This is a genomic window from Pseudomonas sp. 9.1(2019) (assembly GCF_009910445.1).
GTDB lineage: Bacteria > Pseudomonadota > Gammaproteobacteria > Pseudomonadales > Pseudomonadaceae > Aquipseudomonas > Aquipseudomonas paraversuta.
Window position 1 is genome coordinate 342,934 of the sequence record NZ_VBWF01000006.1, and the last position, 111,814, is coordinate 454,747.

A 111,814-nucleotide genomic window follows, 5' to 3' on the forward strand; every position below is an offset into this window, starting at 1 on the left:
TGGCGGTGTCGAAGTCAAGCGCCTGGAGCAAAGGGTGAGCGATGAGGGGTTGAATAATGTGGTGTTCCTGCCGGCGGTTTCCATGGCGCAGGTCGGCAACTACCTGAGCAGCGCGGATGCGTTGCTGGTCCACCTTAAAAAAGACCCATTGTTTACTATCACCATTCCCTCCAAGACGCAGGCGTACATGGCAGTGGGCAAGCCGTTGCTGATGGGTGTGGATGGTGATGCGGCGGACCTGGTCAACCAAAGCGGATGTGGCCATATTGCACAATCACAAGATCCTGATTCATTGGTTGATGCGGTTGATAAACTCATGAACGCCACACCCGCCGAGCGCGCTGCGATGTCCGAGAACGGGCGTGATTTCTATCGCGCCAATTTGTCCTTGCGCAAGGGTGTCGAAAGTTTTGCAGTGATCTTCAAGCGACTGGCCGGGAAGCGTGGTCAGTGACAGCCTTGGAAGTTAAAGTGTCAATATCAGGACAGAGTGCGGGATTGCCAGATGCTTAAGCGGTTATTTGATGTAGTTGCGTCGTTTTTCGGGCTGTTATTGCTTTCGCCCGTCATTGCTGTTGTCGCCTGGCAAGTCCGTCGGAAGCTGGGCACACCTGTACTTTTTCGTCAGGTACGTCCGGGGTTACATGGCAAACCCTTTGAGATGATCAAGTTCCGCACCATGAAAGACGCGTGCGACGCGCATGGCAACCCACTCCCTGACTCTGAACGCATGACAGCATTTGGCTCGTTCCTGCGTTCCAGCAGTCTGGATGAGCTTCCAGGCTTGTGGAATGTTTTAAAAGGCGAGATGAGCTTGGTTGGGCCGCGTCCGTTATTAATGGAATACCTGCCGCTTTACAACGCGCAACAGTACCGCCGGCACGAAGTTCGTCCTGGTGTAACCGGCTGGGCACAAGTCAACGGACGTAATGCGTTGAGCTGGGAAGATAAGTTTAAACTCGATGTATGGTACGTAGACAACCGGAGTATCTGGCTGGATGTGAAGATTGTCTTCCTGACGCTGAAAAAAGTGCTCATCCGAGAGGGGATCAGTGCCGATGGTGAAGTAACCATGTCGAAGTTTACGGGGGGGCAATAATGAAGCGCTTAGCCATTGTCGGCGCCGGGGGCCATGGCAAGGTCGTTGCTGATACGGCGGAGTGTTGTGGCTGGGAAGTTGTCGAGTTCTTTGAAGACAACTGGTCTGGTCGAGAGACGAACGGCGCCTGGCGTATTGCAGGTGATACTTCGACTTTGTTGAACCATGCCCGTGATTACGATGGTGTCGTTGTGGCCATCGGAAACAATGCGGTACGCCTCGCCAAGCTCAAGGAGCTGGCGGGGGCAGGGGCGCAGTTGGTTTCGTTGATCCACCCCGACGCAACAATCAGCCGTTATGCTGCGATAGGTACGGGGTCGGTGGTTTTCGCAGGCGTAGTGGTGAATGCCGGTGCGCAAGTCGGATCAGGTGCGATTCTTAATACGGGATGCAGTATTGATCACGACTGCGTACTTGGTGATGCTGTACATGTCAGTCCGGGCGCCAGACTTGCTGGCACTGTCCAGGTTGGCAGCATGAGCTGGATCGGTATCGGCGCCTGTGTCAGACAGTCCACACAGATCGGTTCTCATGTGATTGTGGGTGCAGGTGCGGCGGTAGTCAGTGATGTAGCTGATTCGCAGACAGTCGTTGGCGTACCGGCCAGGCCACGTTAAGCGGGCATGCGGTGTGTTGACCATGGGTGGCCATAAATAATTGCGGCGGACGAACCGGCGAATAATACGCCCCTTACTTTCCTCATCGAAATTAAGGGGTAATGTGTTGCGCTGACACTCTCTTGTTTTTCCCCCTGGCCGTCTTTTACTACTGAAGAAACCGACGCGAAACGCGATGTCATCGTTCAAAAAGGGCAATTATTTGATCGGCAAAGACTGCCAATAATTTTGAAATAATTTACTGCCTGGTCTGGCACCGAATATGCAACTGTGTTGCAAACAGCAATGTTATTCTCGATTTGGCACTGTTGGTGTCGGATCGTGATGGTTGAACTTCATCGGAAACAAATCGGATAACGCCGGCTCCTGGTCATTTACACGAATGAGGCCGCAATACCTGCCATTCAAGCAGCAGATCAGAGCAGCAGATCACAATCGTTGGGCGAATGGTGAGCGGATCTGGCAGATCCCGGCCAGCGAGTGATTGTTTTTTTGCGTATGAAATGCGCGCCAGTGGTCGTACTGTCATTTACTTGAAGGCCAGACAGGTATCCCCAAAGGCCTAATGTACCTTTTGGCTGTCTGCCCGCTTAAGGCATCCCGGGTACAGGAGATACAAAAGCAAGGTCCGCAACGCGGTGATGTTGAATTGAGAGGTGAGAACTGTATCATCCGCGCAGGGTTCTAAATTTTGGCGATCATTGAGCCTGTGCACATCCACAGAATTCACATGAATGCGTTTCAGGTAGGGGTCTATAGCCTGAGCAGATAGGGTTGGTGCTTGACTAGATGGTGGCATAACGAGCATCGGCAAAGGAACTGTTGACGCTGTGTCAAATTCATCACTCATTCGTCGACGTTCCGATGCAGTCGGGGTGAACCCACAGCGGTGATTCTATTTGGCCGCTATGGATAAGAAACAAGCCAGATGCGAGGCACTGGCGATTGCACCATACAATGGTAAACGGAAGACCCATTAATGAAATGCCCATGTCCATAACAAGCCCCGCAGCAGCCTGCGTGGCCATTACATCCAAGCCAGGCGACTGGTACTTGGTGCAGTGCAAACCCAGACAAGACGAGCGGGCTGAAGAAAACCTTCAGCGCCAGGGTTATGACTGCTCGCGCCCATCCTGCCGGCGCGAAACCCTCGTACGTGGTCAATTGCAATCCACTCGAGAGTCCTTATTCCCAGGCTATCTGTTTATACACATGCCCCAGGGCGCTAACTGGGCACCCTTGCGTTCCACGCGGGGCGTAGCTCGCATAGTGGCTTTTGGTGGCCGGCCTCTGGCCGTTAGCCATGATCTTATTATTCAACTGCAAGAACGCGCCAACACGCACGCTATCGCCGCGTACAGCCCAGGCGACAAAGTTGCCATTCTTGATCAGGGCTTCGCAGGTATTGAGTCCATATTCATGACCATGGACGGAGAAGAAAGAGTCATTCTGCTTATCAATTTGATGAATCGTCAGCAACAGATCAGTTTGCCAGTGACCAGTATTGGCAATCGCTAAGTAAAACTCAGGCTATGGCCTGAGTAATGAGAAACCCCGTTTTCAGGAAATCGACGTTGAATCCTGGGGCGGTAGCGTGTTTTTCAAAATAAAATTCAAACGATCACCTGTTGGCATCAAAGGTGGTTTAGCCGAATAGTTAAGGAAGAGCCAGAAACATGACCACCATTAAGCGTAAAGGCATCATTCTCGCTGGCGGCTCAGGTACACGCCTGCACCCGTTGACTTTAGGCGTCTCCAAACAGATGTTGCCTATCTATGACAAGCCGATGATTTTCTACCCTCTATCGGTCTTGATGTTGGCGGGCATGCGAGAAATCCTGATTATCTCTACCCCGGAAGACCTGCCTTGCTTTAAAAAATTGCTGGGTGATGGCAGCCAATACGGCATTGAACTCAGCTACGCTGAACAGCCGAGTCCCGATGGATTAGCGCAGGCTTTTATCATCGGCGAGGAGTTCATCGGTGAAGATCCAGTCTGCCTGATCCTTGGCGACAACATTTTTTATGGTCAATATTTTTCCGACAATCTGCGTTCGGCCATGTCCCGGACGACAGGCGCAACGGTCTTCGGCTACCACGTCTCCGATCCTGAACGTTTTGGTGTTGTTGAATTCGACGCTGCCGGTTGCGCGATCAGTATTGAAGAAAAGCCAGCAATACCAAAATCCAAATATGCTGTTACGGGCTTGTATTTTTACGATAATCGCGTCGTCGAAATCGCAAAAAAAATAAAACCCTCTTCACGGGGCGAGCTTGAAATTACAGACGTCAATCGAGCGTATTTAGAGACTCAAAGCTTAACTGTTGAACTGCTGGGGCGTGGTTTTGCCTGGCTAGATACGGGAACGCATGAGTCTTTGCTAGAAGCGAGCCACTTCGTGCATACGATTGAACACCGACAGGGATTGAAAGTCGCTTGTTTGGAAGAGATAGCGTTCAATAAAGGATGGATCACGCCAGAAAAACTAGAGGCCCAAGGACGAAAACTTGAAAAGACAGGTTATGGCCAATATCTGTTGAGACTCTTTTTTGAAAGTAATCAGAAATGAAAATAACCCGCGCTGAAATCCCCGATATTCTCATTATAGAGCCTGTTATTTATAAAGACTCACGTGGTTGGTTCATGGAGACTTTTAACCATAAGCAATTTGCAGAAAGTTTACAGTCCTTAAATATACCCAGCCCTGAGTCATTTGTTCAAGATAATCACTCATGCTCTTCCAAGGGCGTCTTGAGAGGGCTCCACTACCAAGAGTCACCGCATGCGCAAGGAAAACTGGTGAGGGTCGTGAAGGGATCCGTATATGACGTGGTTGTGGACATCCGAAAAGACTCACCCAGTTATTTGCAATGGTTCGGGATTGAGCTGAGTTGTACTAACAATCTTATGCTATGGATTCCTGAAGGCTTTGCTCATGGTTTCGTTGCCTTGGAAGAAGATACACATTTTTTGTATAAGACAACTGACTATTATCATAAAGAATCTGAGCGCTCAATTTTATGGAGTGACCCTGCATTGGGCATTCGCTGGCCTGAGTTGGGGGGGTACAAAATCAGCGAAAAAGATGCTGAGGCTTTGCCGTTTGACGCTGCACATTGATACTCGGGAGCGGAGAGTCTGTTCTGGTATGAGTCTCCCGTGGTGAACACCGCCACGGCATGGCTTCTATAGGCAGCGCAAGAATGTAAAACTGTGGAGAGTGCGGTATTCGCAGCTATAAACGGTTTAGTGCACAGCGAGTGTTGGCACAGGTGTTGTGGCTTTTGCTGGGGGGCAAGTCCGGCGCGGCGACTGGTTGTGGTTTTATCCTGAGTCCCGCCTGCAGTATCGATCACGATTGTTTTTTGGACGAATGTGTTCAGGTTAGTCCCGGCGCGAGGCTTGCCGGGACAGTACGTGTTCTCCGCTTGCGCTGGATCGGTATTGGTGCGAGCGTAAACCAGTCTATAAATATCGGCTGTAATATCAACATCGATGCCGGTACCGCGTTTTTGAATCACTTGACGAAATAAGAGCCGTTGCAGTTTTCCTGCTAGCGGCTTGGGGAGATAAATGCACTCCCGGTATGCGCAGACTGCTTTTTAACTTTTATTCGTGGGTACTGAATTGTGTTGAATACACCTTTTTCTCCTTGGCCTTCCTTCACCGTAGAAGAGGCTGACGCTGTCCGCGATGTCATATTATCCAATAAGGTCAACTACTGGACCGGTCAAGAAACGCGGACTTTTGAAAAAGAATTCGCGGCCTGGTCAGGTACTGAATATGCAATTGCCCTTGCCAACGGCACTGTAGCCCTTGACCTGGCATTAAAAGCGCTCGGGATCGGAGCGGGTGATGAGGTGATAGTTACCTCTCGTACGTTCCTGGCTTCGGTTTCAAGCATCGTCAATGCGGGTGCGGTACCCGTTTTCGCAGATGTCGACCTGGATTCGCAAAATTTTACGGCTGAAACCATCCGTGCAGTTTTGACTCCGCATACCAAAGCGCTGATCTGCGTTCATTTGGCCGGCTGGCCATGTGATATGGATCCGATCATGGCGTTGGCCAATGAGCATGGGCTAAAGGTGATTGAAGATTGTGCCCAGGCCCACGGTGCTCATTACAAAGGCAGGCCGGTCGGTTCTATCGGCCATGTAGGTGCCTGGTCATTCTGTCAGGATAAAATCATGACCACCGGCGGCGAAGGTGGAATGGTCACCACTAATGATCGACAACTGTGGGCTGATATGTGGGCTTACAAAGACCACGGCAAGAGTTGGGAAGCTGTTTATGAGCGAGACCATGCCCCTGGCTTCCGTTGGCTGCATGAAAGTTTTGGTACGAACTGGCGTATGCTCGAAGTACAAGCCGTTATTGGACGTATTCAATTGCGTCGCATGCAGGACTGGCAAGCGTCTCGCCTGAGCAATGCCATGCGTATTTGGGATGCGGCTCGGCAATTGCCAGCACTGCGGGTTCCTGTACTACCTGCCGATGACGTGCATGCTGCGTACAAATGCTACGTGTTTGTGCGTCCTCAAGACTTGAAGGCTGGCTGGTCCCGGGATCGCATTCTCAATGAAATGGTCTCTCGCGGCGTGCCGGCTTTTTCCGGTTCATGTTCCGAGGTTTACCTTGAGAAGGCTTTTGACAATACGGGCTGGCGGCCTGAGCAACGCCTTGCCAATGCGAAGGAGCTGGGTGAGACGAGCATGATGTTTTTGGTGCATCCAACACTCACAGAACAGGAAATCAGTTTGACCTGTAAGGTATTGAGTGAAGTTGTTGAGGAAGCATCACTGGTGTGAGATATAACCTTGCGATGGGTAGCCAGGAGCATTGAGCAGTAGAGTGTTGATGGTTTTTTTTGTGCAGCATAGGTGTTCAAGGGTTTATGGATAAAATTCGAACGTACTTACTCAACCTGTCACGGCGGCAAAAACGCGTTATTCAAGTGGCCACAGATGTGATTCTTGTCTGGATTGCCCTGTGGTTGGCTTTTGTCGTGCGGCTAGGTATCGAGGAAGCGCTTTTTCCATTCGAGATGCACCTTTCTCTTTTCGCTTTTGCGCCCCTGATAGCCATTCCTCTATTTGTCCGGTTCGGTATGTACCGCGCCGTGATGCGCTATTTCGGCAACGATGCCCTGATAGCGATTGTCAAAGCAGTAAGTCTGTCATCGCTGGTTCTGGCTGTAGTGATGTATTGGTACAGCAATCCCGAAAACCTTGTGCCGCGCTCGATAGTTTTCAACTACTGGTGGCTGAGCCTGATCATGCTGGGCGGTTTGCGTCTGGCCATGCGGCAATACTTCCTGGGTGACTGGTTCTCTGCTGCTCAGCACGTTCCCTTTACCAGCCGGGACGACGGCTTGCCCCGTGTTGCCATTTACGGTGCCGGCGCTGCGGGTAATCAGCTGGTCGCGGCCCTGCGCATGGGCAGAATCATGCGCCCTGTAGCTTTCATCGATGATGATGAAAGCATCTCTGATCGTGTTATCTCCGGTTTGCAGGTGTTCAAGCCTGAAAACATGCAGCAGATGATTGATCGGACAGGTGCACAAGAACTCTTGTTGGCAATCCCTTCTTCGTCCCGCGGTCGCCGTCGGGAAATTCTGGGTCTGCTTGAAGGCTTCCCGCTTCATGTGCGCAGCGTTCCAGGTTTCATGGATCTGGCCAGCGGCCGGGTCAAGGTCGACGATATCCAGGAAGTGGATATTGCCGATTTGCTGGGGCGTGATGCGGTACCTGCCCAGGGGGAGTTGCTGGAGCACTGCATTAAAGGTCAGTGCGTACTCGTGACGGGGGCGGGCGGCTCCATTGGTTCAGAGCTGTGTCGGCAGATCCTGGCACTTCGACCAACGACGTTGCTGCTGTTTGAACACAGCGAATTCAATCTTTACAGCATTTGTTCCGAACTTGAGCAACGGGTTACTCGTGAGTCACTGTCGGTGAGGGTATTACCGATTCTGGGCTCGGTGCGTAATGCGCACAAACTGCTGGAGGTCATGAAGACCTGGGGTGTCGATACTGTGTATCACGCTGCCGCGTACAAGCATGTCCCAATGGTTGAGCACAACATTGCTGAAGGCGTACTGAATAACGTTATTGGCACGCTCAATACGGCCCAGGCTGCTTTACAGTCCGGGGTTGCGAACTTTGTGCTGATTTCTACTGACAAGGCTGTACGTCCGACCAATGTGATGGGCAGCACCAAGCGCCTGGCCGAGATGACGCTTCAGGCGCTCAGTCGGGAAGTGGCGCCTGTACTGTTTGGCGATGCAGCTAATGTTTCGCGGGTTAATAAAACCCGCTTCACCATGGTTCGCTTTGGCAATGTACTGGGCTCTTCGGGATCGGTCATTCCGCTGTTTCACAAACAGATCAAAGCCGGCGGGCCACTGACTGTGACTCATCCCAAAATTACCCGCTACTTCATGACTATCCCGGAGGCCGCACAGCTGGTGATTCAAGCCGGTTCCATGGGGCAGGGCGGTGATGTGTTTGTGCTCGATATGGGCGAGCCTGTGCGCATTGTCGAGCTGGCCGAAAAAATGATTCACCTTTCCGGCCTCAGTGTTCGCTCAGAGAAGAATCTGCATGGCGACATCGAAATCGAATTCACGGGCCTGCGCCCGGGCGAAAAGCTTTACGAAGAGTTGCTGATTGGTGACAACGTAGTAGCGACCCGGCACCCGATGATCATGAGTGCCAATGAAGACATGTTGCCCTGGGATGAACTCAAGCAGCGGCTGAGACAATTGCTTGAAGCGGTGGATCAGGACGACTATCCGCTGGTACGGCAACTATTGCGCGATACGGTCAGTGGTTATGCCCCCGAGGGTGAAATTGTCGACTGGATCCATCAACAACGTCGTTCAGAGTTGTTATGACTACATACTCTGCAACGCAGTGATTTTTGACACTCCGCTTCCATCACCTAAGTTTGGAGTACAGCTCAGGAAAGCTGTTTCTACTTAACGATGTAAAGGAGTGTCACTTATGCGTATTAGCTTTCTGTCTTCGATGTTTTTGGCCCTGATGGTGGGTATTTCCGGCGTAGCTCATGCTGCGCCCCAGGCGGAGGTACCCAAGCCGACTGTAAGTGCCCACGCTGAGCCAGAAGCACAGCTGGTAACGGTCAACCTCAACACTGCAGATGAGGCGACACTCCAGCGTGAACTCTCTGGTGTAGGGGCCGCCAAAGCCAGGGCCATAGTGGCTTACCGTGAGGCCAACGGGAACTTCGCCTCGGCAGATGAACTTCTGGAAGTGACCGGGATAGGCAAGGCCATTTATGACAGGAATCGCGATAAGGTCGCGGTGAACTAAGCCAGCCGGTGGAAAGTAAAAAGGCCAGTCATTGACTGGCCTTTTTACGTCTGGTGTTCAAGCCTGCTGGTCTGATTGCTTCAATGCATTACGCGTTACTGCAAGAATCTTCTCTCTGAGTGCATCGCTTTGGGCTCCGCGAGACAGGACCAGAGCCCCAACCAGTGTTGCAAGTATCACAATGCTCCGGTCTTGAGCATCCGGCTCCTCAAGGGCGCCCTCAATCTGTTCAAGTCTGGCGTTGATTACGTAGTCCGTGGTGGAGCTGGGAAGCCCTTGTTGGGCCATTTCAGCGGACATTGTTGGTAGCGGGCAGCCTTCATGGGGAGAAGTGACGTGCCATTGGGACAAGTAAGTGTCGATGAATGCATTGAGTGGTTGCGGCTGGCTGAATAGTTGTTCGCAGATGGTGTCCACTTCATCAGCCGCATGCTGCAGGGCTTTTTCTACCAGTTCGTTTTTCGACGAAAAGTGTGCATAAAAGCCACCGTGGGTGAGGCCCAGGGATTTCATGAGGGGTTGTAGCCCCGTGGCGCCAATCCCGTCTCGCCGGAAGAGCCCGGATGCTTCTTTGATGATGCGTTTGTGGGTTTGGGCTTTATGACCTGGGGAGTACCGCATGGCTGCTGTCTCTTATGCAATCAAGCATCATAGCCTTGGGCTCCAGGGAGATGTACAGGTGTTTCATTCCAGGGCATGTAGATATTTATAGTCGACAACCCAGCCCATGGGCTGGGTAAACATAGTCAGACTGTCTCAGCGGTCCTTCGACTCTTTCTCATCCATTTCGGCGTTACGTTCGGCTACACGTTTACGCTGTTCATCGGTCAGTTCAACTTTGTTGGCGGTTTCACGTAAAGTCATCAGCGCGCCAACGATGGCGCCGATAGCTACGATCAGAATTAACCAGGCATACCAGGGCATAGTGTTCTCCTTGTTGAGTGAACCGCTGTGCAAGGCGTTCGCAAAGCGGGTTGCGGTCTGTCCTTTTGAGTCTGTGACTACGCAGTGGTTTCATTGTAGGCCGGTTAATCTGCTGCGGGTCTTATAACTCTTTAGATGACTAAAATTGTGAAATTGCGATCATCGGGTGCCGGTAAGCGGCTGGTTCCGCTACAATGCGCGCCGATTTCGACCAGCCTGAGAACCCGCTAATGTCCGACTGCCAGACTCCTATTATCGTCGCCCTGGATTTCCCAACGCGTGACGCCGCACTGAAACTGGCTGATCAGTTGGACCCGAAGCTGTGCCGGGTGAAAGTGGGCAAAGAGCTGTTTACCAGCTGTGCTGCGGAAATTGTCGGCACTTTGCGTGACAAGGGTTTTGAGGTGTTTCTGGATCTCAAATTCCACGATATTCCCAATACCACAGCAATGGCGGTTAAAGCTGCCGCCGAAATGGGCGTGTGGATGGTGAACGTTCACTGCTCGGGCGGGATGCGGATGATGGCCGCGTGCCGTGAAGTGCTCGACAAGCGTACCGGCCCGCAACCGCTGCTGATTGGTGTGACAGTGCTGACCAGCATGGAGCGCGAAGACCTGGCCGGGATTGGCCTGGACATCGAGCCTCAAGAGCAGGTACTGCGGCTGGCTGCCTTGGCCCAGAAGGCCGGTATGGATGGCCTGGTCTGCTCGGCACTGGAAGCGCAAGCGCTCAAGGCTGCGCATCCAGCGCTAAAACTGGTGACCCCGGGGATTCGTCCTGCAGGCAGCGCCCAGGATGATCAGCGCCGTATTCTGACCCCGCGCCAGGCGCTGGATGCAGGCTCTGACTATCTGGTAATCGGCCGCCCGATCAGCCAGGCTGCGGACCCGGCCAAAGCTCTGGCTGCGGTGGTCGCCGAGCTGGCCTGACTGCGCGCTAATTAATACTGATTCTGTAACAACGGCTTGCCTGCGATGCTCTCGCGGTCAGGCCGTTGCCACTTCAGGGGGGGCACAATGATCAAGTGCCGGGTCAGACCTTCAAGATCAACTTGCCGAAGTTTTCCCCGCTGAACAGTTTCATCAGGGTTTCGGGAAATGTTTCCAGCCCTTCAACAATATGCTCCTTGCTTTTGAGTTGGCCTTTGGCCAGCCATCCGGCCATTTCTTGCCCTGCTGCTGCATAGCGGTCGGCATAGTCCATCACCACAAACCCTTCCATGCGTGCGCGATTCACCAGTAGCGACAGATAATTGGCCGGCCCTTTTACGGCTTCCTTGTTGTTGTACTGGCTGATGGCGCCACAAATCACTACGCGGGCTTTAAAGTTCAGGCGGCTAAGTACTGCATCGAGAATATCGCCGCCGACGTTGTCGAAAAACACATCGACCCCTTTAGGGCATTCGCGCTTAAGACCTGCGATGACGTCTTCGCTCTTGTAGTCGATAGCCCCGTCAAAGCCCAGCTCTTCAATCAGTAACTTGCATTTCTGTTTGCCCCCGGCAATACCCACCACGCGGCAGCCTTTGAGTTTGGCGATTTGCCCGGCAATGCTGCCGACCGCACCGGCGGCGCCGGAAATCACGACGGTGTCACCCGCTTTAGGTGCGCCGACTTCGAGCAAGGCGAAATAGGCGGTCATCCCGGTCATCCCCAGTGCTGATAAATACACTGGCAAAGGTGCGAGTTTCGGATCGACTTTGTAGAAGCCCCGGGGTTCGCCCACGAAGTAGTCCTGCACCCCCAGCGCACCGTTCACATAGTCACCGACTGCAAAACCGGGATGTTCGGAGGCAATCACCTGACCGACACCCAGGGCGCGCATCACTTCGCCCAAACCGACCGGCGGAATATAGGATTTGCCTTCGTTCATCCAGCCGCGCATGGCCGGGTCGAGCGACAGGTATTGATTCTTGACCACTATCTGGCCTGCGCCCGGCTTGGCCACAGGCACTTGCTGAAAGCTGAAGGTGTCCCGTGTTGCGGCGCCGACGGGGCGTTTGGCAAGAAGAAACTGGCGGTTGGTCTCGGCGGTCATGGTCTGCACTCAGCTAAAAGACAAAGACTGTTGATAGCCCTTCTTGCCTGGCCCAGCAAGTGAATCTCGGCTCACGAATGCTTTTTCATCACCTTGAGTGATTGTGGTGGGCAGGGATTTATCATTTCGATAAATAAGGGGCTGATCTGTGTGCGTGCCTACACTCTGCACAGCTTTTCCCCTTCGAGGACAAAAATAATGAGCATGAGCTTTTCCGGGCAGGTGGTGGTTGTCACGGGGGCAGGGGCCGGTATTGGCCGGGCAACCGCGCTGGCCTTTGCCGCAGAGGGTTTGAAAGTCGTAGTGGCCGATCTGAATGTTGCCAGCGGTGAAGGCACGGTTGAGCTCATCAGGGCTGCGGGCGGCACATCCGTGTTCGTACCCTGCAATGTGACCCTCGAAGCCGAGGTAAAACACTTGATGGCGCAGACCATCAGCACTTACGGCCGCCTGGACTATGCCTTCAATAATGCCGGGATCGAGATTGAACAGGGGCGTCTGGCAGAGGGTACACAGGATGAGTTTGACGCGATCATGGGGGTTAACGTCAAAGGTGTCTGGTTGTGCATGAAGTATCAGTTGCCGCTGCTGCTGGCCCAGGGCGGCGGTGCAATCGTCAATACCGCGTCGGTGGCGGGGCTGGGGGCGGCCCCGAAGATGAGTATTTATTCGGCATCCAAGCATGCAGTGATTGGTTTGACCAAGTCAGCGGCCATTGAATATGCAAAGAAGGGGGTTCGGGTGAACGCGGTATGCCCGGCGGTTATTGATACCGACATGTTTCGCCGTGCCTATGAGGCAGATCCGAAAAAGGCTGAGTATGCAGCGGCAATTCATCCCGTGGGGCGTATAGGCACAGTGCAAGAGGTGGCCAGTGCGGTGCTGTATTTATGCTCTGACGGTGCAGCCTTTACCACGGGCCACGCCCTGGCCGTGGACGGCGGAGCGTTGGCGATTTGAGCGAGCGCCAACCAATTGTGCAGGAGTCGGGCTTGCTTGCGAGCTCCTTACCTCAGCATCGCCAGCGAGCCCGGCTCCTATAGAGTTGCATTGCCGGTCAGCGCGCTTTCCAGTTCAGGATGATCAAGGTCAACACGCCCGCGACAATTCCCCAGAAGGCCGAGCCAATCGAGAACAGGGTCATTCCGGACGCTGTGACCATAAAGGTGATGAGTGCGGCTTCGCGTTCTTTCGATTCAGCCATGGCGATGGTCAGGCCATTGCTGATGGAGCCGAACAGGGCCAGTGCTGCAATCGACAGTACCAATTCTTTGGGGAAGGCTGCGAACAGTGCCGCCAGCGTTGCACCAAAGGTCCCGGCAATACCGTAGAAAATGCCGCACCACATTGCCGCCGTGTAGCGTTTTTTAGGGTCTTCGTGGGCATGGGGGCCAGTGCATATGGCGGCACTGATCGCGGCCAGGTTAATCCCGTGGGAACCGAAGGGTGCGAGCAGCAGCGAGGCGACACCGGTGGTGGTGATCAGCGGCGAAGCGGGGACGTTGTAACCATCGGCCCGCAGCACGGCGATGCCCGGCATGTTCTGGGAGGTCATGGCCACCACAAATAGCGGGATACCGATACTGATGGTCGCGGCTATCGAGAACGAGGGTGTAGTCCATACCGGGACCGCGACTTCCAGGGCGAAACCGCTGAAATCCAGGAGTCCAAGCAAGCCCGAGATCAAGGTGCCGATCATCAGGGCCGCGAGCACGGCATAGCGCGGCAACAGGCGCTTGACGATCAGGTAAGTGACCAGCATCCCGACCACCAGCCCGGTGCGATGTTGGGCCGCGACGAAAATCTCGCTACCGATCTTGAACAGGATGCCCGCCAGTAAAGCCGCTGCCAGTGACCCGGGGATACGTTTGACCAGGCGCTCGAAGCTGCCGGTCATGCCGCAGATAATGACCAGCAGTGCACAGGTGATGTAGGCGCCGATAGCCTCGCCATAGCTGACGCCACCGAGGCTGGTGATCAGTAGCGCGGCCCCGGGCGTAGACCAGGCGATGGTGATGGGGGTGCGGTAACGCAATGACAATCCTATGCTGCAAACAGCCATGCCAATTGACAAGGCCCATATCCACGAGGAAATCTGTCCGCTGCTCAGACCTGCTGCCTGGCCGGCCTGAAACATCAGCACCAGGGAACTGGTGTAGCCGGTCATCATTGCGATAAAGCCTGCGACCACGGCTGAAGGCGAGGTGTCGGACAGCGGATGTAACCGCGGCAGAGGGGCGTCGGACATGGTGCGCAATTCCTTGTTCTTGAAGAGAGTTCTGACAGCACGCAAGCCTAAACGCAAAGCTAACCTGTCATTGCGATACAGCCGGGATCGCAAATGACCGTACAGTCGTACTGGCACTCTGGCTTGTGTACAATGCGCCCTGATTTTATGCATTAATTCTTTGCCAGCGACGCCCGTTACCGTACTGAGGTAACGTCTAATTCGCCGCCGCTTTCCCACACGAGTGCCCATGAACGAACAGTTGCAGCCTCTCAAGAAACAATCCCGCGCAGGCAAGGCCGGCCGCAGTGGAACCCAGGACGATATCGTCTACGCGCATATTTTCGAGGCGATTCTCGAACAGCGTCTGGCGCCTGGAACCAAGCTGAGTGAAGAAGCGCTGGGTGAAATCTTTGGGGTGAGCCGTACCATCATTCGTCGTGCCTTGTCGCGTCTGGCCCACGAAGGGGTCGTATTGCTGCGGCCAAACCGTGGTGCGGTGGTGGCCAGCCCCAGTATTGAGGAAGCGCGTCAGGTATTTTTTGCCCGGCGGCTGGTAGAAAAGGCCATCACCGAACTGGCTGTGGTGCATGCCTGTGCCGAGGACCTGGCGCAGTTGCGCAAAATGGTGGAAGACGAGCGTGACAGCTTTTCGCGGGGCGATCGCGGGGCCGGGATCCGCTTGTCAGGCGAGTTTCACCTGAAACTGGCAGAGGCTGCCAAAAATGCGCCCCTGATCAGCTTCCAGCGCAGCCTGGTGTCGCAAACGTCACTGATTATTGCCCAATACGAGAGCGGCAACCGCTCGCACTGCTCCTACGACGAGCACATGCAATTGATCGATGCGATTGAAGCGCGTGATGCCGCGCTGGCTGTAGACCTGATGATGCACCACATGGATCACATCGACAGCAAACTCAACCTTGACGAAGAGAGCGCCTCGGACGATTTGCATGCGGTGTTCTCGCACTTGCTGCAAACCAAGGGCAAAAGCCCCCGGCCTGCAGCCAAGCTGTAAACCCGCCATCGATTCCTGAAGGAGCGAGCCTGCTCGCGATGTCATCGCCGGCAAGCCGGCTCCCACAAGGTAGCGGTGTATTCAGGTTTAGCGCTGATGCACCAGATTGCCCGCTGCATAGGTCTGTTGCACGGTGCGGTCATCGCCCAGGGTCATCAATACAAACAATGTTTCGGCAATGTTTTTCGACTGCTTGAGGCGATAGCTCATCAACGGTGTGGCGTTGTAGTCCAGGACCACAAAGTCCGCATCGCTGCCCGCTTGCAGGTTGCCGATACGGTCTTCCAGACGCAGGGCCCGCGCGCCGCCCAGGGTGGCCAGATACAACGACTTGAACGGATCGAGGCGTGCACCCTGCAGTTGCATGACCTTGTAGGCTTCGTTCAGGGTGTTGAGCAGCGAGAAACTAGTGCCTGCACCCACATCCGTGCCCAGCCCGACATTGAGCTTATGCTTCTCTGCCATCGGCAAGTTGAACAGGCCGCTGCCAAGGAACAGGTTGGACGTCGGGCAGAAAGCCACTGCCGAGCCGGTTTCAGCCAGTCGGGCGCATTCCTCGTCACACAAATGCACGCCATGGGCAAATACCGAGCGCTCTCCCAGCAGTTGGTAGTGGTCGTACACGTCCAGATAGCCTTTACGCTCCGGGAACAGCGACTTTACCCACTCAATTTCTTGAAGGTTCTCGCTGATATGGGTGTGCAGATACAGATCCGGGTATTCACCCAACAACTTGCCCGCCAGGGTTAATTGCTCTGGCGTACTGGTCGGCGCGAAGCGTGGGGTCACCGCGTAATGCAGGCGGCCCTTGCCGTGCCAGCGCTCGATCAGCGCCTTGCTTTCGCTGTAGCCGGTTTCGGCGGTGTCGGTCAGATACTCCGGCGCGTTACGGTCCATCATCACTTTGCCGGCAATCAAACGCAGGTCCAGACCCTGGGCGGCTTCGAACAGGGCATCCACTGATTGCGGATGCACGCTGCCAAATACCAGGGCCGTGGTGGTGCCGTTGCGCAGCAGTTCCTTGAGGAAAATGCCTGCCACTTCGTCGGCATGGGCTTTATCGGCAAACTGGTTTTCGCACGGGAAAGTGTAGGTGTTGAGCCAGTCGAGCAACTGCTCGCCGTAGGCACCGATCATCCCGGTTTGCGGGAAGTGGATATGGGTGTCGATAAAACCGGGCGTGATCAGCGCATCGGTGTATTCCGTGATCTCGGTATCGGCGGTCAGTGTCGCAAGCAGCTCGCTGGCTGCTCCGACGGCTTTGATCAGACCGTTTTCGACCACCAGCAGGCCATCTTCGAAATACTCATAGGAGGCTTCAATGCCGACTTCGGCGGGGTCGGCAATGCTGTGCAGGATGGCGGCGCGATAGGCTTTACAGGTCATGACAATTCTCGGTGCGTGGCATGGCTGCGTCGTGAAGACGGCAGCAATTGTTTAATGGGTTCAGATGACGCGGTGTTGCCACTGGCCGTGTGCTGGCCAAAGTGGGCGTTATAGGTGGCGATGATTTCGCCGGCGATGGATATGGCGATTTCCACAGGCAGTTTGCCTTTGACTTCGCTCAAGCCCATCGGGCAGCGCAAGCGCTGCAAATGTTGCGGGCTGAAACCGCGGTCGCGCAGGCGATGCTCGAACTTCACGCGCTTGGTTTGGGAACCAATCAAACCGAAGTAGGTAAAGTCGTTACGTTTGAGCAAGGCGGCGCTGAGTTCCAGGTCCAGGGCGTGATTATGCGTCATGACGATGCAGTAGCAACCTGTTGGCAGCGCATCCACCTCGTCGACGGGTTCATCGGTGACGATTTTTCGCACGCCTGCAGGTATTTGCGTCGGGAATTCCTGTTCCCGCGAGTCGATCCAGCGCACCCGGCACGGCAGGCCGGCAAGCAGCGGCACCAGTGCACGCGCCACATGGCCGGCGCCAAAGACGGCGATCTGGGCCTGCACCTGGCCCATGGGCTCGAACAGCAACAGGGTTACGCCGCCACAACATTGGCCCAGGCTGGCGCCCAGGCTGAACCGCTGCAGATGGGTGTCGTGCTTGCCGCTGTCGAGCATCTGGCGGGCAATCTCCATCGCCTTGTATTCCAGATGACCGCCGCCGATGGTGTCGAAGGTCTGCGCGGCACTGATTACCATCTTCGAGCCGGCATTGCGCGGGGTCGAGCCTTGCTCCTCGATAATGGTCACCAGGACGCAAGGTTCGCCTTGTAGCTGCAGGTCGGCCAGGGCGCTGATCCAGTTATTCATACGGTTTCTCCCGGGCTGCTTTACGCATTTGCTCACACCCCCACAACACCCGCTCCGGTGTTGCCGGCGCGTCGATCTCGGGTTGCAGGCGATAATCGGCGAGGCTGGCGACTGCATCCTTGATCGCACACCAGGCGGCGATGCCGAGCATGAACGGTGGCTCGCCTACGGCCTTGGAGTGGAACACCGTGTCTTCCGGGTTCTTGCGGTTCTCCACCAGGGTTACCCGCAGGTCCAGGGGCATGTCCGCCACGGCCGGAATCTTGTAGCTGGCCGGGCCGCTGGTCATGAGTTTGCCTTTGGCATTCCACACCAGTTCTTCCATGGTCAGCCAGCCGGCGCCCTGGATGTAGCCGCCTTCGACCTGGCCAATATCAATGGCCGGGTTCAGGGAGGCGCCCACGTCGTGGAGGATGTCTGTGCGCAACATCTTGTATTCGCCGGTCAGGGTGTCGACTATGACTTCGGCGCAGGCGGCGCCAAAGGCAAAGTAGTAAAACGGCCTTCCGCGTGCCTGGGTGCGGTCATAAAAGATCTTTGGTGTTTTGTAGTAGCCGGTGCTCGACAGTGAGACCTGGCCGAAATACGCCTGCTGGATCAGGGTTTCAAAGCTGATGATCTGCTCGCCAACGCGGACCTGGCCATTGTGAAACATCACATCCTGCGGCTCGACCTGATACTTGCCGGCTGCAAACTCGATCAGCCGTTGCTTGATGATTTCAGCAGCGTTTTGCGCGGCCTTGCCATTCAGGTCGGCACCGCTGGAGGCGGCAGTCGGCGAGGTGTTTGGCACCTTGTCAGTGTTGGTCGCGGTGATTTGCACGCGACTGATCTCCACTTGAAACACCTCGGCCACCACCTGGGCCACCTTGATGTTCAAGCCCTGACCCATCTCGGTACCACCGTGGTTGAGGTGGATGCTGCCGTCAGTGTAGATATGGATCAGTGCCCCGGCCTGGTTGAGAAAACTGGCGGTAAAGGAAATACCGAATTTAACCGGGGTCAGTGCCAGGCCTTTTTTCAGCACCGGACTGCTGGCGTTAAACGCCTTGATCGCTTCGCGTCGCTCGTAATACTGGCTGCTTGCCTCGAGATCTGCGGTCATTTCCTCCAGCAGGTTGTGCTCCACGGTCTGGTAATAGTGGGTCACGTTGCGTTCAGTCTTGCCGTAGTAGTTGGCCTTGCGCACGGCCAGCGGATCGAGGGCCAGGTGGCGGGCGATACGGTCCATGACCTCTTCGATGGCAACCATCCCTTGGGGCCCGCCAAAACCGCGATAGGCGGTGTTTGAAGCGGTGTTGGTTTTGCAGCGATGGCCATTGATCGTTGCGTCGCCCAGGTAATAGGCGTTGTCGGCATGGAACATGGCGCGGTCGACGATGGAATTGGACAGGTCAGGCGAGCACCCGCAGTTACCGGCCAGGTCCAGCTGAATGCCTTGCAGTTGGCCCCTGGCATCGAAGCCGACGTCGTATTCGATATAGAACGGATGGCGCTTGCCGGTCATCAGCATGTCTTCGACCCGTGGCAAACGCATTTTGCTCGGCTGGCCGGTCAGGCGCGCGACTACCGCGCACAGGCAGGCGGGGCTGGCCGCCTGGGTCTCCTTGCCGCCAAAGCCTCCGCCCATGCGCCGCATGTCGACGACGATTTTGTTCATCGAAACATCAAGGACTTCGGCGACCAGTTTCTGCACTTCGGTCGGATTTTGCGTCGAGCAGTAAACAATCATGCCGCCATCTTCGGTAGGCATTACCGAGGAGATCTGGGTTTCGAGATAAAAGTGTTCTTGCCCGCCGATATGCAGGCTGCCCTGCAAGCGGTGAGTGGCCCGGGCCAGTGCACCGCTCGAGTCGCCGCGTTGATGGGTGTGGCTTTCGAGCACGAAGTGCTTGTTGCGCAGGGCCTGCACCACATCGAGCACCGGCTCCAGGTCTTCATACTCGATAATCGCCGCCATTGCTGCCTTGCGGGCGGTATCCAGGTCCTTTGCGGCCACTACCAGTACCGGCTGGCCAACAAACTCCACCTTGTCGATGGCCAGCAGCGGGTCGCCGGGCAGCAGCGGACCAATGTCCTTGAGGCCGGGAATATCCTCATGGGTGATTGCCAGGCGCACTCCGTCAAAGCCATAGCAGGGCGATGTATCGACGCGAATGATTCTGGCGTGAGCCCGGTCGGACAAGCGCGCGTAAAGATGTAGCTGATTGGGAAACTCAAGTCGGTCATCGATGTACTGTGCTTCACCCGAAACGTGCTTCTCGGCACTGTCATGTTTGACACTGCGGCCAACGCCGGTCTTCAGGTCTTGCCGGAAGAGGGCGGTCAACTCGGCCTGGGTTGGCTCAATCTTGTGATGATTAGACATATGCTGTTACCCGCGTCTCAAGGTGTGGCGTTTGCTGCTCGATGAAAAATTTGCGCAGCAGGTTTTGCGCGCTCAGCAGGCGGTATTCCTTGCTGGCGCGAAAGTCGGACAGCGGGGTGAAATCTTCGGCCAGTGCCGCACAGGCCCGCTCAAGGGTCGACGGGTTCCAGGGGGCGCCGAGCAGGGCATCTTCACAGGCTTTGGCCCGTTTGGAGATGGCAGCCATCCCGCCATAGGCGACCCGTGCCTCAACCACCAGGCCGTTGTCGATATGCAGGTTGAAGGCCGCGCACACGGCACTGATGTCGTCATCCAGGCGCTTGGATACTTTATAGGCGCGAAAGGTATGACTCTGGCTGGCGCGAGGGATGACAATTTTCTCGATAAACTCGCCTTCCTGACGAGCCGTCACCCGGTAGTCGATGAAGTAATCCTCAATCGCCAGGGTGCGCCGGGCTTCCCCTTTGCACAGCACCAACTGTGCACCGAGAGCGATCAGTAGTGGAGGAGTGTCACCAATGGGCGAGGCGTTGCCAATATTGCCGCCAAGGGTGCCCTGATTGCGGATTTGCAAGGACGCGAAGCGTTGCAGCAGTTCGCCGAAGTCCGGGTATTCAGCCTTGAGCGTGCTGTAGGCGTCAGTCAGTGAAACGGCAGCCCCGATTTCAAGGCGGTCCTCAAAGCGTTCGATCAGTTTCATTTCGGCCACGTTGCCGACATAGATCATGACCGGTAACGGGCGATGAAACTGGGTGACTTCCAGGGCCAGATCGGTCCCTCCGGCCAGCAGGCGGGCCTGGGGGTGCGACTCATATAGCTGAGCCAGATCGCTGATGGTCAAGGGCAGCAGGCAGCGTTTGTCGCCGCTGTTCAGTTCTGCGGTCTGGGTCGGGGTAATGGCTTCGAGTTGAGCGATGGTCTGGCTCTGTTGCGCATCGAACTGATCGCCCCGCTCTGCGTTGCAGGCCTGCTCGGCGGCGGCCAGGATGGGGCGGTAACCGGTACAGCGACACAGGTTGCCGGCCAGCGCTTCGTGCGCCTGATGACCATCATGGAGGCCGGTGCTGTTCTTTTGCAGGGCGAACAGCGACATCACGAAGCCCGGGGTGCAGAAACCGCACTGTGAACCATGGCAGTCGACCATTGCCCGTTGCACGCTGTGCAGCTGGCCCTGGTGTTTGAGGTCTTCAACGCTGATCAGTTGCTTGCCGTGCAAGGTCGAAACAAAGGTCAGGCACGAATTGATACTGCGATAGCGCAGGCTCCGGGTGCCTGTATCGTCGCTATGCAACTCACCCACCACCACAGTGCAGGCACCGCAGTCGCCGCTGGCGCACCCTTCCTTGGTGCCGGGTTTGTGCAGGTGCTCGCGCAAGTATTCAAGCACGGTCATGTTCGGGTCCAGCGCATGCTCGCAGCGCAGCGTCTGGTTGAGTAGGAACTGGATCACGGAAGGCCTCGCAAAATCATTATTGTTATAGAGCGGGATGGACTGAATCTAGCTAAAGCTGACTCTCAGGTCAAGAAATTAGGCTCGACTGTCCCGGTGATTTAAATAACGGGAATTTATTTGCTTATTTCGTGCCAAATTCAGGGTTTGCGGCACTCCGCTAGCACCGGGCAAGTGAGTTACACTGCGCCGCTTGTACTGATCGAAGATTTTGAAGGTAAAACATGACGTTCAAGGCGCCGGATAGCCTCGCCGAGCAAATCGCTCACCACCTCGCCGAACGCATCATTCGGGGCGAGCTCAAGCCTGGGGAGCGCATTCAAGAGCAGAAAGTGACTCTGGCACTTAACGTCAGTCGCGGTTCTGTGCGCGAAGCGTTGCTGATTCTCGAGCGCCGGCACCTGATCGCCATCCTCCCGCGGCGCGGCGCCCATGTCACCGAGCTCACTGCGCACAAGGTGCAGAGCCTGTGCACGCTGATGAGCGAGATGTACATTCTGCTGGGCAACGCCGTGGCCCGCCGCTGGGCGGTACAGGCTGATCTGGGGCCTTTCCTGCAGATTCAGCAGCGTCTGGTCGCCAGCTACGAGCGTCAGGACATCAGTGCATTTGTCGAAGACAGTTTCAATGTGATGCGTGCGGCGTTTCCGTTTGCCGACAACCCGTATTTGCAGGAAACCGTTGAAAACCTGCATCCGGCCATGAGCCGTGCCTATTACCTGGCGCTGGATCAGCGCAAGGCTGAAATGAGCGAATACCTGGAACTCTTCGCGCAGTTGCTCGAGGCCGTAGTGGCGCGTGATTTGCCGCAGATTCGCGAGGTTCTGAGCCGCTATGCCCAGCGCAGTTGTGACCTGGTGCTGTCTGCCTTGACGGTTGCCTGAGCGTGCGCCTCACTTGCATCAAACTCGCGGGCTTCAAGTCCTTCGTCGATCCGACAACCGTTAACTTCCCGAGCAATATGGCGGCCGTTGTAGGCCCTAACGGCTGCGGCAAGTCGAACATCATCGACGCCGTGCGCTGGGTGATGGGTGAAAGCTCGGCTAAAAACCTGCGCGGCGAGTCGATGACGGATGTCATCTTCAACGGTTCCACCACACGCAAGCCGGTGAGTCAGGCCAGCATCGAACTGGTGTTCGATAACTCCGACGGCACGCTGCTGGGCGAATACGCGGCCTACGCCGAGATTTCCATCCGTCGTAAAGTGACCCGCGACAGTCAGACCACCTATTACCTCAACGGTACCAAGTGCCGTCGGCGTGATATCACCGATATTTTCCTGGGAACCGGTCTCGGGCCGCGCAGTTATTCGATTATCGAGCAGGGCATGATCTCGAAACTGATCGAGTCCAAGCCCGAGGATCTGCGTAACTTTATCGAAGAGGCGGCAGGCATCTCCAAATACAAGGAGCGTCGCCGCGAGACTGAAAACCGTATTCGCCGTACCCACGAAAACCTCGCCCGCCTGACCGACCTGCGTGAAGAGTTGGGGCGTCAGCTTGAGCGCTTGCATCGCCAGGCCCAGGCAGCCGAGAAATATCAGGAATACAAGGCCCAAGAGCGTCAGCTCAAGGCTCAGCTGTCAGCTTTGCGCTGGCAGGCACTGAACGAGCAAGTGGGCCAGCGCGAAGCGGTTATTGGCAACCAGGAAGTCAGTTTCGAAGCCCTGGTGGCCGAGCAGCGCAATGCCGATGCCAGCATCGAACGCTTGCGTGACGGGCACCATGATCTGTCAGAACGCTTTAATTTGGTGCAAGGACGCTTCTATTCGGTCGGCGGTGATATTGCCCGGGTCGAGCAAAGCATTCAGCACGGTCAGCAGCGTTTGCGTCAGTTGCAGGATGACCTGCGCGAAGCCGAGCGTTCCCGTCTCGAAACCGAGGCCCATCTGGGGCATGACCGGACGATGTTGGCGACGCTGGGTGAAGAGCTTGAAATGCTCGCGCCAGAGCAGGAACTGACCAGCGCTGCGGCCGAAGAAGCGGCAGCCGCGCTGGAAGAATCCGAACACACCATGCATGGCTGGCAAGAGCAGTGGGATGATTTCAACCAGCGCTCGGCAGAGCCCCAGCGTCAGTCCGAAGTCTTGCAGGCGCGTATCCAGCAGCTGGAAACCAGCATGGAGCGCGTGGCCGAGCGTCAGCGCCGGCTGGCAGAAGAGCGCGCCTTGCTGGCGGCCGATCCTGAAGATGCGGCGATTCTCGAGCTGAGTGAGCAACTGGCAACCAGCGAGCTGACCCAGGAAGAACTGCAAGCCAGTGAAGAGCTGCTGGTCGAGCGGCTGGAGCAGGTGCGGCACGATTTGCAGCAGGCGACACAGAATCAGCAGCAGGCACAGGGTGAGCTGCAGCGGCTCAACGGTCGCCTGGCCTCCCTTGAGGCCTTGCAGCAGGCAGCTCTGGACCCGGGCACCGGTGCAGCGCAGTGGTTGCAAGACCAGCAGCTCGCCGATCGCCCACGTCTGGCCGAAGGCCTGCGCGTTGAAGCCGGCTGGGAGCTGGCGGTCGAGACGGTTCTTGGCGCCGACTTGCAGGCCGTGCTGGTGGATGACTTTGCGCAACTGGACCTGGCCGGTTTTGCCCAGGGCGACCTGCGCCTGTTCAGTGCCGGTGCCCAGGGCGGTCGTTTGGCCGGCAGTTTGCTGGACAAGGTCGAGGCCGACTTCGATCTCTCGCCATGGCTGGGTCAGGTCAGGGCGGTGGAAACCCTGGAGCAGGCGCTGGCCATGCGCGTGCAATTGGCCGATGGCCAGAGCCTGATCAGCCGGGACGGGTATTGGGTCGGGCGCAACTTTTTGCGGGTTCGGCGTGCCAGCGAAGCGCAAAGCGGTGTGTTGGCCCGGGGGCAGGAAATTCAGCATTTGGGTGCTGAGCGCGAAGAGCGTGAAGCCGCACTGGCCAGCCTTGAAGAACAGCTACAGCGTTTGCGCGAGCAACAGTTGACCCAGGAAGACTCCCGCGAGCAGGTGCGTCGCCGTCTGCAGGACGAAGCCCGTCAGCAAGGTGAGATCAAGGCCCTGCTATCTGCCAGCAAAGCCAAGGTCGAGCAATTGACCTTGCGCCGGCGTCGCCTGGATGAAGAGCTGGTCGAGCTGGGAGAGCAGCGAGCCCTGGAGCATGAGCAGGTTGGCGAGTCCCGCCTGCAGCTCCAGGATGCGCTGGATGCCATGGCCACCGACACTGAGCGGCGTGAGCTGCTGTTGGCCCAGCGCGACAGTCTGCGCGAGCGCCTGGACCGGGTGCGCCAGGAAGCGCGTCAGCACAAGGATCACGCTCACCAGCTGGCGGTGCGTCTGGGCTCGCTCAAGGCGCAGCACGACTCAACGCGTCAGGCCCTTGAGCGGCTGGAGCTGCAGTCCGAGCGTCTGGCGGAAAAGCGTGAGCAGCTCAGTCTTAATCTGGAGGAGGGCGAGGCTCCCCTCGAAGAATTGCGCCTCAAGCTTGAAGAGTTGCTCGACAAGCGCCTGACCGTGGATCAGGAGCTCAAGATCGCCCAGACCGCCCTTGAGGATGCTGACCGTGAATTGCGCGACGCTGAAAAGCGCCGCAATCAGGCCGAGCAGCAATCGCAGCTGATTCGCGGGCAGCTTGAACAGCAGCGCATGGAGTGGCAGGCGCTGACAGTGCGTCGAACCACGTTGCAGGATCAGTTGCTGGCCGATGGCTATGACCTGCACGGGGTGCTTGCAACCCTGAATGCCGAGGTCAATGAGCAGCAGGCTGAAGAAGAGCTGGAACGTATTGCAGCGCGGATTCAACGTCTGGGGGCCATCAACCTCGCGGCCATCGATGAGTACCAGCAGCAGTCCGAGCGCAAACGTTATCTGGATGCCCAGGATGCCGACCTGGTCGAGGCGCTGGATACCCTGGAAAACGTTATTCGCAAGATCGACAAAGAGACGCGCAGTCGCTTCAAAGACACCTTTGATCAGATAAATGGTGGATTACAGGCACTTTTCCCAAAAGTTTTCGGTGGTGGCAGCGCTTATTTGGAACTGACGGGCGAAGATTTACTCGATACAGGGGTAACTATCATGGCGCGTCCACCGGGCAAGAAGAACAGCACCATTCATTTGCTGTCCGGTGGCGAGAAAGCATTGACTGCCCTGGCACTGGTTTTTGCCATTTTCAAACTCAATCCTGCGCCGTTTTGCATGCTTGATGAAGTTGACGCACCGCTTGATGACGCTAACGTGGGCCGCTATGCCCGCCTGGTAAAAGAGATGTCACAGACCGTGCAATTCATTTACATCACCCACAACAAAATCGCCATGGAAATGGCCGATCAGTTGATGGGAGTGACAATGCATGAGCCCGGCTGCTCTCGTCTGGTGGCGGTTGATGTCGAGGAGGCAATGGCAATGGTCGATGCTTGAGCTATAAGCATGTAGGGGGATTTTTCTTCTCGAAAGAGAATTCCTGAATATTTGTCTGGCATGACTGATGGGTCGTGGGCTATATGGGCATTAGCCCAATGCGACAGACGGTGTAAAGTTATCTTTGGTCGTGTTAATTTAGCGTCTAATTTTTTGTACGTGGGTAAAACGCCATTCAGAACATAGAGTTGGCGCCACGTTTTAAAGGGCTTTAGGCTCTTCTTCATAGAATCATTTTTTAGGGGCACGGGATTACATGGAAATCGGTCTGCGCGAGTGGCTGATAGTCATCGGCATAGTGGTCATCGCCGGTATTCTTTTTGATGGCTGGCGCCGTATGCGCGGCGGCAAGGGCAAACTCAAGTTTCGCCTTGACCGCAGCTTTTCCAACGTCCCTGACGAGGAGACCAGCGCCGAGCTGCTGGGTCCTTCGCGAGTCCTGGACACGCCGGCCCATAAAGAGCCCCAGCTTGACGAGCACGACCTGCCATCGGTCAGCATGTCGCCACGGGACAAGGGTTCCAAGCGCAGCAAGCGTGGCGGGGAGCCGAGCCAGGGTGACCTGAATCTCAATCTGGATCTGGAAGACGGTCCGAGCATCAGCGCCCGCGATGATGACTTCGCCCAGGAAGCCAAACCACGCGGGCGTTCAGCGCCAAGTGTGGCGGCGGTTGAAGCGAAGGAGCCAGCAGCACAACAGGCCGCTGAAGAAGTGCTGGTCATCAGTGTGATCAGTCGCGATCCTGCCGGCTTCAAAGGGCCTGCATTGCTGCAGAACATCCTTGAAAGCGGTTTGCGCTTTGGTGAGATGGATATTTTCCACCGCCACGAAAGCATGGCCGGTAATGGCGAAGTGTTGTTCTCCATGGCCAACGCCGTGAAACCGGGCGTGTTTGATCTGGATGATATTGACCTGTTCAGCACCCCTGCCGTGAGCTTCTTTCTCGGCTTGCCGGGCCCGCGTCATCCCAAGCAGGCATTCGATGTGATGGTTGCCGCTGCACGCAAGTTGTCCCAGGAGCTCAACGGTGAGCTTAAGGATGACCAGCGCAGTGTTTTGACGGCTCAGACCATCGAGCATTACCGTCAGCGCATCGTCGAGTTCGAGCGTCGTGCCCTGACCCAGAAACGCTAAACAGGTGGGGGCAGGCATGCTTGCTCCCGCAGAAACGCAAAATGATTAACGCAAGAGCAGCCTCGGCTGCTCTTTTGCTTTGTGAGAGAACACCCCATGACCGCCGCCAATACCCGAATTCTAGAGCTGCGCGCTGAACTGGATCAGCACAACTATCGCTATCACGTACTCGACGAGCCCAGCATTCCGGACGCCGAGTACGATCGTCTGTTTCGCGAGCTCAAAGCGCTGGAGACCGAGCATCCGGAGCTGATCACCCCGGACTCGCCGACCCAGCGAGTCGGCAGCGCGGCGTTGTCGGCTTTTACTCAAGTGCGCCACGAAGTGCCGATGCTGAGTCTTGGCAACGCCTTTGATGAAACAGACATGCGTGAATTCGACCGGCGCGTCAGCGAAGGTCTGGATTTGCCGGCGGGCGATCTGTTTGGCGGCGGCGCCGAAGTTGAATACAGCTGTGAGCCCAAGCTCGATGGTCTGGCGGTCAGCTTGCTGTATCGGGACGGCAATCTGGTGCGCGGAGCTACTCGCGGAGACGGCACCACGGGCGAAGACATCAGTGTCAACGTGCGCACGGTACGCAATATCCCGCTCAAGCTGCATGGCAGCGGTTGGCCCGCAGTCCTGGAGGTGCGGGGCGAGGTCTTCATGTCCAAGGCCGGCTTTGACCGTCTTAACGAGACCCAGCTCGCCGCAGGCGGCAAAACCTTTGCCAACCCGCGTAACGCCGCAGCAGGCAGTTTGCGGCAGCTGGACTCGAAAATTACCGCCAGTCGTCCTTTGGAGTTTTGCTGCTACGGCCTTGGTCAGGTGTCTGAGGAGTTTTCAGACACCCATATCGGCAATCTCAAGCAGTTGCAGCAATGGGGCATGCCGATCAGTCATGAATTGAAACTGGCCCGGGGCATTGGCGAATGCCTGGACTACTACCGTGATATTGGCGAGCGCCGCGCGTCCCTGCCTTATGAAATCGATGGTGTGGTGTTCAAGGTCAATAGCCTGGCATCGCAGCGTGAGCTGGGCTTTCGTGCCCGCGAGCCGCGCTGGGCTATTGCTCACAAGTTCCCGGCGATGGAAGAGCTGACCGAGCTGCTGGATGTGGAGTTTCAGGTCGGTCGTACCGGTGCGGTCACGCCGGTGGCGCGTTTAAAGCCGGTCAAGGTGGCGGGGGTCACGGTCTCCAATGCCACGCTGCACAACATGGATGAAGTGGCGCGTCTGGGGCTGATGATTGGTGACACGGTGATTATTCGCCGTGCCGGTGATGTGATTCCGCAGGTGGTGCAAGTGGTGCTGGAGCGGCGTCCTGAAAACGCTCGCCCGGTGCAGATCCCGGAGAGCTGTCCGGTGTGCGGTTCCCACGTAGAGCGCACGCAACTGATCAAGCGCAGCAAGGGTCGCGAAACCATCAGTGAAGGGGCGGTGTACCGCTGTGTCGGGCGACTGGCCTGCGGGGCCCAGCTCAAACAGGCGATCATTCACTTTGTTTCGCGTCGGGCCATGGATATTGAAGGCCTGGGCGAAAAAAGCGTCGAGCAGTTGGTGGATGAGGGGTTGGTGAGTTCGCCGGCCGATCTGTACACCCTGACCTTCGAAAAAATTGTCGACCTTGAAGGGTTTGCCGAGCTGTCGAGCAAGAATTTGCTGCAGGCAATAGCTGACAGCAAACGTCCGGCATTGGCGCGCTTTATATACGCTCTGGGAATTCCCGATGTAGGAGAGGAGACGGCCAAAGTACTGGCGCGCTCATTGGCCTCTCTGGAGCGTGTACAGCGTGCTTTGCCGCAAGTACTCACCTACTTGCCGGATGTCGGGCTGGAAGTGGCCCACGAGATTCACAGCTTCTTCGGTGATGCCCATAACCAGCAGGTGATAGCGCAATTGCTTGAGCGTGGCCTGGAATTGCAGGACCAGGGAGATCTGGGGGCCGAGTTCGCGGCCAGTGCCACCTTGGGCGGGTTGATCGACAAGCTGCATATCCCCTCGGTTGGGCCGGGTGGTGCGCAAAAGCTGGCCGAAAAGTTTGTAACCCTTGAGGGGGTAATCAACGCTGACTGGCTCGATATGCGCCAGGCGCTGCCTGAGAAACAGGCCAAAGCGGTGCGCGAATTTTTCGACAACCCAGAAAATGCCCGGGCGGCTCTGGCTGTCGAGGCGCAGTTGCGCGACTTCGGCATGCACTGGCAGAGCGAGAAAAAGACCGTGGAAGGTTTGCCGCTGGCCGGGCAGACCTGGGTGCTGACCGGCTCGCTGGAGTTGATGAGTCGCGACGTCGCCAAAGACAAACTCGAAAGCCTGGGAGCCAAGGTTTCGGGTTCGGTCTCCGGCAAGACCCATTGCGTGGTGGCGGGCCCCGGCGCGGGCTCGAAACTGGTCAAGGCCAATGAGCTGGGGCTCAAGGTACTGGATGAGGAAGCCTTTGTGGCGTTCCTGGGTGAGCAGGGCATCCAGATCTAGAGTGGTAGCCCCCTGCAGGAGCGAGCTTGCTCGCGAGCTCTTCGCGGCCTTGTTGAAAAGCTCGCTCCTGCAGAGTCTGCTGCCCGGTCCCCGCCCTGTATGGCCCAATCCAAGTGCTTGAGCCCGCTCATTTTTTTATTCTTGCCGCAGCGGTTGTAAGTTTTCCTCAGACAGGTACAATGGCGCCGTTCGCTGCTAAGCGGATGTTGTTATGGTGACCCTATCGGTCCCTCCGCAACGATTACCCGTTAACCTGGTCAGATCCGGAAGGAAGCAGCCACAGCGGGAACATTGTGTGCCGGGGTGTGGCTGGTGGGGTTGCCTCCATTCTCTAAGTCCTTGATTCTACAAGGATTTTCGCGTCAAAAATCTCGAAGTGTGACAGCGTTTAGGTACACCTAAGTGGTGCGCCGTGCTGGCAATACTACCTTGTCCGTTTTCAATCGCCAATCCGATGGTTTGTAGAGGTAGTGTCGCGCTCTCAGGTAGCTGTGTGGGAAGGGTTCAAATCTCTATCTCTCCGCCATACAAATGAAAGCCCCGCAGAGCTTGATCTGCGGGGCTTTTTCGTTTCTGAATTGTACGTAGAAGCCGCGCTCAGCTTCCCCCGTAGGTTCCTGGTGACAGTTGCAAGCTAGCTACAGGGAGCTTGACGCACTTCCATCGACTTGTGATCGGCAATTTTCATCCGTGCTGCTCACTTGCTGATGATTGCGGTGTTCTTGTTCGTGGGGAGGCTGCTTTGATGTCCTTCCTTCAAAAAAATGTCCCGCCTGCTCATAAGGATGTTAAATTGCCACTAGGTAAGGAGAACCTAATGAACATTGACAAAATCATCGCTCGACAAGCTGCATACTACGCAAATGATGCGCAGTTGTTTCAAACAAGAGGGAGTATCTTAGACCTGTCATTGCCAAAGTTTGAAAAGTATGCGGTGTGTAACTTGCGAGGTGGGATAGGCAAGTCAACGCTAACGTTTAACTTGGCTTATGACTCGCAGAATATTTTGGCGATTGATACCTGTCCGCAGGGTAACTCTACAGCTTTCTTTAGTGGTGGTCAGGCGGTTACAGGGGTCACTATGTATGATGCGTTACTTCCCTACACCATGCCAAGGATGTCATTTCCATCAAACATTGCGCTTCCTGTAGAGAACTATAATCAGTATTTCGAGGGTCATAATTCGTACTTCGTTCCGTCTTCGGCGAATTTGTACGAGTTTCCTACTCTTCTCGAAGGCGCATTGGCTCAAGCTCGAAACATTCCTGTCGTTCGTGAGGCTGAGAGGGCAAAAGTCCAGATACTGGAGTCTCTCAAGAGTCTGATTGAGCGAGAGTTGAAAAAGCTTGAGGTTAGTCGAGTCATTATCGATACTTCTCCGTTCTTCTCGGGGGCAACGCAGCTCTCTTGGCACGCAGTGGACGCATTGATCGTCCCGGTGCGTACCGACCAACAGTCGGTGGATTCTCTTGAGTTGCTACTCGATTTGTTGGGTAATCCCAATAGGGCGTTCATGCGAGCAATGGGCGATGCAGGGCTTTCAATTCCAAAGATTCAAATGGTTGTTGTAACTCATTGCGGTTGGTCTACAGCGCCCGGTGCTCGCAATGAGCCTAATAATCAAACCAAGATATATCTGAAGAAAGTAAAAGAACTTATCAGTAAGAATATGCAGCACTTTACAACTAATGATCCCGACAATCATATTGTGCCAGTGGATGATTTCCTTGGCTCTGGTCGCATTGCTTCGGCCAAACAAATCCCAATAAAATGCTTGAGGCCGAATCAGAGTTTTACTATTAATGGGCAGCAGGTTGAGGTAAATTCGTCCGTTGAGAAATGTCAAAAGCAGCTTTCATTTATTTCTCAAAGCATTTGGTAATCGTAGTTGCTAGTCTCTCGTTCTGAGGGGCTGGCAGACTTAATTCCAGTGGCGCTTGACCGTCGCAATAGCAATGCCGAGTTCATTCGCCACTTGAGCCTGTTTCATACCCTTCGCCTTAAGCTCTGTGCTGTCCAGCAACTTCTGAAAGCCCTGACGACCCTTTGCGATGGTGCTGCCTGAGACGGTTTCCTCGGTTACACAGGCTCGCCTGTAAATCGAAACCAGCGGACTTTACTTCCTGTACTTGGTTCTCAGTGAGCTGGGTGGAGGTGCTGACGCGGCAGTAAAGGAAAGTGCGGGACATTAGGTTTGCTTCTTGATGGGATCATTTTAAGTGCTCCGCCAGCCTGAACCACGGCTTTAGATCGCGTTGGCGGGGGGCGAAATCCCTCTGTGGGAGATCGCTAGTGTCAAGCTAGCAGTCGTTTAATAGAGCGGATGGTATGCAAATATTAGCCGAATCCCTAGCGCGTCACATCGGCTGGTCAAAGCTCGATTTATCTGGCTCTTACGCTGAGCTATAGCGCTCAATTAGGCGTTGTAGCGATGAGGTAGGGATACCCACAGGGTAAGAGTTGGCGCGTCTTAAAGGGTCAGAAATGACGATACTTTGTTAAGGGTGCTGCTTGAGTGCGCGTTGCACGGTAGACAGAGCGCATCCGACGATTGTTGCTGTGTCACGAAGGCTGTTACCTGATGCCCTGCAAGCCTTAATGCGAGCGTGTAGCTCCTGATCAGCCGGACGGCCTTTGTACGCTGCTTTGTTCTTTGCCTTTTCGATACCCTGCGCCTGACGGCGACGACGATCCTCATAGTCCTTACGAGCTACGACCGCCAGCATGTCGAGCAGCATCCCGTTGACGGCGGCAATCATCCCCTTTGTGAAGTCATCCATGCCGTCTGTGGCCTTCAATGCTGTATGGCTGGTGGATAGGTCAAGCGATACAACTGTCACCTTCTTGGCTGCAATGGTGGCCTTGAGGCTTGCCCAGTCTTCTTGTGATAGGCGGGAGAGGCGGTCTACGCCTTCAATCAGCAGCACGTCACCCTCGTGGCTGTCTTCTAGCAGTCGGAACAGTTCAGGACGATCCAGCTTACTGCCTGACTCGTTCTCAATGTAGAAGGCGGCAATCTTGTGATCATGCTCTGATGCGAAGTCGATTAGCGATTGCTTGGCACGGCTGGCGTCTTGTGAGTCTGTACTGGCGCGAAGATAAGCTCTGATGAACATGATGGTGAGGCCTGTGCTCTTTTGGGTGTACCGATTGTGTGTGTGTGTTCGATAGGGTGGTCAATTGGTTTGTATCGGTACGGTTTGAATCATCTGTGGGCGGCTTGTGGTCGTACTCGCTGGCCTATGTCCAAATAGGTGCGGTTGAATTGGCTAGTGCTGAGCTTTTTGTGTTGCGCTGACCTGTTCTACTAACAAGGTAATAGCCTTGTGCCTTTATTTGGAGGTGGCTAATGAAAGGATTGGGTATAGCGGTGCTTGTCGTGGGTGTGTTTGTCGTGTTTTGCGCAATGATGGTGGATGTGTCGGTCGCTACTGGTATGGGGCGGGTTAACAATATTGGCCACATGTCTGAGCGTCAAAACTACACCATCATTGGGGCGGTACTCTCAATCGCGGGCTTGTTCATGCTTGTTCTGGAACGTCGCCAATCCGTACCGGACCTTGATGTCTCATAGCCGGGCCTGTTCGATTTGTGCTGAGACTATCAAGAGCGCTGCCATCAAATTAGGTTTTGAGAAGCAGATGTGATTGCATCAGATCAAGGTGCAGATGAGCAGGGAGGCAATGCGCTATTGCTTGCCTTGACTTGTGGCCAATTGCCGCTATCTATTGATATGGGAGATGGAGTTTGCAGGCCGCTGTCTTAATGCGATCAGTCCTTATCTCAATTGAGAGCCCACAATACCAATATGATAAGGATGGCGAATGTTTACTGAGATCAAGCCTGGACCCAAGCCAGCGAGAGAAGATGGTAAAGACGACAGAAGGCGTCACGTAAACCCGGAAACCAAACCGAAGCATCCTACGCTCCCGATACACAAACCTTCCAAATAGTAATCTGAGATTTTCAGTGCGCGGTGAAGAGTTCCTAGTTTCATGCAGTAACCAGAAATCGGTATTCTTCACCGCTTGAGCGGTGGCAAAAATTACTGGCGCATCGGCATCAATGACGTAGGGATAGCGTATGGATACCATGAGAGTTGTAGTCTTCAGCCTTGGTCTTGTTCTGTCTGTCAGTGCAATAGCTGCTCCAAATACACTCAAGAAAGGATCGCTTGTCTGCCCCTCGGAAGAAGCATACGACACGCAGCTGCAGTACATCGTCCAAGGAGTGAACAAGCTCGTTGGAGGTTGTGGGTTTACCAATAAGACCTATCAGGTAGTCATCCTTGACTTAAACCTATTCAGTGCTTCTCAAGTTCAGGTGATTGAAAACGACATCACTGTGTGGACTGCCCACGAATCCTTGTCGAATTGACCCTCTAAGCCGCAGTGAGTGGGTGGAAAGTCGATTCTATAGTTTTCAGTTTATAGGTTTTAGAAGCGAGTTGGATTGGTCCCGTAGTGACCGCAGGTAGAGACTGTGCGGGGGGGGGCAAGCAAGTGGCTGTGGATTTGTTGGGCTAAGGAAGACGCAAGAAAAATTGCTGGTTGTCGGGACCTGAGGTTCATGCGCAGACATAAAGTGTTACACCTCGGGAAAAGGTGCTTCGGAAGTCTGAGATTCAGGTAGTAGAAGGCTCTGCGACGTATCAGGTAGGCCATGTGTGACAATACTGGCTACACCCAAGATTTATGAATGCCCGTGCGAAGTGTTTACACGGGTGATTAGAAACAACCTCAGCAGCCTCTTTTGTTCAAGCCCGTCCCGGCGTTTATTCCGCGGTCGATGTCTTTTTGTGCGCGGCATAAAACATGCGGCTGTACGGCATGAGCAGTTTAAAGTGCGCATCGGATGCAATTTTGCCCCTGCTCCGCTAGCATTAGCCCCTTCCGCTTTTCTGACGCGACGGTTATCAATGAGTTATCAGGTTCTTGCACGTAAATGGCGTCCGCGCTCGTTCCGCGAAATGGTCGGCCAGACCCATGTGCTCAAGGCTCTGATCAATGCCCTGGACAGTCAGCGCCTGCATCACGCCTACCTGTTTACCGGTACCCGTGGTGTCGGCAAGACCACCATTGCGCGGATCATCGCCAAATGCCTGAACTGTGAGACAGGTATCACCTCGACCCCGTGCGGAACATGTTCGGTGTGCCGCGAAATCGACGAAGGGCGCTTTGTCGATCTGATCGAAATCGATGCCGCGAGCCGGACCAAGGTCGAGGACACCCGCGAGTTGCTCGATAACGTGCAGTACGCGCCAAGCCGCGGGCGCTTCAAGGTCTACCTGATCGACGAAGTGCACATGCTCTCCAGCCACTCCTTCAATGCGTTGCTCAAAACCCTTGAAGAGCCGCCGCCCTACGTCAAATTCATCCTGGCGACCACCGATCCGCAGAAACTGCCGGCGACAATCCTTTCCCGTTGCCTGCAGTTCTCCCTGAAAAACATGACCCCCGAGCGGGTAGTCGAGCACTTGAGCCATGTGCTGAGTGTCGAAAACGTACCCTTTGAAGATGACGCGCTGTGGTTGCTGGGCCGGGCTGCGGACGGCTCGATGCGTGACGCGATGAGCCTGACCGACCAGGCCATTGCCTTCGGTGAAGGCAAGGTGCTGGCGGCTGATGTGCGCACCATGCTGGGTACTCTCGACCACGGCCAGGTGTTTGACCTGCTGCACGCCTTGATCGAAGGCGATGCCCGGGGACTGCTGGAGGCTGTGCGCCATCTGGCCGAGCAGGGCCCGGACTGGAACGGCGTGCTGTCCGAAATCCTCAACGTCTTCCATCGCGTTGCCATTGCCCAGGCGTTGCCCGAAGGGGTCGACAACGGCCACGGCGACCGTGATCGCGTACTGGCCCTGGCCAAGGTATTGCCTGCCGAAGACGTACAGTTTTATTACCAGATGGGCCTGATCGGCCGGCGTGATTTGCCGCTGGCACCAGACCCCCGTGGCGGTTTTGAAATGGTCCTGCTACGGATGCTGGCCTTCCGTCCGGCAGACGCGACAGACTCGCCGAGTCAGCCGCTAAAGCCAGTGGGGATCAGCCAGGCCACAGTTGATTCCGCCCAAACCGTGGCTGGCCCGACCGCTGTTGCGCCAGTAGTTGCTGCACCTGCACCTGCACCTGCCGCTGTGGCGGTGGTTGAAGTGCCCAGGCCTGAGCCTGAGCCGGCACCTGCACCTGTGGCGGCCCCCAGGGCGCCAGCAGTGCCGGTAGTGGACTTGCCGTGGAACGAGCCTGCTGTTGCCGTGATCGAAGAGCCGCTGGCGCCCCAAGCGATGCTCGATACGCTCGGCGAACAACCCGAGTTGCCACCGATGCCGTTGCCTACGCCTGACAGCGTGGTGCCGGACGCGCCGCAGTGGGAAGACGCGCCTGTACCTGAGCCAACGCCGGAGCAAGTGGACTCGGCGCTGTCGGGCCTGGATCGCGATGACGAGCCGCCACTGGACGAAGATTACATTGAGCCGGACATGGACTCGGCGGCCTATAGCTACCTTGACGAACTGGCCAGCGAGCATGGGGGCGAGCCTGCACCTGAGCCCGAGCCATTGCCTGCTGCCGAGCCTGCGACCGGGCTGGCCCTTGAATGGCTGAATATGTTCCCCAAATTACCGGTATCGGGCATGACGGCGAGCATTGGCGCCAACTGCACATTGATCTCGGTTGATGGTGATGACTGGTTGCTGCATCTGGACCCGGCCCACAGCGCGTTGTTTAACGCGACTCAGCAGCGCCGGCTCAATGATGCGTTGAACCAGTATCATCAGCGCACACTCAAAGTGACTATCGAGCTGATCAAGCCGGAGCAGGAAACCCCGGCCCAGGCCGCCTCGCGCTTTCGTGCAGAGCGCCAGCGCCTGGCAGAAGAATCCATCTATGCCGATCCGCTGGTGCAGCAAATGATTGAACAATTCGGTGCGGCAGTCCGTGACGATACGATTCAACCTGTTGACGTTGTTGAGGCTCAGGCTTCATAACGCCAGGAAAAACTTACAGCCCGAGGTTTCTTGGCCGCGGGTGCATTGTCCAAATAACGTTTGAGGTGATTCCCATGATGAAAGGTGGCATGGCCGGCCTGATGAAGCAGGCGCAGCAGATGCAGGAAAAAATGGCCAAAATGCAGGAAGAACTGGCCAATGCTGAAGTCACTGGTAAAGCCGGTGGCGACATGGTGACTGTGGTCATGACCGGTCGTCATGACATCAAGCGTGTGAGCATTGATCCGGCTCTGCTTGAAGGCGTCAGCGATGATGACCGTGAAGTGCTGGAAGACCTGTTCGCGGCTGCAGTCAACGATGCCGTGCGCAAGGTCGAAGCCAATAGCCAGGACAAAATGTCCGGCGTGACCTCCGGCATGCAACTGCCGCCAGGCATGAAGCTGCCGTTCTAAGGCGCTGCACAAAATGCCAGGCCCCGGGCCTGGCATTTTTTTGCCTGGCTGTTTTTGATTAATGGTGCAGGCTGCCCGGGTGCACGGGATTGCTGGCATTTGACGCTGGCCCGGACCGCGGGTATAAACCGCCTCTCGTTGTTTTGTCGGACCTTTCCCTATGAGCTTTAGTCCCCTGATTCGCCAACTGATCGATGCCTTGCGCACCTTGCCGGGCGTAGGTCAAAAGACTGCACAGCGCATGGCTCTGCAATTGCTTGAGCGTGATCGCAGCGGTGGTTCGCGTCTGGCGCTGGCCTTGAGTCAGGCTATGGAGGGCGTGAGTCATTGCCGTCTGTGCCGGACCCTGACCGAGGATGACTTGTGTCCGCAGTGCGCCGATGTGCGCCGAGACGACACCCTGCTTTGTGTGGTTGAGGGGCCGATGGATGTCTATGCCGTCGAGCAGACCGGCTATCGCGGTCGTTACTTTGTGCTCAAAGGGCATTTGTCGCCGCTGGACGGCCTGGGGCCGGAGGCGATAGGTATCCCGCAACTGATGACGCGCATCGCGGAACAGGGCACCTTCACCGAGGTGATCCTCGCCACCAACCCGACGGTCGAAGGCGAGGCTACTGCACATTACATAGCGCAATTGCTCGGCAACAAAGGCCTTATTGCTTCGCGCATCGCCCACGGTGTACCGCTGGGTGGGGAGCTGGAACTGGTTGACGGCGGAACCCTGGCCCACTCGTTCTCCGGGCGCAGACCGATCGTTCTGTAAGCATCAGCTTGCCGGCGAGCAGACGACACGGCCTTACTCTGTCAGGGAAAATTCAGTCAGGCAAAACGTCGGGACGCCCATTTCCTGCAGGCGTTTCGACCCGCCCAGTTGTGGCAGATCAATAATCGCAGCGGCTTCAAACACCTGTGCCCCCATGCGCCGCACCAGATTGGCAGCGGCAATCAGGGTCCCGCCCGTAGCGATCAGGTCATCGACGATCAACAGCGAGTCGCCTTCACACAGGCTGTCGGCGTGAACCTCGAGAAACGCTTCGCCATATTCGGTCTGATAGCCTTCGGCTAAAACGTCAGCGGGCAATTTGCCCTGCTTGCGAAACAGGATCAGCGGCTTGTTGAGTTGATGCGCCAGTACCGAGCCAATCAAAAAGCCGCGGGCATCCATGGCGCCGATGTGGCTGAAATCGGCCTCGACGTAGCGTTCGATAAAGGTATCGGCAATCACGCGCATGGCGCGGGGGGATTGATACAGCGGCGTGATATCGCGAAAAATCACCCCTGCTTTGGGGAAGTCAATTACTGGGCGAATCAAGGATTTGAGGCAAAAGTCGTCGCGGATCATATCGGGCTGTCCTGGCGTGCGTTAGCTCGCCAGTATAGCCCGATGAATGACGGATTCAGACTTCCAGCGAGCCACCGGCCAGGGCGCACAGCTTGATGGGGTCAAGAATGTGGACTTCCTTGCCATCAGCGGTGATCAGCTGGTTTTCTTGCAGGCGGGTAAATACCCGGGAAACCGTTTCAACTGCCAGGCCCAGGTAATTGCCGATTTCATTGCGCGACATGCTCAGACGGAACTGGTTGGCCGAAAAGCCACGGGCGCGGAAACGGGCAGACAGGTTGACCAGAAAGGTCGCGATACGTTCGTCAGCGGTCTTTTTCGACAGCAGCAACATCATCTGCTGATCGTCACGAATTTCCCGGCTCATGATGCGCATCAGCTGGCGACGCAGTTGCGGCAGCTGTACCGAAAGCTCGTCCAGACGCTCGAAGGGAATTTCGCAAACCGGCGTGGTTTCCAGTGCCTGGGCAGATACTGGATAGGATTCGGTGTCCATGCCTGACAAACCGACCAGCTCGCTGGGCAAGTGGAAACCGGTGAGTTGCTCTTCGCCGCTGTCACTCAAGCTGAATGTCTTGAGGGCGCCGGAGCGTACTGCGTAGACCGAGACGAACGGGTCGCCCTGACGAAACAGAAATTCGCCTTTTTTCAATGGGCGACCGCGTTTGACGATTTCCTCTAACGCATCCATGTCTTCCAGGTTTAACGAAAGTGGCAAACATAAAGGCGCGAGACTGCAATCCTTGCAGTGAGCCTGGCTATGAGCGCGCACTTTTACTGGCTCGGACATTTCTTAAATCCTTATAGGAAAACACACATAAGATGCAAGGTTACCCCAGGGAGGGGGCTGAGGCCAGTGCGCCAATTCAGTGCACTTCACTCAAGTAACCTGCAGCCGTGCCGATAGCCCGGTAACGGCTTAAGCACAGGGAGCAGGTCAGATGTCATCGATGGGTGGAGTTGGCCTTAGTCAGAGTGGCATGTTGACCATAAACACGCCTGCGATAAACAGACAGAATGTCGCAGTGGCTGACGAGGACACGGGCCTTGGCCAAGCGGCAGCTCCCGCTGAGGGCGTCAAAGTGGTGATTTCAGGTGCGGCCATGAAGTTGGCAAAAGCGCAGAAAGATCAGAACGACGACATTGAAGGCAGCGGTTTGCCGGATCAGGTTCAGAAAATTCTGAAGATGATTCGCGAGATCAAAAAGCAGATAGCTGAAAAGCAGGCTCAACTGCAGCAAGTCATGGCCAACAGCAATTTGAATCCTGAGCAGGCCAGGGCTCAGGCCGCCGGCTTGCAGGCGGCAATTGCCGGTTTGAGTGCTGCATTGCTCAATGCCAATGCCAGCCTGGTCAAAGCCATGAAAGACTTGAGCGGTGAGGACGCGCTCAAGGCTTCTTCACTGATGGCCAGCTAGCGGGCGTTATCACCGGTTGCGAGCGCTCCCTATATCACCCGGGAAAATCGCTGCCGACTGGCCTGTTCCAGGTAGCCATCAAACACCATGCACACCGAGCGCACCAACAGCCGCCCGGCGGGCAGTACGGTCAATTGCTCATGGTCCAGGGTGATCAGGCCATCGGCGGCCATTCTCTGCAGGGCAGGCCACTGCTGGGCAAAGTAGCCTCGAAAATCAATATTGAATACTTGCTCTATGTGGGCGAACGGCAAGTTCAAATTGCAGATGATTTGTTGAATCACCTCGCGCCGGATCCGGTCATCCTGATTGCACAGCAGGCCACGGGCAGTGGCGAGCTGGCCGCTGGCCAGGGTGCGCTGATACTGGGTGATGTCGCTGTCATTCTGGCAGTACAGCTCGCCGATCTGACTGATGGCTGATACGCCGAGGCCGATCAGGTCGCAATGACCGTGGGTGGTGTAACCCTGGAAGTTGCGTTGCAGGGTGGCTTCTTCCTGGGCGATGGCCAGTTCGTCGTCCGGCAGAGCGAAGTGATCCATGCCGATATAGCGATAGCCGGCAGCTGTCAGCTGGGCGATGGTGCGCTCAAGCATTTCCAGTTTGGCGGCAGGCGAGGGCAGATCGCTGGTATTGATCCGCCGTTGCGGCATGAAGCGCTCTGGCAAGTGCGCGTAATTGAACACCGACAAACGATCCGGCTGCAGGCTGATCACTTCGTTGATGGTTTGTGCGAAGGCTTCGGGGGTTTGCTTGGGCAGGCCGTAGATCAGGTCGATATTGATCGAGCGAAACTGCAGGGTGCGCGCAGCATCGATCACGGCACGGGTTTCTTCCAGGCTTTGCAGGCGATTGACCGCTCGCTGTACCTGGGGGTCGAGATCTTGCAGGCCAATGCTGACGCGATTGAACCCCAGCTCGCGCAGCAGGCCCATGGTCGACCAGTCGGCTTCCCGGGGGTCGATTTCGATGCCGTAATCGCCGGAGTCGTCGTCCAGCAAGGTGAAGTTTTCGCGCAGGCTGGCCATCAATTGGCGCAATTCGGCGTGGCTGAGAAAGGTCGGCGTTCCTCCGCCAAAGTGCAGTTGCTCGACGGTTTGTCTGGGGTCGAGGTGGCAGGCGACCTGGCGGATTTCCTGCTCCAGTCGCTGCAAATAAGGCTGCGCCCGGCCACGGTCTTTAGTGATCACTTTATTGCAGGCGCAGTAGTAGCAAATATTGGCGCAGAACGGCACGTGTACATACAGCGACAACGGCCGCGACGCCTTGCGGCTTTCGCGCAGGGCGTGCAGCAGATCGAAAGTACTGACCTGATCAGTGAACTGCATGGCTGTCGGATATGAGGTATAGCGCGGGCCGGCCAGGTCATAGCGGCGAATCAAATCTGAGTCCCAACGAATGGCGTCGAGCATGCGGGCATTCCCCTGGGATGGTTGGCAATGCGCTGGAGTCTAGGGGCTCGGGATTTGGATGGCCTTGATTTGTATCAATGGCGGCGTGTACTGCATCGCCGGCAAGCCAGCTCCCACAGAGTGTCTCTCGGGGTTGCACAGCTGCTGTGGGAGGTCAGGTCATCCAGCACCCACAGAGTGTCCTTGGGGGTTGCACAGCTATTGTGGGAGCCAGCTTGCTGGCGATGGTGTCGGTGAGGTCATGCAGTTGGGCTGCGTCGCCTGCATCGCTGGCAAGCCAGCTCCCACAGAGTGTCCCTCCCGGTTGCATAGCTATTGTGGGAGCCAGCTTGCTGGCGATGGTGTCGGTGAGGTCATGCAGTTGGGCTGCGTCGCCTGCATCGCTGGCAAGCCAGCTCCCACAGTGTGTTCCTTGGGGTTGCACAGTCAGGTCATCCAGCTCCCACAGAGTGTCCCTCCCGGTTGCATAGCTATTGTGGGAGCCAGCTTGCTGGCGATGGTATCGGTGAGGTCATGCAGTTGGGCTGTGTTGCCTGTATCGCTGGCAAGCCAGCTCCCACAGTGTGTTCCTTGGGGTTGCACAATCAGGTCATCCAGCTCCCACAGAGTGTCCCTCCCGGTTGCATAGCTATTGTGGGAGCCAGCTTGCTGGCGATGGTATCGGTGAGGTCATGCAGTTGGGCTGTGTTGCCTGTATCGCTGGCAAGCCAGCTCCCACAGTGTGTTCCTTGGGGTTGCACAATCAGGTCATCCAGCTCCCACAGAGTGTCCCTCCCGGTTGCATAGCTATTGTGGGAGCCAGCTTGCTGGCGATGGTATCGGTGAGGTCATCCAGTTGGGCTGCGTTGCCTGTATCGCCGGCAAGCGCCCGCACAAGTGACTGGGCTAGTGCCCCATCAACCAGTGCTGATGGGGGCCGGGCAGGGTCCAGATGCCGAACAGGATCACCAGCAAGCCCCCGGCCATGCGTACGCTGCGCTTGCGCAGCAGTGCCGTGACACGCTCGGCAGCCAGGCCGGTCGCCAGCAGCACGGGCCAGGTACCAAGCCCGAATGCCAGCATCAGCAGTGCACTGTCGATCGCGCTGCCCTGGCTGGCCGACCAGATCAGCGTGCTGTAGACCAGGCCACATGGCAGCCAGCCCCACAGCGCGCCCAGCAGCAATGCCCGGGGCAGGCTCGATACGGGCAGCAAGCGGTTGGCAACGGGCTGGATATGCCGCCACAGGCCGCGTCCCAGGCTTTCGATGCGGGTCAGGCCGCTCCACCAGCCGGCCAGGTATAAGCCCATGCAGATCAGCAGCAACCCGGCGAGGATGCGCATGTACATCGCCGCCGGACTGTTGGCCACCGCCCATCCGGCGAGCCCCAGCAGCAAACCTGCGGCGGCGTAACTGAGGATCCGCCCCAGGTTATAGGCCAGTAGCAGCCTGAAGCGGCGGCTGCGTTGCTCTTTGGGGATGGCCAGGGTCAATGCCCCCATCAGGCCGCCGCACATGCCCAGGCAATGGCCGCCCCCGAGCAGGCCCAGAATCACGGCCGAAACCAGTAGTGGCGCCAGCTCAAACATGGGGTGGGGCCTTGCTGTCGGTGTCCTGCTCCGACTCCGGGTGATGCAGCCTGGCTTCTTCGACGGCCGCTGTATGTTTCGGGTCCTGGTCGTCAAACAGGATGCTGTGGGCCGGGCTGTCGAGGTCATCGTACTGGCCGCTGTCCACTGCCCAGAAGAAGATGTAGATGGCGATTGCGACAATCAGCAAGGCCGCGGGAATCATGATGTAAAGCGCTGGCATAAATACTCCAGGCGTCCGGTTCAGATCGGCAGCGGACGGGGTTGTGACGCAGGCCGGGCATGGGCCTGTCTGGGCATGCGGGTCAGGCGCAAGGCATTGAGTACCACGGTCAACGAGCTGATCGACATGCCGATGGCAGCCCAGATCGGCGTGATCCAGCCCAGTGCCGCAAAAGGCAGCATAAGGCCATTGTACAGGCCGGCCCAGAGCAGGTTTTCGATGATTACCCGCCGTGTGCGGCGGGCCAGGCTGAAGGCTTGCACCAGGGCATCCAGGCGATTGGAGAGCAATACTGCATCGGCACTGGTTTTGGCCAGGTCAGTGGCCGAGCCCATGGCCACGCTGATATCGGCTGCGGCCAGCACCGGCACATCGTTGACCCCGTCACCGAGCATCAACACCTTGCGGCCCTCGGCGTGCAGTTGCTGCAAGACCTGCAGTTTATCATCCGGGCGCAAGCCGCCCCGGGCCTCATCGATACCCAGCTCGGCGGCCACACTGGCCACCATCGGCGAGCTGTCCCCCGAGAGCAGCAGCGTGCGCCAGCCCCGCGCCTTGCAGGCCGCCAGTAGCGCGGGAGCGTCGTCGCGCAGATGGTCGTCGAGCACCAGCCAGGCCAGCGCGCCGGCGGTATCACCCAGCAACAGCCATTGCCCGGGCTCATCCGGCATCGGCGGCACCGGGCAGAGGCTCAGTTCGCAGACAAAGTCCGGCTGGCCGATGCGTAACTGGCGGTCACCCACCAGGCCTTCAAGGCCCCGGCCTGGTGTGCTGTGTACCTGTTCGGCGGCTTGTGCAGCGCGGCCGAACGCGCGGGCGATCGGGTGTTCCGAGCGGTTCTCGAGGGCCGCCGCCAGGGCCAGACACTGATCGCTGTCCAGTTCGCCCAGGGGGCGAATCGCGCGCAAGGTCAGCCGGCCTTCGGTCAGGGTCCCGGTCTTGTCGAAGATCACCGTGTCGATCTGGTTCAGCCCTTCGAGCACATGGCCGCGGGTCAGCAACAGGCCCAGCTTGTGCAGAGTGCCGGTGGCCGCGGTGAGTGCGGTGGGGGTCGCCAGTGACAGGGCGCAAGGGCAGGTGGCTACCAGCATCGCCAGCACGATCCAGAACGCCCGTGACGGATCGAGTTGCCACCACAGCAGACCAATTGCCACGGCAGCGAGCAACGAAAACAGCAGGAACCACTGCGCCGCTTTGTCAGCAATCTCGGCCAGGCGCGGTTTTTCGCTCTGGGCCCGGTCCAGCAGGCGCACGATGGCGGACAGGCGCGTGTCCTGGCCCAGGGCCAGAACCTCGACGGTCAGCGCGCCTTCGACATTCAGGGTGCCGGCGGTGACCGCATCACCAGCCCGGCGTGCCTGTGGCAGGTATTCGCCGGTCAGCAGAGACTCGTCGATGCTGGACTGGCCTTGCAGGATCTTGCCGTCGGCCGGAAGAATCGCGCCGGGGTGCACCAGCACCTTGTCACCGACTTTGAGTTCGCTCAGCAGAATGCGCTCGCTCTGGCCGTCATCACTCAATCGCAAGCAGGACGCCGGCAGCAGGTTGACCAGTTGTGCGGTGGCGGCGGCAGTGCGTTCCCGGGCGCGGCGTTCCAGGTAGCGCCCGGCCAGCAAAAACAGGGCGAACATGCCCACCGCATCGAAATACAGCTCGCCGACTCCGGTAATGGCAGTCCAGATGCCGGCGATATAGGCGCCGCCGATGGCCAGCGAAACCGACACATCCATAGTCAGATGGCGGGTGCGCAGATCACGCATGGCGCCTTTGAAAAAAGGCGTGCAGCTGTAAAACACGATGGGTGTTGTCAGAAACAGTGCAACCCAGCGCAGGATGGTGTGCATCTCGGGGCTGAGATCAATGTTGAATTCCGGCCAGGTGGCCATGGTCGCCATCATCGCCTGGAACCACAGCAGTCCGGCGACACCCAGCTGGCGCAAAGCCAAGCGATTTTCACTGGCCAGTTGTTCCGTTGCCCTGTCTGCCTGATACGGGTGCGCGGCATAACCGATGTGCCGCAGTTCGCTGAGTATTTCACTCAGCGGCAACTGGCTGTCAGCCCAGCGCACATGCAAACGGTGGTTGGACAGATTGAGGCGGGCTTCGCTCACGGCAGGCAGACGCCGCAGATGTTTTTCAATCAGCCAGCCACAGGCGGCGCAACTGATGCCTTCGATCAGCAGGGTGGTTTCGGCCTGTTCGCCTTCATGCCGGACAAAGGGTTTTTGCACATCGGCGCGGTCATACAGAGCCAGCTCTTCCACCAGTTGCACGGGTAATGCCTGGGGATTGGCAGAGGCTTCGCTGCGATGCTGGTAATAGCTTTCCAGGCCGCCGGCCACGATCGCCTCGGCCACCGCCTGGCAACCAGGGCAGCAGAACTCGCGGGTCTGGCCCAGAACAACGGCAGTAAAGCGGCTGCCGGGCGGGACGGGCAGGGCACAGTGATAGCAGGGAACGGGAGAGGTCATGGCGGTCTTTCGCGAGAGGGTGTCGCCGGAACTGCGACATTGCGCTCCGGCCCGCTCCTGCAGGTGCGGGAACGGGCTGGCGCGCAATGGGGTTAATTGGTCTTGTGCACTTCAGCGCCCTGAAGCGGCTCGTCGCCCAGCAGCAGGTCTTTGTCATGGCCCACCAGCTCTTCTTCAAACAGGCGCCAGGTTTTGCCGTCTTCAACGCCCAGCAGCTCAACAAAGCGCCGGCCTTCGATTTTGTCATCCAGCTGGCCGATGTAACGGCCCGGCTCTGATTCGCTCTGGCTGAGGCTGATCTTGCGATCTTTCTCGGGTTGGGTCGGCGAGATCAGATTCAGTTCCAGTACCTTCGGTTTGCTGTTGCCATCAAGCAGCAGCACCACTTCGCCGGTCATTTCATCCAGCCGCAGCTTGGCCTTGAGCTGCAGGGTCTGGCCCAGCAGTTCGCGGTCAAGTGCGCGGTTAATGCCTTTGCCGGCCTCGTAGTAGTTGTCGTTGACCAGGTTGTCCGGGTTGTTCACGGCAATGGTCACCATGGACAGGGTCAACGTCACCGAGCAGGCGAGAATGGCAATGATGATCCACGGCCAAAGATGCTTGTACCAAGGGCTGGAGGCGTTTGCTGCGGGCATGGCAGGTTCTCTTCTCTTATCTGATTTGTGGGCCGATGAAGCGGCTCTTGGCTTTGACGCTGATGTCGTTGTGATCGGCATCCTTGAGGATGAAGAACACTTCGTTGGTGCTGGACGGCAGCTGCTCCGGGGCAATCGAGAGCTCGACCGGCAGGCTGACGATATCGCCCGCGGCGACCCTGATTTCGCGTTTGCCTTGCAGTTTCAGGTCCGGCAGGCCTGTGGCCTCCAGTACATAGGTGTGGTCTTGCTGATCCTTGTTCATGATCTTCAGGCTGTAGACGTTTTCGATCCGTCCTTCAGCGTTTTCGCGGTAGAGCACGCGGTCTTTGCTGACGTCGAACCCCACCAGGGTACGGGTATAGAACGCAGCTGCCAGCAGACCCATCATGGTCAGCAACACCAGTGCATAGCCAAGCAGGCGCGGACGCAACTTGTGGGTTTTCTGGCCCGACAGGTTGTGCTCGGTGGTGTAGCTGATCAGGCCGCGAGGATAGTTCATTTTGTCCATGATGCTGTCGCAGGCATCGATACAGGCGGCGCAGCCGATGCATTCAATCTGCAGGCCGTCACGAATGTCGATCCCGGTCGGGCACACCTGCACGCACATGGTGCAGTCGATGCAGTCACCCAGGCCTTGGGCCTTGTAATCAGTGTCTTTTTTGCGCGGGCCGCGGACTTCGCCGCGCCGCGGGTCGTACGAAACGATCAGCGTGTCCTTGTCGAACATCACGCTCTGGAAGCGCGCATACGGGCACATGTAAATGCACACCTGCTCGCGCAGCCAGCCGGCGTTGCCGTAGGTGGCGAGGGTGAAAAAGCCGACCCAGAAGTACGCCCAGCCATCAGCCTGGCCGGTAAAGAAATCGAATACCAGTTCGCGTATCGGCGAGAAGTAACCGACAAAGGTCATGCCGGTGACAAAACCGATCAGCAGCCACAGGCTGTGCTTGCTGAATTTGCGCAGGAACTTGTTGGCGCTCATTGGCGCCTTGTCGAGCTTGATGCGCTGGTTGCGGTCACCTTCAGTGACCTTCTCGCACCACATGAAAACCCAGGTCCAGACGCTTTGCGGGCAGGTGTAACCACACCACACGCGACCTGCATACACGGTAATAAAGAACAGGCCAAAGGCCGCGACGATCAGCAGCCCGGAGAGCAGGATGAAATCCTGTGGCCAGAAGGTGGCGCCAAAAATAAAGAATTTACGCTCGGGAAGGTTCCACCAGACGGCCTGGTGCCCACCCCAGTTGAGCCATACCGTACCGAAATACAGCAGGAACAGCACGGCGCCACCGGCGATGCGCAGGTTGCGGAAAATACCGGTAAAGGCCCGGGTGTAGATCTTTTCCCGGGAGGCATACAAATCGACGCTGTCACCAGGTTTTTTGGCAGGCGGCGTGACGTTGTGTACAGGAATCTGATTGCTCATTAGTGCGTCCCACGGCAGTGGAAAATGCCTCGGTCAGTACATGCCGACCGCGGTCAGAAGGTGTTGCAGTGGCGTAATGATACGCCTGTGACTCTAGCTCAAGGGTGCGACCTTTGGTCGCGTTCCGGAAAGCACCAACTTGGTATAGGAGATGTAACAAGTCGTGACATGGATCAATTGACTTGGGGTCGCGGTTCAAGTGCAGGGCAATTGCGCACCGGGCAATGGTGGCGTCCAGCGAAAGCACGGCGGTAATAAAACGGCCCCGCCAACGTGGGTTGGCGGGGCCGTTTTCTGCAGCAGTTACAACCCTGGTTTACTCGGCTGCCTTGGCGTCATCGCCATGGGACAGACTGTAAACGTAGGCCGCCAGCAGGTGAACCTTGTCGTTCCCTTGCAGGTCGGCCTGTGCAGGCATCTGGCCCTGACGGCCGTAACGGATGGTCTGTTGCAATTGAGCGAAGCTCGAACCGTAGATGAATGCACCCGGGTGGGTCAGGTTCGGTGCGCCCATCAACGGGTTGCCCTTGCCTTCCGGACCGTGGCAAACCGCACAGTTGGTCGCGAACAGTTCCTTGCCCTTGGCAGGGTCGGCTTTCGCGCCTTCCGGCAGCTTGCGGCCGTCCAGGCCGGTCAGGACATAGGCGGCCACGTCGCTGACGCCTTGCTCGCCGATCACTTCGGACCAGCCCGGCATGATGGCGTGGCGACCGCCCATGATGGTGGCCTTGATGTCTGCCGGTGTACCGCCCCAGCGCCAGTCGGCGTCGGTCAGGTTAGGGAAGCCATAGGCGCCTTTGGCGTCGGAACCGTGGCACACCGAGCAGTTGGAGGCAAACAGGCGGCCACCCATCTTCAGTGCTTGCGGGTCTTTGGCCACTTCCTCAATGGGCATGGCGGCGAATTTGGCGAAGATCGGACCAAACTTGGCGTCCGATTTAGCCATTTCCTTTTCCCACTCGTGAACACCGGTCCAGCCTGTCTGGCCATTGGCAAACGCGGTCTTCTCTTTGGTGTCCAGGTACTCGTAGCCCGGCAGCAGGCCTTTCCAGTTACCCAGGCCCGGGTACAGCACCAGGTAGCCGAGGGCGAAGATGATGGTGCCGATGAACAGCATGAACCACCATTTCGGCATCGGGTTGTCGTACTCTTCAATCCCGTCGTAAGAGTGCCCAACTGTCTCGTCAGTCTGCTCGCTGCGTTGGCCCTTGCGGGTGGCCAGCAACAACCAGGTCAAGGCGAAGATGGTACCCAGACTGAGGACTGTGACGTACAGACTCCAGAACGTAGTCATTCTTTGTTACTCCTAGAAGCTTGCTCTTGCTCTACGTGCTTGATGGCTTCGGGATCATCCTTGAACGGCAATAAGGTTGCGTCATCAAACTCCGACTTGCGTCGCGGACTGAAAACCCACAATGCCAAACCGATAAAAGCCACCATCACGACGACAGTGCCCAGGCCACGAATCATCCCGATATCCATCTAGATCACCGTTTGCTTTTGATGATGGTGCCCAGGCCCTGGAGATAGGCCACCAGCGCGTCCATTTCGGTTTTGCCTTTCACTGCATCCTTGGCCCCGGCGATATCTTCGTCGGTGTAAGGAACGCCGAGCACGCGCAAGACTTCCATTTTTTTCGCCGTGTCCTTGCCGTCCAGCTTGCGTTCTACGAGGAACGGATAGGCAGGCATGATCGACTCGGGGACCACGTTGCGCGGGTTGTACAGGTGCGCACGCTGCCAGTCATCGGAGTAACGACCGCCAACCCGGGCCAGGTCCGGCCCGGTACGCTTGGAGCCCCACAGGAACGGGTGATCCCAGACGCTTTCGCCGGCTACCGAGTAGTGGCCATAACGCTCTGTTTCTGCACGGAACGGGCGGATCATCTGCGAGTGACATTGCACACAGCCGTTGGCGATGTAGATGTCGCGACCTTCCAGCTCCAGAGCGGTACGCGGCTTCATGCCTTCAACCGGGGTATTGGTCACGTCCTGGAAGAACAGCGGAACGATTTGGGTCAGACCACCGATGCTCACGGCGATGACCATGAAGAAGGCCATCAGGCCAATATTCTTCTCGATTGTTTCGTGCTTCATCAGTGGGCTCCAACTACAGCGATTTTGCTCGCTGCTTCAGCTTCTACCGGGTTCGAGGCGCGTACGGTACGGAACACGTTGTAGGCCATGAACAGCATGCCGCTGGCGAAGATAGCCCCGCCGATGGCGCGAACGATAAAGCCAGGATGGCTGGCTTGCAGTGCTTCCACGAACGAGTAGGTCAGGGTGCCATCGTCGTTGATTGCGCGCCACATCAGGCCCTGGGTGATGCCGTTGACCCACATCGAAGCGATGTAGAGCACGGTACCGATAGTCGCCAGCCAGAAGTGCGTGTTGATCAGGCTGGTGCTGTACATCTGCTTCTGGCCATAGATGCGCGGGATCATGTGGTACATGGCACCGATCGAAATCATCGCTACCCAGCCCAGTGCCCCGGCGTGTACGTGGCCGATGGTCCAGTCGGTGTAGTGCGACAGCGAGTTGACGGTCTTGATTGCCATCATCGGGCCCTCGAAGGTCGACATGCCGTAGAAGGCCAGGGACACCACGAGGAAGCGCAGGATCGGGTCGGTGCGCAATTTATGCCAGGCGCCCGACAGGGTCATCATGCCGTTGATCATGCCGCCCCAGCTTGGAGCCAGCAGGATGATCGACATTGCCATGCCCAGCGACTGGGCCCAGTCCGGCAGAGCGGTGTAGTGCAAGTGGTGCGGGCCGGCCCAGATGTAGAGGGTGATCAGGGCCCAGAAATGCACGATCGACAGACGATACGAGTAGATCGGACGCTCGGCCTGCTTCGGCACGAAGTAGTACATCATGCCCAGGAAGCCGGTAGTCAGGAAGAAACCTACAGCGTTGTGGCCGTACCACCACTGGATCATGGCGTCAGTCGCACCGGCGTAAGCCGAGTAGGACTTGAAGAAGCTCACCGGCAGGGACGCGTGGTTGACGATGTGCAGCATTGCCGTGACGACAATGAATGCACCGTAGAACCAGTTACCTACATAGATGTGCTTGGTTTTGCGCTTGGTAATGGTGCCGAAGAACACAATACCGTAGACCACCCAGACGATGGCCAGCAGGATAGCCAGGGGCCATTCCAGCTCTGCGTATTCCTTGGTTGTGGTGTAGCCCAGCGGCAACGTGATGATCGCGCCGATAATGACCGCCTGCCAGCCCCAGAAGGTGAAGGCAGCCAGGGCGTCGGAGATCAGGCGTGTCTGGCAGGTGCGCTGCACGACGTAGTACGAGGTACCAAACAATGCACAGCCACCGAAGGCAAAAATCACAAGATTGGTATGCAGGGGACGCAGACGGCCAAAGGTTGTCCACTCAAGACCAAGGTTTAATTCAGGCCACACAAGCTGTGACGCGATAAAAACCCCGAGCCCCATGCCAAGGATCCCCCAGACCACCGTCATGATGGCGAACTGGCGGACTACCTTATAGTTATAAGCAGTCGGACTGATTGCTGTGCTCATTCTAAGGTTCCACGGTTTTGGTGTTTTATTAGGAGTAAAAATCGGTCGCAAGTATGTATAAAACGTAGGGGTATTGCAACGCGGCTTGACCTCGGTCAATGCGTTCCAACGCTTATTCTGCGGCCTTTCCATGCGTGCAGTAGGGTCAAGTCGACCGCCAACAAAACACCCCGTGGAAGGCAAAAATGAAAGGGCCGGGCAGGGCAAAACCGGGAGGGGGGCAGTCATGGCAACTTGATGGCGAAGATCGCAATCAACGATAGCCGTTGTAAACCCACCAGTGTGGCCTGTAACTGCACCCTTCAACTTACCGATTAAATTCACTTGACGTGAAACCGGTGACCCCGGGATCACTGAGAATTTGAGCTTAGTCCTGAATGGCGGGAGAGCAACGGCGGACTAAAAAGAGGTGCGACACTTGGTCGCGCTTTTAGGCGGGAACTGCCGCACCAAAATGATGCGGCAGGAAATGTCTGGTAATTATTCGGCTGTTTTTTCCTCTTGATTACCATGGGACAAGCTGAACACATACGCAGCCAGCAATTGCACCTTGTCGTTACCCAGCAACTCGTTCTGCGCCGGCATGTGGCCCTGGCGGCCATGGCGAATGGTTTGCTGCAATTGCGCCAGGCTGGTGCCGTAAATAAAACCCGCTGGCACCGTCAGATCCGGCGCGCCCATCAGTGGCATGCCTTTGCCGTTGGCACCGTGGCACGCCACGCAGGTGGTTTCGAAGGCTTGCTTGCCAGCCACCAGATCCACGGTCGTGCCCTGGGGCAAAGGCAGGCCGGCCAGATCGTGGCGCACATAGGCGGCAACGTTCTTCACACCCTCGTCACCCAGTACCGGGCCCCAGGCCGGCATTGCAGCGATGCGTCCGCCCATGATCGTGGTTTTAATGGTGTCGGCATCGCCGCCCCAGCGCCAGGTGTTGTCGGCCAGGTTGGGGAAGCCGAAGGCGCCCTTGGCATCAGAACCGTGGCACACAGAGCAATTGGAGGCAAACAGACGACCGCCCATTTTCAATGCCTGGGGATCCTGGGCCACTTGCTCAACCGGCATGGCGGCGTATTTGGCGAAAATGGGGCCAAACCTGGCGTCTGCCTTGTCCATCTCCTTTTGCCACTCGTTCACCCCGGTCCAGCCATCCTCGTAACCCGGCAGCAGGCCTTTCCAGTTGCCAAGGCCCGGGTAAAGGATCAAATAGCCCACACCAAACACCAGCGTGCCGACGAACAACATGAACCACCATTGTGGCAGCGGGTTGTCGTACTCCTCGATGCCGTCAAAACTGTGGCCCATGGTCTCGACGGTTTCGCTTTTTCTTTCCCCCTTGCGGGTACTGATCAACAGCCAGGTCAGGCCGATCAGCGTGCCAATGGTCAGCACGCAGATATAAACACTCCAGAAGGTGGTCATTGCTTATTACTCCTAGACGCTTGTTCTTGCTCGACGTGTTTGATCGCCTCTGGATCGTCTTTGAATGGCAGCAGGGTCGCGTCTTCGAACTCCGACTTGCGCCGCGGGCTGAATACCCACAGCGCCAGGCCGATAAACGCCACCGCCACCACCACAGTGCCCAGGCCGCGGATCATTCCACTACTCATGTCAAACATGGCTCACCTCTTGCTCTTGATGGCAGTGCCGAGCACTTGCAGGTAGGCCACCAGCGCGTCCATTTCGGTCTTGCCCTGTACCGACTGTCTGGCATTGGCGATGTCTTCGTCGGTGTAAGGCACGCCCAGGGTGCGCATCACTTCGAGTTTCTTCTGGGTATGGCTGTCATCCACCGGTTCGGAGACCAGCCACGGGTAGGCGGGCATTTTCGACTCGGGTACGACGTTGCGCGGGTTGTACAGATGCGCGCGGTGCCAGTCATCCGAGTAGCGGGCGCCGACCCGCGCCAGATCCGGCCCGGTACGCTTGGAACCCCAAAGGAACGGGTGATCCCAGACACTTTCACCGGCGACCGAGTAATGGCCATAGCGCTCGGTCTCGGCCCGGAACGGACGAATCATCTGCGAGTGACATTGCACGCAGCCTTCGCGAATGTAGATGTCACGACCTTCCAGTTGCAGCGCGGTATAAGGCTTCATGCCTTCGACCGGGGTATTGGTGACATCCTCAAAGAACAGCGGGACGATTTGCGTCAGGCCGCCGACACTCACACAGAGAATCATCAGCAACAGCATCAGGCCGATATTTTTTTCAACGATTTCGTGTTTCATGGCGAACTCCTCAGGCCATCTGCGCGGCGGCTACGACTTCAGCGGGCTCGGCGTTACGCACGGTGCGCCAAGTGTTGTATGCCATCAGCAACATGCCGCTGAAGAAAATCGCGCCGCCGATCAGGCGCACGACATAGCCCGGATGGCTGGCCACCAGGGTTTCGACGAAGGAGTAGGTCAGCGTGCCGTCTTCGTTGACTGCGCGCCACATCAGGCCCTGGGCGATGCCGTTGACCCACATCGAGGCGATGTAAAGCACTGTGCCGATAGTGGCTAGCCAGAAGTGCGCGTTAATCAGGCCCATGCTGTACATCTGCGGGCGACCGAAAATTTTCGGGATCATGTGATACAGCGCGCCGATGGAAATCATCGCCACCCAGCCCAATGCCCCGGCGTGTACGTGGCCGATGGTCCAGTCGGTGTAGTGGGAGAGGGCGTTGACGGTCTTGATCGCCATCATCGGTCCTTCGAAGGTCGACATGCCGTAGAACGCCAGGGACACCACGAGGAAACGCAGGATCGGGTCGCTGCGCAATTTATGCCAGGCGCCCGACAGGGTCATCATGCCGTTGATCATGCCGCCCCAGCTTGGCGCCAGCAGAATCAGGGACATCACCATGCCCAGTGACTGGGCCCAGTCCGGCAGTGCGGTGTAGTGCAAGTGGTGCGGGCCGGCCCAGATGTAAAGGGTGATCAGGGCCCAGAAGTGCACGATCGACAGGCGATAGGAATAGATGGGACGTTCGGCCTGTTTCGGCACGAAGTAGTACATCATCCCCAAAAAGCCGGCCGTCAGGAAAAAGCCCACAGCGTTATGGCCGTACCACCACTGCACCATGGCGTCAGTCGCACCACCGTACAGCGAGTAGGACTTGGTGAAGCTGACCGGGATTTCCAGGTTGTTGACGATGTGCAAGATGGCCACGGTCACGATAAATGCGCCGAAGAACCAGTTGCCCACGTAAATGTGTTTGGTCTTGCGCTTCATGATCGTGCCGAAGAACACGATGGCATAAGCGACCCAGACGATGGTGATCAGGATATCGATCGGCCACTCAAGCTCGGCGTATTCCTTGGAGCTGGTGTAGCCCAGCGGCAAGCTGATGGCAGCCAGCAAAATCACCAGTTGCCAACCCCAAAAGGTAAACATGGCGATCTTCGGCGCGAACAGTGTTGCCTGGCAGGTACGTTGCACTGCGTAAAAGGACGAGGCAAACAGTGCACAACCGCCGAAGGCAAAGATCACCGCGTTGGTGTGCAATGGGCGCAAGCGCCCGAAACTGGTCCAGGGCAAATTGAAGTTGAGTTCCGGCCAGACCAGCTGCGCGGCGAGAAAAACGCCGAGCCCCATACCGACGATGCCCCAAACCACCGTCATAATGGCAAATTGGCGGACCACCTTGTAGTTGTAGGCAGTACTTGTAGAAGTGTTCATGGTTCCCCATCCACGGTTCAGGCGCATACAAAGGTACGCCTGGAGTTATAGGCAGACTAAAAGCGAGGCAAGCATGGGCGTAGCAGGCAAGGCCGGTATTGACAGGGATCAATGGGCGCAATGCGTGCAGGAGCAGGGCTGGTTATGGAGTCCGGCCACCGGCGAGGTGAAAAACCCGCAACCGCAGACCCTGATCCTGGCCCATGGTGCCGGTGCTCCGATGGACAGTGCCTGGATGACCGGTATGGCTGAACGCCTTGCGGCACGAGGGGTGAACGTATTGCGCTTCGAGTTCCCGTACATGGCGCAACGCCGGCTCGATGGTGGCAAAAGGCCGCCAAACCAACAGGTCAAATTGCTCGAATGCTGGCGCGAGGTGTATGCCGGGGTGCGACAGCATGTCGCCGGGCAAATTGCGATTGGCGGCAAGTCCATGGGCGGGCGCATGGCCAGTCTGGTGGCTGATGAGCTGGGGGTTGCTGCTCTGGTCTGTCTGGGTTACCCGTTTTACGCCTCCGGCAAACCGGAAAAACCCCGGGTGGCGCACTTGGCCGGGCTGCAGACAGCCACCCTGATCGTGCAGGGCGAACGTGATGCCCTGGGCAACCGGCAAGCCGTCGAGGCTTACACCCTGGCGCCGGGCATTGAACTGCACTGGTTAGTGGCGGGGGATCACGACTTGAAGCCGCTCAAGGCATCGGGGTTTAGCCATGAACAGCATCTGGACGCCGCTGCCGACAAAATCGCCCAATGGCTCCAGGCCGGTGATGCCCTGTAGGGGCGAGCTGTTCAATATGCCAGCGAAGAGCTCGCGAGCAAGCTCGCTCCTACAGGTTAAAGGGGGGCAGTGCTTAACGGTTGAACCGCTCCACCAGCGAATACTGGGTGTTTACCGTCTGGGTCAGCTCTTCGCTCAAGCGCGCCGAATGCTGGGCCTGCTCTGAGGTCTGGTCAGCGAGGTCGGCAATGGTGCTGATGTTACGGCTGATTTCTTCCGCCACTGCACTTTGTTCCTCGGTGGCTGCCGCGATCTGGGTGGTCATGTCGGTGATATTGGCCACCGCTTCACTGATGCCCACCAGGGCCTTGTCGGCTTCCAGTACCCGGGCCACGCCTTCTTCAGCCTGACGATGCCCGGCATTCATGGTCTGTACGGCAGTGGCCGCAGTCTGCTGCAACTTGGCGATCAGGCCATGAATCTGTCCGGTCGACAGGCTGGTGCGTTGTGCCAGTTGGCGCACTTCGTCAGCCACTACGGCAAAGCCGCGGCCCATTTCACCGGCACGTGCGGCTTCGATGGCCGCGTTCAAGGCCAGCAGGTTGGTCTGGTCGGCAATGCCTTTGATCACGTCAACCACGCCGCCGATTTCATCGCTGTCCTTGGCCAGCTGAGTGACTGTCGCGCCGGTTTCGCCGACCACGATGGACAGGCGTTCAATGGCTTCGCGGGTTTCACCGGCAATGTCGCGACCGCGGCTGGTCAGGCGATTGGCTTCTTGAGTGGCGTCAGCCGTGCGCTGTACGTGGCTGGCAACTTCCTGGGTGGTGGCTGCCATCTGATTGACCGCGGTAGCCACTTGTTCGGTCTCCACCCGCTGGCGCTCCAGCCCCTTGGAGCTTTTGTGTGCCAGCTCATCGGATTGACGGGCTTGCCCGCTCAAATGCTCGGCGGTGTCCTGCAGGCGGGTCAGGCAGGTCTTCAGTCGTGCTTCCTGACTCAGAATCGACATTTCCAGGCGCGCTTGCGGGCCGCGGCTGTCGGTGTACATCTGCGCAATCAGCGGGTCCGACGTGGTTTGTTCGGCCAGGCGCAGCAAGCGCTTGATCCCGCGCTGTTGCCAGCTCAGCCCCAGCAACCCCAGCGGAATCGACAACAGGGCCGCCAGGGCAAAGCCCCAACTGGAATTGAGCAGGGCACCAATCATGAAACTCAGTTGGCTGACCAGAATGAACGGCAGCCAGTCCTGCAGCACGGGGATCCATTTATCGCGCTGTGGCACCGCCGACTTGCCGCGATTAAGACGCGAATACAGGGCTTCGGCACGGCGGATCTGTTCGGCGCTCGGCTTGACCCGAACCGACTCATAGCCCACCACGCGCTCATTCTCGAATACCGGGGTCACGTAGGCGTTGACCCAGTAATGGTCACCGTTGCGGCAACGGTTTTTCACGATGCCCATCCACGGCGCGCCTTTTTTCAAGGTGCTCCACATGTGTTCAAAGACGGCAGAGGGAACATCCGGATGGCGCACGAGGTTGTGTGGTGCGCGGATCAGATCTTCACGCAAAAACCCGCTGATCTCGACAAAGTCGTCGTTGCAATAGGTGATTACACCTTTGGCATCGGTGGTGGAAATCAACCGTTGCTGAGCGGGGAACGTACGTTCGCGTTGGGTGATGGGCTGGTTATTCCGCATGTCATATCTATCCGCAAGACTTTGACAGGCTGTCGGCATGGCCAGGGATTTGTTTAATTTATATTTCGGCTGCCGGGTGCGGCGAAACGCCCCGGTAGCCGTTGTGTGCTAGATAGCCCGCATCGGGTAGGTAAAAAACACGAAGTGCAGCAGGTTCAGCCCGAAGTGAGTGGCGATTGCCGCACCCAGCCCGCCGAAGCGCCAGGCCAGGCCATAACCAAGGCCGGCAATCCCCGACAGCAGCACCCAATGCCAGCCGGCGGCCATGTGCGCCAGACCGAACAGCAGCGCAGCCATGACCAGGGCCAGAGTCTGGCCATGGGGCAGTTGTTTGAACCAGCGACTCAAGCCGCCCTGGATGTAGCCGCGAAACAGGGCTTCTTCCACCAGGGTCACCAGCAGTAAATTGTTCAGCACCCATATCCAGCCAGAGGCTGGCCATTTGGGGGCCCAGGTAATCATGCCCAGCAGCATGGCGCCGCCCAGAGCCGCAATCGCCACCAGGGTCAGGGCCAGCAACGTGGCGGCAAACGAAACCCGCCAGCCGAAGCGTGGCGCAATCCAGGGGCACACCAGCAACAGCCAGAAACCGATCAGCGGCTTGTCCAGATTGAGGTACAGCGAGAAGGGCACGGCGTCCGGTGTCAGCCGCTCAGGGTTGATGGCGCGGCCATTATGGAAACCGGGTAACCAGTGCAGGGCCAGCGCCAGGGCGAGCAATACAAACAGCCCGTGACCGGCATAACGCAGCCATTGTTGGCGCTGCTGACGGGCTGCGAGCCCGGCCAGGATCAAGGCAAACAACGGGATAAGGGCCTGGGCGGTCAATTGGCCGTAACTCAGGGCCAGGCAGTAGCCCAGGCTCAGAAATGCCAGATAAGGCCATGGCAGAGCAATCATGAAAATCCTTGTAATTGTTAAAAAAACGCCCCGAATGCAGATCGGGGCGCTGAGGATACATCGCGAGACAAGCTCGCTCCTGCACAAGGTTGACCTATGTCGCGGTATACGATCTCACTGACACAACCCCACCTGCAGGAGCGAGCTTTTCTACGGGACCGGCCAGAGGTAGCCAGAGCGTTTCAGGAGGCAATCAACTGGCGCAATACATAGTGCAGGATCCCGCCTGCCTTGAAGTATTCCACCTCATTCAGGGTGTCGATGCGGCACAGCACTTCGATTTTTTCCTGTTGACCATCCTCGCGGGTGATGACCAGCGTCAGGTTCATCCTTGGCTGCAGTTCGGCATCCGTCAGCCCCAGGATATCCAGGGTTTCCTTGCCGGTGAGTTTCAGGTTCTTGCGATTCTGGTCCAGTTTGAATTGCAGCGGCAGCACGCCCATGCCCACCAGGTTCGAGCGGTGGATGCGTTCAAAACTCTCGGCAATCACCGCTTTGACCCCCAGCAGGTTGGTGCCTTTGGCCGCCCAGTCGCGACTGGAACCGGTGCCGTATTCCTGGCCGGCAATCACCACCAGTGGTGTCCCTGCTGCCTGATAACGCATCGCCGCATCATAGATTGGCAGTTTTTCGCCGCTCGGGATGAAGATCGTATTGCCACCTTCTTCGCCGCCGAGCATTTCGTTGCGAATCCGGATGTTGGCAAAGGTGCCGCGCATCATCACTTCATGGTTGCCGCGCCGCGAACCATAGGAGTTGAAGTCCCGGGGCTCGACGCCTTTCTCGCGCAGATAGCGTCCGGCCGGGCTGTCCGCCTTGATATTGCCGGCAGGGGAGATGTGGTCGGTGGTGACCGAGTCGCCAAGCAACGCCAGTACCCGGGCACCCTTGACGTCCTTGATCACCGGTAGCGGGCCGTCGATGTCATCGAAGAAAGGGGGATGCTGGATGTAAGTCGAATCTTTCTGCCAGACATAGGTTGCGGCCTGTGGCACCTCAATGGCCTGCCATTGTTCGTCACCGGCAAACACCTCGGCGTATTCCTTGTGGAACATGGCGGTAGTCACCTGTGCCACGGCATCGGCGATTTCTTTCTGGCTGGGCCAGATATCACGCAGGTATACCGGTTTGCCGTCTTTACCGGTGCCCAGCGGTTGAGTGCTGATATCAATACGCACGCTGCCGGCCAGGGCGTAGGCGACCACCAGCGGTGGCGAGGCCAGCCAGTTGGTTTTCACCAGAGGATGCACGCGTCCTTCAAAGTTGCGGTTGCCCGACAACACCGAAGCCACGGTCAGGTCAGACTGGGTGATGGCTTTTTCGATCGGCTCGGGCAACGGCCCGGAGTTGCCGATGCAGGTGGTGCAGCCATAACCCACCAGGGCGAAGCCCAACTGGTCGAGGTACTGGGTCAGGCCTGCGGCCTTGTAGTAGTCAGTCACCACCTTGGAGCCGGGCGCCAGGGAAGTTTTCACCCACGGCTGGCTTTTCAGGCCTTTTTCAACGGCTTTTTTGGCCACCAGCCCGGCAGCCATCATCACACTCGGGTTGGAGGTGTTGGTGCAGGAGGTAATGGCCGCGATCACCACCGCGCCGTTTTTCAGGCGATAGGTCTGACCTTCAACGCTGTAGTCCACTTCACCGATCAAGTCGGCATTGCCCACAGCCACGCCACCACCGCCTTCACTTTCAAGGCGGCCTTCTTCTTTATTGGCCGGTTTGAATTGCAGGCTCATAAACTCGTCAAAAGCCTGGCTGACATTGGGCAGCGAAACCCGGTCTTGGGGGCGCTTTGGCCCGGCCAGGCTGGCTTCAACGCTGCCCATGTCGAGTGCCAGGGTTTCGCTGAAGACCGGCTCCTGGCCCGGCAAGCGCCACAGTCCCTGGGCTTTGCAGTAGGCTTCGACCAGTTTCACGGCGGCCTCGGGGCGCCCGGACAGGCGTAGATAGTCCAGGGTGATTTGATCGACCGGGAAAAACCCGCAGGTGGCGCCATATTCCGGTGCCATGTTGGCAATGGTGGCGCGGTCAGCCAGGGGCAGATCCGCCAGTCCATCGCCGAAAAATTCGACGAACTTGCCGACAACCCCCTTGCTGCGCAGCATTTGCGTCACCGTCAGCACCAGGTCGGTGGCGGTTATGCCTTCTTTGAGTTTGCCGCTGAGTTTGAAACCCACCACTTCCGGGATCAGCATCGAAACCGGCTGGCCGAGCATCGCGGCTTCGGCTTCAATCCCGCCCACGCCCCAGCCCAGTACACCCAGGCCATTGATCATGGTGGTGTGGGAGTCGGTACCGACCAGGGTGTCCGGGAACGCATAAGTGCGGCCGTCTTCGTCCTTGGTCCAGACTGTCCGTCCCAGGTACTCCAGGTTCACCTGATGGCAAATCCCGGTGCCGGGCGGTACCACGCTGAAATTGTCGAAGGCATCCTGGCCCCAGCGCAGGAACGCATAACGTTCGCCGTTGCGCTCCATCTCAATATCAACGTTTTGTTCAAAGGCACTGGGGCTGGCAAATTTGTCGACCATTACCGAGTGGTCAATCACCAGGTCTACCGGGGACAGCGGATTGATTCGCTGTGGATCGCCTCCGGCCCTGGCCATCGCCGCACGCATGGCAGCCAGGTCGACCACCGCCGGCACGCCGGTAAAGTCCTGCATCAACACCCGGGCCGGGCGGTACTGGATTTCCCGGTCGCTGCGCCGCGCCTTGAGCCAGGCGGCCAGTGCCTTGAGATCCGGTTCGGTGACGGTCTTGCCGTCTTCCCAGCGCAGCAGGTTCTCCAGCAGCACTTTGAGCGACATGGGCAGCTGGCTTAAATCCCCCAGTGACTTGGCGGCAAGCGGCAGGCTGAAATAGTGATAAGTCTTATCGTCGACTTTTAGTGTGGCGAGGGTGTTCAGGCTATCAAGGGAGGACATGAAATGACTCCTTTTGATCCGCACGGTACGGATCGTGTGGAACGAACAGAGCTTCTAACGTAGCCCTGAATCATTGATCTGGCTAATAACTGGACTGTCTATAAGGGTTCAAGGTTCCGAACTCAGTTATCATGCTGGCCTTTTCGTGACAGTCCTTGCTCCAAATCAAGGATGCGCAGCCGGCCAATTCCCGCCTGCTGCCCAGGAGTAATTCAATGAACACCGTTTTTATGCACTGCCGGCCCGGTTTTGAGGGAGAAGTCTGCTCCGAAATCGCCGAGCATGCTGCCCGCCTCAATGTCTCTGGTTATGCCAAGGCCAAGCCGAGCAGTGCCTGTGCCGAATTTGTCTGTACCGAAGAAGGCGGCGCCGAACGCCTGATGCGCGGTTTGCGTTTTGCCGAACTGATTTTCCCGCGTCAATGGGCCCGGGGCGGTTTTATCGAACTGCCGGAAACCGACCGCATCAGCGTGATTCTCGGGCACATGGCCGACTTTCCGGTCTGTGGCAGCCTGTGGCTGGAAATGGTCGATACCAATGACGGCAAGGAGCTGTCCAACTTCTGCAAGAAGTTCGATGCTCACCTGCGCAAAGCCCTGATCAAGGCCGGCAAGCTGGTGGAGGACGATGAGCAGAAGCCGCGGCTGCTGTTGACCGTTAAAAGTGGACGCGAACTGTTCCTTGGTCTGGCCGAGTCGAACAACTGTGCCATGTGGCCCATGGGCATCCCGCGGTTGAAATTTCCCCGTGAAGCGCCTAGCCGTTCGACCCTCAAGCTGGAAGAAGCCTGGCACCACTTCATCCCCCGCGACCAGTGGGATGAGCGCCTGCACAGTGACATGACCGGGGTTGACCTTGGCGCAGCGCCCGGCGGCTGGACCTGGCAGCTGGTCAATCGCGGCATGATCGTCACCGCCATCGACAACGGCCCGATGGCAGAAAGCCTGATGGACACCGGACTGGTGCAGCACTTGATGGCGGATGGGTTCACCTTCAAGCCCAGGCAGCCGGTGGACTGGATGGTCTGCGATATCGTGGAAAAGCCTGCGCGTAATGCGGCGATGCTCGAAGAGTGGATCGGCGAAGGTCATTGCCGCGAAGCGGTGGTCAACTTGAAATTGCCGATGAAACAGCGTTATGCCGAAGTGCGGCGTTTGCTTGATCGCATTGCTGACGGTTTCAAGGAACGCGGTATCCAGGTCGAAATCGGCTGTAAGCAGCTATACCACGACCGCGAAGAAGTGACCTGCCATTTGCGTCGACTGGACGTGAAAAAAACCAAATCCCGTTGATTCAGGAGCAACTGATGAGTTTTGCTGATTTGCCGGTTGACGGCACTCTGGACGCTACCGGCCTTAACTGTCCGGAACCGGTGATGATGCTGCACCAGCACATTCGTGACCTGGTACCGGGCGGTTTGCTGAAAGTCATCGCCACCGATCCCTCGACCCGGCGTGACATCCCCAAGTTCTGCGTGTTTCTCGACCACGAACTGGTAGGGCAGCAGGAAGAGGCGGGCAAGTACCTGTACTGGATTCGCAAGAAGCAGGACTGAGCAAGATCCTGCAGGAGCGAGCTTGCTCGCTCCTGCAGTGTGGGTCTATGCCATGCGAATCCGCTCTTTGGCGCTGCGGGTCAGGCGTACGCTGAGCATCAGCGCCGCGCAGGTCAGGCCCACAATCAGGCCCTGCCACAGCCCGCTGGGGCCATTGGCCGGGCCGAACCAGTCGGTCAGGCCCAGCGCATAGCCCACCGGCAAACCTATCCCCCAATACGCGAACAGGGTCAGGATCATCGTCACCCGCGTGTCCTGATAGCCGCGCAATGCGCCCGCCGCAGTCACCTGAATCACATCCGAAAACTGATACAGGGCGGCAAACATCAACAGCATGGTCGCCACCTCGATCACCAGCGGATCGGCCGTGTAGACGGTGGCAATCTGCTCGCGCAACAACAGGATCAGACTGGCAGAGATGCCCGCCCATACCAGCGCAGTGCCCATACCGACCCCGGCGACGAAACGTGCTTCGCGCGGTTGCTGGCGCCCCAGTGCCTGGCCCACGCGGACGGTGATTGCCATGCCCAGGGAGTAGGGGATCATAAACACCAGCGAGCTGAAGTTCAGAGCGATTTGATGGCCTGCCACCACCGTTGCCCCCAAGCTGCCGATCAACAGGGCAATCACCGCAAAAATGCTCGACTCGGCAAATACCGCAATGCCGATCGGTAGCCCCACACTCAGCAAACGCTTGATGATTGCCCATTGCGGCCATTCAAAACGGCTGTATACCCGGCTCGACTGGTAGATCGCACCACGCCAGGTCCAGGCCACCATGCCCAGGGCCATAAACCACATTACAATGGCCGTCGCCCAGCCACAGCCCACGCCACCCATGGCCGGGACCCCAAAGTGCCCATAAATGAACACGTAGTTGATCGGGATGTTGAGCGCCAGGGCACACAACCCCAGCACCATGCTTGGCCGCGTACGGCCCAGGCCATCACTGAAGTTACGCAGCACGCAATACAGCCCCACCGCCGGCATGCCGCTGGCGATCCCGTGCAAATAGCCCATGCAGGGTTCAATCAGGTCCGGGGCGACTTTCATCAGATGTAACAGCGGCTCTGCACCCAGCAGGATAAATGTCGCACACAGCCCGGTAATCAGCGCCAGCCATAGGGCCTGGCGCACGATCGGGCCGATCTCCCGGTGATTGTTGGCGCCAAAACGCTGGGCAACTTTAGGCGTGGTGGCCAGCAGGATGCCCGACATCAACAGAAACACCGGTATCCAGATCGAATTGCCCAGGGCCACGGCCGCCAGGTCCCGAGGCCCGACGCGTCCGGCCATGACGGCATCGACAAAACCCATGGCCGTGGTGGCCACTTGGGAAATGATGATCGGAAACGCCAGCGCCAATAGCGCCCGCACTTCCGTGCGAACCCGGGCCGGGCGGCTGACAGGGGCGGCAGGGGTGTTATCAGTGACAGAGTTCACAAGCGTGCATCCACAGTGTTTAACGCGCAAAGCCGGCGATTGTACGCCTGCCCCGGAGCTCGGCAAACCTTGAGTTGTAGGGGCTTTGTAAGCGCGATTGAAAGTGCTTGGCACAGCTTGCTGGCCCATTGATGACTACAACGCCTACACTGCCACTCCGCCAAAGGAGCCTGCCATGTTGATTGTTGCTGACGAAAATATTCCGCTGATCGAAGAGTTCTTTGCCGGCTTCGGTGAAATACGCCGTCTGCCGGGACGCCAGATCACGCGTGCAGACGTGCATGCTGCGGATGTGTTGCTGGTGCGCTCGGTGACCAGGGTCGATCGCGATTTGCTGGAAGGCAGTGCGGTACGTTTTGTCGGTACCTGCACCATTGGCACCGACCATTTTGATCTCGATTACTTTGAACAGGCAGGTATTGCGTGGTCCAGTGCCCCGGGCTGCAATGCCCGCGGCGTGGTGGACTATGTGCTCGGCAGCCTGCTGACCCTGGCCGAAATCGAAGGTGTCGATCTTATTCAGCGCACCTACGGGGTTATTGGCGCCGGGCAGGTGGGCGGGCGTCTGGTCGATGTGTTGCGGGCACTGGGCCTCAAGGTACTGGTCTGCGATCCACCGCGCCAGGCGGCTGAAGGTGGCGACTACGTCAGCCTTGAACACATCATCGAGCACTGCGATGTGCTCAGTTTGCATACTCCGTTAAGCACCAGCGGCAGCTTCCCGACCCGGCATTTGCTTGACCGCCAGCGCCTGGACCGGCTCAAGCCGGGGACCTGGCTGATCAACGCCAGTCGCGGTCCGGTGCTCGACAATAAGGCGCTGCGCGAAGTCCTGACCCGGCGCGATGACCTGCAGGCAGTGCTCGATGTGTGGGAGCACGAGCCTGAGGTGGATCTGCAACTGGCGGACATGTGTGTGCTGGCGACGCCTCATATCGCCGGCTACAGCCTGGATGGCAAGCAGCGGGGCACGGCGCAGATCTATCAGGCACTGTGCGACTTCCTCGGGCAGCCGGCTGTGGTCAGCCTGTCAGACTTGTTGCCGGCACCCTGGCTGGCGAGGGTCGCACTGAGTGCCAATACTGATCCGGGCTGGGCCCTGGCTATGCTGTGTCGGGGTGTCTATGACCCGCGTCGCGATGATGCGGACTTTCGCCGCAGCCTGATCGGCAGCGTCGAAGAGCAGAAGCTGGCGTTCGACGGATTACGCAAAAACTATCCGGTACGTCGTGAGATAGAAGGCCTGGAGGTGCATGTCGAGGGCGAGTCGGTGGCCTTGAAGCAATTGGTCAAGGCGCTGGGCGGGGTGTTGGTTTAAGCACCGGGTACAAAAAAACGGCCCTTTCAGCGGGGCCGTTGTATGTTCTGCGCGCTGTTGCAGGAGTGGGCCGCGCGACGCATGGAACCCGGTTAAACCCTGTCGCCTGCATCGCGGGCAAGCCGCGCTCCTGCCGAGGATCAGTCTTTGTGCACAGGTTTGACCAGACGCAGCTCCAGTTCGTGGCAGGCGTCCTGAATCATCTCTTCAGTGATCGAAATTTCCTGGCCATTTTCATCGATAATGGCGCACCCCAGTGATTGCTTGGCTTGCGTACGAATCACTGGAACCGCTTGAGCATTGTGTTGCAAATCCATGGCCTGTCTCCTCATCAGGGTGTCTCGCTACTTTAGGTCCGTTTAGTGACCAAGCTGTGACATGGCTTGGCGACGGACCCAGTCCAACAGAAATATCCTGAAACTTCCACCCTCACTTTAGAACGATAATGCCTATGGCTTGTTGTCTCAGGTCATATTCAAAACGATTGAGAAAGGTTTAGCTCTGCGCAGCTGACTTCGTTGTAGGCTGTTTCACGCTTTTTTCTGGATGCCTTCCATGCTTTCTTCGCGTCAACGCCGGGCCATTCGCTTGGCCGCCCATTTTGTAGCGCCTTATCGTTGGCAGGCGGTGGGTGCCTTGCTGGCCCTGATCGTCACTGCGGGTGTCACCCTTTCGATGGGGCAGGGCATTCGTCTGCTGGTCGACAAAGGCTTCATGACCCAGTCGCCACACTTGCTCAACCAGTCCATCGGTTATTTTCTGCTGCTGGTGCTGGCTTTGTCGGTGGGTACATTTGTGCGCTTCTATCTGGTGTCCTGGATTGGTGAACGGGTGGTGGCTGATATCCGGCGACAGGTGTTCAACCACCTGATCGGCCTGCATCCGGGCTTTTATGAGAACAATCGCAGTTCGGAAATCCAGTCGCGGCTGACCACCGACACCACGCTGCTGCAATCGGTGATCGGGTCGTCCTTGTCCCTGTTCCTGCGCAACAGCCTGATGGTGATCGGTGGTGTGATCCTGCTGTTTATCACCAATCCCAAACTCACCAGCATCGTGGTGGTCGCGCTGCCACTGGTACTGGTGCCGATCCTGTTCTTTGGCCGCCGCGTGCGCACCCTGTCGCGCCAGAGCCAGGATCGTATCGCCGATGTCGGCAGCTACGTGGCCGAAGCCCTGGGCCAGATCAAAACGGTCCAGGCTTACAACCACCAACAGCAGGATCAACAGCGCTTTGCCAGCACCGTCGAAAATGCATTTGCCACCGCCCGCAAACGCATCCTGCAGCGCTCATGGCTGATTACCCTGGTGATCCTGCTGGTGCTGGGGGCGGTTGGCGTGATGCTGTGGGTCGGCGGCATGGACGTGATCGCGGGGCGCATTACCGGCGGTGAGCTGGCGGCATTCGTGTTTTACAGCCTGATCGTCGGCAGTGCCTTTGGCACCCTGAGCGAGGTGATCGGCGAGCTGCAACAGGCTGCGGGAGCAGCTGAGCGAATTGCCGAGCTGCTGCAATCGAAAAGCCTGATCATGGCGCCGAGCAGCGATTTGCTGGTATTGCCCCGGCGGGTGGCCGGTAACTTGCAGCTTGAGAACCTGTACTTTTCTTATCCGTCACGGCCTGAAAGCTATGCCATTGAAGGGCTGAGCCTAACGATCAATGCGGGCGAAACCCTGGCTCTGGTGGGGCCATCGGGGGCAGGCAAGTCGACGTTGTTCGATTTGCTGCTGCGTTTTTACGATCCCCAGGCGGGCCAGGTCCTGCTCGAAGGTTTGCCCATTACCCGGCTGGACCCCCACGACCTGCGCCGTTGCTTTGCACTGGTGGCGCAAACCCCGGCCCTGTTTTTCGGCACCATTGAAGACAACATCCGCTATGGCAATGCCCTGGCTACCGACGCCCAGGTCGAAGCCGCGGCACGGATTGCCCATGCCCACGATTTCATACAGCAAATGCCCGAGGGTTATAAAACCCATCTGGGAGATGGCGGTCTGGGCTTGTCTGGCGGGCAGCGTCAACGGTTGGCCATTGCCCGGGCGCTGCTGGTGGATGCGCCGATTCTGCTACTGGATGAGGCCACCAGTGCCCTCGATGCGCAAAGTGAGCACTTGATCCAGCAAGCCCTGCCGAGCCTGATGCAAGGCCGCACCACGCTGGTCATCGCCCACCGCCTGGCCACCGTACAAAATGCCGACCGGATTGCGGTGATGGATCAGGGCAAGCTGGTGGCGATAGGTACCCACGCGCAATTGATCGCCAGCAACCCGCTGTATGCGCGGCTGGCGGCGTTGCAGTTCAATGTGGATATGGGCACGCAATGACGTGTAGGAGCGAGCTTGCTCGCGAGCTCTTTAAACAGCTCGCGAGCAAGCTCGCTCCTACAGATTTTTAGCGGTATTCACACAGGTAAGCAGTCTCAACCACGACCTTGAGCTGGAACTTGCTGTTGGCCGGTACGTTGAACTGGCTGCCGGTGGCGAAAGTCTGCCACTGCTCGCTACCTGGCAGTTTGACGCTCAACTCGCCCGATACCACGTGCATGATTTCGCGCTCGGCGGTGCCGAACTCGTATTCACCCGGGGCCATGACGCCAATGGTGGCTTTGCCTTCGGCTTGTGCGAAGGCAATCGACTTGACGGTACCGTCGAAGTATTCGTTGACTTTAAACATGGCGATTCCTCGGAATGGGCTAAAAAGGGCTGGCCAGTATGCAGAAGCCGTTTTATCCCGTCACGCCATTTTATGGCCGCTAAACCTTGAGGATCAGCGGCAACAGGCGGGCAGTGTTACGGGCATCTTCCAGTGCCCGATGCTGCTGCCCGTTGAACTGCATGCCTGCCAGTTGCAGGGCACTGTTAAGCCCCGGCGCACTCTTTAGCTGGCGGGCCTGGGCAAATTGCTGCTTGAGGTTCATGTGTGGCAAACGAGCCAGCGCACTGTCGAGTTTTTTCTGCTGCCATTCCTGCTCCAGCTGCTTGCGGTCGTAGTCACCCCAGCTGGCCCAGCCTTCAAGTTTGGGCAGGTGCTGGCCGAGCCAGCGCTCGAACTGCTCCCAGACCTGCGGCAGCGGAGCCCCGGCATCAATATTGGCCTGGGTGATACGGGTCAGATGACGGCAAAAAGGGGTCAGCAGCGGACGCCGTTGCGGGCGGATAAAGCGCTGGAAGTGGTCCACCTCCCGCCCGGCTCGAGTGACTACACTGGCGCCGATTTCAATGACTTCCATTTCTTCTATCGGCCAGCCGCCATCATCGGTAGTCGCTTCCAGGTCAATAACCAGCCAGTGAGGCATGTGCAGCTTCCTTAAACAGCATCGGCGTTGAGAAGGGGAGCGTAGCTAAAGCAGCGCAAATTTGTAGTGGGCCGGTCCGGCTCTTGCTTGATAACCTGTGCACCCTTAAATTACGCGCACGCATGATGTCAGGTTGTGCGCAGATCAATAAGTTCCAGTGATGGGCTCGACCAGGGGTGCATGGCTTTGAAGTGTTTGCCAGTGTGGATGGTCCATTGTGCAGTGCTGTCCTTGGGCACATTTTTTCTGACACCCGCCTGGGCTGTCCAGGAAGTCAGAGTGGGGGCGGCCCATTTTCCGCCCTATACCGTGCGCCCGGAAATCGGCGTCGATACCGGCCTGTTGCCGCAACTGCTCGACGCCCTGAATCAATTGCAGGGGGACTACCACTTCGTCATCGTCCCTACCTCCAATGCTCGGCGCTACCGTGAGTTCGAGCAGGGGCGCATGGACATGGTGCTATTCGAAAACCCGACCTGGGGCTGGAATACCATTGCGCATAATCCGGTAGACATGGGGCTGGAAGATGTCGAAGTGTTTGTCGCCAAGCGCCAGCCAGGCCGTGGGCAAACCTATTTTGGCGACCTGGCCAACAAGCGGCTCGCGCTCTTTAACGGCTATCACTATGCCTTTGCCGGATTCAATACTTCGCCCAAGGCCCTGACCGAAAAATTCCACGCCAGCCTGACTTACTCCCACGCCAGTAATTTACAGATGGTCCTGCGCGGGCGGGCAGATATCGCGCTGATTACCCGTTCCCATCTCATCGACCTGCTGAACAAGAATCCGCAGATTGAACCAACGGTGCTGGTGTCCGACCGGGTCGACTATATCTACCATCACTACGCATTATTGAGTCCCCGGGCGCCGATCCAGGGTGCGCAGTTGGCGAAGATGCTGCAGGCGCTGCGTGACAACGGCCAGTTTGCCTCGATCTTCGCGCCTTATAAAATTGCCCAGGTACCCGCGCAAATACCCGGGGCCCAGGCCGTACCCTAGGGGCGCCGGGTATTTGCCGCAGCGAGTTCCTGCAGGTGGGGGTTCTCAGTGTCTGGCAAAGATATCCGGCTGGGTTCCCGACACTTTTCGGCAATGCACCAGCGCATCCCGAATCATGAAGTTCACCAGGGTCGGTGATACTCCCAATTCCTTGGCGATATCTTTTTGCTGCACGCCGTGCAGGCGATACATCTCGAAGGCATAACGGGTTCGGCTCGGCAGTTCGGTCAGGGCGACCGCGATGTGCTCCAGCGTCGAAAAATTGATGTGTGAGGTTTCTGGAGACGCGCCGTGAATGACCACATTCAAACCTTCCTCTTCAGTTCCCGAATACTTCTGTTCGAGCGCCTGCTTGCGGTAGTGGTCAATCGCCAGGTTGCGCACGATCTGGAACAAGTAACTCAGTTGCGCCTTGAATGATGAAGTGATCTGCGGCGCAGACTGCAAGCGGAAGAAAGCGTCCTGCACCACATCTTCAGCCCTGGATCGGCAGCCGGTGATACGAGCTGCGATTTTGACCAGGATCAGCCGGTTATCAACGAAGGCTTGGAGTAGGGGTGAGTCGCACCTGCTTGTGGACACTTGTTCCGTCATGGAGATCACCTGTTGCGAGTGAATGAGTGCAGGGCTCGGTAAGCGTCCTACACAGCTCGCAACAAACTAGGCTGAATGATAATTATTGTCAATTGAGAAAGAGAATTAATGGCGCTTGAAATGGGGGATTGAGAGGTTGTTCACATCGCCCGGCAGTGCCTCTAAAACGCCACTATTGGCCGCTCCCATGCTCTGTCCGGCACAACCGTTCTCAAGGCAAATCTGCAGGAGCGAGCTTGCTCCTGCAGGCATTGCGGGGTTATTTGGGACCGAGGATTTTCACCAGTTTGTCCGGTGACGGTGCGCCTTGCTGCTGTTGCAGGTTGCCTTGCTCGTCGAGGTAGAAAATCGCCGGGGTGGCCGACACATCGAGGTCAGTCATCAACTGTGCGTTGGCATCCAGCTTGGCTTGAACGTCAGCCGGGATCTTGGTCAGGGGCTTGAGCTTGCTGGCCTTGCCGGCTTGCTCATGTTCGTGCAGGGCCTGCTGCGGGTCTTTGGCGGCCAGCAACGCAGCAGATTTTGCCGGGCTGTCTTCGCGGATGATGCCGACCATGATATGGCGCAGCTGTACCTTGCCCGACTCTACCCATGGACGGGCCTGTTCCCAGAACATGTTGCAGTACGGGCAGTTCGGGTCGCTGAACAGGTAAACGATGCGCGGTGCATCTTTCTTGCCGTCGGCAATCCAGTTGCTCTTTTCCATATTGGCCCAGACCTGCTTGGCCATCGGCTCGTACACCAGCTTTTGCAGCGGTGCCAGGCTCAGGTCCTTACCATCAGCGTCATACAGATTGCCCACCAGCACGTTTTTGCCATCCGGGGTCAGATACAGGGCCATGCCACGGTTCTGGTACTGGGCGGCATAGCCACGCATGCCGCTGGGCGCATCGAAACTGCCAATGATTTTTGCACCTTTGGCTTCAATCTTCTTGATCGGCGCCGGCCACTCTTCAGCGTGCACCAGCGACGATTGCAGCAGGGCGGCGCCCAGCAGGGTGGTTATGCTCAGGTTTAGCAGTTTGCGGTTAAACATTTTTGCAGATTCCTAGCAGGGTCGGCCTGGTGGGCCGACATTGAATTGTTCTGGTCGAAGCTTTCCAGCGCACGGGCCAGGCTGGCTTCGGACAGCTCGCCCAGATGACTGCCCAGCAGGCGGCCTTCAGGACTGTAGAACAGGGTAGTGGGCAGGGCCATCGAACCCACTTTTTGTGCCAGTTGGCCGCCGCTGTCGAACAGCACGTTGCTGAGGTTCAGACCTTGGGTTTCAAGGAAGGTGCTGACGCTCTGCATGCTCTCGCCCTGATTGACGAACAGGAAGGTCACGTCCTGGTGTTGATGCTGAGCGTTTTGCAGCACCGGCATTTCCCGGCGGCAAGGCGGACACCAGGTGGCCCACAGGTTGATGACCAGCGGGCCGCCCTGATAACTGCTCAGTTGCACCGATTCGCCACTGGCATTGCGCAACACCAGTTCGGGCATGCGTGTGCCTTGTTCGTAGAGGCTGGACGAGAACGTGGCCAGCAGCCAGAACGCCAGGCCAGTACCCAGCCCCCAGCCCAGAGGGCGCCGCAGCCCCTGGCGGCGCCAGCCCCAGATCACTGCGCCGATCACCACCGCCAAAAACCCCGGCCACAACACAAAACCACCGTCGCGCAGGTCGAGAATCTGCAGCAGGTCCTTCTGGAAGTAGCGCCAGTAGCTGATCACAAAGCCGATGCGGGCCACCAGTAAACCCAGCAAGAACAGGCTGAACAACACTGACTCAGGGTTTTCGCCACCGCGTTTGGCCACCCGCCAACCCACCAGCGTCGCCAGGGCGAGCGCCAGTATCAGCAGTAAGTGGTTGATGGCCAGGGCAAATGAACCAATGGTCAGAGTGAGCATTTAGAGGAGTTCCCGAGTGGCATTCCAGTTATTCAAAAAGGTCTCGGCGTTGACTTCGCCGGTGATGCGTTGCCCACGTCGCTCTGCACCGTCGGGGCCGATCCAGATGAAGCTGGGAGGCCCGGGGACTTGATAGCGGCTGAGCAATTCGCGGCTGGCGACATTATCGGCGGTCACATCAAGACGCAACAGGCGCACGCCCTCTAGCGCCTGCATCACCTGAGGCTTGGCAAAGACCTGTTTTTCCATGACCTTGCAGGACACACACCAGTCGGCGTAGTAATCGAACAACACCCATTGCCCTTGTTCCTTGGCACTGGCCAGTTCGCGCTCGAGGCTGGCGGGGTCCTTGATGGTGATGAAGGCATCATGGGCAGTCGTGGCGCTGCTGCCGGCGACTGTTTTGGCGGTATACACCTGCAACGGTTGCCACAGATCGGAACCGCCACCGGCTGCTCCCACCAGTAACAGGCTGCCCCACAGACCGGCCAGCAGACTGAGCGGGCTGAACAGCATTCTGGCGCGCAGGAAGGTCTGCGCCTGTTGCCACAGGCTGCACGCCACCAGAACCAGCAACACGCCCCACAAGCCGACCCACAGGGATTCGTCGAGCACCGGGCGGACCAGCAGCAGGGCCGTGCCCAGGAACAGGAAGCCGAACAGGCCTTTCATCAGGTTCATCCAGGCCCCAGGCTTGGGCAGGAAGCGGCTGCCGACGGTGACCAGCAGCAACAGTGGAACGCCGATGCCGAGCCCCATCACAAACAGCACCAGGCCACCTTGCACGGCATTGCCGCTTTGCGCGATATACAGCAGGGCGCCGGCCAGCGGGGCGGTCATGCACGGGCCGACCAGCAAGCCGGACAGTGCGCCAAGAATGCCCGCACCCAGCAGGCTCCCGCCTTTACGCCCGCGGCCGGCGGTTTCCAGCCGGTCACGCAGCGCTGCGGGCAATTGCAGTTCGAAGAAGCCAAACATTGGCAGCGACAGCACCACGAACAGGGCGGCAAAGCTGCCCAGTAACCAGGGTTGTTGCAGCAGTGATTGCAAGTTGGCGCCCAGCAGTGCGGCCAGCACGCCCAGCCCGGCATATACCAGCGCCATGCTGATGACGTAACTGCCTGCCACTGCAAAGCCGCGTCCGGCGCTGGCGCCGCTGCCCACCACCAGTCCGGCCAGAATCGGCAGCATCGGCAGCGAGCACGGGGTAAAGGCCAGCAACAGGCCCAAACCGAAGAACAGCAGCAAGCTCCAGCCCAGCGAGCTCTGTTGCAAGCTGGCGGCCAGGGACTGGTCCTGAGCCTGGCCTTGCGCTGCAACCGGTGCAGTGCCGCCCAGGTCCACTGTCTGGCTCTGCGGCGGGTAGCACAGGCCGGCATCGGCACAGCCTTGCCAGCTGACTTTGACCTGGCCGCTGGCACCTGCCGGAATCAGCAATTCAAGGCTGTCGCGATAGACCTGGGTCTCGCCAAAAAACTCGTCGCTGTGTTCCTGCCCTTGTGGCAGCGCAGGCTTGTGCGCTTCGTCCAGGCCGTCAAACTTCAAGCGCTTTTGATACAGGTAATAGGTGTCGGCGACCTTCCAGTGCAGGCGGGTTTCGCCGGACGGCATGGCTTCAGAGCTGAACTCGAAGGCTTTATTGGCAGGCAGGAAGTCGGGCTGTGCGAAAGGATCGTCCGTGCCCTTGGCTTGAGCCAGACCGGCGAAACACACCAGCAACAAAGTCATCAACAAACGCATCTTTAAAACCTTAAGCAATCACAAGTGGCGCTACAGTGCTGGCAACCCATTAACTGATTATTAAACGTTGTACAGTCAGTTGGCCCGCCATCGGCCCTTTAACGGCATAATCGGGCCTTAATCCTGTCGCCTTTTAATCGGCCACATTTACGCGGGTATCAGCATGCATGTACTGGTTTGCGAAGATGACGAACTGATCGCCAGCGGCATTGTGGCCGGGCTCACGGCTCAGGGCCTGACGGTGGAGCACGTAGGCACCGCAGCAGCGGCCAGGGCCATGCTCAAAGTGGCGGAGTTCGATGTGATGGTGCTCGACCTCGGCCTGCCGGATGAAGACGGCCTCAAGCTGTTGCAACAGCTGCGTCAGCAAGGCTTCGAGCTGCCGGTACTGGTGCTCACCGCACGGGACTCGGTGACTGACCGGGTCGATGGCCTGCAGGCCGGAGCCGATGATTACCTGCTCAAGCCCTTTGATCTGCGCGAGCTCGCGGCCCGTTTGCACACCCTGTTGCGCCGGGTGGCCGGGCGCAGCGTCAATCTGATCGAGCATGGTCAGCTGAGCTATGACCCCAGCAGCCGCGTGACCCTGCTTGCCGGTCAGCCGGTGGACTTGTCACGTCGGGAGCAGGCGCTGTTGCAAGCCTTGCTGCACAACCGTGGTCGGGTGCTGTCCAGCGAGCAGCTCAAGGACAGCATTTATGGCTTTGGCGACGAACTGGAGAGCAATGCCCTGAACGTACATATCCATCACCTGCGCCGAAAGCTGGGCAATGGCATTGTCGAAACCGTCCGTGGTCTGGGCTATCGCCTGGGCCCGGCCGATGGTGTCGGGCAGCCATGATGAGTATGCGACTGCGTTTGAGCCTGACCATCGGCTCGGCGTTCGTGCTGGTCTGGGCCCTGGCCGCCGCCTGGATGCTCAGCGACCTGCGTCAACAAATGATGTTCTCCCTTGATCAGCGGCTGGTGGCATCGGCGCGGATGGTGGCGGGGTTGCTGGAGCAGCTGCCGCAATTACCGGTCAAAGGCGAGGGCACCCATTTCAGCGCTGAACAACTGACCATCCCGGGTGGCATGGCCTGTCAGGTCAGCTCCCTGCGCGGCGAGATTCTGGCCCGCAGCCACAACAATCCGGACCAGCCAATGCAGTCCGAGGCGGCCGGTTTCCATGATCAGGTCATCGATGGTGCCGTGTGGCGTACTTTCACCCTGGACCGCGGCGATGTACGCATCACCACCGCTGACCGTCAGGTCGAACGCGAAGCGCTGAACCTCTCGGTATTGCTTGCGGCCTCGGTGCCGGTGGGCATGGCGTTGATGGTTTGCCTGCTGTTGTTGTGGCTGGGTATCGGTCAGGGGCTGGCGCCTCTCAAGCGCATGCGTGAAGCCTTGATGCGCCGCGATGCCGATTCGTTGCAGCCCTTGCAGATCGAACCGCTGCCCAGTGAACTGAAACCGCTGCTCGACTCCCAGAACCAGCTGTTGTCGCGCATCGCCAAAGCCATCGAGCGCGAGCGTCGCCTCACGGGGGATGCTGCCCATGAACTGCGCAGCCCGTTGACGGCGATCAAGACCCATCTGCAAGTGGCGCGCATGACCGAAGGCGCCGCGCGTGACAAGTCCCTGGCCCACGCTGAAGCCGCCACTGACCGCTTGCATCGAACCCTTGAACAATTGCTGCTGCTGGCGCGGGTGGAGGGCAGTTTGTCGTTCGATGACGGTGTGCTGTGTTCGGCCGAGCAGGTGGCACGCCTGGCCATCCACGATGCCGCGAGCGGGGCGGCCGAGCGCATTGACCTGCAACTGCCAGAAGGGTTGCCGGGCACGGCACTGGAGGTGCCTTCGGTACTGGCCATTGCCGCATTGCGCAACCTGTTGGACAACGCCCTGCGTCACACCCCGGCAGATACCCAGGTCGAACTGCAACTGCGGGTTGAGGGCCGCTCGGTGCATTTTATGGTGCGCGACCACGGGCCGGGCATCCCCCCGCAAACCCTGCAACACATGACCCAGCGCTTCTGGCGCAATGGCAACAGCAACGGCTGTGGCCTGGGGCTGGCCATCGTGCAGGCGATCGTCGAGCGTTGTGGCGGCGACCTGAACTTCGACAGTCGACCGGACGGGTTGCGGGTTGACCTGCGGATGCCGTTGAAAACCCCTTGAGCTGACTATGTGAGCCGGCTTGCCAGCGATATGGGCACCTCGGACTATCTGAACGTGCCGGTGACCCCATCACTGGCAAGCCAGCTCCCACAGGGTAAGGGGCTGGCTTTTTTTCAAGGGTTTTATTGATCTGAATCTTGTCGCTCAGCGATTTTTCTGGAACGATCCCTCCCTCCAATAAACGCCCGGGACAGCGCTTTAACAGGCGCTTGTGCAGTGTTTAAGACGCTGCCAAAGCATGCTCTCAGCCCTTCTTTCAGGCCGATAAACACCGTGTTTATCCGGTTTGCGGACCCCGTAAAAGACCAAGAACTCAAGGTAGAAAAACAATGAAGGATTCAACGCTGAATCACCGACCGGACGGGGAGGAGCCTGAACTCAAACGCAGTCTGTCCAATCGTCATATCCAACTGATCGCCATTGGCGGTGCCATCGGCACCGGCCTGTTCATGGGCTCGGGTAAAACCATCAGCCTGGCCGGCCCCTCGATCATTTTTGTTTATATGATCATCGGCTTCATGCTGTTTTTCGTCATGCGCGCCATGGGCGAACTGCTGCTATCCAACCTCAATTACAAGTCCTTCATTGATTTTTCGGCCGACCTGCTGGGCCCCAGGGCCGGCTATTTCACCGGCTGGACTTACTGGTTTTGCTGGATCGTGACAGGCATTGCCGATGTGATTGCGATTTCCGGCTATACCCAGTTCTGGTTCCCGGACATCCCGCTGTGGTTGCCGGCCATCGCTTGCGTGGCGCTGCTGCTGTCGTTGAATTTGATCACGGTGAAAATGTTCGGTGAACTGGAGTTCTGGTTTGCCATGATCAAGATCGTGGCCATTTGCGCGCTGGTCTGCACCGGCCTGTACATGGTGGTTACCGCTTTCCAGTCGCCGACCGGCAACACCGCCTCGGTGGCCAACCTGTGGAATGACGGCGGCATGTTCCCCCATGGCCTGATGGGCTTTTTCGCCGGGTTTCAGATTGCAGTCTTTGCTTTTGTCGGTATCGAGCTGGTGGGTACAACTGCCGCCGAAACCAAGAACCCTGAACGCAACCTGCCACGGGCGATCAACTCAATTCCGCTGCGCATCATCATGTTTTATGTGTTCGCGCTGATTGCGATCCTGGCCGTTACCCCCTGGCGCGATGTGGTCGCCAACAAAAGCCCCTTCGTCGAACTCTTCATGCTCGCCGGCCTGCCTGCAGCCGCGGGCATCATCAACTTTGTGGTACTGACCTCTGCGGCTTCATCGGCCAACAGCGGGGTGTTCTCCACCAGTCGCATGCTGTTCGGCCTGGCGCTGGAGGGCGAAGCGCCGAGCAAGTTTAAAAATCTTTCCCGACGGGCAGTGCCCTCCAACGGTCTGATCTTTTCCTGCATCTGTTTGCTGGCGGGTGCGCTGGTGATCTATCTGGTGCCGAACCTGATGGACGCGTTCACCTTGATCACCACCGTCTCGGCGACCCTGTTCATGTTTGTCTGGACCATGATCCTGCTGTCCTACCTGGCATATCGCAAAAAAAGCGATCACCTGCACCAGGCATCGCGCTACAAAATGCCGGGCGGCAAGTTGATGGTCTGGGTTTGCCTGACCTTCTTTGTCTTCATCCTGGTACTGCTGGCCCTTGAGGACGACACCCGGCAGGCGCTGTATATGGTACCGGTATGGTTTGTGGTACTGGGCCTGGCCTACCGCTTTGTACGGCGCAACAAGATGCTGACCCAGGACCGCTAGTCTGCAGTCGTTGTCAGTACTTTCACAATTGCGTCGATGTTGCCTTGCAGTTCCGCCACCGGATCGGCGCCATCGGCGCTGACCACCACCAGTTCACTGCCGCCTTCGGTCACCGCAGCCTGCAACGCTGCGGACGCCGGGCGGTGATCCAGTACCAGGGCTACGTCATTGTCCTCAAGGGTCTGGCTCAAGGCCTTGAGTGCCTCGGGCGTCCATGGCTCATCGCCTTTGTGGTGTACCTCGACACGCTCCAGGTTGAGCCCGCCAATCAAGTAGTCCAGGCGGTCCGACAAGCTCACCACGCTCAAGTTGTCGGCCCCGGCCAGTCTGGCTTCGCTATCGGCGCTGAGTTTGAGCAGACGCTGTTTGAGGCTCGCCAGATTGGCTTCAATTTGCCCTTTGGCGGACGGCGCCAGGCGCACCAGGTCTGCCGCGATCACGTCAGCCATTCGTCCCATATTGTTACTGGCCAGCCAGGGCTGACTGTTCAGCCCGTCGGGGTGGTTGCCCGGCTGCAGGGCGATGCCTGGCAGGCTGCCATCCACCGGGCGGGCGGCGTCGACCTCAACGATGCGGATATTGCTGCGCCGCGCCATGGGGTAGAGCGGGTCGTCGCTCCACACCGAGCGCAGACCGATCACCGCATCGGCATTGAGCGCCAGCTGGTGCAGGGCCGATGCGCCGCGACCGCTGAAGTAAGCGCTTTGGCGACTGCCGGGCAAGTTGGCCGCCGCCGCCCGTTCCAGGGCGATGTTGCTGTCCTTGACCAGCAGTTGGCCCAGCCCGTAGGTAATCGGCAGGCTGGCGAGGATTCGCAGCGGCGCGCCGCTCGTGTCGGCCGCCTGCAGCGGGGTGCTGAGCAGGCCGGTGATGGCCAGTGCCAGAGTCAGTTTGCGTAGGCTAGACATTTATCCAATATTCCCTTTCAGGCTGGGTACCACGCCACGGGCGATGGCTGCCAGGGCGAAAGCAATACCGGCCACCAGAATGATCGCGGCGCCGGACGGAATGGGCAGGTCGAACACGATGGGCAGCAAGATGCCGCACAAGGTACTGAGGGTTGCGATCAACACCGAAATCCAGAAAAAGCCTTTCAGTGACTGGCTGAGCAAGCGTGCCGCCGCCGCCGGAATCACCAGCAGGGCGCCTACCAGAATGGCCCCGATCACCTTGACCGCCGCGACGGTAATCAGGGTCACCAGAATCACGAACAGATAGTCCAGGGTCTTGACCGCCACCCCGCGCACGGCAGCCAGTTGCGGGTTGAAACTGGCGAGCATGATGCGGTTGTACAGCGTCAGACTCAGGCCAAGAACCAGCGCGCCGACTATGGCCAGCACCAGCAGGTCGTTGCCGTTGACCGTCAATACCGAGCCAAACAACACGTTTTCGAGGATGTGCACGTTGATCTTGCCCGCCAGAATCAGCAGCAGGCTGGCACCCAGTGCCAGGGACACCGAGAGGAACACCCCGATCAGCGTGTCGGGGGCCAGGCCGGTGCGGTTGCGCAGGTAATTGAGTGAAATGCCGAACAGCAGGCAATAGCCGAACAGGCTGCCATAAGGGCCGGTATAGGGTTCGCCGAGCAATATGCCGATGGCCACCCCCGTCAGCGCAGCATGGCCTACGGCTTCGGAGAAAAAGGCGAAACGCTTGACCACCACCAGCGTACCGAGGCCGCCCAGCACCGGGCCGATCAGCAACCCGGCAAGCACGGCGTTGACCACAAAACCGTAGGCCAGAACCTCTGGCAGATACCCGGCCGAAGCCCAGCCCTGAACCATCACACGGAATGCTTCGTAGCTCATCAAAGGGTGCTCCCGCGGGTTGCCGGATGGGTCGAAAACAGGCTCAGCAAGCGCTCCGGGCTGAGGGTTTGTTCCGGTGGGCCATCGAACAGCACCTGGCGATTAAGCCCGGTGACGCGATCGGCCAGACGCTTGACGGCCGCCAGGTCGTGCTCGATCCACAGTACCGTCACCCCGCTGGCGCGCCAGTGCGCCAGCAAGCGTTCAAAGACCTGAGCCCCGGCTTCATCCAGGGCCGACATCGGTTCATCCAGAACCAGCAGTTGCGGGGCCGGAATCAGCCCCTGGGCCAACAACACGCGCTGGCGCTCACCACCGGACAACGCGCCCATGCGCCGCTTGCGCTTGTCCTGCATGCCCACTCGCTCCAGTGCCTCGCCAATGGCCGGGGCGACCTTGGGCGACAGTCCCATAAAGGCCGGGCGCCGCTGGCACATGGCAGCCATAAAGTCGTCGACGGTCATCGGCAAGCCGCGATCAAACTCCAGTGCCTGGGGCACGTAGCCGATCAGCCCCGGCTCACCGGGCCAGTTCAGGCCCAGGCGGCCCTGGTGCGGCATTTGCCCGAGCAGGGTTTTGATCAGTGAGCTTTTGCCACCGCCGTTGGGGCCGACCAGTGCATGCACGCTGGCGGGGCGAATGCTGAAGCTGACCTGGTCGAGGATCAGGGTGCGCCCCAGGGTCAGGGACACTTGATCAAACTCGATTCCGGGCCCGCTGGCGGTAACACTCAGGTGTTCGGCGGCACTCATGCTCCGGCCTCCTGGATGGCCCTGACCACGGTGTCGAGGTTGCCGGTCATTTCTTTTTCGTACTTGTCGGCGCTGTAGTCGCCATAGGAAATATGCGACAGCGGGTACAGCCTGACCCCGGACTCGCGTTGAATGGTGTCGACATAGCTGGACGGGAAATCCATCTCGGAGAAGATCACTTTCACATCCAGCTCCCGCAGTTGATCGATGGTTTTCTTCAGCTGGCTGGGGCTTGGCTCGATGCCGTGCGCCGGTTCGACCACGGCGGTGACTTCAAGGCCGAATTCGCGCAGCAGGTAGTCATAGGCGGCGTGCACCGTGGCCACCCGCAAGTCAGCGTTGGGTGCCTCGGTCAGCTTGGCCAGTGCGTCAGCGCGCCTCTGGCGCAGGCGTTTGCCGTAGGCGCGGGCATTGGCGGTGTAGGTTTTGGCGTTGGCCGGGTCGAGCTTGCCCAGTTCGCGGGCGATGTTATTGACCTGAGCAATCGAGGCGCTGATCGAGAGGAAGGTGTGGGGGTTGACCACCTTACCTGCGCCTCGCGCAGCGTTGCCGGTGGCGGCCAGCAGCGGCACATTCTGGTTGGCTTCGATGACCGCGATCTGGGGTTTTTCGCTGGCTGCAATCATGCGGTCGGCGAAGTCGTCATGCCCCACGCCATTGAGCACAATCACATCCAGTGTGCCGATGCGTTTGATGTCTTCGGCCCGGGGCTCGTAGGCATGGGGGTTGAAGCCGGCGGGAATCAGCGGCACCACTTCGGCCTTGTCGCCGACGATATTGGCCACGTAGCTGTAGTAGGGATGCAGGGTGATGCCGATGCGCAGCGGTTTGGCCAGCGGGGCGTCGGCAGCTGCCAGGGGGGTAATGCAAAAGGCCAACAGGCCGGCCAGCAGCAGGCTGCGGCGGCGCAAAACAGATGCAATGGACATGACAAGCCTCAGGTAAAACGGTGGGTTCAGTGCCGATGCTGGCGAGTAACCCCGGCATCGAACTGCGCGATCACTTGCTGCCAGCCGCTGCGGTTCAGGGCGGCATCGCTGAAGTCGGTCGGGGCGCTGGCGCCGGGATTGCGGTTTAGCCACACATCCGGATCGGTGCCTATGCGCAGCAAAAACGAGCCCGCCACCCCAGGGTCGGGACTGATGCCCAGATAGGCTTTATCCCCCAGCAATTGCCAGGCGTGGCTGCCCCGGCTGACGGAGCTGGCATCGATGGCAAAGGGCGCAAAGCCTTCTGCGCCCAGTTGCTCGGGTTGTGCCAGGGCGCCGGACTCTTCACTGAGCAGCTGAATCTCGTCCAGGGTCACTCGCAGGTCGGCGTAGATGCCCTGTTCGGCGGCGTTCAGATCCCGCCGTGCATCCAGCTGGTGGGCGGCCACTGCAGTCACTTCCAGGGATTCATGACGCCAGGCCACCACTGAGCCGGCCACGACCAGAATCAGCAGGCACAAGAGCAACACATACAGGGTTTCATGCCCGGCCCCTTCGGGGCGTACGACTTGAGTGGTCATGGGGTCTCGATATCGGCTTGATCGATTTCAACGATGTGCCCGGGTCCCGCGTCGAACAGCACGTAAAACTCGGCATCCGGGCGCTTGAAGGTCATGCTCGAGTCCGGCCCCAGCTTGCCCGGTACCAGGATGGTCTCGTCGTAGCCGATCACATCCAGGGTCACTCCCGGCGCGCCGCTGCCATCGGAAAACCCGCCGGTACAACGGATTTGCCCGTCTTCGACGCTCTTGCACTCGCACATCGGGTTGTGGGCCAGGGCCTGGCCGCTGAGGCCCAGCAAAGCCAGGAGCCCGGCTGTCATGGCCGGGCGTATGAACAGTCGCGAATTCATTGTTTAGCACCTCGTTGGGCCAGCCAGGCCATGGTTGCCGGGGAAGCCTGACTCAGGGGAATGGATGCCTGATGCATCGAGCCGTCCCACCCTTCAAGGGTGATCCACAGCTCGGCGTCGGCCCTGGTCCGCTCGGGGATCGGCAGCGTGGCGCCCATGCGATACGGCGTACCGAAGAAAATCACCCCGGCGGCCCGCAGGCTGCGCGGCTTGCCAATGCGCAGGTAAGCAGCCTTGACCTGATCGATGGAGCTGTCGCTCAGCGCCGCGTTAAAGCTCTTCATGTAGCCTGCCGGGCCATCGGGGCGCGGGCCTTCATTGCGCAGTTCAGCCAGTTGCAGGCTCCACGGCCCTACCTGCACCGTGCCCACGTCACGCTCGCCCAGGCCGCTGTCACCCCGGAACAGCGACGCATCGGCAAAGTATTTGGGCATAAACCCCAGCGGCACCAGCAGCAGCAGGATGTTTATGTGAAAGCGCCATTTGTGCCACAGCCGGCTCAGGGTGGAAGGGGGCTGTGCAGTCACTGTCTTGCTCATGCATTGGCCTCTGCGGGTTGTTTTTTATGGGGGCTGGCGGCCAGGCTTGCTGCCGGGCGCGGGGATTTATGGCTGCGTTTAAGGGCGTTGGCGGTGGCCAGGGCGGTCCGTTTGGTCCAGATCAGCAGGCCGCTCAACACCATCATGCTCAGCACCAGGCCAAAGAAGAACCAGATCAGCTTGACCCACAGGCCGCCGAAGTCGCCGGTGTGCAGCGGCCGCATCGATTCGGTTACCAGTTCCAGGCCGGAGCGGTCGGCGATCATCCGCGAGCCTTCTATCGCGCCGTTGTACGGGTTGATTTCGGCGGTCTGGAACAGCAGCGGATACCAGCCCGGGCCGCCCACTTCAATATGGCCGTAGGCATTGCCCGGCAAGCTGACAAAGCTGGCTTCGAAGCCGGGAATTTTTTCGGCGGCAATCTTCACTGCCTGGTCGAGGCTGATCTGCGGTGCGGGCTGACCGTTGGCCATGATCGGCACATCCTGGCGCGCCACCACGGGGGGGATGCCTTCCGTGGAGATGGAGATCTGGTTATCAAACAGAAAGGCCTGAATCAGAAACCACAGGCCGGTGATGGAAATCACTGCAATAAACCAGATCGACCAGACGCCGCACAGGCGATGGAAATCGCCCCAGAAAATCCGTGCCCCATGTTTGAAGCGCAGATTGGGTTTGAAAAAACCTTTCCAGAACTTCTTGTAGACCACCAGCCCGGTCACCAGCGATGCCAGCAATGGCAGGCCGAGAAACGACACCAGGTACCAGCCCCAGCTGTAGCCATTGGTAAAGGGCACCAGCCACCAGCCGTGCAGGGCCCGGGTGAATTGTTTGAAGTTGAAACTCGGGCTTTCGCCCTGGATGGCGCCGGTGTACGGGTTGATGTACAGCGAAGGCGAGCGCCCGTCCGGGTAGACCACGTCGGCCACCAGTGCGAAATGCGATTCATCGGGACGGCTGATGGACTGCACTGCCAGTTTCGGTTCGGCCTGGTGAATCGCGCTCAGTACCTGCTCGTAAGTGAGCAGCGGCGCATCATCTGAGGGTTGGCTGGCGCGGGCTTCAGGGGTGGCCAGCCACACTATCTCCTGGCTGACTACGGCCAGGGTGCCGGTGACACAGACAATCAGGACAAAAAACCAGATGGGCAGGGTTAGCCAACTGTGGACCAGGAACCAGAGCTTTGAACGGGATTTTTTGGACATGGGAAACGACTAACTCGCAGCTGGGCGGGTACTTGATCGCTATTGAGAAGCGATTGCTTATCCATGTAGGACGGATGAGCCGCGGAAAACCCGAACCCCGAGTTGTAATAAATTATTTCTCCGGCCTCTTCCTGTAGCAGCGAGCTTGCTCGCGAGCCGTGTAAATGCCACTGAAGAGCTCGTGAGCAAGCTCGCTCCTACAGGTGTTTGGGGGTTACTCCAGGGAGCGTCCGAGTTTCCAGTACCCCATCAAGGTCAGGCTTTTGCGATCCAGCCCGCATTCATTAATGAAAAACCGCCGGATCGTCATCACTGCTGCCGATTCACCGGCGACCCAGGCATAAAACTCGCTCTGTTTGGCGCTGGCCCGTTCCCACAGGAGCTGGGTGGTCAGGTCGGGCTCTTCGAGTTCGCCCCCGGGTTTTGTTCTGATCAGCGGCAAACTGGCCAGTTCGCGGGCAGCCAGGGTCATGCCGTCGCCGTGCTGCTTGCCGAGGCTGGCGCGGGGCAGCCAGTGGATTTTGGCCTTCGGGCCGCACAACAGGGGCTGGCAGTCCGCCTCCTGGGGAACCTCGATAAAGGCTTGCACCTTGGGCGGGTCCGGGTTCAGGGCGAGTTGTTCGAGAATTCCGGCAATCGCCGGCAGGGCGGTTTCGTCGCCGATCAACAGCACTTGGCGCACGCCTTCTGGGGGCTGCCATTCATAACCGCCGGGGTCGGCGGCATAGGCTCCATTGGGAGCAACGATTTGCAGGCGGTCGCCGGGTGTTGCATGGGTGGCCCAGCGCGAGGCGGGGCCGGTTTCGCCGTGCAGGACGAAGTCGATGTCCAGCTCGCAGGTTTCCGGGCGCAGATTGCGAATGGTGTAGGTGCGCATTGGTGTAGCGCACTGCGCACTCGCTTGGCGCCGTGCGGCTTGCCAGTCGCCATGTCTGGGCAGGTTGGGGGGCGTGCCATTGGCGCTCGGGAAAAACAGCTTGATCCGTTGATCCGGCCCCAGCGTGCGCATCAACCCCACATCGCTGCCGCTGAACACAAAGCGCTTGAGCGAAGGGCTCAAGGCAATGCTGTACTTGAGCCGGATATCGAACAGCTGGTAACCGGCGGGTTTACTGAGTCGTTTACGCAGGGATTGCACCAGCGTGGTGGCAACGGACATGGCAGCGCCTAAATAAACAGGAGTCATTAGATAGAACGACCCGTGTTGCGCTCAATTTAAAGGCTGATATCGAGTGGCCTGCATCGCAGACTGGCCAGCGATGCAGGAGGGCTGCTCAAGCCCCGAAGCTGAGCTGCGCGATCAGCCAGATATTGGCGCAACTGATCACGGCAAACAGGAACCAGGCCAGCAGCCGGGTCGGCAGGCGGTTGGTGAACGGCCCCATGAGTTTCTCGTCGCCGGTCATGCGGATCAGCGGGTACAGGGCAAACGGCAATTGCAGGCTGAGTACCACCTGGCTAAGGATCAGCAGTTTGCCAACGGCGTCGTCCCCCATCAGCCAGACCCCGAGAAATGCCGGGATCAGTGCCAGGCCACGGGTGATCAAACGGCGCTGCCAGCAGGGAATCCGCAAGTCCAGATACCCTTCCATGATGACCTGGCCGGCGATGGTGCCGGTGAAGGTCGAGCTTTGCCCGGAGGCCAGCAGTGCCACGCCGAACAGGACACTGGCCATGGCGCCGCCCACCAGCGGGTCGAGCATGCGGTAGGCGTCCTGGATCTCGACCACGTCGCTGTGGCCGGTTTGGTGAAAGGCCGCTGCGGCCAGGATCAGAATCGCGGCGTTGACCAGCAGCGCCAGGGCCAGTGAACCGATGGTGTCGATGCGCGACAGGCGCACGGCGTCCAGTTTGCTGGCGTAATCGGTGCCCGTCAGGCGGGTCTGTACGATGGAACTGTGCAGGTACAGGTTGTGCGGCATGACGGTGGCGCCAATGATGCCGATCGCAATGTACAGCGGTGCCGCCTCGCTGATCGCTGACAGGGACGGTTTGAAACCTTCGAAAACGTCCGGCCAGTAAGGTTTGATCAGCAGCAGTTCGACAAAAAAACACATGCCTATGGTCAGCACCAATGCCAGCATGATCGCTTCCAGGCGGCGGAAGCCTTTGCCTTGCAGGGCCAGGATCAACAGGGTGTCGAAGGCGGTGAGGGCGATGCCGAAGGTCATCGAACAGCCCAGCAGTAAATGGAAGGCCAGTGCACAGCCGAGCACTTCGGCCAGATCGGTGGCGATGATTGAAATTTCTGCCAGTACCCACTGGGCCCGTGCCGAGCGCTTGCTATAGCGTTCGCGGCACAGTTGCGCCAGGTCGCGGCCGGTGGCGATGCCCAGCCGTGAACACAGGCACTGCACCGCCATGCCTGCAAGGCTGGCCAGCAGGACCACGAACAGCAAGTTGTAGCCGTAACGCGAGCCCGCCTCGATGGCGGTGGCCCAGTTGCCCGGGTCCATGTAGCCAATGCTGATCAGCAGCCCGGGTCCGGCAAAGCGCAATGCGCGTTTCCAGAATGGCGCCCTGGCATCCACGGGAACGCTGCCGCTGACCTCGGGAGGGCAGAAGGGCGCAGTGGCGATTTTCGGCAGGCTGAATTTCAAGCGCGGGCTCCGCTGTCATGGTCAAAGAGGCGCGGGCAAGCCCACGGGCGTCAGTACCGGTTGCCCGGAAAAAAATGCCACCAGGTTGTTAACGACCATCTGCACTGTGCCTTTAGCCGCTTCTGGCGATTGACCGCCCATGTGCGGGGTCATCACCACATTGCCCAAGGTCTTGAACGCATCCGGGACCTGGGGTTCGTGATCGAATACATCGAGCCCGGCCCCGGCGATTTGGCCGCTGCTCAGCGCAGCGATCAGGGCATCGGTGTCTACGACACTGGCGCGGGAAATATTGATCAGGTAGCCGTCGGGTCCCAGGGCATCGAGCACCGGGCCGTTGACCAGATGCCGGGTGTCGCTGCCGCCCGGAGTGGCCACTATCAGGAAGTCCACGGCGCCGGCCAGTTCGGTCAGACTGGCGCACCAGGTGTAGGGTGTGTCGGGGCGGGGCTGGCGGTTGTGGTAGCTGACACTCATGTCAAAACCGTTGGCGGCACGTCTGGCGATGGCTTGCCCTACGGCGCCCAGCCCCAGGATGCCCATGCGCTTGCCGGCGAGGGACGGCAAGCGCAGTTTGTTCCATTCGCCACGACGGATGCCGGCATCGGCCTGGGGGATGCCGCGTACCAGTGACAGCAGGAGCGCCATGGCATGGTCGGCCACCGACGAGGCGTTGGCCCCGGCGCCGTTGGTCACGGTGATTCCCCGGTTACTGGCAGCCTGCAAGTCCACTTGCTCATAGCCGGCGCCGATCACGCAGATGATCTTGAGCAAGGGCAGGGCGACCATCTCTTCGCCAGACAAGCCCAGGGGGCCGCGGGTCAGCACTGCGTCGATGCGTGCCCCATGGCTGGCAATGGCTTCGGCGCGGCTGAGGGGGGTGGGGGCAAGGATCAGCTCAAAACCTTCGCTTTCGAGCAATGGCAGGTAATCGTTAACCGTTTCAACCAGCACCAGTACTACTCGGGACATTGGGCGTCTCCAGTCAGGGGGATCGAGGATGGGCCGAGATTAGCACCCCTGCCGGTGGGGTTTCCCCGTATCAATTCGATACAAAGGCTCTATTCGCGCTTTTTTCCGCCCTGTGGCGTCACCGGTCAGTCCCGCGCTGGAGCCGGGCAGGGTCGGCCTGTTACCATTCGCCCTTTGTTTTATCTCTACTTCGAGACCGCCCATGACCACCGTTCGCACGCGCATTGCGCCATCGCCTACCGGCGACCCCCACGTCGGCACCGCTTACATCGCTTTGTTCAACTACTGCTTTGCCAAGCAGCATGGCGGCGAGTTCATCCTGCGGATCGAAGATACCGACCAGTTGCGTTCGACCCGCGAGTCCGAGCAGCAGATCTACGACGCCTTGCGCTGGCTGGGTATCACCTGGAGCGAAGGCCCGGATGTTGGCGGCCCCCACGGTCCTTACCGGCAGAGCGAGCGCAGCGAGATCTACCAGAAGTACACCCAGCAGCTGGTGGACATGGGGCACGCGTTTCCGTGCTTCTGCACCAGCGAAGAACTGGACCAGATGCGCGCCGAGCAAATGGCCAAGGGTGAAACCCCGCGCTACGACGGTCGTGCGTTGCTGTTGTCCAAAGAAGAAGTGGCCAGCCGCCTGGCTGCCGGCGAACCCCATGTAATCCGCATGAAGGTGCCGACTGAAGGTGTATGCGTGGTTCCGGACCTGCTGCGCGGTGACGTCGAGATCCCGTGGGATCGCATGGACATGCAAGTACTGATGAAGACCGACGGTCTGCCGACGTACTTCCTGGCCAACGTGGTGGATGACCACCTGATGGGCATCACCCACGTGCTGCGTGGTGAAGAATGGCTGCCGTCGGCTCCCAAGCTGATCCTGCTGTACGAGTACTTTGGCTGGGAGCAACCGCAGTTGTGCTACATGCCGCTGCTGCGTAACCCGGACAAGAGCAAGCTGTCCAAGCGCAAGAACCCGACTTCGGTGACGTTCTACGAGCGCATGGGTTTCATGCCTGAAGCCATGCTCAACTATCTGGGCCGTATGGGCTGGTCGATGCCGGACGAGCGCGAGAAGTTTTCGCTGCAGGAAATGGTCGATAACTTCGATCTGTCCCGGGTATCGCTGGGCGGGCCGATCTTCGATGTCGAGAAGCTGTCCTGGCTCAACGGTCAGTGGTTGCGCGATCTGCCGCTGGAAGAGTTTGCCAGCCGCGTTCAGCAATGGGCGTTGAATCCTGAGTACATGATGAAGATCGCGCCGCTGGTGCAGGGTCGTGTTGAAACCTTCAGCCAGATCGCACCATTGGCCGGGTTCTTCTTCGCCGGTGGCCTGCAGCTGGATGCCAAGCTGTTTGAGCACAAGAAGCTGTCCAACGAACAAGTGCGCCAGTTGATGCAATTGATTCTGTGGAAGCTCGAAAGCCTGCGTCAGTGGGAAAAAGACCCGATTACCGGCTGTATTCAAGCGGTGGTCGAGTCTCTGGGGCTGAAGCTGCGCGATGCGATGCCGCTGATGTTCGCTTCGATCACTGGCCAGGCCAGCTCGGTGTCGGTACTGGATGCCATGGAGATCCTGGGACCGGACCTGACCCGTTTCCGTCTGCGCCAGGCGCTGGATCTGCTGGGCGGCGTGTCGAAGAAAGAAAACAAAGAGTGGGAAAAGCTGTTTAACGCGATTGGCTGATCCTGGGTTATCTGTGGTGGCTGCCGCAGGCTGCGACGGGTTGCGCAGCAGCCTCCGGTGCTGTGGTGGTCCTGCTGACCCACCGCAGCCTGGGGCAGCGACTACAAGTTTTACTCTCAGGAGCCGTGTTTTCGGGGGTAGAAGGGTAAGTGGTTGTTCTCACGGCAAATTTTTTTAAAAAAGTTTGAAAATAAGTTTGACAGCCTACCCATCCAGTCTTAATATGCGCCCCGTCCACACAGCAACACGTAACAGTGACTGTCTGGGGCTATAGCTCAGCTGGGAGAGCGCCTGCATGGCATGCAGGAGGTCAACGGTTCGATCCCGTTTAGCTCCACCAAATTTACAGTTCAAGGTCTGGCCACACCGGCCTTGAATCGATCACTGCTCAGCAGTGATCACTGTTAGAAGGTTTGTGTCCCCTTCGTCTAGTGGCCTAGGACACCGCCCTTTCACGGCGGTAACAGGGGTTCGAGTCCCCTAGGGGACGCCACGATTACCCGCTCTGCGGGATTTATAAGGGTCATTCGGTTATTGAATGGCCCTTTTGTTTGTCTGCGATTTGGCAAAACTCCGACCTTTTCCCTTCGTCTGTATCCGCCCGCGCCTTCGTGCTGACCGGGTGCGTTACACTGCGGCCTTCATTCGCGTATGGAGAAACGGCATGAGTTGGGATCTGGCAACGCCATTCATCATTGATCTGCAAGTGCAGGGCGACGATATTGACGGGTTTGGCCATGCCAATAACGCTGCCTATGTGGTGTGGCTGGAACGTTGTGCCTGGCGGCATTCGCAGCGTCTGGGGCTGGACCTGAGTGCCTATCGTCGCCTCGACCGGGCAATGGCCGTGGCCCGCCATGAGATCGATTATCTGGCCAGCGCCTATGAAGGTGACGAGTTGCAACTGGCAACCTGGATTGTCGATTGTGACAAGCGCCTGCGCATGACCCGGCACTTTCAGCTGGTGCGCCCTTGCGACGGCGTAACCCTGCTGCGCGCACAAACCACCTTTGTCTGCATCGAACTGTCTACCGGCAAGGCCAAGCGCCTGCCGCCCGAGTTTCTGGAAGGTTATGGCCCGGCGGTCGTAACGGCCTGACAAGGGCGACAGCCTGATACCCGTTGGCCCCGGAACCCCGTAAACTGCCGCACGTTTTTTATGAGAGTCACCCATGCAAATTGCTTTGGCGCCGATGGAGGGGTTGGTCGACAACATCCTGCGTGATGTCCTGACCCGCACCGGCGGTATTGATTGGTGCGTCACCGAATTTATCCGGGTCACCGAACGTGTATTGCCAGAGGCGTACTTTCACAAGTTCGCCCCCGAACTCCAGCACGGCGCCAAAACCCGCGCCGGCGTGCCGCTGCGTGTGCAGCTTTTGGGTTCTGATCCGGCCTGTCTGGCGGATAACGCGGCATTGGCCTGTGAGTTGGGATCAGGGGTGATTGACCTCAATTTCGGCTGCCCGGCCAAAACCGTGAACAAGTCCCGGGGCGGAGCAGTATTGCTCAAAGAGCCCGAATTGCTGCATGCGATTTTGTTGCAGGTGCGGCGCACGGTGCCAGCGCATATCCCGGTCACGGCCAAGATGCGGCTGGGCTTCGATACGCCTGACAGTGCCAATGAGTGCGCGATTGCCCTCGCCGAAGGGGGCGCCAGCCAGATCGTGGTGCATGCCCGGACCAAGATGGATGGCTACAAGCCGCCAGCGCACTGGGAATACATTGCCCAGGTGCAAGACGCGGTCAAGGTGCCGGTGTTTGCCAATGGCGATATCTGGTCGGTTGAAGACTGGCGCCGCTGCCGCGAAATCAGCGGGGCCGAGGACATCATGCTCGGTCGCGGACTGGTATCGCGTCCCGACCTGGCCCGGCAAATTGCTGCTGCAAAAGCCGGTGAAGAGGTGGTCGAAATGACCTGGGCCGACCTGCAGCCCATGATTCGCGACTTTTGGGCCCAGGCCGAGGCTCAGTTGACCCCGCGTTCCGCCCCTGGGCGGCTCAAGCAATGGCTGGCCATGCTGACCCGCAATTACCCCGAAGCCATGGTACTGTTCAATGCCATGCGCCGCGAAACCGATTGTGAAAAGGTCAGGCATCTGGTCAATAACCCGCCTTCGGACGCAGTCTGACACGGCAAAAAAAAATTCAAAAAAACCCCTTGAAATGCGTTTGGCGGTCCCTATCTATGGGGTACGCGATGCCGAAAGCGGGTCGCGTAAACCAATCTCGCTGAAATCAGGAGGATGAAATTATGAGCACTGCACTTTCCATGGCGCCTCTGTTCCGTAATTCTGTCGGCTTTGACCGTTTTAGTGATTTGTTTGAAACCGCATTACGCAATGATTCCAGTGGCGGGTACCCACCTTACAACGTTGAAAAACGTGGTGAAGACAGCTATCGCATCGTGGTGGCAACGGCGGGGTTCCAGCAAGATGATCTGGACCTGCAAGTAGAGAAAGGTGTGCTGACCGTGAGCGGCAGCAAACGTGAAAGCACCAGCGAAGAAGGCGTTACCTTCTTGCATCAGGGCATCGCCCAAAGGGCTTTCAAGCTGTCCTTCCGTCTCGATGACCATATCGAGATCAAGGGCGCAAACCTGAACAATGGTTTGCTCAGCATCGACCTGCAGCGGGTCGTGCCCGAAGAGGCGAAAGCCAAACGCATCCCTATCAACGGGGATCGGCAGGCTGCTCTGAACAACTGATTTGAGCAAGCGCCAGCCCGGGACCCCGTCTTTAAGGCGGGGTCTCTTGCTTTGGGCGCCCTTGAAGAGTGGTACGCAGGCATTTGTTCCGACCCTCTCCCCGGGGCAGGTGCCTGCTTTGGTTGTCACTCGGCTCCAGTCGGGGCCGGGTATACAGTCCTGAATATCACGGCTCTGTCGCAAGTTTGCGGCTCGATGCCCATCGGACCCTGTACCTGGGTCAGCAAACATTGAATAAATCCTGAGCCGGGCCCGGGGAGACGGGCCTGGTTGTCACGCATTACTTTGCGGCCTGATTCGCTGTGCCCTGGTAGTGCTTGAGATTTTTCTCGGCTTTGTAGCGCAGGGCTATATCAGGCACGCTGCCGCTCTTGCCGGTTTCTACCCAGTTGCGAATACGGCCGGCATCGGCAAAGTGGGTGTATTTGCCGAAGGCATCGAGAATCACCAGCGAAACCGGGCGATTACCCATTTCCGTGACCAGTACCAGGCAGTGTCCGGCCTGATTGGTGAAACCGGTTTTGGTCAGCTTGATGTTCCATTTGTCTTTATTGACCAGATGGTCGGTGTTGTGAAAACCCAGGGTGTAGTTGGGTTTGCGGAACGCCACGGTCTTTTCTTTGGTGGTGCTCAACTGGGTCAGCATCGGGTAATGCCGCGCTGCGGCCAGCAACTTGCTCAGGTCCCGGGCAGTGGACACGTTGCGCACCGAGAGGCCGGTGGGCTCGACGTAATGGGTGCTCATCATGCCCAGGCTTTTGGCCTTGGCATTCATCGCCGCGATAAACGCTACATAACCGCCCGGATAATGGTGCGCCAGGCTGGCGGCGGCACGGTTTTCCGAAGACATCAGGGTGATCAGCATCATTTCATGGCGCGACAGTTCGCTGCCCAGCTTGACCCGGGAGAACACGCCTTTCATTTCCGGGGTGTCGCTGATGTTGACCGAGATGTACTCATCCATCGACTGCTTGGCGTCGAGTACCACCATGGCGGTCATCAGCTTGCTGACCGACGCAATGGGGACAATGACATCAGGGTTGCTGGAGTAAATGATTTTGTTGGTCTGCAGGTCGACCAGCATCGCGCTGCCTGAAGCGATGTGCAGTTGTGACGTATCCCTTGGAGCCGAAGTGGCTTCGTTCGCTGCGGCGATCGAAGGGGCGGCGGTGCCTGTAAGAACTAAAAATAGGCTCAGAATCGAAAGATGAATTTTCACGCAGAATGACTCAAGGATGGTTGGGAAGTGCCGATCTGTAACGGTTATTTGAAACGTATCGTTACATTTCGTGAGTATGGATCAATAATCGTTGAAATGCCTGATTTCGCAGGGACTTGGAGCATGTATTTCAGGTAAATCGTTATTTGTAGACTTTCTCTGCCCGGGCAACTTGCCGATCCGGTCGGCTGCCGCGGGCGAGGGTAGCAGCTCAAAGCTGTGCGCTGGCTGAACGCGAGTGGGGCCGGCCGGCGTTTGCTTTGGCCCGGGACACTTAAGAGACCGGCAATTGTGTAAAATGCCGGCCCTTGAAATTGACCGGCCGGCCCGATGACTCCTGAAGCGTTAAGCACCTTGCACCTGCACCTATTGACTGCCCTGGAGACTGCGCCCGACGAAACCCGGCGTTTGTTCCATGGGCGCGGACGGTGCTGGCCGGGACTTGAGCAATTGACGGTGGACTGGCTGCAGGGCGTGCTCCTGGTTTCGCTGTTCAAAGAGCCTGAGCCGGCGCAGCTAGAGGCATTGAAGCACCTGCTGCTGAACATCTCGCAATCGACGGTATGGCAAGCCAGCGGGGCGCACACGCTGGTGATGCAGCACCGCTACACACTCAACAGTGACAGCGAATGGCTGGTCGGCGAAGCGATTGATGAGTGGACGCTGACCGAAGGTGGCTTGCGCTACCGCGTCGACCTGGGCCGCAAGCAGAACAACGGCCTGTTCCTTGATATGCGCTACGGCCGTGACTGGGTACGGGCCAATGCCGAGGGCAAGCGGGTCCTGAATCTGTTTGCCTACACCTGCGGCTTCTCGGTCGCCGCCATCGAAGGCGGCGCCCGGCATGTGGTCAACCTCGATATGTCCCGTGCGGCATTGAGCCGTGGTCGCGACAATCACCGTCTCAATGCCCATGACATGAGCAAGGTGAGCTTCCTTGGCCATGAGCTGTTCAAGTCCTGGGGCAAGGTGAAAAGCATGGGCCCTTATGATTTGGTGATCATTGATCCGCCTTCCTTCCAGAAGGGCAGTTTTTTGCTGACCAAGGATTACCAGCGGGTGGTTCGGCGCCTGCCGGAGTTGCTCACTGAGAACGGCACGGTGCTGGCGTGCATGAACGATCCGGCTTTCGGCTCTGACTTCCTGATCGACGGCGTGACCCTTGATGCGCCGAGTTTGCGTTTCGTGCAGCGACTGGAGAACCCGCCTGAGTTTCCGGACGCCGATGCAGAGTGCGGTTTGAAAGCGCTGGTGTTCAAACAAGGGGTTTGACCGGCAAAAAAAAGCCCGCGGGGGAGGGTGCGGGCGAAGGGTTCATTGAATGAGCAGGGCGAATATACAGTTCGCTGCCAGTCAGAAATGTGAAACATATTTCATGCTTTGTTAGCCGGTGCGGGCTTACTTGGTGCGCGACGATTCAAACAGGAACCAGACGCGGCGTTCGGCCTCGTCGATCCAGTTTTCCAGCAGGCTGGTGGTCGCCACGTCGCCCAGTTCAGAACACATTTCGTGGGTCTCGCGCATGTAGGCGGCGAGCTGGATATTGTCTTCGCGCAACTCGGCCAGCATGTCGCTCGGGGTCACGAAGTCGGCGTCGTTGTCCAGCAGGCGCTGGAGTTTTTTGATGTGACCCACCGAGCGGATAGTGGTGCGACCCAGCTTGCGCACGCGCTCGGCAATGGCGTCGGTGGTGGCAAAAATCTGATCGGACTGCTCGTCCAGCAGCAGATGGAAGTCACGGAAGTGCGGGCCTGACATATGCCAGTGGAAGTTCTTGGTTTTCATGTAAATGGCAAAGGTATCGGCCAGCAGGGCATTCACTTCTGCCGCAATGTTGATGCAGGCTTCATCGCTCAGCGCCGAAGGTGTCCGCAGATCGGCCTTTCTGCTTTCCTTGGCGGATTTCAGGTCTTTCATGATGGTTCCTCGTGGTGGCTGGAAATGGGGATGACGCAGGGTGTCGGGCGTGTCTGTGCCGGCTGACTAAAGACCAGGAACTGCCTTTCGTCAAACGCACCCTGGAGCCGTCTACAGGTTGCGACCGGCGAAAGAGCAAGATTGTTCAATACTTTGGAACACCCTGCTGCGACCCTTTGCCACTGCTTATTGCCGGGATGTTTTTTGATGCCTACGACCCTTCCACGCGTCGCGTTCACCCGCGGTGCGATTGCTTGTCTTCCATTGACCCTGGCGTGTGCGCCCTGGGGGTTGCTGGCGGGTTCGACGGCAATTGATGCGCAATTGACCCCGCTGCAGAGTCAGGGTCTGTCGGTGTTTGTTTTTGCCGGGGCGGCCCAGTTGGTGGCCATTGGCATGATCAAGGGCGGCGCCAGTGTGATTTCAATCCTGCTGACCACCTTGCTCCTGACCTCGCAGCATTTGCTGTACGCGATGCATCTGCGCCCGCTGGTGTCGCCACTGCCGGTCAGGTGGCGGTTCGGGCTCGGGTTTCTGCTGACCGACGAATTTTTCGCCCTGGTCAGCCCCTATGACCAGAAGACCTTCAGTCGCTGGTACGCATTGGGTGTCGGGCTGTGCATGTACCTGGGCTGGAACCTCTTTACCCTGCTTGGGGTAATACTGGGCAAGAGCATTCCGGGGCTGGATCAACTGGGGCTGGAGTTCTCGATTGCCGCGACTTTTATCGCCCTGATTACACCCGTGGTGCGTAATGTGCCGACGGTGATCTGTGTCGCGGTCTCACTGCTGAGCGTGGTGCTGTTCAGTCACTGGCAGTGGGAGTCGGCGATTGTATTGGCGGGGCTGGCGGGCATGGCTGCAGGCTATGTGTGCAAGCGGCTGGGGGAGTACTTCGCATGATCTGGATGATTATCGCGGGGATGACCCTGATTCTGTTTTTCAACCGCTACCTGTTTCTGGAGCCGCGGTTGCCGATTCGCCTGAACCGGCGGGTAAAGGAGTTTCTCGGGTTTGCGGTGCCCGGGATGCTCACAGCCATTTGCGGGCCGATCATTTTTGTCAAAGATCACGGCCTCGACCTGGGGCCGGGCAATCCGTACCTGCTGGCCGGCCTGTGTGCGATAGGGCTGATGCTCTGGAGTCGCAACGTTCTGCTCAGTGTTGCGTTAAGCATGGGGCTGTTTTATCTGTTTCGCTGGTGGCTTTGATCTGGGCCGCAGCTCGCGTAGTGAAGGGACCGCTGACGGCAACGCCGTCACTGACCAGGTACCAGCAGGCCAGAAGGCCGTCGGCTCGAAGCCGGGCCGGTACTGCGCTACCGATGACAGACATGACATGAACTTTTGACATACAAACCTCTCTGCAAACAATGTTGCTAGCTTAAGGTCTGTGCCGGTGCGCAAATAATCATTGCGCGTGATAGTGGCCATTGATGCCAGTGAGGTCAGGGGCTAATCAACCACCTGGTCGAGCATCTGCATCACTTGCTGATCGCTGATGAGCCCTTCGCTTACAAGGTGCTGGGCCAGCAGCGACATGAGTTTCGCAGTGCGGTGGCCTTCGAGCTGCTTGAGCTCGGTGAGGGTGTTATAGACCTTGCTTGAAGTGCACAGGCCTGCGGTGCGGTGCGGGTTTTGTGTAGGCATACAGGTCGTCCTTGTTTTTATAAAGTGCTCTTGTTGGCTGTCCGGGTGCGGCGGACTGTTGACCATCATGCCGCAACCCGCAGCATGAGGCTGTCTCAGCCGCGACACCCATGACATCTAATCAGACCTGGCGCCAGCTTCACAAGCCTGCCGGTGAACCCGCTGCTTACCAGCGCGGCGGGCCGTAGTAGCCGCGGGGCGGGCCGTAATACACCGGGTGCGGGCGACCATAGTAGCCCTGGTAATAGACCGGTTGTGGTGCCGGGACATAGACCGGCCGTGGCTGGTAATAGATCGGTTGCGGCTGGACATACACCGGCTGCGGCTGCGCATAGACCGGTTGCTGGATATACACCGGACGTGGTTGTTGTGCAGCCATGACCGAGCCTGCAACGGTAGCGCCGACCACTGCGCCGACAACGGCTGATCCGGCATCCCAACCGCCATGGGCGCTGGCTTGGCCTGCGACAGCCAAAGCGCCGATAAGCAAAGCTACTTTGGGGATGGTACGCATCATGACGATTCCTCTGGTTTCAGTCCCGACTTTGGCCACTGGGCCACGTAAACATTGCGGGGATAACTCTATGACCGCCTTTTTTGAAAAAACTGCGGAGCGCTTCGGTAAATATTGTGTAAGGTTTGCCCGGCGCTGAGACGTTTCAGCCCGGGCAGCAGCAATATGATCCAACAAAACTACCCACGCGGCTTGTGCCGTCGATCTGAAAGCAATCTGCAAGGAGATGAGCATGCAAATGAATCCGGATAAAGACACCCGACTGTGCATATCGCTGTCGGGCCGGCCGGGGAATTTCGGACTGCGTTTTCATAATCATCTATACGAGCAGCTGGGCCTGAACTTTTACTACAAGGCGTTCAGCAGCAAGGATCTGGCAGGGGCGGTGACCGGTATCCGGGCCCTGGGCATTCGCGGCTGCGGCGTGTCCATGCCCTTCAAGGAGGCCTGCATTGCGCTGGTCGATGAGCTGGATACCTCGGCCCGGGCCATTGCGTCGATCAACACCATCGTCAATACCGATGGCCACTTGAAGGCCTACAACACCGACTACATCGCCATAGCCCAATTGCTGCGCGATCATAAAGTCCCGCAGCAAACCACATTCGCCCTGCGCGGCAGCGGTGGCATGGCCAAGGCAGTGGCATCGGCCTTGCGTGATGGTGGTTATCGCAATGGTCTGATCGTGGCCCGCAATGAGGCGACGGGGGCGGGGCTGGCCAAAACCCTGGGTTATGCCTGGCAGCCGGAGCTGGGGGAGAGCAGGCCGCAGATGCTGATCAACACCACGCCCGTGGGCATGACGGGGGGTGCCGAGGCGAATGATCTGGCGTTTGCAGAAGATGCAATTGCGCAGGCAGAAATCATCTTCGATGTGGTGGCCATTCCGGCTGAAACGCCATTGATCCTTTGCGCTCGGGCTCAGGGCAAGCGGGTGATTACCGGCCTTGAGGTCATTGCGATCCAGGCCCTGGAGCAGTTTGTGCTGTACACCGGCGTGCGGCCCACAGCCGAGCAGTTCAAGGCCGCGGTGGCGTTTGCCCGTAGCTGAGTGAAGGAGCGGGCGCGTTATTTCGCCCGCTCTACGGATTTACTCGAGTTCCGCCAGACGTGCTTCGAGCGCGGCGATTCGCGCCTCAAGGGCTTCAAAGCGTTCCAGTGATACGCCGGCACTGGCGCTGCTGCGCTCGGCAGGTTGCTGGCGGGCCGAGATGATTGTTTCGATATCGGCCGGGTCGCCCAGAGCGTGCATGTAGCGGTCTTCGCGCTGGCCGGACTGGCGTGGCACCAGCAGCGCCAGATCACGGGCGATCAGGCGCTCCAGCTGGTGTTGCACTTGTTCAGTGTCTTCGAAATCGTGCATGCGTGAGCTGCGGGTCAGCAGCTCATTGAGGGTTTGCGGGCCCCGCAAAAACAGCAGCCCCAGCAGGATCACCTGGGCCGGAACCAGCTCCAGCGCCTTGTCGACCTTGTGTTCCCAGCGGTCGGCACGGCTGCCCATCACCAGCCGGGTAAAGCCGCGACCTTCCAGTGCGCGCAGGCTTTGTCCAACCTGGCCCTGGGTCAGGCTCATCACCGGCTCGCGGCTGGTTTTCTGATTGCAGGCCAGCAGCAGGGCGTTGAGGGTCAGTGGATAAGTTTCAGGGTGGGTGGCCTGTTTCTCGATCAGGGAGCCGAGAATGCGGATCTCGATGCTGTTGAGACGAGGTCCGGTGTCAGATTCGATCTGCGGGTTTTCTGTGGACTGACTCGCTGGGGATTCCATTTCTCTTCTCCATTTTTAGCCAGCGGCCATTGTGGAGTCTTTTGCCCGTTAGAGCGACTGTCTTGATTGGCCCCGCAGGGGGCTGGCCCGGGCAGTACCTGCGGGGAGGGCGGTTAGCGGTTGACCAGTTTGGCCGGCAGCGCAATCACCAGCAGGCTGCTCAGTAGCAGACAGCCGGCAAAGAACCACAGTGCGCCGGCACCGCTGCCGGTGACGTCGATGGCAATGCCCATCAGCGAATTACTCACCAGCCCGGCAATATTGGCCAGCGAGCAGGCCAGGGCGAACCCGGTAGCGGCGGCACGGCCCTTGAGAAAGGTCGCCGGCAAACTGAAAAATACCGGTACGGCCCCGATGATGGCGGCCGAAGCAATGGCGAACAGCAAAACCGTGGCAAACACGTTGTGGTTAAAGAAGGTGGTAGCGGCCATGGCTGCCGCACCAATCAAAAAGGGCACGATGATATGCCAGCGCCGTTCGCGACGACGGTCCGAACTGGCACCGATCATCAGCATGCCAACCAGGGCGGCGGCACTGGGCAGTGCGGTCAGCACACCGATATGAAAGTTGTCGGCCACCCCGGCGTTGCGAATGAAGGTCGGCATCCAGAACGCCATGGCGTAGGCGCTGAGCAGGATGGAAAAGTCGATGCCGCCGAGCATCCAGACCTTGAGGTTGAAAAAGCCGTCACGGAAGCTGTGCTTGCTGTTTTTGCCCTCGACGTCATCCAGGCGCAGTTCGCCTTCGAGCAAGGCTTTTTCTTCGTCGTTCAACCATTTGGCTTTGTGATGGTTATCCGGTAGTACCCAGAACGTCAGGATGCCGAGCAGCACGCTGGGTACGGCTTCGACGATAAACAGCCATTGCCAGCCGCGCAGGCCGGCGGTGTTGTCGAAGGCGCCCATGATCCAGCCCGACAGCGGCCCGCCGATCACGCTGGAAAGCGGCATGCCGATCATGAACAGGGCAATGATGCGCCCGCGCCGATAGGTCGGAAACCATGTGGTCAGGTAGTACAGCACGCCCGGCAGAAACCCGGCTTCGGCCGCACCCAGCAGAAAGCGTACAAAGTAGAACTGGGTCGGGGTGGTGACCAGCATGGTGCAGGCCGACAGCAGGCCCCAGGTAATCATGATCCGGGCAATCCAGACCTTGGCCCCGACCTTCTCCAGCGCCAGGTTGCTCGGCACCTCGAACAGGATATAACCGACGAAAAACAGGCCCGCGCCAAGGCCGAATGCGGTCTCGCTGAAATGCAGGTCTTGCAGCATTTGCAGCTTGGCGAAGCCGATGTTGATCCGGTCCAGATAGGACGCCAGATAACAGAAGCAAAGAAAGGGGATCAGTTTCCAGGTGATCTTGTGATATAGCGCCTTGACGGGATCTGCCACGGGGGTCGCAAGGGTTGTTCCAGCATTTGCAGAGGGCATGTGTGTCTCCTGGCGGTGACTTATGTTTGTTTTTGTGTAGCCGCGATCAGTGCTTTGGCAGGCTCGTAAAGCGGCTTCCAAAGGCAGTGTCAGAAGACTGGGCCGGCCCTCCTCGATGCTCGGAGTGAGGCCCTTGCCCAGTTGTGGCGACCGGTGCTCTGCGGCCCGGTTCTACGGCGGATTTCCCTGTCTGCCGGATATTACTCAAACGCTTTTGGCGAATTGCTCCATGGCCTCCCGTTTGCTCACCACATCGCCATATTTACTGTCGATATCGAACAGGTTGGCTTCATGCGGCGCGCTGTGCCGGTCACCGACACACTCGCGCACAACGATGGTGCGAAAGCCGTGTTGCACGGCATCCACTGCTGTTGCGCGGATGCAGCCACTGGTGGAGCAGCCTGCGAGGACCAGGGTGTCGATACCCTGGGCGTGCAACAGCGATGCCAGGCTGGTGCCGAAAAACGAACTGGCGTATTGCTTGCTGATCACCACTTCATCCGCATTCGGTGTGACCGCTTCGCAGAAGGCGGCCAGCGGGTTGCCCTCGACCATGTCTTTCATCACCGGGGCTTTTTTAAGCCAGATCCCGCCGTCGGCAAAATGCCCCGGGTGGTAGCGGATATTGGTATGCACCACCAAAACTCCGTGGTCACGGGCGCAGGCCAGCAGCCCGGCACTCTCGGCGACAGCGCTGACCACGCCCGGGGCGAACAGGGGGGCGCCCTCGCGGGTATAACCCTGCATGAAATCCACCATCAGCAAGGCCGGCTTGTTGCCAAAACCGATGCGCTGGCCCCATACGCCCTGATAGTTGGCGTCGGCACTTTGTTCCTGGCTCATGACTTTGCTCCTATTTATAAGCGCCCGAAAGCAGCGCGCCGGCGCCCGGCACTATGGGTTCCAGATCGAGGGCCTTGAGCATGGCGTAAGTGGTGGCAATGGCGGCAGTCAGTACCGGGATTCCGGTTTGCGCTTCAACCTGGGGCACCACGGGCAAGGATTGCATTTGCACGCAGGCAGATAGCACGATCACGTCCACGCCTTCAAGGTTCATGCTGCTGACAATGGCCGGTAACCTGGCCGGATCATGCAGGGCCACTTGCAGATTGTCGGGGATCTCCAGGGCGCGCCAGTCCACCACTTCAAACCCTTCCTCGCGAATGTAATCCACCACCAGCTGTGTCAGCGGCTTCATGTACGGCGCCACGATGGCGATTCTTTTGGCGCCCATCACCTTGAGGCCGTCGATCAGTGCGCCGGCGCTGGTAATGACCGGTGCAGTGGCGTCGTTATCGGCCGTGGCCCGGGTCAGGCGCGCCTCGGATTTGCGATGGTAGCCCAGGCCCATGGCCATGATCGCCACCAGGCAGGCGTAGCCCAGTACGTCGACTTTGGCGTCGGACAGTTCGATGGCGCAGCGGTCGGATTCGCCGTCCATTGCTGCCAGTTCTTCCTTGCGCACCTGTTTCATGCGCATGCGGCTGGAGTGGAAGGTGAAGCGTTCGGGGCGGATCAATTGGCGTGCGGTGAGCATCGCCGGAATCTCGGTTTCCATGGTGGTGTTGGAGCTCGGCACAATCTGGCCGATGCGGTAAGGCTTGATCACAGAGTGTCTCCTTAAAAGCGTTGCGCAGAATGCGGATCAGTGGCGGGCGAGGAAGTCGCGGCATGCGCCGAGAAAACCTTCAAGGTCATCCCAGGGGATCATGTGCCCGGCGTTCGGCACCCGGGCTATCTGGATCCGTGGCTGCAGCTCGAGGATTTGCGCTTCGTCGGTGGCCTGTATCACTGCGCCACGCCCGGCGACCATCAGCAGCGCGGGCACGGTGAGTTTTGGCAGGTCTTGATGGAAGTCCACGTCATGGAAATCGTTGAAGGCGCGAACGATGGCGGGCTCATAACAGGTGTGCAGCCATTCGGCGCGCAATTGCAGTTGCTCCAGGCTCCAGGTGGGGCAGAAGGCGCGCATGGCCTCGGCGTCCATGCCTTGTTCGGCCTGGCGGATCGAGTCCACGTACCACGCCAGTTTGCTGGGATACTCGCGTCGACCCGGGCCGGATACCGGAGGATCGATCAGCACCAGGCTTTTCACTGCGCCCGGATTGCGTGCGGCACTGCGTACGGCAAAGCGTGCGCCCATGGAGTGGCCGGCCAGGTGATAGCCATCAAAGCCCATGGCCCGGGCGAAAGCGCTGATGTCGTCCGCGCAGGTATCGGCGCTGTAATCCAGTTCGGGGCCGGTGGAAGACAGGCCGCGCCCCCGTACATCAAGTACATAGGTGTCGTAATCGGCGCCAAGGCGTTCGGCGACAAAGCCCCAGGTAATGGCCGGGCTGGTGATGCCCGGGATCAGCAGCAACACCGGTTTTACCGAGTCGTGCTGGCCGCCGTAGCGCAGGTAATGCTGGCGAATGCCATTGGCCTGGACATTGCCGCCCTCTATGAATGTGCTCATGCCGGTACTTCCGACTCAAGGGAGTGGCTGTACAGGTCGTAGCCGTAGACCCAGGCCGGATCTTCCTGGGTGCGCAGCCAGGTGTTGGCGTTGGACACGGCCTGGACCCGCGAGGCGCGATCCTTGCGGTTGGCTTCGTACAGTTTGAACGCGGTGCGGTAGTCACCCAGGCCGGTTTCCTGCAGGCAACGGGTCAACATGGCGGCATCTTCGATGGCCATGCCGGCACCCTGGGCCATGTGCGGCTTCATGGGATGGCAGGCATCGCCCAGCAACACCAGGCGTCCGCGGCTCCACAGCGGCAGTGGATTGCGATTGAGCAGCGGCCACTTGGTCACGCTTTCACTGGACTCAATCAGCGCCTGAACGGTGGGGTTGTAACCCTCGAAAGCCTGGTACATCTCTTCGCGGCTGCTGTCGACAAAATTGCCCTGGAAGTCCCACGCCTCATGGGGAACCCCGGTGACGTAGTAGTACTCGTCGCGCTTGGCGGTGGTGTGATAGACCATCATGTGGCGGTCGTGGCTCCACCACTTCACACAGTTCTCGAAGTCGAGGTTGTATTTGCCCAGGGTTTCGCTGCGGATCAGCGCGCGATGGGCAACCCAGCCGCTGTAGAGCGGTTTTTCGGCGCCGAGCAATTCTTCGCGGATTTTAGAATTGATGCCATCGGCACCAATCACGATGTCGGCTTCGGTGCTGGTGCCGTCGCTGAAGTGCAGGCGTACCAGCGAATCGGTTTCTTCAAGGCGGGTCAGGCATTTATTGAAGTGGGTGGTGCCCGGCGCGATGGTCGACATTTGCAGCGCATGCAAATCGCCGCGATGCACCGTGATATAGGCGGCGCCGTATTCTTTGCGGGCAAACTCGCCCAGCGGGATACGCGACAGGTAGTCGCCGCTGGCACCGTCCCGGCTGAACCAGAAATCGGGGTGCGAGCCCATGTCGCTCAACTTCTGTTCGATGCCCATGCGGCGGAAAATTTTCATGATATTCGGCCCCATGTGAATACCCGCGCCAATGCGGGAAAACGCGGGGGCCTGCTCATAAATATCGACCTGGAACCCGGCTTTTTGCAGCAGCGTGGCCGCTGCGGCGCCTCCAAGACCTGCGCCGACGATGGCGATTTTTTGTTTTACGGGCATGCAAGGCTTCCTTTTTCTAGAGCGGGAGCGGTTGCCGGGACCATGGGCCTCGGCCAGACATTTACAGTGTATACGCTATTAATTTTCAAGCTGTATAGCCCCTCAGAAAAATAAATAATTTGCCTGAGGGCTGTTTTCAGCCTTTAAAGCCACTAATTGTTGGGCTCTAACTGTTGTGTGGTTTTTTTGGCTTTTCGGAAAATAATGTTCATCAGTTATTAAATAGTGTGTACGCTTTAGTTGAGCGGCTGAAACGCTCTGCCTGATTTGGTACGACGGGCAGTTCGGCGTTTGCCCCCTGCAGCGATTCGATAGAGAGGATGAGTAAATGCCGGTGAGCGACTGCGAGTTGACGCAAATGTTTGAGCACGTGTTGCAACTGTCCCGAGTGGACGCGACCCAGAGTGTCGCAGTGCTCAAAAGCCACTATTCCGATCCGCGTACGGTGCGGGCCGCCATGGACGCCGCCCAGCGTCTTGGGGCCAAGGTCTACGCCGTGGAATTGCCCTCGTTCAATCACCCGACGGCCATGGGTAATGACATGACGGCTTACTGCGGGGACACCGCGCTCACGGGCAACATTGCGGCGCAACGGGCGCTGGAGGCGGCGGATCTGGTGGTCGATACCATGATGCTGCTGCATTCGCCGGAGCAGGAGCAGATCCTCAAGACCGGAACCCGGATTCTGTTGGCGGTTGAACCCCCGGAAGTGCTGGCGCGGATGCTGCCGACCCTGGCCGACAAGGAGCGGGTGATGGCGGCCGGAAAACTGCTGGAGCAAGCGCGCTCCATGCATGTCAGATCCAGGGCAGGGAGTGATTTCAAGGCGTTGCTGGGGCAGTACCCGGCCGTGACCGAGTATGGTTTTGCCGATGAGCCGGGGCGTTGGGACCATTGGCCCAGCGGCTTCCTGTTCTCCTGGCCGAATGAAGAAACCGCCGAAGGCGTGCTGGTAATCGATGTCGGCGATATCATCTTGCCGTTCAAGAACTATTCGCGAGAGCGCATCACCCTGGAAATCGACAAGGGTTTCATTACCTCGATTCATGGCGGGTTCGAAGCCGAGTATTTGCGCGACTACCTGAAGTATTTCAACGACCCGGAGGTGTACGGCATTTCCCATATCGGTTGGGGTTTGCAGCCGCGCGCCCAATGGACGGCGATGGGCCTGCACGACAAGAACGACGGAATGTGCATGGATGCGCGGGCATTCGAGGGTAACTTCCTGTTTTCCACCGGGCCCAATACCGAGGTCGGTGGCACGCGCAAGACCCCGTGCCATCTGGATATCCCGTTGCGTCATTGCGATATCTATCTTGATGATCAGGCGGTGGTTGCCGGCGGTGTGGTACTGGCCCGCTAAACCAGGTCCGCCCGGGTCAGGGGCCGGTGTTGTGGGAGCCGGCTCCTGCCTGGGCGTTGCGACACGGATTGAGCATTACCCCGATCATGGCCCCGCAGGTTAAGGTCATGACCTCTCACCCTTGAATTGAAAGAGGCCGTTGTGCCGGATACGAAAGACAAAAAACCAGGCCGTCAGGCCGCTTATGATTTCTGCGAACAGCCAGGCCATTTGTTGCGCAAGGCCTATCAGCGCAACATGGCGATTTTTCAGCAAAATGTCGGCAACTCGCAGTTGACTGCGGTGCAGTTCATCACCCTGTGTGCCGTTCGGGATCACGGGCCCAGTTCCTTGAGTGAGCTGATCAAGGCCACTGCAGTCGATCAGGCAACCATTCGCGGCATAGTCGAGCGTCTTCAGGCCCGCGACCTGATCACCCTCAAGCCCGCCGTGCAAGACAAGCGCAAAGTCATCGTCAGTCTCACCCCGGCGGGTGAGCAATTAGTGCGCGAGACCGAGCCCCATGCACTGCAAGTGAGCGAGCTGACCATGAGCAAACTCAACCCGGCAGAGCGGGTCGCACTCCTGTATTTACTGCGCAAAATGGTGGATGAAGGCAGCGAATAAGCTTTCCCCAACCTTGTGGCATCGTTCTTGCTCTGGCTTGTATGAAGTGTTTACTTCATCAAAACCGGAGTGAATCAGGGTCTGCCTGTGCAGGCCTTTGTTACGCCTGTTTCATGAAGTAAACACTTAATAAGATCCGCCTCCAACAGTGCGGACGATGTTACTTGGGGAAGCCTTGAATGAGCGATCACACCCTTGCGCCTGTCAGAACGGTAACACTGCACGTCAACGGCCAGCCTGTCGTGGTCAGTGCCATGGCCGATACCCCGCTGTTGCTGATCCTGCGCAATGACTTGCAGCTCAACGGCCCCAAATATGGCTGTGGTCTGGGGGAGTGCGGTGCCTGCACGGTGATCATTGACGGGGTGGCTACCCGCTCCTGTGTCTTCCCGTTGTCCGGTGCCGAGGGGCGCACCATTACCACCCTTGAAGGCCTCGGCAGCCGGGCGCAGCCGCACCTGGTGCAGCAGGCCTTTATCGATGAGCAGGCTGCGCAATGCGGCTACTGCATGAATGGCATGATCATGACCGCCAAGGCGCTGCTTGATCGCATTCCCCACCCCAGCGAGGCGCAAGTTCGAAACGAACTGTCAGCCAACCTCTGTCGCTGCGGCACCCATCTCGAAATCATTCGCGCGGTCATGCTTGCCGCCCGTCAAATGCCCTGAACGGATTGATGACTATGACCCTTACCACGCTCACCCGTGATCAGTTGTTGGCCAAGTCTGGCGTCTTGCTGGTGGTTGATCAGATTCAGCCGCCTTCAGGTCCCGTGGCCAAAGGCGGTGTTCCTGTACTCAAGCCCAGGGAGCTGGGGCTGTTCATTGCGGTAAACGATGACGGGCAGGTCTATGGCTTCAACGGCCATGTGGACCTGGGTACCGGCATCCGCACGTCGCTGGCGCAGATCGTGGCCGAAGAGCTGGACCTGGCCCTGGAACAGGTATGCATGGTGCTGGGCGATACCGACAGCGCGCCAAATCAGGGGGCGACCATTGCCAGCGCCACGATCCAGATCACTGCCATCCCTTTGCGCAATGCGGCAGCCGAAGCGCGACGTTTTTTGCTGGATCTTGCAGCCCGGCGTCTGGGTGTCGAGCCGCAGTCTTTAGTGATGGACAGCGGGGTGATAACCAGTGCGGACGCTCGCCAGCTGACATTTGCTGAACTGGTGGCCGGGGAGCGCCATGTGCTTGGCATTTCCGGCGATGCGCCGCTCAAACCCGTGGAAGACTACCGGCTGGTAGGCAAGGCCTCGGCGCGGGTGGACATCCCGGCCAAGGCCAGCGGCGAGCTGACCTATGTGCATGATATGCGCCTGCCCGACATGCTGCATGGCCGCGTGATTCGCCCGCCCTATGCCGGGCTCGACAGTGGCGAGTTTGTCGGCACAAGCCTGCTGCACGTGGACGAGTCGTCCATTGCGCACATTCCGGGCATCGTCAAAGTGGTGGTGATCGGTGATTTTATCGGCGTGGTTGCCAAGCGTGAAGAGCAGGCCGTGAAGGCGGCGCAAGCGCTGAAAGTCAGCTGGAAAGCCTGGACGCAAAAACTGCCGGACATGGATGATGTGGCGCAGGCCATCCGTGACAACCCCCGGGTCCGGCGTGTGGTGCTGGACAAGGGCAACGTTCAGCAGGCGTTGGACCAGGCCAGCGAACGCATGCCCCGCACCTATTTGTGGCCTTACCAGATCCACGGCTCCATCGGCCCGTCCTGTGGCCTGGCGGATTATCAGGAACACCAGATACGGGTGTGGTCGGGCACGCAAAACCCGCACCTGTTGCGGGCGGATCTGGCATGGCTGCTGGAGTACCCGGAAGAGCGGATTGAGATCATTCGCATGGAGGCAGCGGGTTGTTACGGGCGTAACTGCGCCGATGACGTGTGTGCCGATGCCCTGTTGTTGTCCCGGGCGGTGGGCTTGCCGGTGCGGGTGCAGCTGACCCGGGAGCAGGAGCATGTGTGGGAGCCCAAGGGCTCGGCGCAATTGATGGAAGTGGATGGCGGCATCAATGCCGATGGCGGGGTCGCCGGTTATGACTTTCAGACCAGCTACCCCTCCAATGGTGCGCCCACTCTGGCCTTGCTGCTGACGGGCCGCGTCGAGCCGGTGGCGGCAATGTTCGAGATGGGCGACCGCACCTCCATCCCGCCGTACGATTTCGAGCACCTGCGGGTGACCATCAACGACATGGCGCCCATCGTGCGGGCGTCGTGGATGCGCGGGGTTTCCGCACTGCCCAACACGTTTGCCCACGAGTCCTATATCGATGAACTGGCGTTTGCCGCCAAGGTCGATCCGGTCGAATACCGCCTGCGCTATCTGCACGATGAGCGCGCTGCCGAACTGGTCAGGGCCACGGCCGCGCGAGCCGGGTGGGTGGCCCGCACCGAGCCCATGCAAACCCCTGAACAGGACAATATTTTGCGTGGCCGCGGTTTCGCCTATGCGCGGTATATCCACAGCAAGTTCCCCGGGTTCGGAGCGGCGTGGGCGGCATGGGTCGCCGATGTGGCGGTCGACAGGCTCAGCGGTGAAGTTTCGGTGACGCGGGTGGTCATCGGGCATGACGCCGGGATGATGGTCAACCCGGCGGGTGTCCGGCATCAGATCCACGGCAATGTGATCCAGGCCACCAGCCGTGTGCTCAAAGAGCGGGTCACGTTCGAAGAGTCGACCGTCAGCAGCAAGGAGTGGGGCGCCTATCCTATTTTGACCTTCAAGCAGGTACCGAAAATCGACGTGCTGATGATGCCCCGTCAGCACGAACCGCCCATGGGCGCCGGGGAATCAGCGGGGGTGCCGAGTGCGGCGGCGATCGCCAATGCCATTTATGACGCCACCGGGATCCGCTTTCGCGAGCTGCCGATTACCCCCGAACGGGTATTGGCTGCACTCAAGCTTTCCCAGGACGAAGCCGCTGCCGGCGCCGATCCGCATCCAGTCAAAGGCAAGCGCTCCAAGTGGTGGTTTGCCCCCCTGATTGCCGGTATCGGCGCCCTGGCCGGCATGGCCGCCACTGCATTGCCCTGGCGTGCAGAAATCGCCCCCATTACACCGCCCGTGGCGGGCACCTGGTCGGCGGCCACGCTGGAGCGGGGACGCCTGCTGGCGGCGGTGGGGGATTGTGCGGTGTGCCATACCGCACCGGGTGGCGTGACCAACGCCGGGGGGCTGGCGATGCAAACGCCGTTCGGCACCCTGCACAGCACCAATATCACCCCCGACCCCGAGACGGGCATCGGCAAGTGGTCTTACACAGCGTTCGAGCGGGCCATGCGCGAAGGCATCAGCCGGGACGGCAAGCATCTGTATCCGGCCTTTCCCTATACCTCTTTTCGCAATATCGATGATGCCGACATGCAGGCTCTGTATGCCTATCTGATGTCGCAGGCGCCGGTCAGCCAGCCGGCCACAAGCAATGCCATGCAGTTCCCTTTCAACCTGCGCCCGCTGATGGCGGGCTGGAACGCGATCTTTCTGCGTTCAGGGGAGGTCAAGGCGCAGCCGCAACGCAGTGCACAATGGAACCGCGGTTCTTATCTGGTCAACGGGCTGGGCCACTGCGCGGCCTGTCATTCGCCGCGCAACCTGATGGGCGCGCAGAAGGGCGGCAGCGCCTTTCTGGCAGGCGGCATGGTCGATGGCTGGGAAGCCCCGGCGCTCAATGGCCTGTCCAAAGCTCCAACCCCCTGGACCGAAGATCAGCTGTTCAGCTACCTGAGCACCGGCTACACCGACGCCCATGGCGTGGCGGCCGGGCCCATGGGGCCAGTGGTCACCGAGCTGGCGAAGCTGCCCGACAGCGACCGGCGCGCCATGGCGGTGTACCTGGCCTCACTCAGTGGCGATGCCCTGGCGCAACCCGAACCCGGCCCGGGGGCCCCCCAGGTCAGTGCGCTGGCATTGAGTAACGGTCAGCGGGTGTTCGAGGGTGCGTGCCAGGGCTGCCACGCCGATGGCCTGGGCCCGAAACTGTTTGGCGTCAGCCCGTCATTGGCGAGCAACAGCAACCTGCACAGCGCTTTGCCCGACAACCTGTTGAAAGTGATCCTGCAAGGCATTCCCGTCCCGGCGACGGCGGACCTCGGCTATATGCCCGGCTTCAAGGACAGTCTGTCGAATCGCCAGATCAGCGAGTTGACGGCCTATCTGCGCCAGCGTTTCGCCCCGTCCGAGCCTGCATGGCAGTCACTGGAACAGAAGGTGGCGCAGATACGGGCCAATCCCGGGTCTCATTGACCGTTCGCGGCGCCGGGCAGGGTCATGACCCCGCGTATGACCAGATCGCTGATAAAGGCCAGCCAGTCCTGTTGCTGGCCTTTATCGGCGAGGTCCTGACCCAGGAACGAGGTGAGGGTGTGTTGGTTGGAGTTATAGAAGTAGCACAGCGAAGCGATCATCAAATAGACATGGTTGATCTCCACATCGAGGCGAAAAATGCCCATGCGCTGACCGGCTTCGATGATTGGTCTGATCACGCCCACGGTGGTGGCCGACAGGCGCCCGAGCTCGCGCGACTGGCGGGCGTGCTTGCCTTTATGCAGGTTTTCAATGGTGAGGATGGCGACGAATTCCGGGTGTTTCACGTAGTAGTTCCAGAAAAACGCCACTTGTTCGCGCAATGCTGCCACGGGGCTGGACAGGTCCGGGCGGCAGGTACTTTCGGCCAGGTTGAAGGCTTCGTAGGTGTGTTCCAGAACCTGGACGAACAGATTTTCCTTGCTGGAAAAGTAGTAATAAATCATCCGGTCGTTGGACTCGGCTTCTTTGGATATCTGTTCGATGCGCCCGCCGGCATAGCCGTCGCGGGCGAATACGGTCACGGCGGCCTTGAGAATGCGCGCCTTTGTCTGGTCGGCCTGATGAGCCCGGACACCGGTTTTTTTGTTCACGCTGTTGTCCTCCACGATGACGTGTTGCGCGGCGGCTGAAGAAAAAACTGACGAAAAACTGCAGTCGATGGTACGGCAATTAACTGGATAAGGTTGGGAGCGGCGCTCATGTCTGACTTGTATGGTTTGCTCGATGCTCTGGACCAGGCCGACAGTAACAATGTCGCCGTGGTACTGGCCACCGTGGTCAAGGTTGAAGGCTCGGCTTATCGGCGCCCGGGCGCCAGGATGCTGATACCGCGGGACGGGCAGGCGGTGGGTACGGTCAGTGGCGGCTGCCTGGAGCAGGAGCTGGTGCGCAAGGCCTGGTGGCTGACCGAGTCCGGGCTGCCGGTGATTCGTCGCTACAGCACCGCGGCCCACGACGAGGATGACAGCGATGAAGAGGGGGCCGCGCTGACCTTTGGACTTGGCTGCAACGGCACGGTGCATGTGCTGCTGGAGCGGCTTGAAGCAGGCGCCCCGTCGCTGCTGACCGATGTCCTGCAAGCCGTGCGAGCCACCGGTGAGCCGGCCGCGCTGGCAACCATACTGGCGGCAGGGGCCGGCAGCGGGGCGAGAATGGGGGCGCGGCTGGGGCTGACGGCGTTGTCGCGAAGCAGCCAGGGGTTTTGCTGTGACGTGCTTGAAAGCCGGGTCCAGGCCGATTTACTCGCCACCCTCGAGCGCAAGAAATCGTCGCGGATGATTTATGCAAGCGGGGCGCAGGCCGTTGAAGTGCTGCTGGAATACATCCCTGCGCAGCGGCGGCTGGTGGTGTTCGGTGCAGGTAACGACGCCCAGCCTCTGGTGCGGTTTGCCGTGCAACTGAACTGGCAGGTGCATGTGGTGGACGGGCGGGCGAATTTTGCCCGGGCCGAACGCTTTGCGGGGGCCAGGGAGGTGCTGGTGGCGTCGATTGACCAGCCGTTCGCGTTGCGCACCCTGGTTGATGGGGCGGCGGTGGTGATCATGACCCACAGTTACCGTCAGGACCGTTTTTGGCTCCAGAGTGTTCTGGCCTGCGCCCCGGCCTATATCGGGCAACTGGGGCCCAAAGAGCGCACCGAGCGCCTGCTTGACGAAATGGGCGGCGGTGCAGCTGCAGCCCGTGCTGAGCTGCACTATCCCATGGGGCTGGATCTGGGCGGCGATACCCCGCAAAGCGTCGCCCTGGCCATCGTCAGTGAAATCACGGCCTGCCTTAATCAGCGCGAAGGCGGGATGTTGAGGCTGCGCAAGGCCAGGATCCATGACCCGGCAGATGCACAACACGCAGCGCTGTCAGCGCGCTCACCGGAGGCCAGAGATGCCCGTCGCCAGTGAGCCGGCCGGGGTCGTGGCGGTGGTACTGGCAGCGGGGCTGAGTCGACGCATGGGGGCCAGCAACAAGTTACTGCTGC

104 protein-coding genes, 2 tRNA genes, 1 other RNA gene and 2 pseudogenes (2 of these 109 running past the window's edge) are annotated in these 111,814 nt (G+C 58.6%); 49 read left to right on the forward strand and 60 right to left on the reverse strand.

Translation table 11 applies throughout. From position 1 onward, the window contains the following. From FEZ21_RS11325 to FEZ21_RS11365, 9 genes are all read left to right on the forward strand, one after another. Positions 1 to 454: the final stretch of a glycosyltransferase family 4 protein gene (locus FEZ21_RS11325; protein WP_003447125.1), read on the forward strand. Its footprint begins 779 nt before the window's first position; 454 of the gene's 1,233 nt are visible here — the last part of the coding sequence; the start codon falls outside the window, past its left edge; it ends in the stop codon at positions 452 to 454. 51 nt (positions 455 to 505) lie between these two features. Beyond that, a complete protein-coding gene (locus FEZ21_RS11330) occupies positions 506 to 1,099 on the forward strand; it encodes a sugar transferase (protein WP_010656174.1) in 594 nt (197 codons plus the stop codon). Continuing rightward, positions 1,099 to 1,716: an acetyltransferase gene (locus FEZ21_RS11335; RefSeq protein WP_003447127.1), complete on the forward strand. Its 618-nt coding sequence runs from the start codon at positions 1,099 to 1,101 to the stop codon at positions 1,714 to 1,716. The genes FEZ21_RS11330 and FEZ21_RS11335 overlap by 1 nt, the downstream gene beginning before the upstream one ends. Before the next feature lie 990 nt (positions 1,717 to 2,706). Beyond that, positions 2,707 to 3,234 (forward strand): transcription/translation regulatory transformer protein RfaH, encoded by a 528-nt coding sequence (gene rfaH / locus FEZ21_RS11340; protein WP_165439653.1) that lies wholly within the window; start codon positions 2,707 to 2,709, stop codon positions 3,232 to 3,234. Positions 3,235 to 3,392: 158 nt separating this feature from the next. Further along, positions 3,393 to 4,286 (forward strand): glucose-1-phosphate thymidylyltransferase RfbA, encoded by an 894-nt coding sequence (rfbA, locus tag FEZ21_RS11345; protein ID WP_003447135.1) that lies wholly within the window; start codon positions 3,393 to 3,395, stop codon positions 4,284 to 4,286. After that, on the forward strand, positions 4,283 to 4,837 hold the full coding sequence (rfbC, locus tag FEZ21_RS11350) for a dTDP-4-dehydrorhamnose 3,5-epimerase (RefSeq protein WP_160627128.1): 555 nt from the start codon (positions 4,283 to 4,285) through the stop codon (positions 4,835 to 4,837). The genes rfbA and rfbC overlap by 4 nt, the downstream gene beginning before the upstream one ends. Before the next feature lie 509 nt (positions 4,838 to 5,346). Further along, the gene (locus FEZ21_RS11355; protein WP_160627130.1) at positions 5,347 to 6,525 is read left to right on the forward strand and encodes a DegT/DnrJ/EryC1/StrS aminotransferase family protein; all 1,179 of its coding nucleotides are present in this window, start codon (positions 5,347 to 5,349) and stop codon (positions 6,523 to 6,525) included. Positions 6,526 to 6,611: 86 nt separating this feature from the next. After that, entirely contained in the window at positions 6,612 to 8,609 is a 1,998-nt protein-coding gene (locus FEZ21_RS11360; RefSeq protein ID WP_010656171.1) for a nucleoside-diphosphate sugar epimerase/dehydratase, read from the forward strand. Positions 8,610 to 8,718: 109 nt separating this feature from the next. Then, on the forward strand, positions 8,719 to 9,048 hold the full coding sequence (locus FEZ21_RS11365) for a helix-hairpin-helix domain-containing protein (RefSeq protein ID WP_003447144.1): 330 nt from the start codon (positions 8,719 to 8,721) through the stop codon (positions 9,046 to 9,048). Positions 9,049 to 9,105: 57 nt separating this feature from the next. Here FEZ21_RS11365 and FEZ21_RS11370 read toward each other — a convergent pair whose 3' ends face one another. Both FEZ21_RS11370 and FEZ21_RS11375 read right to left on the reverse strand, forming a co-directional pair. Next, entirely contained in the window at positions 9,106 to 9,669 is a 564-nt protein-coding gene (locus FEZ21_RS11370) for a TetR/AcrR family transcriptional regulator (RefSeq protein ID WP_003447146.1), read from the reverse strand. A 135-nt stretch (positions 9,670 to 9,804) separates the two neighbouring features. Next, the gene (locus FEZ21_RS11375) at positions 9,805 to 9,972 is read right to left on the reverse strand and encodes a DUF2897 family protein (RefSeq protein ID WP_003447148.1); all 168 of its coding nucleotides are present in this window, start codon (positions 9,970 to 9,972) and stop codon (positions 9,805 to 9,807) included. A 230-nt stretch (positions 9,973 to 10,202) separates the two neighbouring features. Here FEZ21_RS11375 and pyrF point away from each other — a divergent pair, with 230 nt between their 5' ends. Next, entirely contained in the window at positions 10,203 to 10,901 is a 699-nt protein-coding gene (pyrF, locus tag FEZ21_RS11380; protein WP_003447150.1) for an orotidine-5'-phosphate decarboxylase, read from the forward strand. Positions 10,902 to 11,004: 103 nt separating this feature from the next. Here pyrF and FEZ21_RS11385 read toward each other — a convergent pair whose 3' ends face one another. Continuing rightward, entirely contained in the window at positions 11,005 to 12,009 is a 1,005-nt protein-coding gene (locus tag FEZ21_RS11385) for an NADP-dependent oxidoreductase (protein WP_160627132.1), read from the reverse strand. A 198-nt stretch (positions 12,010 to 12,207) separates the two neighbouring features. Here FEZ21_RS11385 and FEZ21_RS11390 point away from each other — a divergent pair, with 198 nt between their 5' ends. Continuing rightward, the gene (locus FEZ21_RS11390) at positions 12,208 to 12,969 is read left to right on the forward strand and encodes an SDR family oxidoreductase (protein ID WP_003447153.1); all 762 of its coding nucleotides are present in this window, start codon (positions 12,208 to 12,210) and stop codon (positions 12,967 to 12,969) included. A 97-nt stretch (positions 12,970 to 13,066) separates the two neighbouring features. Here the strand turns inward: FEZ21_RS11390 and FEZ21_RS11395 are convergent, their stop codons facing one another. Next, positions 13,067 to 14,257, reverse strand: coding sequence for a benzoate/H(+) symporter BenE family transporter (locus tag FEZ21_RS11395; protein WP_003447155.1), 1,191 nt, complete (start codon positions 14,255 to 14,257; stop codon positions 13,067 to 13,069). Between the two features lie 229 nt (positions 14,258 to 14,486). On the opposite strand from FEZ21_RS11395, the gene FEZ21_RS11400 reads away from it, so the two are divergent. Beyond that, positions 14,487 to 15,254 (forward strand): GntR family transcriptional regulator, encoded by a 768-nt coding sequence (locus FEZ21_RS11400; RefSeq protein WP_003447157.1) that lies wholly within the window; start codon positions 14,487 to 14,489, stop codon positions 15,252 to 15,254. Between the two features lie 87 nt (positions 15,255 to 15,341). Here the strand turns inward: FEZ21_RS11400 and guaD are convergent, their stop codons facing one another. From guaD to xdhA, 4 genes are read right to left on the reverse strand one after another with little or no spacing between them, the layout of a single operon-like run. Next, positions 15,342 to 16,640 (reverse strand): guanine deaminase, encoded by a 1,299-nt coding sequence (guaD, locus tag FEZ21_RS11405; RefSeq protein WP_003447159.1) that lies wholly within the window; start codon positions 16,638 to 16,640, stop codon positions 15,342 to 15,344. Further along, entirely contained in the window at positions 16,637 to 17,506 is an 870-nt protein-coding gene (gene xdhC, locus FEZ21_RS11410; protein WP_127195920.1) for a xanthine dehydrogenase accessory protein XdhC, read from the reverse strand. The genes guaD and xdhC overlap by 4 nt, the downstream gene beginning before the upstream one ends. After that, on the reverse strand, positions 17,499 to 19,874 hold the full coding sequence (gene xdhB / locus FEZ21_RS11415; RefSeq protein ID WP_160627134.1) for a xanthine dehydrogenase molybdopterin binding subunit: 2,376 nt from the start codon (positions 19,872 to 19,874) through the stop codon (positions 17,499 to 17,501). The genes xdhC and xdhB overlap by 8 nt, the downstream gene beginning before the upstream one ends. Then, complete coding sequence (gene xdhA, locus FEZ21_RS11420) at positions 19,867 to 21,324, reverse strand: xanthine dehydrogenase small subunit (protein WP_160627136.1); 1,458 nt, start codon at positions 21,322 to 21,324, stop codon at positions 19,867 to 19,869. Before xdhA ends, xdhB begins: the two co-directional genes overlap by 8 nt. Positions 21,325 to 21,548: 224 nt before the next feature. Between xdhA and FEZ21_RS11425 the strand changes: the two genes are divergently transcribed. The 6 genes from FEZ21_RS11425 (at position 21,549) to FEZ21_RS11450 (ending at position 31,170) form a co-directional block, all read left to right on the forward strand. Next, the gene (locus FEZ21_RS11425; RefSeq protein ID WP_003447165.1) at positions 21,549 to 22,208 is read left to right on the forward strand and encodes a GntR family transcriptional regulator; all 660 of its coding nucleotides are present in this window, start codon (positions 21,549 to 21,551) and stop codon (positions 22,206 to 22,208) included. A gap of 2 nt (positions 22,209 to 22,210) precedes the next feature. Further along, complete coding sequence (gene smc / locus FEZ21_RS11430) at positions 22,211 to 25,699, forward strand: chromosome segregation protein SMC (RefSeq protein WP_160627138.1); 3,489 nt, start codon at positions 22,211 to 22,213, stop codon at positions 25,697 to 25,699. Between the two features lie 256 nt (positions 25,700 to 25,955). After that, positions 25,956 to 26,834 (forward strand): cell division protein ZipA, encoded by an 879-nt coding sequence (gene zipA / locus FEZ21_RS11435; RefSeq protein WP_003447169.1) that lies wholly within the window; start codon positions 25,956 to 25,958, stop codon positions 26,832 to 26,834. A 96-nt stretch (positions 26,835 to 26,930) separates the two neighbouring features. Beyond that, positions 26,931 to 29,288, forward strand: coding sequence for an NAD-dependent DNA ligase LigA (gene ligA / locus FEZ21_RS11440; RefSeq protein WP_010656165.1), 2,358 nt, complete (start codon positions 26,931 to 26,933; stop codon positions 29,286 to 29,288). Between the two features lie 221 nt (positions 29,289 to 29,509). Continuing rightward, positions 29,510 to 29,606: signal recognition particle sRNA small type (gene ffs / locus FEZ21_RS11445), an RNA gene on the forward strand. A gap of 499 nt (positions 29,607 to 30,105) precedes the next feature. Beyond that, a complete protein-coding gene (locus FEZ21_RS11450) occupies positions 30,106 to 31,170 on the forward strand; it encodes a ParA family protein (RefSeq protein WP_160627140.1) in 1,065 nt (354 codons plus the stop codon). A 123-nt stretch (positions 31,171 to 31,293) separates the two neighbouring features. Here the strand turns inward: FEZ21_RS11450 and FEZ21_RS22620 are convergent. Both FEZ21_RS22620 and FEZ21_RS11455 read right to left on the reverse strand, forming a co-directional pair. Beyond that, positions 31,294 to 31,477 (reverse strand): annotated as a pseudogene (locus FEZ21_RS22620) (recombinase family protein); the annotation flags it as partial. 309 nt (positions 31,478 to 31,786) lie between these two features. Further along, positions 31,787 to 32,404, reverse strand: a complete 618-nt coding sequence (locus FEZ21_RS11455; protein WP_160627142.1) for a recombinase family protein — start codon at positions 32,402 to 32,404, stop codon at positions 31,787 to 31,789. Positions 32,405 to 32,637: 233 nt separating this feature from the next. Between FEZ21_RS11455 and FEZ21_RS11460 the strand changes: the two genes are divergently transcribed. From FEZ21_RS11460 to recR, 5 genes are all read left to right on the forward strand, one after another. Beyond that, complete coding sequence (locus FEZ21_RS11460; RefSeq protein ID WP_160627144.1) at positions 32,638 to 32,862, forward strand: hypothetical protein; 225 nt, start codon at positions 32,638 to 32,640, stop codon at positions 32,860 to 32,862. Positions 32,863 to 33,371: 509 nt separating this feature from the next. Beyond that, positions 33,372 to 33,665: a hypothetical protein gene (locus tag FEZ21_RS11465; RefSeq protein ID WP_160627147.1), complete on the forward strand. Its 294-nt coding sequence runs from the start codon at positions 33,372 to 33,374 to the stop codon at positions 33,663 to 33,665. A 541-nt stretch (positions 33,666 to 34,206) separates the two neighbouring features. Further along, on the forward strand, positions 34,207 to 36,273 hold the full coding sequence (gene dnaX / locus FEZ21_RS11470; RefSeq protein WP_160627149.1) for a DNA polymerase III subunit gamma/tau: 2,067 nt from the start codon (positions 34,207 to 34,209) through the stop codon (positions 36,271 to 36,273). A 74-nt stretch (positions 36,274 to 36,347) separates the two neighbouring features. Continuing rightward, positions 36,348 to 36,686, forward strand: coding sequence for a YbaB/EbfC family nucleoid-associated protein (locus tag FEZ21_RS11475; protein ID WP_003447184.1), 339 nt, complete (start codon positions 36,348 to 36,350; stop codon positions 36,684 to 36,686). Between the two features lie 160 nt (positions 36,687 to 36,846). Next, complete coding sequence (recR, locus tag FEZ21_RS11480; protein WP_160627150.1) at positions 36,847 to 37,449, forward strand: recombination mediator RecR; 603 nt, start codon at positions 36,847 to 36,849, stop codon at positions 37,447 to 37,449. A gap of 33 nt (positions 37,450 to 37,482) precedes the next feature. Here recR and FEZ21_RS11485 read toward each other — a convergent pair whose 3' ends face one another. After that, the gene (locus tag FEZ21_RS11485; protein WP_010656163.1) at positions 37,483 to 38,028 is read right to left on the reverse strand and encodes an adenine phosphoribosyltransferase; all 546 of its coding nucleotides are present in this window, start codon (positions 38,026 to 38,028) and stop codon (positions 37,483 to 37,485) included. Between the two features lie 55 nt (positions 38,029 to 38,083). Continuing rightward, positions 38,084 to 38,818, reverse strand: coding sequence for a fumarate/nitrate reduction transcriptional regulator Fnr (fnr, locus tag FEZ21_RS11490; RefSeq protein WP_003447190.1), 735 nt, complete (start codon positions 38,816 to 38,818; stop codon positions 38,084 to 38,086). A gap of 313 nt (positions 38,819 to 39,131) precedes the next feature. Here fnr and FEZ21_RS11495 point away from each other — a divergent pair, with 313 nt between their 5' ends. Beyond that, entirely contained in the window at positions 39,132 to 39,446 is a 315-nt protein-coding gene (locus FEZ21_RS11495) for a hypothetical protein (protein ID WP_372238781.1), read from the forward strand. Between the two features lie 29 nt (positions 39,447 to 39,475). Here FEZ21_RS11495 and hemN read toward each other — a convergent pair whose 3' ends face one another. The 14 genes from hemN to ccoN (FEZ21_RS11565) form a co-directional block, all read right to left on the reverse strand. After that, complete coding sequence (hemN, locus tag FEZ21_RS11500; protein ID WP_003447195.1) at positions 39,476 to 40,858, reverse strand: oxygen-independent coproporphyrinogen III oxidase; 1,383 nt, start codon at positions 40,856 to 40,858, stop codon at positions 39,476 to 39,478. Positions 40,859 to 41,743: 885 nt separating this feature from the next. Beyond that, complete coding sequence (locus FEZ21_RS11505) at positions 41,744 to 42,427, reverse strand: sulfite exporter TauE/SafE family protein (RefSeq protein WP_003447197.1); 684 nt, start codon at positions 42,425 to 42,427, stop codon at positions 41,744 to 41,746. Then, on the reverse strand, positions 42,420 to 42,650 hold the full coding sequence (ccoS, locus tag FEZ21_RS11510; protein WP_003447199.1) for a cbb3-type cytochrome oxidase assembly protein CcoS: 231 nt from the start codon (positions 42,648 to 42,650) through the stop codon (positions 42,420 to 42,422). Before ccoS ends, FEZ21_RS11505 begins: the two co-directional genes overlap by 8 nt. A 20-nt stretch (positions 42,651 to 42,670) precedes the next feature. Next, on the reverse strand, positions 42,671 to 45,121 hold the full coding sequence (locus FEZ21_RS11515) for a heavy metal translocating P-type ATPase (RefSeq protein ID WP_160627152.1): 2,451 nt from the start codon (positions 45,119 to 45,121) through the stop codon (positions 42,671 to 42,673). 92 nt (positions 45,122 to 45,213) lie between these two features. Next, complete coding sequence (locus tag FEZ21_RS11520) at positions 45,214 to 45,756, reverse strand: FixH family protein (RefSeq protein WP_003447203.1); 543 nt, start codon at positions 45,754 to 45,756, stop codon at positions 45,214 to 45,216. A 16-nt stretch (positions 45,757 to 45,772) separates the two neighbouring features. Continuing rightward, positions 45,773 to 47,188, reverse strand: a complete 1,416-nt coding sequence (gene ccoG, locus FEZ21_RS11525) for a cytochrome c oxidase accessory protein CcoG (RefSeq protein ID WP_010656158.1) — start codon at positions 47,186 to 47,188, stop codon at positions 45,773 to 45,775. Between the two features lie 316 nt (positions 47,189 to 47,504). Beyond that, positions 47,505 to 48,482 (reverse strand): cytochrome-c oxidase, cbb3-type subunit III, encoded by a 978-nt coding sequence (ccoP, locus tag FEZ21_RS11530; protein WP_003447207.1) that lies wholly within the window; start codon positions 48,480 to 48,482, stop codon positions 47,505 to 47,507. Continuing rightward, positions 48,479 to 48,670: a CcoQ/FixQ family Cbb3-type cytochrome c oxidase assembly chaperone gene (locus FEZ21_RS11535; RefSeq protein ID WP_003447209.1), complete on the reverse strand. Its 192-nt coding sequence runs from the start codon at positions 48,668 to 48,670 to the stop codon at positions 48,479 to 48,481. Before FEZ21_RS11535 ends, ccoP (FEZ21_RS11530) begins: the two co-directional genes overlap by 4 nt. 5 nt (positions 48,671 to 48,675) lie before the next feature. Continuing rightward, a complete protein-coding gene (gene ccoO / locus FEZ21_RS11540) occupies positions 48,676 to 49,284 on the reverse strand; it encodes a cytochrome-c oxidase, cbb3-type subunit II (protein WP_003447211.1) in 609 nt (202 codons plus the stop codon). Then, positions 49,284 to 50,726, reverse strand: coding sequence for a cytochrome-c oxidase, cbb3-type subunit I (gene ccoN, locus FEZ21_RS11545; RefSeq protein ID WP_003447214.1), 1,443 nt, complete (start codon positions 50,724 to 50,726; stop codon positions 49,284 to 49,286). Before ccoN (FEZ21_RS11545) ends, ccoO (FEZ21_RS11540) begins: the two co-directional genes overlap by 1 nt. Before the next feature lie 480 nt (positions 50,727 to 51,206). Further along, positions 51,207 to 52,145: a cytochrome-c oxidase, cbb3-type subunit III gene (ccoP, locus tag FEZ21_RS11550; RefSeq protein WP_003447216.1), complete on the reverse strand. Its 939-nt coding sequence runs from the start codon at positions 52,143 to 52,145 to the stop codon at positions 51,207 to 51,209. After that, positions 52,142 to 52,333, reverse strand: a complete 192-nt coding sequence (locus FEZ21_RS11555; RefSeq protein WP_003447218.1) for a cbb3-type cytochrome c oxidase subunit 3 — start codon at positions 52,331 to 52,333, stop codon at positions 52,142 to 52,144. The genes ccoP (FEZ21_RS11550) and FEZ21_RS11555 overlap by 4 nt, the downstream gene beginning before the upstream one ends. A 12-nt stretch (positions 52,334 to 52,345) precedes the next feature. Continuing rightward, positions 52,346 to 52,954 (reverse strand): cytochrome-c oxidase, cbb3-type subunit II, encoded by a 609-nt coding sequence (gene ccoO, locus FEZ21_RS11560; protein ID WP_003447220.1) that lies wholly within the window; start codon positions 52,952 to 52,954, stop codon positions 52,346 to 52,348. A 10-nt stretch (positions 52,955 to 52,964) separates the two neighbouring features. Beyond that, on the reverse strand, positions 52,965 to 54,389 hold the full coding sequence (gene ccoN, locus FEZ21_RS11565; protein ID WP_003447222.1) for a cytochrome-c oxidase, cbb3-type subunit I: 1,425 nt from the start codon (positions 54,387 to 54,389) through the stop codon (positions 52,965 to 52,967). A gap of 73 nt (positions 54,390 to 54,462) precedes the next feature. On the opposite strand from ccoN (FEZ21_RS11565), the gene FEZ21_RS11570 reads away from it, so the two are divergent. After that, the gene (locus FEZ21_RS11570) at positions 54,463 to 55,167 is read left to right on the forward strand and encodes an alpha/beta family hydrolase (protein WP_003447224.1); all 705 of its coding nucleotides are present in this window, start codon (positions 54,463 to 54,465) and stop codon (positions 55,165 to 55,167) included. 73 nt (positions 55,168 to 55,240) lie between these two features. On the opposite strand, the gene FEZ21_RS11575 is transcribed toward FEZ21_RS11570, so the two are convergent. From FEZ21_RS11575 to acnA, 3 genes are all read right to left on the reverse strand, one after another. Beyond that, positions 55,241 to 56,806: a PAS domain-containing methyl-accepting chemotaxis protein gene (locus FEZ21_RS11575; RefSeq protein ID WP_010656156.1), complete on the reverse strand. Its 1,566-nt coding sequence runs from the start codon at positions 56,804 to 56,806 to the stop codon at positions 55,241 to 55,243. A 108-nt stretch (positions 56,807 to 56,914) separates the two neighbouring features. Beyond that, the gene (locus tag FEZ21_RS11580; protein ID WP_160627155.1) at positions 56,915 to 57,706 is read right to left on the reverse strand and encodes a CPBP family intramembrane glutamic endopeptidase; all 792 of its coding nucleotides are present in this window, start codon (positions 57,704 to 57,706) and stop codon (positions 56,915 to 56,917) included. A gap of 182 nt (positions 57,707 to 57,888) precedes the next feature. Then, a complete protein-coding gene (gene acnA / locus FEZ21_RS11585) occupies positions 57,889 to 60,630 on the reverse strand; it encodes an aconitate hydratase AcnA (protein ID WP_003447230.1) in 2,742 nt (913 codons plus the stop codon). Positions 60,631 to 60,845: 215 nt separating this feature from the next. Here acnA and rlmM point away from each other — a divergent pair, with 215 nt between their 5' ends. Both rlmM and tusA read left to right on the forward strand, forming a co-directional pair. Beyond that, on the forward strand, positions 60,846 to 61,922 hold the full coding sequence (gene rlmM / locus FEZ21_RS11590) for a 23S rRNA (cytidine(2498)-2'-O)-methyltransferase RlmM (RefSeq protein WP_003447232.1): 1,077 nt from the start codon (positions 60,846 to 60,848) through the stop codon (positions 61,920 to 61,922). Between the two features lie 14 nt (positions 61,923 to 61,936). Then, positions 61,937 to 62,185: a sulfurtransferase TusA gene (tusA, locus tag FEZ21_RS11595; protein ID WP_003447233.1), complete on the forward strand. Its 249-nt coding sequence runs from the start codon at positions 61,937 to 61,939 to the stop codon at positions 62,183 to 62,185. A gap of 45 nt (positions 62,186 to 62,230) precedes the next feature. Here tusA and FEZ21_RS11600 read toward each other — a convergent pair whose 3' ends face one another. After that, the gene (locus FEZ21_RS11600) at positions 62,231 to 63,628 is read right to left on the reverse strand and encodes an MATE family efflux transporter (RefSeq protein WP_003447235.1); all 1,398 of its coding nucleotides are present in this window, start codon (positions 63,626 to 63,628) and stop codon (positions 62,231 to 62,233) included. Positions 63,629 to 63,803: 175 nt separating this feature from the next. Between FEZ21_RS11600 and pdxB the strand changes: the two genes are divergently transcribed. After that, on the forward strand, positions 63,804 to 64,946 hold the full coding sequence (pdxB, locus tag FEZ21_RS11605; protein ID WP_003447236.1) for a 4-phosphoerythronate dehydrogenase PdxB: 1,143 nt from the start codon (positions 63,804 to 63,806) through the stop codon (positions 64,944 to 64,946). 140 nt (positions 64,947 to 65,086) lie between these two features. On the opposite strand, the gene FEZ21_RS22470 is transcribed toward pdxB, so the two are convergent. Next, positions 65,087 to 65,263 (reverse strand): PA1571 family protein, encoded by a 177-nt coding sequence (locus FEZ21_RS22470; protein WP_003447239.1) that lies wholly within the window; start codon positions 65,261 to 65,263, stop codon positions 65,087 to 65,089. 229 nt (positions 65,264 to 65,492) lie between these two features. Here FEZ21_RS22470 and FEZ21_RS11610 point away from each other — a divergent pair, with 229 nt between their 5' ends. After that, positions 65,493 to 67,268 (forward strand): ABC transporter transmembrane domain-containing protein, encoded by a 1,776-nt coding sequence (locus FEZ21_RS11610; protein ID WP_165439657.1) that lies wholly within the window; start codon positions 65,493 to 65,495, stop codon positions 67,266 to 67,268. A 67-nt stretch (positions 67,269 to 67,335) separates the two neighbouring features. On the opposite strand, the gene FEZ21_RS11615 is transcribed toward FEZ21_RS11610, so the two are convergent. Together FEZ21_RS11615 and FEZ21_RS11620 are read right to left on the reverse strand one after the other, a co-directional pair. Continuing rightward, a complete protein-coding gene (locus FEZ21_RS11615; protein ID WP_010656155.1) occupies positions 67,336 to 67,617 on the reverse strand; it encodes a pyrimidine/purine nucleoside phosphorylase in 282 nt (93 codons plus the stop codon). A 79-nt stretch (positions 67,618 to 67,696) separates the two neighbouring features. Further along, entirely contained in the window at positions 67,697 to 68,239 is a 543-nt protein-coding gene (locus FEZ21_RS11620; protein WP_003447245.1) for an exonuclease domain-containing protein, read from the reverse strand. Between the two features lie 180 nt (positions 68,240 to 68,419). On the opposite strand from FEZ21_RS11620, the gene FEZ21_RS11625 reads away from it, so the two are divergent. After that, positions 68,420 to 69,238 (forward strand): substrate-binding periplasmic protein, encoded by an 819-nt coding sequence (locus FEZ21_RS11625; protein ID WP_369826376.1) that lies wholly within the window; start codon positions 68,420 to 68,422, stop codon positions 69,236 to 69,238. Between the two features lie 45 nt (positions 69,239 to 69,283). Here the strand turns inward: FEZ21_RS11625 and FEZ21_RS11630 are convergent, their stop codons facing one another. The 4 genes from FEZ21_RS11630 to dsbD all read right to left on the reverse strand — a co-directional run bounded on the left by FEZ21_RS11630 (position 69,284) and on the right by dsbD (position 73,459). After that, positions 69,284 to 69,832, reverse strand: coding sequence for an RNA polymerase factor sigma-70 (locus FEZ21_RS11630; RefSeq protein WP_003447249.1), 549 nt, complete (start codon positions 69,830 to 69,832; stop codon positions 69,284 to 69,286). A gap of 259 nt (positions 69,833 to 70,091) precedes the next feature. Continuing rightward, complete coding sequence (dsbG, locus tag FEZ21_RS11635; RefSeq protein ID WP_003447252.1) at positions 70,092 to 70,868, reverse strand: thiol:disulfide interchange protein DsbG; 777 nt, start codon at positions 70,866 to 70,868, stop codon at positions 70,092 to 70,094. Beyond that, complete coding sequence (locus tag FEZ21_RS11640; RefSeq protein ID WP_160627157.1) at positions 70,847 to 71,719, reverse strand: TlpA disulfide reductase family protein; 873 nt, start codon at positions 71,717 to 71,719, stop codon at positions 70,847 to 70,849. Before FEZ21_RS11640 ends, dsbG begins: the two co-directional genes overlap by 22 nt. Next, positions 71,720 to 73,459: a protein-disulfide reductase DsbD gene (gene dsbD / locus FEZ21_RS11645; protein ID WP_003447258.1), complete on the reverse strand. Its 1,740-nt coding sequence runs from the start codon at positions 73,457 to 73,459 to the stop codon at positions 71,720 to 71,722. Positions 73,460 to 73,622: 163 nt separating this feature from the next. Between dsbD and FEZ21_RS11650 the strand changes: the two genes are divergently transcribed. The 3 genes from FEZ21_RS11650 (at position 73,623) to cycA (ending at position 77,358) form a co-directional block, all read left to right on the forward strand. After that, positions 73,623 to 74,300, forward strand: coding sequence for a response regulator (locus tag FEZ21_RS11650; protein ID WP_003447260.1), 678 nt, complete (start codon positions 73,623 to 73,625; stop codon positions 74,298 to 74,300). Then, positions 74,297 to 75,622 (forward strand): ATP-binding protein, encoded by a 1,326-nt coding sequence (locus tag FEZ21_RS11655; RefSeq protein WP_178092371.1) that lies wholly within the window; start codon positions 74,297 to 74,299, stop codon positions 75,620 to 75,622. The genes FEZ21_RS11650 and FEZ21_RS11655 overlap by 4 nt, the downstream gene beginning before the upstream one ends. Positions 75,623 to 75,951: 329 nt before the next feature. Further along, the gene (cycA, locus tag FEZ21_RS11660) at positions 75,952 to 77,358 is read left to right on the forward strand and encodes a D-serine/D-alanine/glycine transporter (protein WP_160627159.1); all 1,407 of its coding nucleotides are present in this window, start codon (positions 75,952 to 75,954) and stop codon (positions 77,356 to 77,358) included. On the opposite strand, the gene FEZ21_RS11665 is transcribed toward cycA, so the two are convergent. From FEZ21_RS11665 to FEZ21_RS11715, 11 genes are all read right to left on the reverse strand, one after another. Then, complete coding sequence (locus tag FEZ21_RS11665) at positions 77,355 to 78,266, reverse strand: metal ABC transporter solute-binding protein, Zn/Mn family (protein WP_160627161.1); 912 nt, start codon at positions 78,264 to 78,266, stop codon at positions 77,355 to 77,357. The genes cycA and FEZ21_RS11665 overlap by 4 nt on opposite strands. After that, on the reverse strand, positions 78,267 to 79,166 hold the full coding sequence (locus FEZ21_RS11670; protein ID WP_003447279.1) for a metal ABC transporter permease: 900 nt from the start codon (positions 79,164 to 79,166) through the stop codon (positions 78,267 to 78,269). Further along, complete coding sequence (locus FEZ21_RS11675; protein WP_160627163.1) at positions 79,166 to 79,918, reverse strand: metal ABC transporter ATP-binding protein; 753 nt, start codon at positions 79,916 to 79,918, stop codon at positions 79,166 to 79,168. Before FEZ21_RS11675 ends, FEZ21_RS11670 begins: the two co-directional genes overlap by 1 nt. Then, positions 79,915 to 80,847, reverse strand: a complete 933-nt coding sequence (locus FEZ21_RS11680) for a metal ABC transporter substrate-binding protein (RefSeq protein WP_160627165.1) — start codon at positions 80,845 to 80,847, stop codon at positions 79,915 to 79,917. Before FEZ21_RS11680 ends, FEZ21_RS11675 begins: the two co-directional genes overlap by 4 nt. A gap of 26 nt (positions 80,848 to 80,873) precedes the next feature. Then, a complete protein-coding gene (locus FEZ21_RS11685) occupies positions 80,874 to 81,428 on the reverse strand; it encodes a DUF6162 family protein (RefSeq protein ID WP_160627167.1) in 555 nt (184 codons plus the stop codon). Further along, positions 81,425 to 81,730, reverse strand: a complete 306-nt coding sequence (locus FEZ21_RS11690; protein ID WP_369826388.1) for a hypothetical protein — start codon at positions 81,728 to 81,730, stop codon at positions 81,425 to 81,427. Before FEZ21_RS11690 ends, FEZ21_RS11685 begins: the two co-directional genes overlap by 4 nt. 26 nt (positions 81,731 to 81,756) lie before the next feature. After that, positions 81,757 to 82,299: a hypothetical protein gene (locus tag FEZ21_RS11695; protein ID WP_003447302.1), complete on the reverse strand. Its 543-nt coding sequence runs from the start codon at positions 82,297 to 82,299 to the stop codon at positions 81,757 to 81,759. Beyond that, a complete protein-coding gene (locus FEZ21_RS11700) occupies positions 82,296 to 83,504 on the reverse strand; it encodes a PepSY domain-containing protein (RefSeq protein ID WP_160627169.1) in 1,209 nt (402 codons plus the stop codon). The genes FEZ21_RS11695 and FEZ21_RS11700 overlap by 4 nt, the downstream gene beginning before the upstream one ends. A gap of 214 nt (positions 83,505 to 83,718) precedes the next feature. Next, a complete protein-coding gene (locus FEZ21_RS11705; RefSeq protein ID WP_160627171.1) occupies positions 83,719 to 84,663 on the reverse strand; it encodes a siderophore-interacting protein in 945 nt (314 codons plus the stop codon). 115 nt (positions 84,664 to 84,778) lie between these two features. Further along, positions 84,779 to 86,104 (reverse strand): Nramp family divalent metal transporter, encoded by a 1,326-nt coding sequence (locus tag FEZ21_RS11710; RefSeq protein ID WP_003447307.1) that lies wholly within the window; start codon positions 86,102 to 86,104, stop codon positions 84,779 to 84,781. Positions 86,105 to 86,125: 21 nt separating this feature from the next. Beyond that, positions 86,126 to 87,076, reverse strand: a complete 951-nt coding sequence (locus FEZ21_RS11715) for a 2-hydroxyacid dehydrogenase (protein WP_160627174.1) — start codon at positions 87,074 to 87,076, stop codon at positions 86,126 to 86,128. A gap of 202 nt (positions 87,077 to 87,278) precedes the next feature. Here FEZ21_RS11715 and gltX point away from each other — a divergent pair, with 202 nt between their 5' ends. The 6 genes from gltX to FEZ21_RS11745 all read left to right on the forward strand — a co-directional run bounded on the left by gltX (position 87,279) and on the right by FEZ21_RS11745 (position 91,467). Further along, positions 87,279 to 88,760, forward strand: a complete 1,482-nt coding sequence (gene gltX / locus FEZ21_RS11720; protein ID WP_003447309.1) for a glutamate--tRNA ligase — start codon at positions 87,279 to 87,281, stop codon at positions 88,758 to 88,760. A gap of 264 nt (positions 88,761 to 89,024) precedes the next feature. After that, a tRNA-Ala gene (locus FEZ21_RS11725) sits at positions 89,025 to 89,100 on the forward strand. A gap of 77 nt (positions 89,101 to 89,177) precedes the next feature. Then, a tRNA-Glu gene (locus FEZ21_RS11730) sits at positions 89,178 to 89,253 on the forward strand. A gap of 171 nt (positions 89,254 to 89,424) precedes the next feature. Beyond that, a complete protein-coding gene (locus tag FEZ21_RS11735; protein ID WP_160627176.1) occupies positions 89,425 to 89,859 on the forward strand; it encodes a thioesterase family protein in 435 nt (144 codons plus the stop codon). Positions 89,860 to 89,932: 73 nt separating this feature from the next. Next, entirely contained in the window at positions 89,933 to 90,892 is a 960-nt protein-coding gene (locus FEZ21_RS11740) for a tRNA-dihydrouridine synthase (RefSeq protein ID WP_010656146.1), read from the forward strand. A gap of 122 nt (positions 90,893 to 91,014) precedes the next feature. After that, positions 91,015 to 91,467, forward strand: coding sequence for an Hsp20 family protein (locus tag FEZ21_RS11745; protein ID WP_003447312.1), 453 nt, complete (start codon positions 91,015 to 91,017; stop codon positions 91,465 to 91,467). A gap of 280 nt (positions 91,468 to 91,747) precedes the next feature. On the opposite strand, the gene pbpG is transcribed toward FEZ21_RS11745, so the two are convergent. Next, a complete protein-coding gene (gene pbpG / locus FEZ21_RS11750) occupies positions 91,748 to 92,686 on the reverse strand; it encodes a D-alanyl-D-alanine endopeptidase (RefSeq protein ID WP_029612469.1) in 939 nt (312 codons plus the stop codon). A 330-nt stretch (positions 92,687 to 93,016) separates the two neighbouring features. Here pbpG and FEZ21_RS11755 point away from each other — a divergent pair, with 330 nt between their 5' ends. After that, positions 93,017 to 93,958, forward strand: a complete 942-nt coding sequence (locus FEZ21_RS11755) for a class I SAM-dependent methyltransferase (RefSeq protein ID WP_160627178.1) — start codon at positions 93,017 to 93,019, stop codon at positions 93,956 to 93,958. Between the two features lie 126 nt (positions 93,959 to 94,084). Here FEZ21_RS11755 and FEZ21_RS11760 read toward each other — a convergent pair whose 3' ends face one another. Then, entirely contained in the window at positions 94,085 to 94,603 is a 519-nt protein-coding gene (locus tag FEZ21_RS11760) for a Dps family protein (RefSeq protein ID WP_003447315.1), read from the reverse strand. 207 nt (positions 94,604 to 94,810) lie between these two features. On the opposite strand from FEZ21_RS11760, the gene FEZ21_RS11765 reads away from it, so the two are divergent. Together FEZ21_RS11765 and FEZ21_RS11770 are read left to right on the forward strand one after the other, a co-directional pair. Next, positions 94,811 to 95,506, forward strand: a complete 696-nt coding sequence (locus tag FEZ21_RS11765) for an AzlC family ABC transporter permease (protein WP_003447316.1) — start codon at positions 94,811 to 94,813, stop codon at positions 95,504 to 95,506. Then, on the forward strand, positions 95,503 to 95,814 hold the full coding sequence (locus FEZ21_RS11770; protein ID WP_003447318.1) for an AzlD domain-containing protein: 312 nt from the start codon (positions 95,503 to 95,505) through the stop codon (positions 95,812 to 95,814). The genes FEZ21_RS11765 and FEZ21_RS11770 overlap by 4 nt, the downstream gene beginning before the upstream one ends. Here FEZ21_RS11770 and FEZ21_RS22630 read toward each other — a convergent pair. The 3 genes from FEZ21_RS22630 to FEZ21_RS11780 form a co-directional block, all read right to left on the reverse strand. Then, complete coding sequence (locus FEZ21_RS22630; protein ID WP_081481304.1) at positions 95,762 to 95,956, reverse strand: hypothetical protein; 195 nt, start codon at positions 95,954 to 95,956, stop codon at positions 95,762 to 95,764. The genes FEZ21_RS11770 and FEZ21_RS22630 overlap by 53 nt on opposite strands. Before the next feature lie 101 nt (positions 95,957 to 96,057). Further along, positions 96,058 to 96,252 (reverse strand): hypothetical protein, encoded by a 195-nt coding sequence (locus tag FEZ21_RS11775; RefSeq protein ID WP_003447320.1) that lies wholly within the window; start codon positions 96,250 to 96,252, stop codon positions 96,058 to 96,060. Between the two features lie 166 nt (positions 96,253 to 96,418). Next, positions 96,419 to 96,769, reverse strand: coding sequence for a hypothetical protein (locus tag FEZ21_RS11780; protein ID WP_010656145.1), 351 nt, complete (start codon positions 96,767 to 96,769; stop codon positions 96,419 to 96,421). A 229-nt stretch (positions 96,770 to 96,998) separates the two neighbouring features. Here FEZ21_RS11780 and FEZ21_RS11785 point away from each other — a divergent pair, with 229 nt between their 5' ends. Continuing rightward, positions 96,999 to 97,817 (forward strand): shikimate 5-dehydrogenase, encoded by an 819-nt coding sequence (locus FEZ21_RS11785; RefSeq protein WP_003447322.1) that lies wholly within the window; start codon positions 96,999 to 97,001, stop codon positions 97,815 to 97,817. Positions 97,818 to 97,856: 39 nt separating this feature from the next. On the opposite strand, the gene FEZ21_RS11790 is transcribed toward FEZ21_RS11785, so the two are convergent. The 6 genes from FEZ21_RS11790 to FEZ21_RS11815 all read right to left on the reverse strand — a co-directional run bounded on the left by FEZ21_RS11790 (position 97,857) and on the right by FEZ21_RS11815 (position 103,564). Next, the gene (locus FEZ21_RS11790; protein ID WP_003447323.1) at positions 97,857 to 98,531 is read right to left on the reverse strand and encodes a YceH family protein; all 675 of its coding nucleotides are present in this window, start codon (positions 98,529 to 98,531) and stop codon (positions 97,857 to 97,859) included. A 113-nt stretch (positions 98,532 to 98,644) separates the two neighbouring features. After that, the gene (locus FEZ21_RS11795; RefSeq protein ID WP_010656144.1) at positions 98,645 to 99,961 is read right to left on the reverse strand and encodes an MFS transporter; all 1,317 of its coding nucleotides are present in this window, start codon (positions 99,959 to 99,961) and stop codon (positions 98,645 to 98,647) included. 204 nt (positions 99,962 to 100,165) lie between these two features. Next, on the reverse strand, positions 100,166 to 100,804 hold the full coding sequence (locus tag FEZ21_RS11800; RefSeq protein WP_003447325.1) for an N-carbamoylsarcosine amidohydrolase: 639 nt from the start codon (positions 100,802 to 100,804) through the stop codon (positions 100,166 to 100,168). A gap of 10 nt (positions 100,805 to 100,814) precedes the next feature. After that, positions 100,815 to 101,570, reverse strand: a complete 756-nt coding sequence (locus FEZ21_RS11805) for a hypothetical protein (protein WP_003447326.1) — start codon at positions 101,568 to 101,570, stop codon at positions 100,815 to 100,817. Positions 101,571 to 101,606: 36 nt separating this feature from the next. Continuing rightward, complete coding sequence (locus FEZ21_RS11810) at positions 101,607 to 102,419, reverse strand: alpha/beta fold hydrolase (protein ID WP_160627180.1); 813 nt, start codon at positions 102,417 to 102,419, stop codon at positions 101,607 to 101,609. Further along, the gene (locus FEZ21_RS11815) at positions 102,416 to 103,564 is read right to left on the reverse strand and encodes an FAD-dependent monooxygenase (protein ID WP_010656143.1); all 1,149 of its coding nucleotides are present in this window, start codon (positions 103,562 to 103,564) and stop codon (positions 102,416 to 102,418) included. Before FEZ21_RS11815 ends, FEZ21_RS11810 begins: the two co-directional genes overlap by 4 nt. Before the next feature lie 328 nt (positions 103,565 to 103,892). Here FEZ21_RS11815 and FEZ21_RS11820 point away from each other — a divergent pair, with 328 nt between their 5' ends. The 4 genes from FEZ21_RS11820 (at position 103,893) to FEZ21_RS11835 (ending at position 109,779) form a co-directional block, all read left to right on the forward strand. Continuing rightward, on the forward strand, positions 103,893 to 104,927 hold the full coding sequence (locus FEZ21_RS11820; protein ID WP_003447329.1) for a 2,5-dihydroxypyridine 5,6-dioxygenase: 1,035 nt from the start codon (positions 103,893 to 103,895) through the stop codon (positions 104,925 to 104,927). Between the two features lie 141 nt (positions 104,928 to 105,068). Further along, positions 105,069 to 105,533: a MarR family winged helix-turn-helix transcriptional regulator gene (locus FEZ21_RS11825; RefSeq protein WP_127195944.1), complete on the forward strand. Its 465-nt coding sequence runs from the start codon at positions 105,069 to 105,071 to the stop codon at positions 105,531 to 105,533. 179 nt (positions 105,534 to 105,712) lie between these two features. Next, entirely contained in the window at positions 105,713 to 106,201 is a 489-nt protein-coding gene (locus FEZ21_RS11830) for a (2Fe-2S)-binding protein (protein WP_160627182.1), read from the forward strand. A gap of 14 nt (positions 106,202 to 106,215) precedes the next feature. Beyond that, positions 106,216 to 109,779 carry a molybdopterin cofactor-binding domain-containing protein gene (locus FEZ21_RS11835; RefSeq protein ID WP_160627308.1) on the forward strand — a complete coding sequence of 1,188 codons (3,564 nt, stop codon included), beginning with the start codon at positions 106,216 to 106,218 and terminating at the stop codon, positions 109,777 to 109,779. Here the strand turns inward: FEZ21_RS11835 and FEZ21_RS11840 are convergent. Beyond that, the gene (locus tag FEZ21_RS11840) at positions 109,773 to 110,432 is read right to left on the reverse strand and encodes a TetR/AcrR family transcriptional regulator (protein WP_003447335.1); all 660 of its coding nucleotides are present in this window, start codon (positions 110,430 to 110,432) and stop codon (positions 109,773 to 109,775) included. The genes FEZ21_RS11835 and FEZ21_RS11840 overlap by 7 nt on opposite strands. 108 nt (positions 110,433 to 110,540) lie before the next feature. Between FEZ21_RS11840 and FEZ21_RS11845 the strand changes: the two genes are divergently transcribed. Together FEZ21_RS11845 and FEZ21_RS22635 are read left to right on the forward strand one after the other, a co-directional pair. Beyond that, positions 110,541 to 111,737, forward strand: coding sequence for an XdhC family protein (locus FEZ21_RS11845; RefSeq protein WP_160627184.1), 1,197 nt, complete (start codon positions 110,541 to 110,543; stop codon positions 111,735 to 111,737). Beyond that, positions 111,721 to 111,814: pseudogene (locus tag FEZ21_RS22635) on the forward strand (NTP transferase domain-containing protein); its annotated part runs 416 nt beyond the window's last position; the annotation flags it as partial. The gene FEZ21_RS11845 and the pseudogene FEZ21_RS22635, both read left to right, overlap by 17 nt.

Excerpts from the sequence above, each read along its gene's own strand:
- FEZ21_RS11330 (WP_010656174.1), top strand. The coding sequence starts at position 506 with ATGCTTAAGCGGTTATTTGATGTAGTTGCGTCGTTTTTCGGGCTGTTA.
- FEZ21_RS11335 (WP_003447127.1), top strand. The coding sequence starts at position 1,099 with ATGAAGCGCTTAGCCATTGTCGGCGCCGGGGGCCATGGCAAGGTCGTT.
- rfaH (WP_165439653.1), top strand. The coding sequence starts at position 2,707 with ATGTCCATAACAAGCCCCGCAGCAGCCTGCGTGGCCATTACATCCAAG.
- rfbA (WP_003447135.1), top strand. The coding sequence starts at position 3,393 with ATGACCACCATTAAGCGTAAAGGCATCATTCTCGCTGGCGGCTCAGGT.
- rfbC (WP_160627128.1), top strand. The coding sequence starts at position 4,283 with ATGAAAATAACCCGCGCTGAAATCCCCGATATTCTCATTATAGAGCCT.
- FEZ21_RS11360 (WP_010656171.1), top strand. The coding sequence starts at position 6,612 with ATGGATAAAATTCGAACGTACTTACTCAACCTGTCACGGCGGCAAAAA.
- FEZ21_RS11365 (WP_003447144.1), top strand. The coding sequence starts at position 8,719 with ATGCGTATTAGCTTTCTGTCTTCGATGTTTTTGGCCCTGATGGTGGGT.
- FEZ21_RS11370 (WP_003447146.1), bottom strand. The coding sequence starts at position 9,669 with ATGCGGTACTCCCCAGGTCATAAAGCCCAAACCCACAAACGCATCATC.
- FEZ21_RS11375 (WP_003447148.1), bottom strand. The coding sequence starts at position 9,972 with ATGCCCTGGTATGCCTGGTTAATTCTGATCGTAGCTATCGGCGCCATC.
- pyrF (WP_003447150.1), top strand. The coding sequence starts at position 10,203 with ATGTCCGACTGCCAGACTCCTATTATCGTCGCCCTGGATTTCCCAACG.
- FEZ21_RS11385 (WP_160627132.1), bottom strand. The coding sequence starts at position 12,009 with ATGACCGCCGAGACCAACCGCCAGTTTCTTCTTGCCAAACGCCCCGTC.
- FEZ21_RS11390 (WP_003447153.1), top strand. The coding sequence starts at position 12,208 with ATGAGCATGAGCTTTTCCGGGCAGGTGGTGGTTGTCACGGGGGCAGGG.
- FEZ21_RS11395 (WP_003447155.1), bottom strand. The coding sequence starts at position 14,257 with ATGTCCGACGCCCCTCTGCCGCGGTTACATCCGCTGTCCGACACCTCG.
- FEZ21_RS11400 (WP_003447157.1), top strand. The coding sequence starts at position 14,487 with ATGAACGAACAGTTGCAGCCTCTCAAGAAACAATCCCGCGCAGGCAAG.
- guaD (WP_003447159.1), bottom strand. The coding sequence starts at position 16,640 with ATGACCTGTAAAGCCTATCGCGCCGCCATCCTGCACAGCATTGCCGAC.
- xdhC (WP_127195920.1), bottom strand. The coding sequence starts at position 17,506 with ATGAATAACTGGATCAGCGCCCTGGCCGACCTGCAGCTACAAGGCGAA.
- xdhB (WP_160627134.1), bottom strand. The coding sequence starts at position 19,874 with ATGTCTAATCATCACAAGATTGAGCCAACCCAGGCCGAGTTGACCGCC.
- FEZ21_RS11425 (WP_003447165.1), top strand. The coding sequence starts at position 21,549 with ATGACGTTCAAGGCGCCGGATAGCCTCGCCGAGCAAATCGCTCACCAC.
- zipA (WP_003447169.1), top strand. The coding sequence starts at position 25,956 with ATGGAAATCGGTCTGCGCGAGTGGCTGATAGTCATCGGCATAGTGGTC.
- ligA (WP_010656165.1), top strand. The coding sequence starts at position 26,931 with ATGACCGCCGCCAATACCCGAATTCTAGAGCTGCGCGCTGAACTGGAT.
- FEZ21_RS11450 (WP_160627140.1), top strand. The coding sequence starts at position 30,106 with ATGAACATTGACAAAATCATCGCTCGACAAGCTGCATACTACGCAAAT.
- FEZ21_RS11455 (WP_160627142.1), bottom strand. The coding sequence starts at position 32,404 with ATGTTCATCAGAGCTTATCTTCGCGCCAGTACAGACTCACAAGACGCC.
- FEZ21_RS11460 (WP_160627144.1), top strand. The coding sequence starts at position 32,638 with ATGAAAGGATTGGGTATAGCGGTGCTTGTCGTGGGTGTGTTTGTCGTG.
- FEZ21_RS11465 (WP_160627147.1), top strand. The coding sequence starts at position 33,372 with ATGGATACCATGAGAGTTGTAGTCTTCAGCCTTGGTCTTGTTCTGTCT.
- dnaX (WP_160627149.1), top strand. The coding sequence starts at position 34,207 with ATGAGTTATCAGGTTCTTGCACGTAAATGGCGTCCGCGCTCGTTCCGC.
- FEZ21_RS11475 (WP_003447184.1), top strand. The coding sequence starts at position 36,348 with ATGATGAAAGGTGGCATGGCCGGCCTGATGAAGCAGGCGCAGCAGATG.
- recR (WP_160627150.1), top strand. The coding sequence starts at position 36,847 with ATGAGCTTTAGTCCCCTGATTCGCCAACTGATCGATGCCTTGCGCACC.
- FEZ21_RS11485 (WP_010656163.1), bottom strand. The coding sequence starts at position 38,028 with ATGATCCGCGACGACTTTTGCCTCAAATCCTTGATTCGCCCAGTAATT.
- fnr (WP_003447190.1), bottom strand. The coding sequence starts at position 38,818 with ATGTCCGAGCCAGTAAAAGTGCGCGCTCATAGCCAGGCTCACTGCAAG.
- FEZ21_RS11495 (WP_372238781.1), top strand. The coding sequence starts at position 39,132 with ATGAAGTTGGCAAAAGCGCAGAAAGATCAGAACGACGACATTGAAGGC.
- hemN (WP_003447195.1), bottom strand. The coding sequence starts at position 40,858 with ATGCTCGACGCCATTCGTTGGGACTCAGATTTGATTCGCCGCTATGAC.
- FEZ21_RS11505 (WP_003447197.1), bottom strand. The coding sequence starts at position 42,427 with ATGTTTGAGCTGGCGCCACTACTGGTTTCGGCCGTGATTCTGGGCCTG.
- ccoS (WP_003447199.1), bottom strand. The coding sequence starts at position 42,650 with ATGCCAGCGCTTTACATCATGATTCCCGCGGCCTTGCTGATTGTCGCA.
- FEZ21_RS11515 (WP_160627152.1), bottom strand. The coding sequence starts at position 45,121 with ATGACCTCTCCCGTTCCCTGCTATCACTGTGCCCTGCCCGTCCCGCCC.
- FEZ21_RS11520 (WP_003447203.1), bottom strand. The coding sequence starts at position 45,756 with ATGCCCGCAGCAAACGCCTCCAGCCCTTGGTACAAGCATCTTTGGCCG.
- ccoG (WP_010656158.1), bottom strand. The coding sequence starts at position 47,188 with ATGAGCAATCAGATTCCTGTACACAACGTCACGCCGCCTGCCAAAAAA.
- ccoP (WP_003447207.1), bottom strand. The coding sequence starts at position 48,482 with ATGACTACGTTCTGGAGTCTGTACGTCACAGTCCTCAGTCTGGGTACC.
- FEZ21_RS11535 (WP_003447209.1), bottom strand. The coding sequence starts at position 48,670 with ATGGATATCGGGATGATTCGTGGCCTGGGCACTGTCGTCGTGATGGTG.
- ccoO (WP_003447211.1), bottom strand. The coding sequence starts at position 49,284 with ATGAAGCACGAAACAATCGAGAAGAATATTGGCCTGATGGCCTTCTTC.
- ccoN (WP_003447214.1), bottom strand. The coding sequence starts at position 50,726 with ATGAGCACAGCAATCAGTCCGACTGCTTATAACTATAAGGTAGTCCGC.
- ccoP (WP_003447216.1), bottom strand. The coding sequence starts at position 52,145 with ATGACCACCTTCTGGAGTGTTTATATCTGCGTGCTGACCATTGGCACG.
- FEZ21_RS11555 (WP_003447218.1), bottom strand. The coding sequence starts at position 52,333 with ATGAGTAGTGGAATGATCCGCGGCCTGGGCACTGTGGTGGTGGCGGTG.
- ccoO (WP_003447220.1), bottom strand. The coding sequence starts at position 52,954 with ATGAAACACGAAATCGTTGAAAAAAATATCGGCCTGATGCTGTTGCTG.
- ccoN (WP_003447222.1), bottom strand. The coding sequence starts at position 54,389 with ATGAACACTTCTACAAGTACTGCCTACAACTACAAGGTGGTCCGCCAA.
- FEZ21_RS11570 (WP_003447224.1), top strand. The coding sequence starts at position 54,463 with ATGGGCGTAGCAGGCAAGGCCGGTATTGACAGGGATCAATGGGCGCAA.
- FEZ21_RS11575 (WP_010656156.1), bottom strand. The coding sequence starts at position 56,806 with ATGCGGAATAACCAGCCCATCACCCAACGCGAACGTACGTTCCCCGCT.
- FEZ21_RS11580 (WP_160627155.1), bottom strand. The coding sequence starts at position 57,706 with ATGATTGCTCTGCCATGGCCTTATCTGGCATTTCTGAGCCTGGGCTAC.
- acnA (WP_003447230.1), bottom strand. The coding sequence starts at position 60,630 with ATGTCCTCCCTTGATAGCCTGAACACCCTCGCCACACTAAAAGTCGAC.
- rlmM (WP_003447232.1), top strand. The coding sequence starts at position 60,846 with ATGAACACCGTTTTTATGCACTGCCGGCCCGGTTTTGAGGGAGAAGTC.
- tusA (WP_003447233.1), top strand. The coding sequence starts at position 61,937 with ATGAGTTTTGCTGATTTGCCGGTTGACGGCACTCTGGACGCTACCGGC.
- pdxB (WP_003447236.1), top strand. The coding sequence starts at position 63,804 with ATGTTGATTGTTGCTGACGAAAATATTCCGCTGATCGAAGAGTTCTTT.
- FEZ21_RS22470 (WP_003447239.1), bottom strand. The coding sequence starts at position 65,263 with ATGGATTTGCAACACAATGCTCAAGCGGTTCCAGTGATTCGTACGCAA.
- FEZ21_RS11610 (WP_165439657.1), top strand. The coding sequence starts at position 65,493 with ATGCCTTCCATGCTTTCTTCGCGTCAACGCCGGGCCATTCGCTTGGCC.
- FEZ21_RS11615 (WP_010656155.1), bottom strand. The coding sequence starts at position 67,617 with ATGTTTAAAGTCAACGAATACTTCGACGGTACCGTCAAGTCGATTGCC.
- FEZ21_RS11620 (WP_003447245.1), bottom strand. The coding sequence starts at position 68,239 with ATGCCTCACTGGCTGGTTATTGACCTGGAAGCGACTACCGATGATGGC.
- FEZ21_RS11625 (WP_369826376.1), top strand. The coding sequence starts at position 68,420 with ATGGCTTTGAAGTGTTTGCCAGTGTGGATGGTCCATTGTGCAGTGCTG.
- FEZ21_RS11630 (WP_003447249.1), bottom strand. The coding sequence starts at position 69,832 with ATGACGGAACAAGTGTCCACAAGCAGGTGCGACTCACCCCTACTCCAA.
- dsbG (WP_003447252.1), bottom strand. The coding sequence starts at position 70,868 with ATGTTTAACCGCAAACTGCTAAACCTGAGCATAACCACCCTGCTGGGC.
- FEZ21_RS11640 (WP_160627157.1), bottom strand. The coding sequence starts at position 71,719 with ATGCTCACTCTGACCATTGGTTCATTTGCCCTGGCCATCAACCACTTA.
- dsbD (WP_003447258.1), bottom strand. The coding sequence starts at position 73,459 with ATGCGTTTGTTGATGACTTTGTTGCTGGTGTGTTTCGCCGGTCTGGCT.
- FEZ21_RS11650 (WP_003447260.1), top strand. The coding sequence starts at position 73,623 with ATGCATGTACTGGTTTGCGAAGATGACGAACTGATCGCCAGCGGCATT.
- FEZ21_RS11655 (WP_178092371.1), top strand. The coding sequence starts at position 74,297 with ATGATGAGTATGCGACTGCGTTTGAGCCTGACCATCGGCTCGGCGTTC.
- cycA (WP_160627159.1), top strand. The coding sequence starts at position 75,952 with ATGAAGGATTCAACGCTGAATCACCGACCGGACGGGGAGGAGCCTGAA.
- FEZ21_RS11665 (WP_160627161.1), bottom strand. The coding sequence starts at position 78,266 with ATGTCTAGCCTACGCAAACTGACTCTGGCACTGGCCATCACCGGCCTG.
- FEZ21_RS11670 (WP_003447279.1), bottom strand. The coding sequence starts at position 79,166 with ATGAGCTACGAAGCATTCCGTGTGATGGTTCAGGGCTGGGCTTCGGCC.
- FEZ21_RS11675 (WP_160627163.1), bottom strand. The coding sequence starts at position 79,918 with ATGAGTGCCGCCGAACACCTGAGTGTTACCGCCAGCGGGCCCGGAATC.
- FEZ21_RS11680 (WP_160627165.1), bottom strand. The coding sequence starts at position 80,847 with ATGTCCATTGCATCTGTTTTGCGCCGCCGCAGCCTGCTGCTGGCCGGC.
- FEZ21_RS11685 (WP_160627167.1), bottom strand. The coding sequence starts at position 81,428 with ATGACCACTCAAGTCGTACGCCCCGAAGGGGCCGGGCATGAAACCCTG.
- FEZ21_RS11690 (WP_369826388.1), bottom strand. The coding sequence starts at position 81,730 with ATGACAGCCGGGCTCCTGGCTTTGCTGGGCCTCAGCGGCCAGGCCCTG.
- FEZ21_RS11695 (WP_003447302.1), bottom strand. The coding sequence starts at position 82,299 with ATGAGCAAGACAGTGACTGCACAGCCCCCTTCCACCCTGAGCCGGCTG.
- FEZ21_RS11700 (WP_160627169.1), bottom strand. The coding sequence starts at position 83,504 with ATGTCCAAAAAATCCCGTTCAAAGCTCTGGTTCCTGGTCCACAGTTGG.
- FEZ21_RS11705 (WP_160627171.1), bottom strand. The coding sequence starts at position 84,663 with ATGTCCGTTGCCACCACGCTGGTGCAATCCCTGCGTAAACGACTCAGT.
- FEZ21_RS11715 (WP_160627174.1), bottom strand. The coding sequence starts at position 87,076 with ATGTCCCGAGTAGTACTGGTGCTGGTTGAAACGGTTAACGATTACCTG.
- gltX (WP_003447309.1), top strand. The coding sequence starts at position 87,279 with ATGACCACCGTTCGCACGCGCATTGCGCCATCGCCTACCGGCGACCCC.
- FEZ21_RS11735 (WP_160627176.1), top strand. The coding sequence starts at position 89,425 with ATGAGTTGGGATCTGGCAACGCCATTCATCATTGATCTGCAAGTGCAG.
- FEZ21_RS11740 (WP_010656146.1), top strand. The coding sequence starts at position 89,933 with ATGCAAATTGCTTTGGCGCCGATGGAGGGGTTGGTCGACAACATCCTG.
- FEZ21_RS11745 (WP_003447312.1), top strand. The coding sequence starts at position 91,015 with ATGAGCACTGCACTTTCCATGGCGCCTCTGTTCCGTAATTCTGTCGGC.
- FEZ21_RS11755 (WP_160627178.1), top strand. The coding sequence starts at position 93,017 with ATGACTCCTGAAGCGTTAAGCACCTTGCACCTGCACCTATTGACTGCC.
- FEZ21_RS11760 (WP_003447315.1), bottom strand. The coding sequence starts at position 94,603 with ATGAAAGACCTGAAATCCGCCAAGGAAAGCAGAAAGGCCGATCTGCGG.
- FEZ21_RS11765 (WP_003447316.1), top strand. The coding sequence starts at position 94,811 with ATGCCTACGACCCTTCCACGCGTCGCGTTCACCCGCGGTGCGATTGCT.
- FEZ21_RS11770 (WP_003447318.1), top strand. The coding sequence starts at position 95,503 with ATGATCTGGATGATTATCGCGGGGATGACCCTGATTCTGTTTTTCAAC.
- FEZ21_RS22630 (WP_081481304.1), bottom strand. The coding sequence starts at position 95,956 with ATGTCAAAAGTTCATGTCATGTCTGTCATCGGTAGCGCAGTACCGGCC.
- FEZ21_RS11775 (WP_003447320.1), bottom strand. The coding sequence starts at position 96,252 with ATGCCTACACAAAACCCGCACCGCACCGCAGGCCTGTGCACTTCAAGC.
- FEZ21_RS11780 (WP_010656145.1), bottom strand. The coding sequence starts at position 96,769 with ATGATGCGTACCATCCCCAAAGTAGCTTTGCTTATCGGCGCTTTGGCT.
- FEZ21_RS11785 (WP_003447322.1), top strand. The coding sequence starts at position 96,999 with ATGCAAATGAATCCGGATAAAGACACCCGACTGTGCATATCGCTGTCG.
- FEZ21_RS11790 (WP_003447323.1), bottom strand. The coding sequence starts at position 98,531 with ATGGAATCCCCAGCGAGTCAGTCCACAGAAAACCCGCAGATCGAATCT.
- FEZ21_RS11795 (WP_010656144.1), bottom strand. The coding sequence starts at position 99,961 with ATGCCCTCTGCAAATGCTGGAACAACCCTTGCGACCCCCGTGGCAGAT.
- FEZ21_RS11800 (WP_003447325.1), bottom strand. The coding sequence starts at position 100,804 with ATGAGCCAGGAACAAAGTGCCGACGCCAACTATCAGGGCGTATGGGGC.
- FEZ21_RS11810 (WP_160627180.1), bottom strand. The coding sequence starts at position 102,419 with ATGAGCACATTCATAGAGGGCGGCAATGTCCAGGCCAATGGCATTCGC.
- FEZ21_RS11815 (WP_010656143.1), bottom strand. The coding sequence starts at position 103,564 with ATGCCCGTAAAACAAAAAATCGCCATCGTCGGCGCAGGTCTTGGAGGC.
- FEZ21_RS11820 (WP_003447329.1), top strand. The coding sequence starts at position 103,893 with ATGCCGGTGAGCGACTGCGAGTTGACGCAAATGTTTGAGCACGTGTTG.
- FEZ21_RS11830 (WP_160627182.1), top strand. The coding sequence starts at position 105,713 with ATGAGCGATCACACCCTTGCGCCTGTCAGAACGGTAACACTGCACGTC.
- FEZ21_RS11835 (WP_160627308.1), top strand. The coding sequence starts at position 106,216 with ATGACCCTTACCACGCTCACCCGTGATCAGTTGTTGGCCAAGTCTGGC.
- FEZ21_RS11845 (WP_160627184.1), top strand. The coding sequence starts at position 110,541 with ATGTCTGACTTGTATGGTTTGCTCGATGCTCTGGACCAGGCCGACAGT.